General features: G+C 43.5%; 104 protein-coding genes, 1 tRNA gene, 2 pseudogenes and 1 riboswitch (2 of these 108 cut by a window edge). Of the genes and pseudogenes, 40 read left to right on the plus strand and 67 right to left on the minus strand.

Annotated elements, in window-relative coordinates:
- Positions 1–44 carry the end of a LemA family protein gene (locus tag F975_RS01635; protein WP_004749735.1) on the plus strand. The gene continues 526 nt to the left of window position 1, outside the view, so the window shows 44 of its 570 coding nt (coding positions 527–570); its start codon lies beyond the left edge, outside the window; its stop codon occupies positions 42–44.
- Positions 45–73: 29 nt separating this feature from the next.
- Here the strand turns inward: F975_RS01635 and F975_RS15980 are convergent.
- Positions 74–520, minus strand: a pseudogene (locus tag F975_RS15980) (GGDEF domain-containing protein); the annotation flags it as partial.
- A 212-nt stretch (positions 521–732) separates the two neighbouring features.
- Positions 733–933 carry a PAS domain-containing protein gene (locus tag F975_RS15985; RefSeq protein WP_004749737.1) on the minus strand — a complete coding sequence of 67 codons (201 nt, stop codon included), beginning with the start codon at positions 931–933 and terminating at the stop codon, positions 733–735.
- 355 nt (positions 934–1,288) lie between these two features.
- Between F975_RS15985 and tgt the strand changes: the two genes are divergently transcribed.
- The 4 genes from tgt (at position 1,289) to secF (ending at position 5,761) form a co-directional block, all read left to right on the plus strand.
- On the plus strand, positions 1,289–2,419 hold the full coding sequence (gene tgt, locus F975_RS01645) for a tRNA guanosine(34) transglycosylase Tgt (protein ID WP_004749738.1): 1,131 nt from the start codon (positions 1,289–1,291) through the stop codon (positions 2,417–2,419).
- An 82-nt stretch (positions 2,420–2,501) separates the two neighbouring features.
- Entirely contained in the window at positions 2,502–2,831 is a 330-nt protein-coding gene (yajC, locus tag F975_RS01650) for a preprotein translocase subunit YajC (RefSeq protein WP_004749739.1), read from the plus strand.
- 54 nt (positions 2,832–2,885) lie between these two features.
- Positions 2,886–4,787, plus strand: a complete 1,902-nt coding sequence (secD, locus tag F975_RS01655) for a protein translocase subunit SecD (RefSeq protein ID WP_004749740.1) — start codon at positions 2,886–2,888, stop codon at positions 4,785–4,787.
- 8 nt (positions 4,788–4,795) lie between these two features.
- Entirely contained in the window at positions 4,796–5,761 is a 966-nt protein-coding gene (secF, locus tag F975_RS01660) for a protein translocase subunit SecF (RefSeq protein WP_131381281.1), read from the plus strand.
- 55 nt (positions 5,762–5,816) lie between these two features.
- Here the strand turns inward: secF and F975_RS01665 are convergent, their stop codons facing one another.
- The 13 genes from F975_RS01665 to F975_RS01725 all read right to left on the minus strand — a co-directional run bounded on the left by F975_RS01665 (position 5,817) and on the right by F975_RS01725 (position 18,065).
- Positions 5,817–6,452 (minus strand): 4'-phosphopantetheinyl transferase family protein, encoded by a 636-nt coding sequence (locus tag F975_RS01665; protein ID WP_034425565.1) that lies wholly within the window; start codon positions 6,450–6,452, stop codon positions 5,817–5,819.
- A 226-nt stretch (positions 6,453–6,678) separates the two neighbouring features.
- Entirely contained in the window at positions 6,679–8,088 is a 1,410-nt protein-coding gene (gene der, locus F975_RS01670) for a ribosome biogenesis GTPase Der (protein WP_004749743.1), read from the minus strand.
- A gap of 3 nt (positions 8,089–8,091) precedes the next feature.
- Positions 8,092–9,243, minus strand: a complete 1,152-nt coding sequence (bamB, locus tag F975_RS01675) for an outer membrane protein assembly factor BamB (protein WP_004749744.1) — start codon at positions 9,241–9,243, stop codon at positions 8,092–8,094.
- The gene (locus F975_RS01680; protein ID WP_004749745.1) at positions 9,244–9,945 is read right to left on the minus strand and encodes a YfgM family protein; all 702 of its coding nucleotides are present in this window, start codon (positions 9,943–9,945) and stop codon (positions 9,244–9,246) included.
- 30 nt (positions 9,946–9,975) lie between these two features.
- On the minus strand, positions 9,976–11,268 hold the full coding sequence (hisS, locus tag F975_RS01685; RefSeq protein WP_004749747.1) for a histidine--tRNA ligase: 1,293 nt from the start codon (positions 11,266–11,268) through the stop codon (positions 9,976–9,978).
- Positions 11,265–12,380, minus strand: a complete 1,116-nt coding sequence (gene ispG, locus F975_RS01690) for a flavodoxin-dependent (E)-4-hydroxy-3-methylbut-2-enyl-diphosphate synthase (protein ID WP_004749748.1) — start codon at positions 12,378–12,380, stop codon at positions 11,265–11,267. The genes hisS and ispG overlap by 4 nt, the downstream gene beginning before the upstream one ends.
- Positions 12,381–12,401: 21 nt before the next feature.
- Positions 12,402–13,190 carry a helix-turn-helix domain-containing protein gene (locus F975_RS01695; RefSeq protein ID WP_004749749.1) on the minus strand — a complete coding sequence of 263 codons (789 nt, stop codon included), beginning with the start codon at positions 13,188–13,190 and terminating at the stop codon, positions 12,402–12,404.
- Positions 13,181–14,041 (minus strand): type IV pilus biogenesis/stability protein PilW, encoded by an 861-nt coding sequence (pilW, locus tag F975_RS01700; protein WP_004749751.1) that lies wholly within the window; start codon positions 14,039–14,041, stop codon positions 13,181–13,183. The genes F975_RS01695 and pilW overlap by 10 nt, the downstream gene beginning before the upstream one ends.
- A gap of 22 nt (positions 14,042–14,063) precedes the next feature.
- A complete protein-coding gene (rlmN, locus tag F975_RS01705; protein ID WP_004749752.1) occupies positions 14,064–15,299 on the minus strand; it encodes a dual-specificity RNA methyltransferase RlmN in 1,236 nt (411 codons plus the stop codon).
- A 119-nt stretch (positions 15,300–15,418) separates the two neighbouring features.
- Positions 15,419–15,850 (minus strand): nucleoside-diphosphate kinase, encoded by a 432-nt coding sequence (gene ndk, locus F975_RS01710; protein WP_004749754.1) that lies wholly within the window; start codon positions 15,848–15,850, stop codon positions 15,419–15,421.
- Between the two features lie 108 nt (positions 15,851–15,958).
- Positions 15,959–16,159: a Fe-S cluster assembly protein IscX gene (iscX, locus tag F975_RS01715; RefSeq protein ID WP_004749756.1), complete on the minus strand. Its 201-nt coding sequence runs from the start codon at positions 16,157–16,159 to the stop codon at positions 15,959–15,961.
- A gap of 55 nt (positions 16,160–16,214) precedes the next feature.
- Positions 16,215–16,769, minus strand: a complete 555-nt coding sequence (locus F975_RS01720; RefSeq protein ID WP_004749757.1) for a phosphatase PAP2 family protein — start codon at positions 16,767–16,769, stop codon at positions 16,215–16,217.
- A gap of 39 nt (positions 16,770–16,808) precedes the next feature.
- Positions 16,809–18,065 (minus strand): glycosyltransferase family 4 protein, encoded by a 1,257-nt coding sequence (locus F975_RS01725; RefSeq protein WP_004749758.1) that lies wholly within the window; start codon positions 18,063–18,065, stop codon positions 16,809–16,811.
- Between the two features lie 441 nt (positions 18,066–18,506).
- Between F975_RS01725 and F975_RS01730 the strand changes: the two genes are divergently transcribed.
- Positions 18,507–19,400 (plus strand): amino acid ABC transporter substrate-binding protein, encoded by an 894-nt coding sequence (locus tag F975_RS01730; RefSeq protein WP_004749759.1) that lies wholly within the window; start codon positions 18,507–18,509, stop codon positions 19,398–19,400.
- A gap of 117 nt (positions 19,401–19,517) precedes the next feature.
- Here F975_RS01730 and ilvC read toward each other — a convergent pair whose 3' ends face one another.
- From ilvC to F975_RS01745, 3 genes are read right to left on the minus strand one after another with little or no spacing between them, the layout of a single operon-like run.
- Positions 19,518–20,534 carry a ketol-acid reductoisomerase gene (gene ilvC / locus F975_RS01735; protein ID WP_004749761.1) on the minus strand — a complete coding sequence of 339 codons (1,017 nt, stop codon included), beginning with the start codon at positions 20,532–20,534 and terminating at the stop codon, positions 19,518–19,520.
- 24 nt (positions 20,535–20,558) lie between these two features.
- Positions 20,559–21,050, minus strand: a complete 492-nt coding sequence (gene ilvN / locus F975_RS01740; protein WP_004749762.1) for an acetolactate synthase small subunit — start codon at positions 21,048–21,050, stop codon at positions 20,559–20,561.
- A complete protein-coding gene (locus tag F975_RS01745; RefSeq protein WP_004749763.1) occupies positions 21,047–22,774 on the minus strand; it encodes an acetolactate synthase 3 large subunit in 1,728 nt (575 codons plus the stop codon). Before F975_RS01745 ends, ilvN begins: the two co-directional genes overlap by 4 nt.
- A gap of 483 nt (positions 22,775–23,257) precedes the next feature.
- Between F975_RS01745 and F975_RS01750 the strand changes: the two genes are divergently transcribed.
- The 7 genes from F975_RS01750 to F975_RS01780 all read left to right on the plus strand — a co-directional run bounded on the left by F975_RS01750 (position 23,258) and on the right by F975_RS01780 (position 32,787).
- Positions 23,258–23,635 (plus strand): DUF4124 domain-containing protein, encoded by a 378-nt coding sequence (locus tag F975_RS01750; protein ID WP_004749765.1) that lies wholly within the window; start codon positions 23,258–23,260, stop codon positions 23,633–23,635.
- Positions 23,636–23,761: 126 nt separating this feature from the next.
- Positions 23,762–26,386 carry a leucine--tRNA ligase gene (gene leuS, locus F975_RS01755; protein ID WP_004749766.1) on the plus strand — a complete coding sequence of 875 codons (2,625 nt, stop codon included), beginning with the start codon at positions 23,762–23,764 and terminating at the stop codon, positions 26,384–26,386.
- A gap of 17 nt (positions 26,387–26,403) precedes the next feature.
- A complete protein-coding gene (locus tag F975_RS01760; protein ID WP_004749768.1) occupies positions 26,404–26,985 on the plus strand; it encodes an LPS-assembly lipoprotein LptE in 582 nt (193 codons plus the stop codon).
- 12 nt (positions 26,986–26,997) lie between these two features.
- Positions 26,998–27,987 (plus strand): DNA polymerase III subunit delta, encoded by a 990-nt coding sequence (gene holA, locus F975_RS01765; RefSeq protein ID WP_004749769.1) that lies wholly within the window; start codon positions 26,998–27,000, stop codon positions 27,985–27,987.
- Between the two features lie 91 nt (positions 27,988–28,078).
- Positions 28,079–29,374, plus strand: coding sequence for an efflux RND transporter periplasmic adaptor subunit (locus F975_RS01770; RefSeq protein WP_004749770.1), 1,296 nt, complete (start codon positions 28,079–28,081; stop codon positions 29,372–29,374).
- Positions 29,374–31,350, plus strand: coding sequence for a MacB family efflux pump subunit (locus tag F975_RS01775; protein ID WP_004749771.1), 1,977 nt, complete (start codon positions 29,374–29,376; stop codon positions 31,348–31,350). Before F975_RS01770 ends, F975_RS01775 begins: the two co-directional genes overlap by 1 nt.
- Before the next feature lie 9 nt (positions 31,351–31,359).
- Positions 31,360–32,787 (plus strand): efflux transporter outer membrane subunit, encoded by a 1,428-nt coding sequence (locus F975_RS01780; protein WP_004749772.1) that lies wholly within the window; start codon positions 31,360–31,362, stop codon positions 32,785–32,787.
- Between the two features lie 24 nt (positions 32,788–32,811).
- Here F975_RS01780 and F975_RS01785 read toward each other — a convergent pair whose 3' ends face one another.
- The 4 genes from F975_RS01785 to orn all read right to left on the minus strand — a co-directional run bounded on the left by F975_RS01785 (position 32,812) and on the right by orn (position 37,267).
- Entirely contained in the window at positions 32,812–33,612 is an 801-nt protein-coding gene (locus F975_RS01785) for an enoyl-ACP reductase FabI (protein ID WP_004749773.1), read from the minus strand.
- A 144-nt stretch (positions 33,613–33,756) separates the two neighbouring features.
- Positions 33,757–34,485 (minus strand): Bax inhibitor-1/YccA family protein, encoded by a 729-nt coding sequence (locus F975_RS01790; protein ID WP_004749774.1) that lies wholly within the window; start codon positions 34,483–34,485, stop codon positions 33,757–33,759.
- A gap of 315 nt (positions 34,486–34,800) precedes the next feature.
- Entirely contained in the window at positions 34,801–36,216 is a 1,416-nt protein-coding gene (locus tag F975_RS01795) for an NAD(P)/FAD-dependent oxidoreductase (protein ID WP_004749775.1), read from the minus strand.
- Positions 36,217–36,712: 496 nt separating this feature from the next.
- Positions 36,713–37,267 carry an oligoribonuclease gene (gene orn / locus F975_RS01800; RefSeq protein ID WP_004749776.1) on the minus strand — a complete coding sequence of 185 codons (555 nt, stop codon included), beginning with the start codon at positions 37,265–37,267 and terminating at the stop codon, positions 36,713–36,715.
- A 120-nt stretch (positions 37,268–37,387) separates the two neighbouring features.
- Between orn and rsgA the strand changes: the two genes are divergently transcribed.
- The 7 genes from rsgA (at position 37,388) to F975_RS01835 (ending at position 43,182) form a co-directional block, all read left to right on the plus strand.
- Entirely contained in the window at positions 37,388–38,446 is a 1,059-nt protein-coding gene (rsgA, locus tag F975_RS01805; RefSeq protein WP_004749777.1) for a ribosome small subunit-dependent GTPase A, read from the plus strand.
- Between the two features lie 92 nt (positions 38,447–38,538).
- The gene (locus tag F975_RS01810; RefSeq protein WP_004749778.1) at positions 38,539–38,949 is read left to right on the plus strand and encodes a rhodanese-like domain-containing protein; all 411 of its coding nucleotides are present in this window, start codon (positions 38,539–38,541) and stop codon (positions 38,947–38,949) included.
- 12 nt (positions 38,950–38,961) lie between these two features.
- A complete protein-coding gene (grxC, locus tag F975_RS01815; RefSeq protein ID WP_034425571.1) occupies positions 38,962–39,219 on the plus strand; it encodes a glutaredoxin 3 in 258 nt (85 codons plus the stop codon).
- A gap of 29 nt (positions 39,220–39,248) precedes the next feature.
- Positions 39,249–39,701 carry a protein-export chaperone SecB gene (gene secB / locus F975_RS01820; RefSeq protein WP_004749780.1) on the plus strand — a complete coding sequence of 151 codons (453 nt, stop codon included), beginning with the start codon at positions 39,249–39,251 and terminating at the stop codon, positions 39,699–39,701.
- 225 nt (positions 39,702–39,926) lie between these two features.
- Positions 39,927–41,297 carry a sensor domain-containing diguanylate cyclase gene (locus F975_RS01825; protein ID WP_004749781.1) on the plus strand — a complete coding sequence of 457 codons (1,371 nt, stop codon included), beginning with the start codon at positions 39,927–39,929 and terminating at the stop codon, positions 41,295–41,297.
- Positions 41,298–41,374: 77 nt separating this feature from the next.
- Entirely contained in the window at positions 41,375–42,676 is a 1,302-nt protein-coding gene (locus tag F975_RS01830; RefSeq protein WP_004749782.1) for an ABC1 kinase family protein, read from the plus strand.
- 173 nt (positions 42,677–42,849) lie between these two features.
- Complete coding sequence (locus F975_RS01835; RefSeq protein ID WP_004749783.1) at positions 42,850–43,182, plus strand: HopJ type III effector protein; 333 nt, start codon at positions 42,850–42,852, stop codon at positions 43,180–43,182.
- A gap of 334 nt (positions 43,183–43,516) precedes the next feature.
- Here F975_RS01835 and F975_RS01840 read toward each other — a convergent pair whose 3' ends face one another.
- The 5 genes from F975_RS01840 to F975_RS01860 all read right to left on the minus strand — a co-directional run bounded on the left by F975_RS01840 (position 43,517) and on the right by F975_RS01860 (position 46,754).
- Positions 43,517–43,837 (minus strand): DUF190 domain-containing protein, encoded by a 321-nt coding sequence (locus tag F975_RS01840; protein WP_004749784.1) that lies wholly within the window; start codon positions 43,835–43,837, stop codon positions 43,517–43,519.
- A 13-nt stretch (positions 43,838–43,850) separates the two neighbouring features.
- Positions 43,851–44,234, minus strand: a complete 384-nt coding sequence (gene crcB / locus F975_RS01845) for a fluoride efflux transporter CrcB (protein WP_004749785.1) — start codon at positions 44,232–44,234, stop codon at positions 43,851–43,853.
- A 115-nt stretch (positions 44,235–44,349) separates the two neighbouring features.
- Positions 44,350–44,416, minus strand: a riboswitch (Fluoride riboswitch).
- A 50-nt stretch (positions 44,417–44,466) separates the two neighbouring features.
- Entirely contained in the window at positions 44,467–44,874 is a 408-nt protein-coding gene (locus F975_RS01850; RefSeq protein WP_004749786.1) for a GFA family protein, read from the minus strand.
- 58 nt (positions 44,875–44,932) lie between these two features.
- The gene (locus F975_RS01855) at positions 44,933–46,126 is read right to left on the minus strand and encodes a TIGR03862 family flavoprotein (protein WP_004749788.1); all 1,194 of its coding nucleotides are present in this window, start codon (positions 46,124–46,126) and stop codon (positions 44,933–44,935) included.
- Positions 46,116–46,754 (minus strand): class I SAM-dependent methyltransferase, encoded by a 639-nt coding sequence (locus tag F975_RS01860; RefSeq protein WP_171063128.1) that lies wholly within the window; start codon positions 46,752–46,754, stop codon positions 46,116–46,118. The genes F975_RS01855 and F975_RS01860 overlap by 11 nt, the downstream gene beginning before the upstream one ends.
- An 82-nt stretch (positions 46,755–46,836) precedes the next feature.
- On the opposite strand from F975_RS01860, the gene F975_RS01865 reads away from it, so the two are divergent.
- Positions 46,837–47,022: a DNA gyrase inhibitor YacG gene (locus F975_RS01865; protein WP_004749790.1), complete on the plus strand. Its 186-nt coding sequence runs from the start codon at positions 46,837–46,839 to the stop codon at positions 47,020–47,022.
- 107 nt (positions 47,023–47,129) lie between these two features.
- On the opposite strand, the gene F975_RS01870 is transcribed toward F975_RS01865, so the two are convergent.
- The 5 genes from F975_RS01870 to F975_RS01890 form a co-directional block, all read right to left on the minus strand.
- A complete protein-coding gene (locus F975_RS01870) occupies positions 47,130–47,774 on the minus strand; it encodes an MBL fold metallo-hydrolase (protein WP_004749792.1) in 645 nt (214 codons plus the stop codon).
- 8 nt (positions 47,775–47,782) lie between these two features.
- Positions 47,783–48,799, minus strand: coding sequence for a ferrochelatase (gene hemH / locus F975_RS01875; protein ID WP_034425575.1), 1,017 nt, complete (start codon positions 48,797–48,799; stop codon positions 47,783–47,785).
- Positions 48,800–48,831: 32 nt separating this feature from the next.
- Positions 48,832–49,839 (minus strand): DUF4062 domain-containing protein, encoded by a 1,008-nt coding sequence (locus F975_RS01880; protein ID WP_004749794.1) that lies wholly within the window; start codon positions 49,837–49,839, stop codon positions 48,832–48,834.
- An 81-nt stretch (positions 49,840–49,920) separates the two neighbouring features.
- Positions 49,921–50,787, minus strand: coding sequence for a glutamate racemase (gene murI / locus F975_RS01885; RefSeq protein ID WP_004749795.1), 867 nt, complete (start codon positions 50,785–50,787; stop codon positions 49,921–49,923).
- 44 nt (positions 50,788–50,831) lie between these two features.
- Positions 50,832–51,443, minus strand: coding sequence for a DUF1285 domain-containing protein (locus F975_RS01890; RefSeq protein ID WP_004749796.1), 612 nt, complete (start codon positions 51,441–51,443; stop codon positions 50,832–50,834).
- 165 nt (positions 51,444–51,608) lie between these two features.
- Here F975_RS01890 and F975_RS01895 point away from each other — a divergent pair, with 165 nt between their 5' ends.
- Positions 51,609–53,321, plus strand: a complete 1,713-nt coding sequence (locus tag F975_RS01895) for an electron transfer flavoprotein-ubiquinone oxidoreductase (protein ID WP_004749798.1) — start codon at positions 51,609–51,611, stop codon at positions 53,319–53,321.
- A 215-nt stretch (positions 53,322–53,536) separates the two neighbouring features.
- Here the strand turns inward: F975_RS01895 and F975_RS01900 are convergent, their stop codons facing one another.
- The 4 genes from F975_RS01900 to tusA all read right to left on the minus strand — a co-directional run bounded on the left by F975_RS01900 (position 53,537) and on the right by tusA (position 55,993).
- Positions 53,537–54,274, minus strand: a complete 738-nt coding sequence (locus F975_RS01900; protein ID WP_004749799.1) for an HvfC family RiPP maturation protein — start codon at positions 54,272–54,274, stop codon at positions 53,537–53,539.
- Entirely contained in the window at positions 54,264–55,085 is an 822-nt protein-coding gene (locus F975_RS01905; protein WP_004749800.1) for an HvfB family MNIO-type RiPP peptide maturase, read from the minus strand. Before F975_RS01905 ends, F975_RS01900 begins: the two co-directional genes overlap by 11 nt.
- A 56-nt stretch (positions 55,086–55,141) precedes the next feature.
- A complete protein-coding gene (locus F975_RS01910; RefSeq protein ID WP_004749801.1) occupies positions 55,142–55,381 on the minus strand; it encodes a hypothetical protein in 240 nt (79 codons plus the stop codon).
- A gap of 354 nt (positions 55,382–55,735) precedes the next feature.
- The gene (gene tusA, locus F975_RS01920) at positions 55,736–55,993 is read right to left on the minus strand and encodes a sulfurtransferase TusA (RefSeq protein ID WP_004749802.1); all 258 of its coding nucleotides are present in this window, start codon (positions 55,991–55,993) and stop codon (positions 55,736–55,738) included.
- 174 nt (positions 55,994–56,167) lie between these two features.
- On the opposite strand from tusA, the gene F975_RS01925 reads away from it, so the two are divergent.
- Positions 56,168–57,007, plus strand: a complete 840-nt coding sequence (locus tag F975_RS01925; protein ID WP_004749804.1) for a CBS domain-containing protein — start codon at positions 56,168–56,170, stop codon at positions 57,005–57,007.
- Positions 57,004–58,563 (plus strand): apolipoprotein N-acyltransferase, encoded by a 1,560-nt coding sequence (gene lnt / locus F975_RS01930; RefSeq protein WP_004749805.1) that lies wholly within the window; start codon positions 57,004–57,006, stop codon positions 58,561–58,563. Before F975_RS01925 ends, lnt begins: the two co-directional genes overlap by 4 nt.
- Before the next feature lie 47 nt (positions 58,564–58,610).
- Here lnt and F975_RS01935 read toward each other — a convergent pair whose 3' ends face one another.
- Positions 58,611–58,946 carry a hypothetical protein gene (locus F975_RS01935; RefSeq protein WP_004749807.1) on the minus strand — a complete coding sequence of 112 codons (336 nt, stop codon included), beginning with the start codon at positions 58,944–58,946 and terminating at the stop codon, positions 58,611–58,613.
- 256 nt (positions 58,947–59,202) lie between these two features.
- Between F975_RS01935 and F975_RS01940 the strand changes: the two genes are divergently transcribed.
- The 6 genes from F975_RS01940 (at position 59,203) to F975_RS01965 (ending at position 66,316) form a co-directional block, all read left to right on the plus strand.
- Entirely contained in the window at positions 59,203–61,404 is a 2,202-nt protein-coding gene (locus F975_RS01940) for a primosomal protein N' (RefSeq protein ID WP_004749808.1), read from the plus strand.
- A gap of 135 nt (positions 61,405–61,539) precedes the next feature.
- Positions 61,540–63,381, plus strand: coding sequence for a monovalent cation:proton antiporter-2 (CPA2) family protein (locus F975_RS01945; RefSeq protein ID WP_004749809.1), 1,842 nt, complete (start codon positions 61,540–61,542; stop codon positions 63,379–63,381).
- A 50-nt stretch (positions 63,382–63,431) separates the two neighbouring features.
- Positions 63,432–64,307, plus strand: a complete 876-nt coding sequence (gene hslO / locus F975_RS01950) for an Hsp33 family molecular chaperone HslO (RefSeq protein ID WP_004749810.1) — start codon at positions 63,432–63,434, stop codon at positions 64,305–64,307.
- A 341-nt stretch (positions 64,308–64,648) separates the two neighbouring features.
- Complete coding sequence (locus F975_RS01955; protein WP_004749811.1) at positions 64,649–65,578, plus strand: DnaJ C-terminal domain-containing protein; 930 nt, start codon at positions 64,649–64,651, stop codon at positions 65,576–65,578.
- 11 nt (positions 65,579–65,589) lie between these two features.
- Positions 65,590–65,922 (plus strand): chaperone modulator CbpM, encoded by a 333-nt coding sequence (locus F975_RS01960; RefSeq protein ID WP_004749813.1) that lies wholly within the window; start codon positions 65,590–65,592, stop codon positions 65,920–65,922.
- A 172-nt stretch (positions 65,923–66,094) separates the two neighbouring features.
- The gene (locus F975_RS01965; protein ID WP_004749814.1) at positions 66,095–66,316 is read left to right on the plus strand and encodes an HP1242/YdcH family protein; all 222 of its coding nucleotides are present in this window, start codon (positions 66,095–66,097) and stop codon (positions 66,314–66,316) included.
- Between the two features lie 94 nt (positions 66,317–66,410).
- On the opposite strand, the gene F975_RS01970 is transcribed toward F975_RS01965, so the two are convergent.
- The 7 genes from F975_RS01970 to F975_RS02005 form a co-directional block, all read right to left on the minus strand.
- Complete coding sequence (locus tag F975_RS01970) at positions 66,411–67,256, minus strand: Cof-type HAD-IIB family hydrolase (protein ID WP_004749816.1); 846 nt, start codon at positions 67,254–67,256, stop codon at positions 66,411–66,413.
- Positions 67,257–67,551: 295 nt separating this feature from the next.
- Positions 67,552–68,775 (minus strand): magnesium transporter CorA family protein, encoded by a 1,224-nt coding sequence (locus tag F975_RS01980; protein WP_004749817.1) that lies wholly within the window; start codon positions 68,773–68,775, stop codon positions 67,552–67,554.
- A gap of 90 nt (positions 68,776–68,865) precedes the next feature.
- The gene (pnp, locus tag F975_RS01985) at positions 68,866–70,953 is read right to left on the minus strand and encodes a polyribonucleotide nucleotidyltransferase (RefSeq protein WP_171063130.1); all 2,088 of its coding nucleotides are present in this window, start codon (positions 70,951–70,953) and stop codon (positions 68,866–68,868) included.
- A gap of 247 nt (positions 70,954–71,200) precedes the next feature.
- Positions 71,201–71,470 (minus strand): 30S ribosomal protein S15, encoded by a 270-nt coding sequence (gene rpsO / locus F975_RS01990; protein ID WP_004749819.1) that lies wholly within the window; start codon positions 71,468–71,470, stop codon positions 71,201–71,203.
- 891 nt (positions 71,471–72,361) lie between these two features.
- A complete protein-coding gene (gene recD, locus F975_RS01995) occupies positions 72,362–74,104 on the minus strand; it encodes an exodeoxyribonuclease V subunit alpha (protein ID WP_034425586.1) in 1,743 nt (580 codons plus the stop codon).
- A 101-nt stretch (positions 74,105–74,205) separates the two neighbouring features.
- On the minus strand, positions 74,206–77,940 hold the full coding sequence (locus tag F975_RS02000; RefSeq protein WP_004749821.1) for a UvrD-helicase domain-containing protein: 3,735 nt from the start codon (positions 77,938–77,940) through the stop codon (positions 74,206–74,208).
- Entirely contained in the window at positions 77,940–81,602 is a 3,663-nt protein-coding gene (locus F975_RS02005) for an exodeoxyribonuclease V subunit gamma (protein WP_004749822.1), read from the minus strand. The genes F975_RS02000 and F975_RS02005 overlap by 1 nt, the downstream gene beginning before the upstream one ends.
- Before the next feature lie 167 nt (positions 81,603–81,769).
- Here F975_RS02005 and F975_RS02010 point away from each other — a divergent pair, with 167 nt between their 5' ends.
- Complete coding sequence (locus tag F975_RS02010) at positions 81,770–82,279, plus strand: hypothetical protein (protein ID WP_004749823.1); 510 nt, start codon at positions 81,770–81,772, stop codon at positions 82,277–82,279.
- 11 nt (positions 82,280–82,290) lie between these two features.
- Here F975_RS02010 and pap read toward each other — a convergent pair whose 3' ends face one another.
- The 9 genes and pseudogenes from pap to F975_RS02050 all read right to left on the minus strand — a co-directional run bounded on the left by pap (position 82,291) and on the right by F975_RS02050 (position 90,524).
- Positions 82,291–83,709 carry a polyphosphate:AMP phosphotransferase gene (gene pap, locus F975_RS02015; RefSeq protein WP_004749824.1) on the minus strand — a complete coding sequence of 473 codons (1,419 nt, stop codon included), beginning with the start codon at positions 83,707–83,709 and terminating at the stop codon, positions 82,291–82,293.
- Positions 83,710–83,879: 170 nt separating this feature from the next.
- Entirely contained in the window at positions 83,880–84,668 is a 789-nt protein-coding gene (locus F975_RS02020; protein ID WP_004749825.1) for an ABC transporter ATP-binding protein, read from the minus strand.
- 10 nt (positions 84,669–84,678) lie between these two features.
- A complete protein-coding gene (ssuC, locus tag F975_RS02025) occupies positions 84,679–85,458 on the minus strand; it encodes an aliphatic sulfonate ABC transporter permease SsuC (RefSeq protein WP_004749826.1) in 780 nt (259 codons plus the stop codon).
- Complete coding sequence (gene ssuD / locus F975_RS02030; protein WP_004749827.1) at positions 85,455–86,630, minus strand: FMNH2-dependent alkanesulfonate monooxygenase; 1,176 nt, start codon at positions 86,628–86,630, stop codon at positions 85,455–85,457. Before ssuD ends, ssuC begins: the two co-directional genes overlap by 4 nt.
- Positions 86,631–86,676: 46 nt before the next feature.
- A complete protein-coding gene (locus F975_RS02035) occupies positions 86,677–87,669 on the minus strand; it encodes an aliphatic sulfonate ABC transporter substrate-binding protein (RefSeq protein ID WP_004749829.1) in 993 nt (330 codons plus the stop codon).
- Between the two features lie 11 nt (positions 87,670–87,680).
- Positions 87,681–88,676: a sulfonate ABC transporter substrate-binding protein gene (locus F975_RS02040; RefSeq protein WP_004749830.1), complete on the minus strand. Its 996-nt coding sequence runs from the start codon at positions 88,674–88,676 to the stop codon at positions 87,681–87,683.
- A gap of 471 nt (positions 88,677–89,147) precedes the next feature.
- Positions 89,148–89,282, minus strand: a complete 135-nt coding sequence (locus F975_RS16075; RefSeq protein WP_265596614.1) for a hypothetical protein — start codon at positions 89,280–89,282, stop codon at positions 89,148–89,150.
- Between the two features lie 394 nt (positions 89,283–89,676).
- Positions 89,677–90,278, minus strand: a pseudogene (locus tag F975_RS02045) (ABC transporter permease).
- Between the two features lie 15 nt (positions 90,279–90,293).
- Positions 90,294–90,524 carry a hypothetical protein gene (locus F975_RS02050; protein ID WP_004749833.1) on the minus strand — a complete coding sequence of 77 codons (231 nt, stop codon included), beginning with the start codon at positions 90,522–90,524 and terminating at the stop codon, positions 90,294–90,296.
- 225 nt (positions 90,525–90,749) lie between these two features.
- Here F975_RS02050 and F975_RS02055 point away from each other — a divergent pair, with 225 nt between their 5' ends.
- Entirely contained in the window at positions 90,750–91,214 is a 465-nt protein-coding gene (locus F975_RS02055; protein WP_004749834.1) for a hypothetical protein, read from the plus strand.
- Between the two features lie 308 nt (positions 91,215–91,522).
- On the opposite strand, the gene dsdA is transcribed toward F975_RS02055, so the two are convergent.
- The 5 genes from dsdA to tpiA all read right to left on the minus strand — a co-directional run bounded on the left by dsdA (position 91,523) and on the right by tpiA (position 95,939).
- A complete protein-coding gene (dsdA, locus tag F975_RS02060) occupies positions 91,523–92,860 on the minus strand; it encodes a D-serine ammonia-lyase (protein ID WP_004749835.1) in 1,338 nt (445 codons plus the stop codon).
- 18 nt (positions 92,861–92,878) lie between these two features.
- On the minus strand, positions 92,879–94,129 hold the full coding sequence (locus tag F975_RS02065; protein ID WP_004749836.1) for an NAD(P)/FAD-dependent oxidoreductase: 1,251 nt from the start codon (positions 94,127–94,129) through the stop codon (positions 92,879–92,881).
- 531 nt (positions 94,130–94,660) lie between these two features.
- A tRNA-Leu gene (locus F975_RS02070) sits at positions 94,661–94,745 on the minus strand.
- A gap of 52 nt (positions 94,746–94,797) precedes the next feature.
- Positions 94,798–95,130, minus strand: a complete 333-nt coding sequence (gene secG, locus F975_RS02075) for a preprotein translocase subunit SecG (RefSeq protein ID WP_004749838.1) — start codon at positions 95,128–95,130, stop codon at positions 94,798–94,800.
- A gap of 11 nt (positions 95,131–95,141) precedes the next feature.
- Entirely contained in the window at positions 95,142–95,939 is a 798-nt protein-coding gene (gene tpiA / locus F975_RS02080; protein ID WP_004749840.1) for a triose-phosphate isomerase, read from the minus strand.
- Between the two features lie 292 nt (positions 95,940–96,231).
- Between tpiA and pilB the strand changes: the two genes are divergently transcribed.
- Genes pilB through coaE form a run of 4 tightly spaced genes read left to right on the plus strand, consistent with a single transcriptional unit; the run spans position 96,232 to position 100,666 of the window.
- Complete coding sequence (gene pilB / locus F975_RS02085) at positions 96,232–97,938, plus strand: type IV-A pilus assembly ATPase PilB (protein WP_004749841.1); 1,707 nt, start codon at positions 96,232–96,234, stop codon at positions 97,936–97,938.
- Between the two features lie 31 nt (positions 97,939–97,969).
- Entirely contained in the window at positions 97,970–99,196 is a 1,227-nt protein-coding gene (locus F975_RS02090) for a type II secretion system F family protein (protein ID WP_004749842.1), read from the plus strand.
- A complete protein-coding gene (locus F975_RS02095; protein WP_004749843.1) occupies positions 99,196–100,056 on the plus strand; it encodes a prepilin peptidase in 861 nt (286 codons plus the stop codon). Before F975_RS02090 ends, F975_RS02095 begins: the two co-directional genes overlap by 1 nt.
- A 1-nt stretch (position 100,057) precedes the next feature.
- Positions 100,058–100,666, plus strand: a complete 609-nt coding sequence (gene coaE, locus F975_RS02100; RefSeq protein WP_004749844.1) for a dephospho-CoA kinase — start codon at positions 100,058–100,060, stop codon at positions 100,664–100,666.
- Here coaE and F975_RS02105 read toward each other — a convergent pair.
- From F975_RS02105 to ppnP, 3 genes are all read right to left on the minus strand, one after another.
- Entirely contained in the window at positions 100,658–101,581 is a 924-nt protein-coding gene (locus F975_RS02105; RefSeq protein ID WP_004749845.1) for a DMT family transporter, read from the minus strand. The two genes, coaE and F975_RS02105, sit on opposite strands and share 9 nt — an antisense overlap.
- A gap of 18 nt (positions 101,582–101,599) precedes the next feature.
- On the minus strand, positions 101,600–102,349 hold the full coding sequence (gene rlmB, locus F975_RS02110; RefSeq protein WP_004749846.1) for a 23S rRNA (guanosine(2251)-2'-O)-methyltransferase RlmB: 750 nt from the start codon (positions 102,347–102,349) through the stop codon (positions 101,600–101,602).
- Positions 102,350–102,455: 106 nt separating this feature from the next.
- Entirely contained in the window at positions 102,456–102,779 is a 324-nt protein-coding gene (gene ppnP / locus F975_RS02115) for a pyrimidine/purine nucleoside phosphorylase (protein WP_004749847.1), read from the minus strand.
- 590 nt (positions 102,780–103,369) lie between these two features.
- On the opposite strand from ppnP, the gene recN reads away from it, so the two are divergent.
- The 3 genes from recN (at position 103,370) to ruvX (ending at position 106,125) form a co-directional block, all read left to right on the plus strand.
- Entirely contained in the window at positions 103,370–105,046 is a 1,677-nt protein-coding gene (gene recN, locus F975_RS02120; protein ID WP_004749848.1) for a DNA repair protein RecN, read from the plus strand.
- Between the two features lie 94 nt (positions 105,047–105,140).
- Positions 105,141–105,695, plus strand: a complete 555-nt coding sequence (locus F975_RS02125; protein WP_004749849.1) for a YqgE/AlgH family protein — start codon at positions 105,141–105,143, stop codon at positions 105,693–105,695.
- Entirely contained in the window at positions 105,688–106,125 is a 438-nt protein-coding gene (gene ruvX / locus F975_RS02130; RefSeq protein ID WP_004749850.1) for a Holliday junction resolvase RuvX, read from the plus strand. Before F975_RS02125 ends, ruvX begins: the two co-directional genes overlap by 8 nt.
- A 103-nt stretch (positions 106,126–106,228) precedes the next feature.
- On the opposite strand, the gene F975_RS02135 is transcribed toward ruvX, so the two are convergent.
- Genes F975_RS02135 through F975_RS02145 form a run of 3 tightly spaced genes read right to left on the minus strand, consistent with a single transcriptional unit; the run spans position 106,229 to position 109,551 of the window.
- Complete coding sequence (locus F975_RS02135; protein ID WP_004749851.1) at positions 106,229–107,245, minus strand: HlyD family secretion protein; 1,017 nt, start codon at positions 107,243–107,245, stop codon at positions 106,229–106,231.
- Between the two features lie 30 nt (positions 107,246–107,275).
- A complete protein-coding gene (locus tag F975_RS02140) occupies positions 107,276–107,482 on the minus strand; it encodes a DUF1656 domain-containing protein (protein ID WP_004749852.1) in 207 nt (68 codons plus the stop codon).
- Positions 107,483–107,484: 2 nt separating this feature from the next.
- Complete coding sequence (locus F975_RS02145; RefSeq protein WP_004749854.1) at positions 107,485–109,551, minus strand: FUSC family protein; 2,067 nt, start codon at positions 109,549–109,551, stop codon at positions 107,485–107,487.
- A 428-nt stretch (positions 109,552–109,979) separates the two neighbouring features.
- Here F975_RS02145 and F975_RS02150 point away from each other — a divergent pair, with 428 nt between their 5' ends.
- Entirely contained in the window at positions 109,980–110,768 is a 789-nt protein-coding gene (locus F975_RS02150) for an IclR family transcriptional regulator (protein WP_004749855.1), read from the plus strand.
- Between the two features lie 66 nt (positions 110,769–110,834).
- Here F975_RS02150 and F975_RS02155 read toward each other — a convergent pair whose 3' ends face one another.
- The 3 genes from F975_RS02155 to uvrC form a co-directional block, all read right to left on the minus strand.
- The gene (locus F975_RS02155; RefSeq protein ID WP_034425590.1) at positions 110,835–113,024 is read right to left on the minus strand and encodes a solute carrier family 23 protein; all 2,190 of its coding nucleotides are present in this window, start codon (positions 113,022–113,024) and stop codon (positions 110,835–110,837) included.
- A 357-nt stretch (positions 113,025–113,381) separates the two neighbouring features.
- Positions 113,382–113,969 carry a CDP-diacylglycerol--glycerol-3-phosphate 3-phosphatidyltransferase gene (pgsA, locus tag F975_RS02160; RefSeq protein WP_004749857.1) on the minus strand — a complete coding sequence of 196 codons (588 nt, stop codon included), beginning with the start codon at positions 113,967–113,969 and terminating at the stop codon, positions 113,382–113,384.
- 181 nt (positions 113,970–114,150) lie between these two features.
- Positions 114,151–115,343: the 3' portion of an excinuclease ABC subunit UvrC gene (gene uvrC / locus F975_RS02165; RefSeq protein ID WP_004749858.1), read on the minus strand. It continues 607 nt past the right edge of the window; 1,193 of the gene's 1,800 nt are visible here — the last part of the coding sequence; its start codon lies beyond the right edge, outside the window; its stop codon occupies positions 114,151–114,153.

The following is a 115,343-nucleotide window of genomic DNA, read 5'->3' on the forward strand; positions in this document are numbered from 1 at the left end:
ATCCAATTATGAATCAGTCATACAGCTACCGCCCCAACTTTTAACATCAGTACGATGATGGGCTATCTGGTGATCAGGGCAAATGATATCGAACCTGATTTCGACCTTGATCTTTGGCCAGATACAACAATTCATCGGCTGAACGGATAAAGCTTTCAACTGTGAGGTATTGCTGAGTTTGTCCGTGAGTATTGCCCCCAATACTCACCGTAATTTTAGGAGCTTTGGCTGCACTGATCAGCGGCATTTCAATACAATTGACTGCTTTTCTAAAATGTTCAGCTAGACGAATGGCTTCTTCCTGTGAGGTTTCTGACAAAATCACCACAAATTTCTCACCACCAAAGTGTGCCACAAAATCATAGACTCGACTAAACATTTGTTTTAATAACTGCGCCACTGCAATCAGGCAATAATCACCCTGCAAGTGTCCATATTCATCATTGTACTTTTTAAAATGATCGATATCGATAAACAAAATCGAAAGGGGGCGCTCATTACGCTGTGCCCGTTTAAATTCTTGCTCAAGGCGTTCTTTTAAGGCTTGCCGATTAGAGACTTGCGTTAAAGGATCTTGTAATAAAAGCTCCTGATTGCGCTTATTGAGTTGTTCGAACTCTAGTTCAAGTCGTTACGTTCTGAAACATCAAACATAAACCCGATCAAGGCTGTAGTTTTGTTATTTTCACGAAGTACATGCACGACATCACGAATCCAGACATAATCTCCCTTTTAGTTGAACACTCGATAATCAGCTTCATGATCTGTTCCTTTATTAGACAAGGCCATACACACATTGAGTGTAGACTCCCGATCTTCAGGATGCATAAGGTCAATCCAGTCCTGTACTGTTTTAAAGCTATCGGGTGTCCAACCTAAAATGTCTTCAATTTGTGGGCCAATATAGCTAAATTCCTGGGTTTCCCAATCCACTTTCCAAGGAATCGCTTTGGTTGTCTCAACCAGTGCTTTATAAAATTGCCATTTTTTTGTTCATTCATATAATCTTCATCCTTTAATTTTTATATAAGAACAATCTATAATTTTTATAAGTCTATGCTTGTTGATTAAAATTTAATAAAAAACGCAACAAATCATTACAGCCATAGAGTACAAATCATTTAGATTTTCAATCCTCATCCATGATGATTTTTCTTCATATTTTATGAATGAATTTAACAGTTCCATACATCACAAAACTGGCGTTTATATACAGAATCAGGGAGAATAGTCCTCTTTTAGCTTGAACAATCAGCGAACTGTTTTTTCGCCTTGATTTGGATGTTATATGAAGTTTGAGAAGTTAACTCAATCGGGTCGCGCCCGTCGTGGTCGTTTAACCTTGGAACACGGTGTGGTTGAAACGCCTGTGTTTATGCCTGTGGGCACTTACGGCACAGTCAAAGGCATGTTGCCGCGTGACATTGAAGAAATTCAAGCCCAAATTATTTTAGGCAACACCTTCCATTTGTATTTACGCCCAGGCCTAGAAGTGATTAAAGCCCACGGCGGCTTACATGACTTTATTAAATGGAATAAACCGATTCTGACTGACTCGGGCGGTTTTCAGGTGTTTAGTCTAGGCGCAATGCGCAAAATTAAAGAAGAAGGTGTCACCTTCCGTTCACCAATTGATGGTTCAAAAGTGTTTTTATCACCTGAAATTTCGATGGAAATTCAGCACACATTGAACTCTGATATTGTCATGATTTTTGATGAATGTACCCCTTACCCTGCCACGCATGACGAAGCGCAAAAATCGCTTCAGTTGTCACTGCGCTGGGCAAAGCGTTGCAAAACCCATCATCATGATAAACTGAACAACAAAAATGCCTTGTTCGGTATTATTCAGGGCGGCATGTACGAAGACCTGCGCGATGAATCTTTAAATGGTCTTTTAGAGATTGATTTCGATGGTTATGCCATCGGTGGTCTATCTGTCGGTGAACCAAAAGAAGAAATGATTAAAGTACTGGATTATCTACCAAACAAAATGCCAGCAGATAAACCACGTTACTTAATGGGTGTCGGTAAACCTGAAGATATCGTTGAAGCGGTGCGCCGTGGTGTCGACATGTTCGACTGCGTCATGCCAACCCGCAATGCACGCAATGGACATTATTTTGTCACTGATGGTTTGGTCCGTATTCGTAACAGTAAATACCGTCATGACCAAAGCCCGCTTGACCCACACTGTGACTGTTATACTTGTCAAAACTTTACCCGTGCTTATTTGTTCCATTTAGAAAAATGTGGAGAAATGCTTGCGTCAATGTTGGGCACGATTCATAACCTTCGTTATTACCAACGCTTGACTCAAGCCATGCGAGATGCACTCGATGCAGGTACTTTTGATGCCTTTGTCGAAGACTTCTACCAGCGTCGTAGTTTAGAAGTTCCAGCTTGCCCAGCCGACTAATTCGCAATATTTGCGCTAGAGAGCAAGACAAGGTAAATTGCTCAAATAAGTCAGTAAATTTTATTTTTATTAGGAAACACAAATGAGTCTGTTTATTTCTACAGCATATGCCGCAGGCGGCGCTGCACAACAACCAAGCATGATTGCCAATGTCGGGATGATCATCGTATTTGTTGCAATTTTCTACTTCTTGATCTGGCGTCCACAATCAAAACGTGCCAAAGAACACCGTACTCTGGTTGAAAGTCTAGGTGTGGGCAGCGAAGTGGTTTTTGCAGGTGGTTTGATGGGACGTATCCTCAAACTTGAAGGTGATTATGCTGTGGTTGAGCTAAGCCGTGGCAATGAAATCAAGATTCAACGTGCAAGTGTCGTTTCAGTATTACCAGAAGGCACTCTGAATAGTCTTTAATTTTCTCCTTAAGTCGTGCAATCGCACGGCTTTCTCATTTTAAGAAGATAGCAAATGCGTTACCCTGCATGGAAATATTTGCTGATTATCGTGGTTTTGATTATCAGTACATTATACGCACTGCCAAGCTTATACCCAGATGAACCAGCGGTTCAGATTTCAGGGGCGAAGGCTGGTACCAACATTGACCAGTCGGTCTTGCAAAAAGCAGAGCAAATTTTAAAAAGCCAAAATATTGCCAGTCATGACAACAGCTTTACCAACAATGCTGCCTTACTGCGTGTTTCAAACTCAGATGCCCAGTTAAAAGCCAAAGATGTGTTGCGTCAGGCGCTTGGCGACCAATACGTTGTTGCGTTAAACCTTGCACCAACCACACCAGCATGGTTACAAAAAATTGGCGCCAAGCCAATGAAACTGGGTCTGGACTTACGTGGTGGGGTTCACTTCCTGCTTGAAGTGGACATGGACAAAGCGTTATCTCAACGTATGGAAACTTCGGCAACTGATTTACGCCGTCAACTTCATGATAACAAACTGAAATTTAATAACCTTGCTGTCAATGGCAACGTGATTAACATCCAGTTTGCCAACAATGATGACCGTGATGCAGCGACCAGTTTCTTGCGCCGCAATAACCCAGACTATACCTTGCAAGCATTGGCAACAGATACAGGTTCAACGCTGAACTTGACCTATAGCGATGCGAAAAAACAAGAAATCCAGTCTTATGCAATCAACCAGAACTTAACCACATTACGTAATCGTATTAATGAGTTAGGTGTAGCAGAAGCAGTAGTTCAAAGCCAAGGCAACAACCGTATTGTGGTGGAACTGCCTGGTGTTCAGGATACTGCTGAAGCAAAACGTGTTTTAGGCCGTACTGCTAACTTGGAATTCCGTCTGGTATCTGACCAGAATGACCAATATATTGACCCATATACAAGTAAATATAATGGTCAGCCATTACCTCCAGGTACAGAACTGTTTGCTTACCAGTCTTTAGACAGTGGTCGTCAGTTATTGCTTAACCGTAACCGTATCCTCACTGGTGAACGTGTTCAAAATGCGACTTCTGGTTTGAGCCAAGACACAGGCGGTGCAGAGGTGAACATTACCCTCGACAGCGCAGGTGGTAAACTGATGTCGGATGCAACCCGCAGTGCTGTGGGTAAACGTATGGCAGTATTGTTTATTGAAAATAAACAAAAAATTGCTTACGTAAAAGATCCGAAAACAGGTGCACAAACTGAAGTTCGTACACCATATACCGAGTCTGTGGTAATTAACGCAGCAACAGTACAACAAGTTTTGGGTTCACAATTCCGTATTACGGGTTTAAGTTCACCACAGGAAGCTTCTGAGCTTGCCTTGATGCTACGTGCAGGTGCTCTTGCAGCGCCAATGTACTTTGTCGAAGAGCGTGTGGTCGGCCCAAGCCTTGGTCAAGAAAATATCGACAAAGGGATTCTATCGACTGAAGTCGGTTTTATTCTGGTTGCGATCTGGATGGTGGTGTTCTTCCGTGTCTTCGGTGTGATTGCCAACTTTGCACTGGTGATTAACATTGCCATGATTCTGACGGTCATGTCTTGGATTGGCGCATCGCTGTCGCTTCCAGGTATTGCAGGTATTATCATCACCATTGGTATGGCGGTGGATGCCAACGTCTTGATCTGTGAGCGGATCCGAGAAGAAATCAAATGGGGGGCCTCGCCCAAACAAGCCATTGTGGCAGGTTATGAGCGTGCCTATAACACCATTTTCGACTCGAACTTGACCACATTTATTGTTGCGTTCATTTTGTTCGCCATCGGTTCTGGCCCAATCAAAAGTTTTGCGGTAACGCATATGATCGGTATTGTCTGCTCAATGTTTACCTCAATTACCGTGACCCGTGCCATTGTGCAATTAATTTATGGCAAAAGCCGTGACTTGAAAAAGTTGAGCATTTAAGGAGATCTATGATGACCAATGTGACTCAACCTAAATCAAAACAATACGGTCGCCCTGACAATGAACGCATTATTGGCTTCATGAAGATCAGCAAACCTGCTGCCTTCGCGTCAATTTTAATTACCATTGCCAGTATCTTCTTTATTGCCTTTCGTGGTCTAAACTTAGGTTTGGACTTTACCGGCGGTATTGCTGCAGAAGTCACCTATCAACAAGCGGTTGATCAGGATCAGGTAATTAAATCGCTTGAATCGGCAGGTTTTCAACATGCAGTGGTACAAACCCTTGGCAGTAATAAGGATCTGTTGATTCGTATGCCTGTGCAAAAAGTCAAAGTAGATGATTTAAGCAATACTTTGGCCAAAGCAGTCCAAGTGCCAAATAACACTGCAACCCTGCACAAAGTCGACTCTGTCGGCGGTCAGGTAGGTAATGAGCTGTATGTTCGCTCTGCGGGTGCGGTAGCACTTGCACTGGTACTGATGCTGATTTATGTGACCATTCGCTTTGAGTTCAAACTGGCTGTGGGTGCAATTCTTTCCCTATTTCACGATATCTTGGTGATTTTAGGGGTGTTTGCGCTGATGCAGTGGCCGTTTGACCTAACGACTTTGGCGGCAGTACTGGCGGTAATTGGCTTCTCACTCAACGATAACATCGTGGTGTCTGACCGTATCCGTGAAAACTTCCGTAAGATTCGTGGCGCATCACCGCGTGAAGTGGTCGATATTGCATTGACTGAAACTTTGCGCCGTACTGTACACACCTCTGTAACCTTGTTACTGGTCGTTGTTGCCATGCTAGTTATGGGCGGTGAAGGTCTGCGCTGGTTCTCTGTGGCGATGTTTATCGGGGTATTTGCAGGAACATATTCTTCGATTTATATCGCGACTGCCTATGCCGTGTGGCGTGGTTTGAATCGTCAGGACTTTATTGTACAAGTAAAACCTGAATTTGAAGATGAACATAAATAATTGCTCATTTTCGATTTCGACTTAAATAAAAACAGCATCTTCGGATGCTGTTTTTTTATGGTTGAATATAGCCAATCTCAGGGCTTAGACCCTCACGATCCCGCCATGCCACAGTACACAGCGCATCATTCCAAATCATGTGCTGATAAGAAAATTGCCCCAATTCAGGATGCTGACAATACCCCTGTTGCTGTCCTGCCACAGCTTGGGTATTTAAGGTATTTAAACTCAAACGGATACCCAGACCACAGGCTTTTAAAATTGCTTCCTTGGCTGTCCAGACCTGAAACCAGTATTCAGGGTTTTGCCCTGTAGCTTGCCAGTGCTGATATTCTTCGGGGTGAAAAGCATGTTCAGCCAGTGCCTGAAAACGCACCTTGCGCTGTAATGATTCAATATCAATACCGACATCTTGCACCTGCTGACTCACTGCCAACGCATAATGCTCACGGCCATGACTATGGTTAAATGCCAGTTCAGGATAATTTCCCAAATAGGGTTTGCCATGCTCAGTTTTATCAAACTGCAAATCCTGTTCAGTAACGTTGAGCTGCCGTGCCAAGATCTCTGCTCGATAGGCATAAATTAGTTGTTGCTGATACTGCTTAAATGCCGCCCGATGCTCAAAAGCATCAGGTTGTTGCAGAGCAAGTCGGGACAGCAACTGCAAATAAACCTTTATCTTAGACATGGTGATGAACTTATAAGCATATCGACTTAACCCAAGCATACCATGATGATTAGCTTAAAATTTGATGTAATTAAAACCTGAATTTTTGGAACCAGACTGTTATTTGTCTGAAATAAGTATGATATTTCGATGATAACCTGATATTTTTATGCCTTAAGCAATCACTCAGTTTATTCCGAGCTTTCTGACAAAAAAGCTATCCGAAGATAGCTCTTTATATGATGGCTTAACGCTTAAATTTCTTTTCCGCTTTCTTGAATTTCTGAACGTAACGACGACGACGCGCTGCAACACGTTCATCCACCTGCGACTTACGACCTTCAAACGGGTTTTCTGAAGTTTTAAAGTCGATACGAACAGGCGTACCTTCAAGTTTGTACACTTTACGGAACACATTTTCCAAGTAACGACGATAGTCAGCAGGCGTCTTATCAACCTTGTTACCGTGAATCACGATGGTTGGTGGGTTTTGCCCGCCCATATGCGCATAACGCATTTTAATACGACGACCACTGATCATTGGCGGTTGATGCGCTTCAGTTGCATCATTCAAAATCTGGGTCAATTTCGCAGGGGAAACTTTAAGATTCGCCGACTCATACGCACGGTGAATCGATGGGTATAACTCACCAACACCAGTACCATGCAAAGCTGAAATCAGGTGAATACGTGCCCAAGGAATGAAGTCAAAACGACGATCTACATCCAACTTACATTGTTTACGATCATACTCGGTCATGTTATCCCATTTGTTAATGGCGATTACCATGGCACGACCTGCTTCAAGCGCATAACCGATCAAGTGCAAATCTTGTTCAACCACGCCTTCGCGTGCATCCAGAACAACCACAACAACATGTGCGTCTTTCATGGCTTGTAAAGTTTTAACGACCGAGAATTTCTCAATCATTTCATCTACTTTACCTTTACGACGTACACCCGCAGTATCGATCAATGTGTATTGACGACCATCTCGTTCAAATGGAATATATACAGAATCTCGGGTTGTTCCTGGTTGGTCAAATGCGACCACTCGGTCTTCACCCAACAAGCGGTTGACCAGTGTCGATTTGCCCACATTGGGACGACCAATAATCGCTAGGCGCAAACCTGTTGCTTTGTCGTGTTCTTCAGGATTTTCATCTTCAGGCACATCAACCAGCACATCTTCGAGCATCTGAGAGACGCCGCGACCATGACTCGCTGCAACATGTAGTGGTTCACCAAAGCCAAGTTTGAAAAATTCAGTTACGGCAGCTTCAGCATGTACGCCATCGACCTTGTTGGCAACCAAGAAAACTTTCTTGCCTAAAGTACGCAATTCACGTGCAATTTGTTCATCAGACGCCAATAATCCCGCACGCGCATCCACCACGAAGATAATAATATCTGCTTCGTGAATGGCTGTTTTGGACTGTTCTGCCATATAGGCATCAATGCCCTGTTCACTTTCACCAATACCCCCTGTATCGACTACAATGAACGACTTGTTTTGATAAGCTGCATCACCATATTTGCGGTCACGAGTCAGACCAGCAAAGTCAGCAACCAGTGCGTCACGACTTTTGGTTATCTGGTTAAATAACGTTGATTTTCCGACATTCGGACGCCCAATCAGCGCAATAACGGGTTTCATAAATTAACGATTCTGCCAAACGCTTAACGCGCCCTTTTGAGTTGAAACATAAAGTTGGTTGTCAATCACACGTAAAAATGTGACCTGTCCCTTGGTATTGGAACGACCAATCAAATTACCTGTATTTGGGTCTAATAGGCTAAGAGCACCTTCATAATCACCAACCACAAGGTCAGAACCCAACATCACTGGGTTACTAAGATTACGGTGTAAAAGCTGTGTATTTTCCCAAAGTTTTTGACCACTTATTAAATCATAAGCAATCACTTTGCCATCGGTCGTGCTGACAAAGACTTTATTTTGTGTCACTTCGGGACGCTGGTTACTGCTGGCATCTTGATTCCACAGCACTTGTTGCTGTGCAAGATCAGTCACGGTAACCTGCCCTTGGTAACTGGTCGTAACCATATACTGGCCCATCATCACTGGGTCGCCATTAATGTCATTTAAACGCTGTACGTCTGAGCGACCTTCCGCAACTGCAACACGACGTTGCAAGCGTGGTACACCACTAATGACATCAATGATATAAACATATGCATTTGAAGTTGCAATCAGTACATTGTTTGGATCGAGCATGACAGGTGCTGCGCGGCCACGCAAGCTAAATGAGACATTCGGTAAACGGTAGGTCCAAAGCTGCTGACCTGTGCTGACATCATGTGCGTAGACATTACCATCATTACTGACTGTAATCACACGTCCTGCCTGAATATGTGATGGCGCAATAATCGCACCTGAAAGCTGAGCGGCCCATTTTATTTGTCCCGAAGTTTCATCGAGTGCAAACAACTCGCCTTTTTCATTGCCTGCAACCACAATGCCTTCACCAACTTCCACACCCGCACTTAAGCCATGTTTTTTGGTGAGCTTGGTTGACCAAAGGCGCTGTTTGCCTTTGTAGGCTTCGACATAACCTTTTGGATCTACCAAAAAGATTACGCCATTGTCTGCACCCATTTGTAAACGCAATGGATCATTTTTATTGGTTTGGGTGACATGCTCAGAAAATACAGGAACTAAAGTTTTCGCTTGCACTATTTTTGGAAGTTTATTGGGTTTAATTTCTTCCACTTTAGTTTTATTGCTAGAGCAGCCCACCAAAGCAACAGCTGCAAGTGTTAGCGCAAACGGTACGGTAAATTTTTTATTCATTTAAGACTCATCCACTTGTGTTTTCAAAATTGGGCGTTCGATATCAGGATCATTCACTAAAACGCCAACACTTTCGAGTTTAATTTGTAAAATTTGTCGTTCTTGTTTACGCGCAACAATGGCATCCCATGCACTTTGATACGCTTTGCGTGCTTGAGCAACATCATTTTTTGCAACGTAAATATCACCACGTGCTTCATCTGCTGATGCTTTAAACGCTGGAACTTTGATGAGATCCAAGGTTTTTAAAGCATCATCATATTTTTTCTGCGCTGCTTGTGTATAGGCCAAATGTAGGTTAACCAACTGAAGTAAGCCTTCGTCGTCAACCTTCGCATTTTGTACTTTTTTCAGTTCACGTTCTGCCGCAGTATAGTTGCCTTGGTCAAATGCCACTTTAGACATGACCAATTCAGCTTGAATCGCCTGCACAGAGTCCAGATTCTTTTTCAGAACTGTGTCAGCAGATGGCGCAAGTTTGTTATATGCACTTGGATCACCTGTTAAACTCTGTGCTTCATCCATGAGTTGCTGAACACGTGCGGTTTCATTTTGCGCACTATGGAGCTGTTTTTTCTGCCAGTAATTCCAGCCAAAAAATGCAATCAATGCAACCAGAATACCACTGACTGCGGCAGAACCATATTTCTTGCTCAGTGATTTTAGATTATCGAGTTGCTCTTCTTGTGTTAGTGCACTCATGTGACTGTCCTTCTGACTTTCCTATGCAGCTTATTCAGCAAATTTTTCAATTAAAAATGGCACGATGTCCGCAATTTTTAGCTCGACTTGTTCTGCCGTTGCCAATGTTTTGAGGCTGACTTGCTGATTTTCCCACTCACGCTCACCCAAAATCATGGCAAAAACTGCCCCAGATTGATCTGCCTTTTTCATTTGGCTTTTCATACTGCCTTGAGAGCCTGTTTTCACACGAATTGAGCTGTTTAAAGCTTCAAGCTGATTGCGTAATTGTTCTGCCAACACCAGTGCTTTACCTTGACAAGCAGGATCGGCAAGTAAGAACACTTCACAATCACGAGTGATTTGTGTTTGTTCAACCTGTTCAAGCAACAGCAACAAACGCTCCATACCCATGGCAAAACCAACCGCAGGCACAGACTGGTCTGCTTTCCCTTTAAGTTGTCCCACTAGACCATCATAACGTCCACCTGCACAGACTGTGCCTTGTGAACCTAAATGTGTGGTTGTCCATTCAAATACGGTTTTGTTGTAATAATCTAAACCACGAACCAGTTTCTGGTTAATCACAAACTTCACACCTGCATCAGTTAAATACTGCTGCAATTGTGCAAAGTGCTGCATAGTGTCTTCTTTTAGGAAGTCATGCAGTTTCGGTGCATTTTCCAGAATTTGCTGAGTGCGCTCGTTTTTCGAATCCAAAATACGTAGTGGGTTGGTGCTTAAACGGCGCTGAGAATCTTCATCAAGCTCGTCTTTATGCGCAGTCAAAAACTCAACCAATGCATTACGGTATTCGTTACGCTCATCCATTTCGCCCAAAGTATTCAGCTCAAGCTGAACTTTGTCGGAAACGCCCATACGCTGCCACAAACGTGCAGTCATTAAAATCAGTTCAGCATCAATATCTGGCGTTGCTACCCCAAAGGTTTCCACACCAAACTGATGAAACTGACGGTAACGACCTTTTTGTGGTTTTTCATAACGGAACATTGGTCCGATATACCACACGCGCGGCGTCGCTCCACGCAACAAATTATGTTCAAGCATGGCGCGTACACAACCTGCCGTTCCTTCAGGGCGTAAAGTCAGCGACTCTGGCGGATTGCCTTTGTCGAAAAAGGTATACATTTCTTTTTCAACGATATCGGTTGCATCACCAATAGCGCGTTTAAACAAACCCGTATGTTCAACCATCGGCAAACGGATTTGTTGATAGCCATAGGCATCCATTAATGATGCAAGATGCTGCTCCAGACGTCTCCACGCAGGCGTTTGCGAAGGAAGAACGTCATTAAAACCTTTAATTGCGACAATTGAACTCATGATGAACTACGAATAATCTCTTTAGCTTTAGCTTCTTCAAGCTCTTGAACACGTTGACGAACCATTGTTTCAATTTCGTCAACTAACTGATCGGTATAAATAAGATGACTTTTCTCACCATTTCGATAGACCAATGATCGAGGGCTTGCCCCAACCACACCAATATCGGCTTCCTTGGCTTCACCAGGTCCATTGACCTTACAACCAATTACCGAAACATCCATTGGTGTGCGAATACCTTCTAGGCGTTGCTCCAGTGCCTGCATCACTTTAATGACATTAAATTCCTGACGCGAACAGCTTGGACACGCAATAAAATTGATCCCGTTTGAACGAAGTCCAAGTGATTTTAAAATATCAAAACCAATTTTGACTTCATCTTCAGGCTCAGCCGCCAAGGAAATACGCATGGTATCACCAATGCCTTCCAGCAGCAGACCACCCAAAGCAATTGCAGACTTGACTGTACCCGTACGGTAAATCCCCGCTTCGGTCACACCCAAATGTAACGGATTATCAATTTGTTGAGATAATAAACGATAAGCATCCAAAGTTAAAAACACATTTGATGCTTTTACACTGACTTTAAACTCTTGAAAGTCCAAACGATCTAAAATATCAATGTGGCGCAGTGCCGACTCAAGCAATGCCTGCCCTGTCGGTTCGCCATATTTTTTCTGCAAATCTTTCTCTAAAGAACCTGCATTGACCCCAATCCGAATCGAAATACCATGATGCTTCGCCGCAGCCACAACTTCACGTACTTTTTGATCTGAACCAATATTGCCCGGGTTAATGCGTAGGCAGTCTGCACCATAGTCAGCAACAGCCAGTGCAATTTTATGGTCAAAATGAATATCGGCAACCAAAGGCACTTGTACCCGTTTACGGATAGCACCAAAGGCTTCAGCAGCCTCCATTGAAGGTACTGAAACACGCATGATGTCTGCACCTGCCTGTACACAGCGCTCAATTTGCGCCACAGTTGCATCGACATCGCAGGTTTCGGTATTGGTCATACTTTGCACCGTAATTGGTGCATCACCACCCACATACACAGAACCAACACGGATTTTACGTGTTGGACGGCGTTTAATTGGATTTTCGATCATGACTTGGTCAACTCTGTTGCATTAACGTGATAAACGGAAGTCTGCCTGACCATTTACCGTATAAGGTGCCAAAGGAATAGATTCATTATTTAGGGTTAAAGTCACAGCACTGGCATTGTCAAGACGTACCTGAAATGGTGAAACGCCTTTTAGGCTTAAATCTGCAGCCTGACGACCTGTTGCCAATACTTTACCTGTTGAGTCCACAATATTGACTGAAGTCGGCTGTGAGAATTTCAAATTGAGCTGATCGCCCGTTGTTGCTGTATTTTGATCTACAGAAGAAATTACCTGTGTATTCGATTGTGGGTTTGCCGCAGCTGCTGGCTGTTTTTTGGCTGCCCATTTTTGCAAGCCTAACACCACGAGCCATAATACAAAAATCACCACAATGGCAATCACAATGCGTTTTAGCCATTTTTTATTGCGATCACTGTTTGAACCAGGCAGTTTGCCCATGATTTTAATCGGTGAATCTTTTAAGGCGTGATTTGGCAATAAACCTGTGTCATTGGCATAGATTTCATCAAAACGCTGAATAATTGCCGAAGCATCGACATTTAAGTATTTGGCATATATACGATAATAACCTTTAATAAACGTTGCTTCAGGCAATGATTTATAATCATCACTTTCTAGCGCTTCTAAAGTTTTTATCGGCATATTCAAAGCTTTTGAAACATCAGCCAATTCACGTTTTTGAGCAAGGCGGATATGACGTAAGTATTCACCTGGACGCTGAACGTTGCCTAAAGTATTAGGGGTTGCTGATGTACCCGTCGATTGCTGTGAATTTGGATTTACTTCCATACCGCCTCAGTACTGTACTGTAATTGCAAATAACGTTGATATTCTTGGCTATCGGGGAACAAAGCCCGCAATTGGTTAACCAAAACCTGCTTGCTCATATTATCACCATTGGCGCGAGCAAGGCGAATACCAACCCATAGACCGTGTGCGCTTTGGTTTTTATCACCAACCAATCGCACATAATCACCATACGCTTCTGTTGCCAGTGCAAACTGTTGACGCAGGTAAAAAATTTCTGCCAACTCTAACATCGAAACTGTAGAATTTCGATTTACTTGCAGGGCTTGTCTGAATGTTTTTTCAGCATTTGGTGCATCACCCAGCTTTAAATAGGTTAGGCCCAGATTTTCCAGTGCCATTCCACGCTGCTCATACCCTAAAGTTGAGCCTGCAAGCTTGAGTTGTTCAAGCGCGTCATTATAGCGCCCTAACTGAAACAGATAACGCCCATAATTGTTACGTGTTTGTGCATCTTGAGGGTCAATCGAAATCGCACGTTTAAAATATTCTTCAGCTTTCACTACATTCTCAGGGCTACCCTCTTGCTGCAACAAGACTGCCATAAGCATATTAGCACGCACGTTGCGAGTGGTCTCTTGAAACACATCATCGAGCGCACGTTTCGCTGCATCTAAATCGCCTGTGCGTAAATATTCAGCTGCAATCTCTACACGAATTTCAGCCGCTTTTTTCTTGTCACGCTTAAACTTGCTGGTTGGCGTACTAATATCTGCATAACTCGGTGAACTATCTTTTTTCACCAACCCAAGTGTGCTTTGACAGCCTTGTAAACTGAACAACAAAGCACCTACACCCAGTAATATCACACTATGTTTTACAGTTTTTTTCACGCCAAACCACCTCAGTGAATTATTATCCTTTTGAGCGTATGATCTCATTTTTTTCTGCAATTTTCTTTTGCCATTGTGCCGCGCGACGGGTGCGGTCAGCAACTTGTCCGACCAACTGACCACATGCAGCATCAATATCGTCACCACGTGTCTGACGAATAGTACAGACAAAGCCCGCATCTGACAAAGTTTTTTGGAAGGCAATAATACGGTTACGACTTGAGCGACCGTACGGTGCGTGTGGGAACGGGTTAAAAGGAATCAGGTTAATCTTACTTGGTAGATTTTTTAATAATTTAAGTAATTGCTGTGCATGCTCAGGCTGATCATTCACCCCATCAAGCATGACATATTCAATGGTCACATGCTTACGTGCACTTTCATTACCGTCTTTGGCAATATAACGCTGACATGCAGTAATCAATTGTTCTAATGGGTATTTTTTATTGATTGGCACCAACTCGTTACGCAATTCATCGTTTGGTGCATGTAAAGAAATTGCCAGAGCCACATCAATATCTTGTGCAAGCTGATCAATTTTCGGTACAACACCTGAAGTTGACAGTGTAACGCGGCGCTTGGACATACCATATGCAAAGTCATCCAGCATAATACGCATTGAACTTAAAACAGCGTCATAGTTGAGTAAAGGCTCACCCATACCCATCATCACGACATTGGTCACTGAGCGTTCACGCTCTGCGACAGGCACGTCTTCCATATAAGAGAAGTTTGCCATCCAAAGCTGACCAATAATTTCAGCTGGAGTTAGATCGCGCTGGAAGCCCTGTTTACCTGTCGAACAAAATGAACAGTCCAATGCACAACCTACTTGCGAAGAAATACACAAGGTCTTGCGTAAACCTGTTTTATCTTCCGCAGGAATCAGAACGGTCTCAACCAAAGAGCCCTCGCCTTCACCCACGCGAAACACCCACTTACGTGTGCCATCTTTAGAATAATTACGATGAACCACTTCAGGCGCTTTAATTTCACAAATCTGTACCAGTTTGTCGCGAAGCTTGCCTGAGATATTAGTCATTTCGGCAAAATCAGTGACAAAGTACTGGTGAATCCATTTCATGACCTGACCTGCGCGAAACTTCTTTTCGCCCAAATCTTCAAAGAATTTTTCGAGTTCTGCCCGTGACATGCCAAGTAAATTAACTTTTTGCACTGGATTCGCAGGCTGATGCAATGTGGCGGTGTTTTGCTGTCCATCTGAAACCAAAGATGAACCAACTGCTTCAAGAGCCATGTGTATTACCTAAACAATGTCAAAGAAAAAACAAGAGTGGCTTTATAAAGCCAAGAGATTTTCAAGAATAAAAAAACCAGATAAGCAGTATAACACTTATCTGGTTTGAAGTATCTCGATTAACGAGTGCGTGGGCAAACTTCAGTTTGAGCGAAGAAATAAGAAACTTCGCGAGTAGCAGAAGCTACTGAGTCAGAACCGTGAGCAGCGTTTTCATCGATGCTTACAGCGAAGTCTGCACGGATTGTACCAGGTGCAGCTTCTTTAGGGTTTGTAGCGCCCAAGATTTCACGGTGAGCAAGAACTGCGTTTTCGCCTTCAAGAACTGAAACAACAACTGGACCAGAAGTCATGAACGCAACGAGGTCAGCAAAGAAACCGCGTTCTTTGTGTTCTGCGTAAAAACCTTCAGCTTCAGCTTGAGAAAGGTGTTTCATTTTTGTTGCAACGATTTTTAAGCCAGCTTTTTCAAAACGAGCGAAAATGTCACCAATATGGTTTTTAGCAACAGCGTCTGGTTTTACGATAGATAAAGTACGTTCAATTGCCATGTCTGGCTCCTTAATTCAAAAAATCAAGATAAATTTTTGCCGCATTATACCGAGGTTAGTCAGAATAATCAGCTAAGAAAATGTAAAAGTTTGGATTTTTAGCCGTTTTTAATTGCTTTCATCAATCCATGCCATCTGAATGGCTTCAAGTAAACCTTCTGTCGACTTATTTGGGTCATCGCTAAAATCGGGCAAAGCACACACCCATGTATGCAAATCGGTAAAACGAACCCACTGTGGGTCAACATCAGGATGTGCTTCCAATAATTCAATTGCGATATCGATTGTATCAGTCCAGCGTAAGCCCATCATCTATCCTAGTATCTCTATATCATGCGGCTACTTTAAAATTTCACTGTCTGTTTTACAACACCAGATTCAGCATTGGTGCACAGGAAATCACGGCCCATCCCACCAAACCACCCAAAACTGCACCAATAATCACATCGGTCGGATAGTGCAAACCCAAAACCATTCGCGAGAGCGCAACCAATATGGTAAATGGCAGCATACACAGCAATAAAACAGGCTGGATATAACCAAGTACCGTGGTTGCCATGACTGCATGCAAGGTGTGTCCAGAGGGAAAACTAAAATGATCCAGTGGGCGCTCTCCCAAAACAATGACCTGATGAACCTGATAAGGTCGTGGTCGAATCGTTTTGTGCTTAAGTAATTTATAGAGCAATGTCCCTGTTGAACCTGCCAGCAGCAAATAACTGATTTGTACAATATACGCCAAGCCATGACTGACCCAGACAATGCTGAGCATCACGTACCAAAACCACCCATCACCCAAACGGCTAATGACTTTAAAAAATTGACTGATTCCCTGTGAATGGGAAAAATGATTCAGATACAAACAGCCTTTAAGATCAAGTGCCAAGATGTATAGTTTAGCGCGTTGAAAACTAGTCATCGTATTCTCCTCATCTAACAAAGATGAATCGGCTTAATTCTAGGTCATCATCAAACCATACAAAGCCTGCTCAAACTGCTGTACAGGACGTTGCCATCCTGTATCTTTGACTTGCATGCGCGCCTGCTGTCCCATGAGATGCAACTGCGACAAAGCAGGTAAATTCTGCATGCGCTGTACCAAACCTTGCCCATCGTTTAAATCAATCAACCAGCCTGACTGTTCATTTTGGACATATGCATGTGCACATGCATAATCATAAGCCAAAACAGGTAGACCACTAGCCATTGCTTCCAAAACTACGTTACCAAAAGTTTCTACCCGACTGGCAAATACAAACACATCACTACTCGCATATGCTTCAGCTAAGCGTTGCCCTGTCAGGTTCCCCATAAAAACAACCTGTTGTTCTGAATCTAACCGTTGCAGGCGTTCTTTGTCTGGCCCATCACCCACAATCACCAACCGAACAGCCTGTTGTTGACGACGAGCTTGTAAATACCCATCGATCAAGACATGAATTTCTTTTTCAGGAGAAAGTCGTCCAACATACAACAACACCTTAGTTTGACGATCGACACCCCAATGTTGGCGCATATCTTCACAGCGATGCTCTGGAGAAAATAAACGATGATCCACCCCACGGCTAATCACTTGGATCGGGCAAGTGATGCCATGTGCTTGCAAAGCACGTGCAGTATCCTGACTAGGTACACAGGTCAAATTGGTATTGTTATGAAACCAGCGTAAATAATGCTGAATGGGTTTAACCAGAAATGCCAAATCAAAAAATCGGCTAAATTCTTGAAATGGAGAATGAAAACCACTGGAAATCGCAATTTTTTTCATTTTTGCAACTTGCAATGCCAAAAACCCCAAAGGCCCCTCAGTAACGATATGCACCACATCTGGTTGAAACTGTTCAATTGCTTTGGTCACCTTCATCCACTGCGGGCGACCAAATTGTAAACTTGGGTACTTCGGAATTTTATGTGCCGCAACCAGACATTCTTGCTGTGCCACAAATGTGGTGCAACTACGACTCTGCTCTGGACGAATGAGCATAATTTTATGCCCTTGTTGCTGTAACCCCTGACACAGATGCAATAATGAAAGTGCCACACCATTAATTTCAGGGGGCCAGGTTTCCGTGACGATTGCAATTTTGAGCTTAGGACGAATAAGTTGTTCTACTGCACGTTCCTGTGCTTCATGTACGGGCTGCTGATAACCGCGTTTAAATCGAAATTTAAATGGCATATCTAACTGGCGTTTCAATGCCGCAGTCGATGGCATAAGCATGGTTCCACCATATCATTTTGTTGTTTTATGAAAACCAATCTAATCTTATTTTCTTGCAGTTTAATGATGAGTCGATGACGTTTTTTTGACAGTCACAATACTGAAGTTATGAAGCTAATTGTTGATTAAATTTTCAATAAATTGCCCGATTAGTAAGCATAACTAAACAGTAAATGCACCGATATATTGCAATCTTTTTTTAAACAAAAATAACCGTTTATTTATTCACCATAAATTCACATTTTGTTTATTTTCAATCACATAAAGACAATTAAAAATAACATTAAAAATCAATAATATATAATATTACACTAATATTAAATTCAAAAAAATCATAGCATTACAGATCAAAAATATGGCATTTGTTTTGCTTATAAATTACACTGGCTCACGCCTATTTTAAAAACAATACACAACACCATATCAGGGAAAATCATGAAATTATTTTCAAGAACATTCATTGCATCATCTTTGTTTGCTTGCCTTTCTCTAGGAACAAGTCAAACCCATGCAGTGGATACACTTGCGAAGATCAAAAACTCAGGAAAATTAGTCATTGGTTTCAATGATGCCGCTATGCCAATCTCCTATACCTACAATGGTGGCGCAACAGGCTATGTGATCGATATTTGCCGTACCGTTGCCAATGACATTAAAAAAGAACTCAACGCTCCCCATTTAAAAGTTGAGTTTGTTGCGCTTAATCCAAGTCAACGTATACCTAGCATTCAATCAGGTCATGTTGATATGGAATGCGGTGCGACGACAAACTCCTACAAACGCCAACACGAGGTGGCTTTCTCAACCAACTTCTATTACACCGAAGTTCGTATGGCCGTCAGAAAAAGTTCGCATATTCAAAACCTTGCTGACCTTGACCACAAAGCCGTTGTAACAACTGCTGGCACAACATCAGATACATATATCAAGCGTAATGAACGCGGTAAAAATATTAATGTTATCAATGTTTATGGTCGTGACTTTGATGACTCATTTGCAATTCTTGCCAGTGGCAAGGCTGAAGCGTTTGTCATGGATGATAATATTCTTGCAGGGCTTATTGCCAAAAGCTCAAACCCACATGCCTATGAAATTGTAGGCCCTGTTTTATCTTCTGAACCTTATGCCATCATGTTGCCAAAAGGAGATCCCAAGTTTAAAGATATTGTTGATACAAGCGTAAATGGTCTATGGAAATCTGGTCAAATGGGTAAGCTTTACCATAAGTGGTTCCAGTCGCCAATTATGCCTCACAATATTAACTTGAATATGGTGCCAAACCGTTCATTCCTAAATTTACAACGTCGCCCAACCGATGCGGGGATTTAAACCACGCCAAGATATTGCACGATTATTTTTAAGTTGAGCAATATACTAAAAAACCAACCACACAATAAAAAACCCTGACTTCAAGTCAGGGTTTTTTATGTTTGATCGAGCTAAAACTTAGTTTTTCTCTTTATCAACGATTTTGTTTGCTTGAATCCAAGGCATCATCGCGCGTAATTTACCACCAGTCACTTCGATACCGTGTTCAGCATTTTGACGACGACGAGCAGTCATTGATGGGTAGTTCAATGCACCTTCTTGGATGAACATTTTTGCATATTCACCAGACTGGATGCGTTTCAATGCATTACGCATTGCTTCACGAGACTGTTCGTTAATTACTTCAGTACCAGTCACATATTCGCCATATTCAGCGTTGTTAGACACTGAGTAGTTCATGTCCGCGATACCGCCTTCGAACATCAAGTCAACGATCAATTTAAGTTCGTGCAAGCATTCAAAGTAAGCCATTTCTGGTGCATAGCCAGCTTCAACCAAAGTTTCGAAGCCCATTTTCACCAATTCAACCGCACCACCACAAAGAACTGCTTGCTCACCGAACAAGTCAGTTTCAGTTTCTTCACGGAATGAAGTTTCGATAATACCTGTACGACCACCACCTACACCTGAAGCGTAAGAAAGCGCAACGTTACGTGCATTACCAGAAGCATCTTGGTGAATAGCAATTAGATCTGGAACACCTGAACCACGTTGGTATTCAGAACGTACTGTGTGACCAGGTGCTTTTGGTGCAACCATGATGACATCCAAGTCTTTACGTGGAACAACTTGGTTATAAAGGATAGAGAAGCCGTGAGCAAACGCAAGCGTTGCGCCTTCTTTGATATTTGGCTCAATCACGTCACGATAAAGTTGTGATTGGAACTCATCTGGAGTCAAGATCATTACCAAGTCAGCTTGAGCAACAGCTGCAGGAACTTCAGCAACTTTAAGACCTGCATTTTCTGCTTTTTTCCAAGAAGCAGAGTTTGCACGTAGACCTACAGTTACATCTACACCTGAATCTTTAAGGTTTAATGCGTGTGCATGACCTTGTGAACCGTAACCAATAATTGCTACTTTTTTGCCTTGGATGATAGATAAGTCACAATCTTTATCGTAAAAAATTTGCATTTGTGTTCTCCAGTAAAATCTTTTTTAAACCGTTAATACTTTTTCGCCGCGCGCAATACCTGACACGCCTGAACGTACCACTTCCAAAATGGTATTTTCAGCTAAAGCATCAATAAAACCGTCAAGTTTATCAGTTGTTCCTACAATCTGAACGGTGTAAGTCGTTGGCGTTACATCCACAATTGAGGCACGGAAAATATCTGATGTACGCTTGATTTCATCACGCGCTGCGCCCAACGCTTTAACTTTAATCAGCATCAATTCGCGTTCAATATGCGAACCTTCGCTCAAATCCACCACTTTAACAACTTCAATCAGTTTATTCAGTTGTTTGGTAATTTGCTCAATTTTATGGTCATCGCCATACGTGGTTAAAGTCAAACGCGATAATGTTGGATCTTCAGTTGGCGCAACATTCAAAGTTTCAATATTATAGCCACGTTGACTAAACAAACCGACTAGACGAGAAAGCGCACCTGATTCATTTTCAATGAGTACAGAAATAATGTGTCTCATTTTGTACGCTCCCCTTTATGTAACCACATGTCCTTCATAGACTGACCCGCGATCAGCATTGGGTAAACATGCTCAGAGCGGTCAACCATCACATTAATAAACACACATTTATCATTAATCGCCATCGCTTCTTCAAGTTTAGCTTCTAGCTCATCAGCATGATTAATTTGAATACCTACATGTCCGTAAGCTTCCATTAACTTGGAAAAATCTGGCAATGATTCAACATACGAACTTGAGTGACGACCCTCATAGTTCATGTCTTGCCATTGTTTTACCATACCAAGCGCACGGTTATTCAAGCATAGAATCTTAACGTTTAAACCATATTGCTTACAGGTTGAAAGCTCTTGGATACACATCTGAATTGAAGCTTCGCCTGTAATACACACCACTTGCTGTTCAGGTTTTGCAAGCTTCGCAGCCATGGCATATGGTAGACCCACACCCATCGTTCCTAAACCGCCAGAGTTGATCCATTGACGTGGCTGATCATACTTATAATAAAGCGCAGCAAACATCTGGTGCTGACCAACGTCAGAGGTAATAATCGCCTCACCGTTAGTGATTTTATATAAAGTTTCAACCACTTGTTGCGGCTTCATACCACCGTCAACCGCAGGAGCATATTTCAGACCATGAACTTGACGCCATTCATTGATCTGGTTCCACCACTGAGCTAAAGACTCTGAGTTTGGCTTAGAAATGTTGAGCTGTTTCAACTGACTCAACATTTCCTGCAATACAGGTTCAACTGCACCCACAATTGGAATATGCGCTGAAATGGTTTTCGAAATCGTTGCAGGATCAATATCAATATGCACAACTTTGGCATTTGGACAGAATTTTGCAGGGTTATTGGTAACACGGTCATCAAAACGTGCGCCTACTGCAAAAATCACATCGGCATTGTGCATTGCCATATTGGCTTCATAACAGCCATGCATACCCAACATCCCGATAAACTGAGGATCAGTTCCAGGGAAACCACCCAAGCCCATGAGGGTATTGGTGACTGGGTAATTCAGCAAATGTGCAAGTTCAGTCAATAACTCGGCTGCATTACCTTGTACAACCCCACCACCACTATAAATGACTGGGCGTTTTGCCAAGAGCAACTCTTCAACTGCTTTACGAATTTGCCCAGTATGTCCACGGTAAGGTGGCTGATAAGAGCGCATCTTCACCTTTTCAGGGTATTCGTAAGCAAATTTTTCTGCTGGATTGGTTGCATCTTTTGGAATATCAACCACAACAGGTCCTGGACGGCCACTTGCAGCAATATAAAATGCTTTTTTGATAATGCCAGGAATTTCACTTGCATGACGGACTTGGAAGCTATGCTTCACGATTGGACGTGACACACCCACCATATCTGTTTCCTGGAAAGCATCTTCACCGATAAGATGAGAAGCAACTTGTCCAGACAGAATCACCATAGGAATCGAGTCCATATAGGCTGTCGCGATTGGTGTAACAGTATTGGTTGCACCAGGACCTGAAGTAACAAGTACGACCCCAGTTTTGCCTGTGACGCGCGAATATGCATCTGCCATATGCCCAGCAGCCTGTTCATGGCGTACTAGGTAATGCTGAATTTTATCTTGTTTAAATAGCGCATCATAAATGTGCAAAACTGCGCCACCAGGATATCCAAAAACGTGTTCAACACCTTCGTCCGCAAGTGCACGAACGAGCATTTCACCACCAGATAGAAGTTCCAACGTGATTCACCCTAAATATCTTTTTTCCATGTAATGGGAGACATTACATAGTGTTTAATTCATACAAACTGTACTCTTATAGCACAAATTTCACGCCTAGGCGCTGCAATAGGATAAAAATCAGATGCAACAGCGATATAAGCTGTAAATACTGCATCTTTAAGGTAAAAACATGCTGGGATAAACATATCTTTAATTCAACATATAGCTCGGCTAGAGGATATATGCCTATTGCACAATTCGTTTACTTATCCGAAGGGTGATCAGATAAATAATTGTAGCATTTTTCTTGTTTCATTCCCGATTGTCAAGACTTCTATGTGTTTTTTCACAAATTGCTTAGTGCCACAGACATACTCACCGTTTATCTGAAGATAAAAAATCTGAAGTTAATCCTGATTTGACCATAGAAATTCATATTTTCAGTCAAAAAACACGCTAAAATTTAGGGCGTGTGACTATTTAAAATCAACAAGGGTTTCTATGAAAACGCTAAAACAAATAACAATCTCAAGTATGATTGGATTGGGCTTAATGGGGTTAAGCCAGATCAGTTTGGCTCAGCAAGATTACTATAAATGGATTGATGCTCACGGTTCGACTCATTACACCACCACACCACCGCCAAAAGCCAAAGGTGTAAAAACTCGCGGTAAAATTCAAACGCATGGTTGGGCAACTACCCCAACACCATCCACAACAAATACGAATAACGATAATACGGATGCGTCTCAGAAAAATACGTCACAACCTGTGATAAATCATGTGTCATCGACTCAAAATCAACCCGCAAATCAACAATCCCCTCTCAATAATCAAGAAAATTTACCCGTAAGCGCTCCTAAACATAGTAATTCATAAATTTGACTGCTATTTTCTCGTATTTATGGATAGACAGACAAGATTTTCTTGCGCAAAATTCACTTTTAGGTGCATTTTGCGCTATGCTTTGCGACAAACTATTTCCACATTGTTCTTATTACGTTTATGACTACACCTCATATTGACCCTGAATATCAAGCCAGTGCGATTGAACCTCAAGTCCAACAAGATTGGGAAAATCGTAAAGTCTTTAAAGTTGCTGACACAGTAGAAGGCAAGCATCGCTATATTCTGTCTATGTTCCCTTACCCAAGCGGTAAGCTACATATGGGTCATGTGCGTAACTATACAATTGGGGATGTGATTAGTCGTTTCCACCGCTTAAAAGGAGAACAAGTTCTACAACCTATGGGTTGGGATGCTTTTGGTCTACCTGCGGAAAATGCAGCAATTGCCCACAAAGTTGCCCCTGCGAAATGGACCTTTGAAAACATTGATTACATGCGTAATCAGCTAAAAAGCTTAGGGCTTGCGATTGACTGGGATCGTGAAATCGCGACCTGTACCCCTGAATACTATCGTTGGGAACAATGGTTATTTGTTCAGCTTTATAAGAAAGGTCTGATTTACCGTAAATCTTCAACTGTAAACTGGGATCCAGTCGATCAAACTGTACTTGCTAACGAACAAGTGGTTGATGGTCGCGGCTGGCGTTCGGGCGCATTGGTTGAAAAACGTGATATTCCAATGTATTACTTCCGCATTACTGACTATGCGCAAGAATTACTGGATGATTTAGAACAATTAAAAGCAGGTTGGCCTCAACAGGTTCTCACCATGCAGCGTAACTGGATTGGTCGCTCGGAAGGTATGGAAATCATCTTCCCTTCTGCCGATAAAAGCATTTATGCTGACAGCTTGATGGTGTATACCACTCGCCCAGATACCTTAATGGGTGTGACTTATGTTGCAGTTGCAGCAGACCATCCTTTAGCGAAAAAAGCGGCAGAACTTCACCCTGAACTGAACGAATTTATTGAAGAATGTCGTCATGGTTCAGTTGCTGAAGCAGATTTAGCAACTGCTGAGAAAAAAGGTCGTGCGACTGGCTTGTTTGTAAAGCATCCATTAACGGGTGAAAATGTTGAAGTCTGGATCGCTAACTATGTGTTAATGACCTATGGTTCTGGCGCAGTCATGGCTGTTCCTGCACATGATGAACGTGATTTTGAATTTGCCAATAAATTTAACTTGCCAATAAAACAAGTGATTGATGCTCAAGGCAAAGATGATGCCGAGTTCAATGCAACCCAATGGCAAGAATGGTACGGTTCTAAAGAAGGCAAGCTCGTTAATTCAGGTGAATTTGACGGTTTAAATTTCCAAGGTGCATTTGATGCTTTCCTTGCTAAGTTAGAACCACGAACATTGGCCAACAAAAAAGTTCAGTTCCGTTTGCGTGACTGGGGTGTTTCTCGTCAGCGTTACTGGGGTTGCCCAATCCCGATGATCAACTGTGACGACTGTGGTCAAGTTCCTGTTCCAGAAGAACAACTGCCAGTAATTTTGCCAACCGATGTCGTTCCTGATGGTTCGGGTAACCCATTGGCAAAAATGCCAGAGTTCTATGAAACCACTTGCCCATGTTGTGGCAAAGCGGCAAAACGTGAAACTGATACCCTAGATACCTTCGTTGAATCGTCTTGGTATTATGCACGTTATGCTTCTCCTGATTACACCGATGGCATGATCAAGCCTGAAGCAGCGCAAACCTGGTTGCCTGTAAACCAGTATATTGGTGGTGTAGAACATGCGATCTTGCACTTACTTTATGCACGTTTCTTCCACAAATTGATGCGTGATGAAGGTGTGGTACAAGGCAATGAACCATTTGCCAACTTGCTCACTCAAGGTATGGTATTGGCTGACACTTTCTACCGTGAAGATGCATCTGGCAAGAAAACATGGTTTAACCCTGCTGATGTTGAACTTGAGCGTGACGACAAAGGCCGTATCCTGTCTGCTACATACACAGCAGATGGTCAGCCTGTGATCATTGGCGGTCAGGAAAAAATGTCAAAGTCGAAAAATAACGGCGTTGACCCTCAAGCCATTATTGACCAATACGGTGCAGATACAGCACGTGTGTTTATGATGTTTGCTGCTCCACCAGATCAATCTCTTGAATGGTCAGATGCAGGTGTTGAAGGTGCAAACCGTTTCTTGAAACGTGTATGGCGTTTAAGCAGTAACTTCTTTGAACAAGGCTATGCAACTATTGAGCTAGATAAAGCCAATTTATCTAAAGAAGCACAAGACTTGCGTCGTAAAGTACATGAAACGATTGTCAAAGTGAGTGATGATATTGAACGTCGTTACGCATTTAATACGGCGATTGCAGCACAAATGGAATTGCTGAATGCGATTACCAAGTTTGAAGTAAAATCTGACAATGATGCGGCGGTTGCACGTGAAGTAGTGATTACTCTACTGACTTTACTTGCTCCATTTGCACCGCATTTAAGCCAAACCGTTTTGGCTCAGTTTGGCATCGACTTAACCACAACTGCGTTTCCAAGTGTAGATGAGTCAGCATTGACCCGTAATACACAAACGATTGTGGTACAAGTGAATGGTAAACTTCGTGGTAAATTAGAAGTGAGCGTCGATATTTCTAAAGAAGATTTATTGGCACAAGCCAAAGCTTTACCTGAAGTACAGCAATTCTTGACAGGTGAGACCAAAAAAGAAATTGTTGTGCCAAACAAATTGGTGAACTTAGTCGTTTAATTATTTGAGGAATACGCATGCACTTAGTCCCACGTTTAGCATCTGTCGTTTTAACTCTTGGCCTAAGTGCAAGCTTAGTCGGCTGTGGCTTTCATTTAAGAGGCCTCAGCCCGACCTCAATTCCTGTCGATTACACACACATGAAGCTGAACTTGCCAAGTGAAGCCATGCATGTAACCGACAGCAATAACAATATAATTCCTCAAAAGAACACATTAGAAATCAAGCTTAAAAGCTATTTATCAGGATATGGCATTCAATTTGATGATGCCAAAGAAGCTTATACACTACACGTTTTGGATTATCATTATCGCCGTCAAAAACTCAGCGGTCGTGTAGCTGAGGTTATTTTATATTTAAATGTAACCTTCCAGATTGAAGATGCGCAAGGTCGCCCTGTTACAACACCACGAAGCATTAATGGTGTAAAAAGCTATCAATACAATGTTGCCAGTGTAAACGTGGATGATAATGAACAAGATGCCGTGATTAGCCTCTTGATTGATGATGTTGCTCAGCAAATGGCTCGTCAGATTGCAACCAATCGCATTCCACACCTTCAACCTGCACCTGCTTCTACGCCCACTGTAACACCTTAATTCAGTGTTGTTATGAAACTCGATTATCTCCAAGCCCTCAAACGCGTGACTGAAGCACAAGGGGCTTGGGTCATGCATGGTCAAGAACCTCTGCTTGAACAAAACTTGCTAGATGCGCTGCGCCGCCATTGGCAAAGTCAGGAAATTGAACGACAACGCTATGAAATTCAAAGTGTTCAGGACTGGAAAAATGTCTTTAATGCCTTAAATAGCCTGTCACTCTTTTCTCAACAACTGGCGATTGAAGCACATGGCAATATTAAACCTGATGCAGCGAGCTTAAAGTTACTCAAAGAGTATTTGCAATATAATGAGCAAAACCTGCTTGTCGTGGTCATGCCCAAGCAAGATACCCTAAGTTTAAAATCTAGCTTCTTTCAAACCATCGAAGCCAATGGTGTACTGGTTTCCTTACAGGCTAACTATCCACAAGACCGTCAACGGATTTTAACGACTGAAGCCGAAAAACTGGGAATCACCCTGACTCAAGATGCTTGGCAATGGTTGCTTGAGCATCATGAACATAACCTGCTTGCTGCCAAAAACAGTTTGATTCGAGTCAATGATACCTTCCCTGACTTGCAACATATTGGTATTGATCAGCTCTATGCCTGTTTACAAGATCAATCACGTTATAGCACGTATGATCTCAATGACAGTATGCTACAAGGTGATTTGGCCCAATCTGTAAAAATTTATCAGTATTTACTGGCAACGGGCGAAGCCATGAGTCTGATTTTATGGTCAATCAGTAAAGAAATGCGTTTACTCATGCAACTGTACGAGCAGCCACAAAATGCCCTGCAACTCGGTATTTGGAAAACGCGCGTATCTTACTATCAGCAGGCTTTACGGCGTTTATCTCCCCAGCGTTTTTTAGGCTGGTCAGACTTACTGTTACGAATTGATGCGGCAATTAAAGGTATCTCTGAAGAAAATGCTGAGCATTTATGCTTGCAAGCGGTTGCTGAACTGTGCGGCAAGCAACTGTTTGACGGTTAACAAAATCACTGTAATAAAGCGCTAAAAACCGCATTTTTTTATCCCATTCACTCTTATACTAAAAATATTTTTTAATTTTTTTCAAACGTCCATGCAAATAAAAAAATCTGTCAAAGTGACGACCTTGGCAATCCTCTTGATTGCATGTGCCACAGCCAGTTGGTGGTATTTCAAACCCAAACAGACTCAGCCACAGTATATTACTGCAACAGCAACCCATACCGATCTTGAAGATGCGGTACTGGCAACCGGCACACTCGAAGCCAAGCAAATGGTCAGTGTGGGCGCGCAGGCCTCCGGACAGGTCAAAAAAATGTATGTTCAGCTAGGTGACCATGTCAAACAGGGACAATTGATTGCCCAAATTGACTCGATTCGGCAACAAAACGACTTAAAAACAGCCGAAGCCAATATCAAAAACCTGCAGGCACAACTTGCTATCAAGGAAGCCAATCTGGCCAAGGTGGATGCCGAATATCAGCGCCAGCAGGCCATGTATGCTCAGGATGCCAGTTCCAAGGCAGACTTGGAAACAGCTTTAGCCAATTACCGTACCGCCAAGGCCGACATTGCTGCCACTCAAGCACAAATCGAACAATCCAGACTCAGTCTGGCCACTGCCCGTGAGAACCTGAATTACACTCGGATTGTCGCACCCTTAGATGGCACGGTAGTTGCCATCGTGGCGGATGAAGGTCAAACCGTCAATGCCAATCAAAGCACACCAACCATTGTTAAACTAGCACAACTGGACATCATGACCGTGCGCGCACAGGTTTCTGAAGCCGATGTCATGAAAGTTAAGGAAGGTCAGACCGTCTACTTCACCACTTTAGGCAATAGCGAGCAGAAACATTACGCCAAATTACGCCAGATTGAACCTGCGCCTGATTCCATCAACACCGAAGACAACTCGAAATCAACCACCACAACCAGCAGCAGCGCAATCTACTACAATGCCCTGTTTGATGTGCCTAATCCGGACAACAAGTTACGTATCGATATGACAGCCCAAGTGTCTATCGTACTTGCCAATGCTAAAAATGTTCTGACCATTCCTGCTGCTGCATTACAAAGCAAAAATCGTCCACAAACGCAGAAAAATAGCCAGACTAGTAATGCAAAAACATCAGCTACATCACTACAGTTAACGACGGCAGAAAAACAGCTGCTACAGAGCGGTCAAGCCAGTCTGGCAACGGTTCGAGTCGTTCAAACTGATGGCTCGATCCGCACTCAGCTAGTCCTTGTCGGGTTGAACAATCGGGTCAATGCTCAGGTTTTACGTGGTCTCAAGGAAGGTGATCAGGTGGTACTGGGAGATACTTCGGACACCTCCAACAATGCTGCTAAAAGCAGTACCCGCACAGTTGCGAGACTCATGTAATGCAAGCCATTCAGCCAGAACCATTACTTGAAGTCCAAAATCTGACCCGTGAATTTCCTGCTGGGGAAGGCACGGTGCAGATTCTCAAAGGTATTGATTTAAAAATATATCCAGGTGAACTGGTGGCCATTGTCGGGCAATCCGGTTCGGGTAAATCCACCTTAATGAATATTTTGGGCTGTCTCGACAAACCTTCATCGGGGAGCTACAAGGTTCAAGGTCGTGAAACCAATACGCTCACGCCCGATGAACTCGCTGCACTGCGGCGTGAATATTTTGGTTTTATTTTTCAGCGTTATCATTTACTCGGAGATTTATCCGCAGCGGGAAATGTCGAAGTTCCTGCCATTTACGCCGGTGTAGATGCTGCTGAACGACGTAGACGCTCCAGCAAGTTACTGACTAATTTAGGTTTAGGTGAACGGTTACATCACCATCCGAGCCAGCTCTCAGGCGGTCAGCAACAACGGGTTTCCATTGCCCGGGCATTAATGAACGGTGGCGATGTCATTCTGGCAGATGAACCAACTGGTGCACTCGATAAAAACAGCGGCATTGAAGTAATGCGGATTTTACGCGAACTAAATGCTCAAGGTCACACCATGATTCTGGTCACCCACGACCATACCGTAGCTCAAAATGCCACACGGATTATTGAAATCAGTGACGGGAAAATCATTTCAGACCAGCCCAATATTCCCGAAAGTGAGCCAGAACAAATCCAGACGTTAAATCGTAACAAACAAAAGAAAATTTCTGCATGGCGCTCTGTACTTGACCGTTTAAATGAAGCCTTCCGTATGGCTGTCTTTGCCATGAGTGCCCACCGGACACGAACTTTTCTGACGATGCTGGGCATTATTATCGGGATTGCCTCAGTCGTTTCGGTTGTTGCCTTGGGCAATGGTTCACAGAAAAAGATTCTGGACAACATTAGCAGTCTGGGCACGAACACCATTACGGTGTTTCAGGGTCGTGGCTTTGGTGACAATTCTAAAACCGCACAGAATAAAACGCTCGTTCCTGCCGATGCTGATGCGCTGGCAGACCAGCCTTATGTGCAGGCTGTCAGCCCCAGCGTCTCGACCAATATGACCATTCGTTATAAAGAAATGGATGCTTCAGCAACCATTAATGGTGTCAGCGAGCAGTTTTTTAATGTCAGAGGTCTGACCTTTGAATCTGGACAGCCTTTTGACAAGCAAGGCATCACAGAACGGACTCAGGATGTAGTCATTGACACCAATACTCGCGATACTTTTTTCAGTGACGGTCAAAACCCTTTGGGTCAGGTGATTCTGCTCGGCAATGTCCCGAGTCGGATTATTGGTGTGGTTTCGACACAGAAAACCGTGATGGGAAATTCCGACAGTCTGAATGTGTATCTGCCTTATTCGACAGTTCTTAGCCGAATGATGGGACAGGCCAATGTGCGTAGCATTATTGTCCGCATTAAAGATGAATACCCGAGTGCCGCAGCAGAAAATGCCATTTTAAGTTTACTGATACAACGCCATGGTGCACAGGATATTTTCACCCAGAATGTTGACAGTATTCGTGAAACGATTGAAAGTACTACTCAGACCATGACCCTGCTGGTGTCTACCATTGCCGTGATTTCACTGGTCGTTGGCGGTATTGGTGTAATGAACATCATGCTGGTTTCCGTCAGCGAACGGACACAGGAAATTGGGGTGCGCATGGCGGTTGGCGCACGCCAAAGCGACATTTTGCAACAGTTCCTGATTGAAGCTATTTTGGTTTGTATCCTCGGTGGGGTTTTGGGAGTCTTGCTATCCCTTGCCATTGGGCAAATTTTTGGTCATTTTTCTGGCAACACCTTCCAAATGTCGTACTCCCTCACTTCGATTATTGCAGCTTTTGTCTGCTCCACACTGATTGGCGTGTTATTCGGTTTCTTGCCTGCGCGGAATGCTGCGCAACTTGATCCGGTGACAGCACTGTCACGAGAATAGGGCTTATTTATGCATCAAAATATGATTCGAATGACTGCACTACTTCTGATGACGGGGACATTTTCCGGCTGTGCAGCTGTGATTCAAACACCCTATCAGCAACCTAAAGTGCAGATTCCGAAAAAGTTTCAATATGAAAAAAGCCAAAATCAGCAGCTCAATGCAAACCAGTATGCTGATCAATGGTGGACGTTATTTGCTGATGCGCAACTCAACCGACTGGTTGAACAGGTCATTCAGCGCAATAGCAATCTGGCTGTTGCTGGCATAACACTGCAACAAGCACGTTTACAGGCGGGCTTGGCTCGCAATCAGGAATTGCCTCGGGTTAATGCGAATATTGCCGCCGGACATAATATTGACCTGAATTCTGGTCAGCAGAACTCGCAAGGAATCACATTAACAACTGGGGTCAGCTATGAGCTGGATTTATTCGGCAAACTTGCCCGCCAGACGGAAGCTGCGCGATGGGAAGCTGCTGCAACAATTGAGGATCTTCAAGCAACAGCACAAACTTTAATTGCGACCACTGCAACCTTATACTGGCAATTAGGTTATTTAAATGAGCTTTATAGCAGCGCACAGCAAAGTTTAAACAGTACACAAAAATTGTTTGCACTGGTTCAAGTACAGTACCGTGCAGGTGCGGTATCTGGCTTGGAACTCACACAGGCAGAACAATCGGTACAAAGTCAAAAAGCCAATTTAAGCCAGATTCAACAGCAGCGTGTTGAAACCCGGACTGCATTGGCCGTGTTGCTGCATCAGCCCGTGCAGCAGTTGAGCCTTGTTGAACCACAACATTTACCCATTGCGAGCTTACCGCCTATTTCTGTAGGCTTACCTGCTGAACTGCTGTCACGCCGCCCAGACTTACGTGCTGCAGAACTACGATTACGCAAGGTTTTGGCCAACAAAGATGCAATGAAAGCTAGCTATTACCCTTCCATCAGCTTAACGGGGTCACTGGGATCAAGCAGTACGTCTTTAACCGAATTACTGAAAAATCCTGTACTGACCTTGGGTTCAAATCTCAGTTTGCCTTTCCTGCAATTCAACGACATGAAACGAAATATTAAAATCAGTGATTTGGATTATGAAAAAAGTATTTTGAATTATCGTCAGACCTTATATAAAGCATTTGGCGACGTTGAAAATGCGCTGTCTGCACGAACCGAACTCGACCAACAAATCCGCTTTCAGGAAAAATCGCTCGGTTTGGCTGAAAAAAGTGAATACCTCAATGAAGTGCGTTATCGTCATGGCGCCATTGCACTGAAAAATGTGCTCGATGCGCAAGAAATTACCCGGAATGCACGCATTGCCTTGTTACAAACCCGAAAAAATCAATACAATGCCTATGTCACACTGATGCAGGCTCTCGGTGGCTCGCCTCTGCAAAATATCGCTGCAACAGAGATTAAAAAAGCACCCTAAGGTGCTTTTTTCAGGACAAGAGGCTTAGTCGTTACCCATCATCTCAGGGCTCATACCTACGGTATTGAAACCTGCATCCACATACATGATTTCGCCAGTGATACCTGAAGCCCAAGGTGAGCATAGGAACAATGCTGCATTACCGACTTCATCAATGGTTACATTACGTTTAAGCGGAGAAATTTTTTCGTTCGCATCTAACATTTTACGGAAAGATTTGATCCCAGAAGCCGCCAAAGTACGGATTGGACCTGCTGAAATTGCGTTTACACGAATGCCATCTGGACCAAGGCTTGATGCCAAATAACGTACGCCCGCTTCCAAAGATGCTTTTGCCATGCCCATAACGTTGTAGTTTGGCATTACGCGTTCAGAACCTTGATAAGTCAATGTCAACAAACAGCCTTGACGTGCTTGTAACAGTGGCTTAGCTGCACGTGCCATCGCAATAAAGCTATATGCACTAATGTCATGCGCAACACGGAAACCTTCACGGTCAGTGACGTCAGTAAAGTCACCATCTAAAGTATGCGCTGGCGCAAAACCAATTGAGTGAACCACACCGTCTAAACCATCCCAGTGCTTTGCAAGATCAGCAAATGCTTGATCAATCTCTGCATCTACAGCAACGTCACAAGGAAACACCAATTTTGAATCAAATTGCTCAGCAAATTCATCCACACGTTTTTTTAGTTTTTCATTTGGGTAGGTAAATGCCAATTCAGCACCTTCACGGTGCAAGGCTTGAGCAATACCAAATGCGATGGATAGTTTGCTTGCAACACCAGCAATTAAAAAGCGTTTTCCTGCTAATAGTCCTGCCATGAATTTTCTCTCATCAAGATGATTTATACATGCATAATGCCAATTCTTCAGACTTTTAGAAATTGCATAATGCGCCTATTTTTACGATTCCCCATAAAAAACGCACCTGATTTTAAGTGCGTTTTTACTTAAAAATACACAGGATTAATTACGTGACAAACCAATCAGACGTAAAAATGAAATATACATCCAGACCAAAGTTGCCAATAACGCAATTGCACAGGTCCATTCAAATGCTTGTGGTGCACGCTGAGCTGCGGCGTTCTCAATCAAATCGAAGTCTAAAATCAGATTTAAAGATGCAATAATCGCAACAAATGCAGCAAAACCAAGACCTAATGCATTACTTTCAAATACATAAGGAATACTTGAGCTAAAAATCATGCTCATCATCATTTGCACAACGAACACAATACAGATTGCCAAAGTTGCTGAAAGCACAATCGCCTTAAATTTTTCAGTCGCGCGAATGATCCGCATTTTATACAGACCAAACAACACGAATGTGGTGACGAAAGTTGCCAATAATGCCTGTAATGGTGCGCCTGGATATTTGGCTTGGAACACAAAGGAGATGCCTCCTAGAAATGCACCTTCAAACAAAGCATAAGGAATTGCGAGTGTACGGGCTGTTTCTGGTTTAAAAGTGGTAATCAGTGCCAAAATGAAACCACCAATTGCGCCAACCATTGCACCCACACTGGCTAAACCAAAATTCATGCTCATCGCGCAGTAGAAAAAGAACACGAGGCCTAAACCTGCGGCAATACTGGTAAGCATGACTGACTTGTTAACAGCACCCTGAATGGTCATCGGGTTCCGATAATCGCTGTAGGTTTCTACGTGCGTTAAAATAGGATTATTACTTTGCATCATTGAACTCATTGTTATATTTAAATGGATACACTTCAATTTTAATCGTTAACACTAATTGAATATAGATTTTACGATGTATTTTTGTAACGATACTTGTATATTTTATTTTTTAAAATCAATGAATAACCATAAATCAAACATCTCTTTCATGCTTATTTAAAACAAAATTCTGCATCTGCATATAACGCAAAAAACCGCCCATTGCGGCGGCTTCGCTTCATTTATTCAGATGCATTCACAGTGACATAAGCAGCAGGCTGCTTTAAAGCAAGCTTTAAAATTGAAATACATCCGCAGGTTTTTATGCTCCGATTAGAAGGAAATCAGTTTCGCCGGGTTAAAAAAGGCATTAATTTCATAAGCACCTTTTGCCAGAGGAATGGCTAAAGGCGCCAGTTCGCGACCAAACAACATGTCTTTATGTGGAATTTTGGTCAGCATTTCATAATCGTGCGATATACCAATAAAATCATCTGCGATGGCTTTTCCAATCCGTACAGTTTGCGCAACACCATGCCCGCTCCAGCCATGTACAGCATAAATCGGGTAAGTTTCACCAAACTTGCGGCAATCTGTTGCACCATTGTAGGTTAAATCAGTTTCACCACTCCAGACAAAATCCAGCTCAACAGATTTAAGTTGTGGAAAAACGTGCTGAATCCGTCTTTTCAAATATTGATAAGCACGATGCGGATTCCAACATCTTCCTGTGCCCTCTCCACCAAACAACAGGCGGTTTTTAGACACTCCACGGTAAAAATCGAGTGCAAATTGCGTATCATAAACGGCATAGCCCGATGGGATAATTTCTTTTAAATCAATTTCCAAAGGTGCTGTGGTACAGACATAAGTAAACAATGGAATGGTGGTATGATTATGCGACTCAAGTAATTTAAACGAGGCATGATGTACAGCTAAAACCACACTTTTACGCGCCTTAATCACGCCATGCGTTGTATGCACATAAACACCATCAGCCTGCGTTTTTAATTCTATAACTTCTGTCTGCTCAAAAACCTGACCACCATTTTTAGAGAAGCCATAAATTAAACCACGAGTCAGTGCCAACGGGTGAATTTGTCCACCTAGGCTATCAATTAGCCCACCATAGTATGCTTCACTGTTCACATAGTTATGTACTTCATGTTTCCCTATAATTTTTGTGTGATCTTCACCAAGAAACTTACGTGCATCTGCACCTTGCGTCAGCGCAATTAAGTGCCCTTCATGTACTGCAGTTGTGATATGCCCCTGCTTGCGGTCAAGTGCTAAATCATATTTATCAGCAATCTCATCAATCAGCTGCATGGCTTCATCTGCGGTAAAACGCCAGAGTTTTTTGGCATCTTCCACGCTCATGTGCTCCAGCATTTCGGAAGCTTCCCAGCGCGCCAAACCAGGTGTCAGTTGCCCGCCATTTCGCCCTGAAGCTGCACTGCCAATACGGTTTTTTTCCACCAAGATGGTATCGATACCGAGTTCAGACAAATGCAATGCTGTAGATGAGCCAAGTAGGCCTCCACCAATCACGACAACATCACATTCCTGATCCGACGTTAAGGTATCAAATGAATGCCATTCTGCCAGTGAACTTTCATAATAATTGGCAGGTTGATCAATATCAGCACACTCAGGATTTAACCAACTCCATTCCTTATCGAGTTGGTGGTGAATACTTCGCTTATATTCAACATCCTCTAAAATGAGAGGTTTATCTATCTTTTGCATGTCGGACTCCAAATCTAGAATTTGCTTTTTGATTGAGAGTTTTCTTCAAGAGGGTTCAATAGTTAGAAAACCAAAGAAACTATAAAGTGAACAGCCTTTTTATAAAGTTCAGAAATAAAAAATGAGTGTACTGAACCAATAAATCGCTAATTGTTGACTAGGACTTAAACTTGCCTGACTGTCTCCATACATCTCAATGAAATAGCATTGAATGCTATTTATTGCGGGCTTAAGTATCCTTTAAATTTGAGTGTTTATTGCAAATGGAGCAATTTATATGCCAGTACAGTCATCCATTAACATTTGCTGTGATTTCATTTCGCTTGACTGACACTCAAAAATCATCCGATAACTTTATATTGGCGTATTTACATAGAATTTTCCATATATGACAATATTTTTATAAATACAGACAACTGCTCAGCCGACTCAATCTCCACAAAAAAGCCTGTCATCGAAAAGACAGGCCTAGGCAAACGTCAGTCAATTATCTAAATTACTTGTTCATAATAAAGAAATATTCACGATAATATTTCAATTCACGAATTGAATCGCGAATATCATCTAAAGCCAGATGTGACGCTTCTTTTTTCAGGCCAGACATAATTTCAGGGCGCCAGCGTTTCGCCAACTCTTTAACAGAAGAAACATCCAGATTACGATAATGGAAAAATTGCTCCAGTTCAGGCATTAAACGGTGTAAGAAACGGCGGTCTTGGCAAATCGAGTTACCACACATTGGCGATGATTTGGCATTGACCCATTTTTTCAAAAATTCGAGGGTTTGTACTTCAGCATCACGCGCCGTGAGCTGACTACGACGTACACGGTTAATAAGACCCGACTGCCCATGCTGACGAGTATTCCATTCATCCATTGCATTAATGACTGGATCAGATTGATGTACCGCGAGCACAGGTCCTTCCGCCAGCACGTTTAAATGATCATCTGTAATAATTGTTGCAATTTCAATGATTTGATCATTATCTGTATCGAGACCTGTCATTTCAAGGTCAATCCAAATTAAACGTGTATCAGGGGTGCTGCTCATCGAGTCAATTCTTATCTGTTTAAAAATTCTCATCTTAGCAAATTTCTTGCAACTTCGCTGTAATTCATCAGGGCTTCATGCTATTTTTGCCATTCTCTTGTGTTGGTCTTTAGGATATGCATGGCTCTCATCCGTAAACGTCGCTTAACTGAGCAACAACAGCGACGGATTCAAAAACAGCATCAATCACGCCAAGAAGATATTGATACATCAAATGATCTCGAAGGCCTAGTGGTGCAACATTATGGACGTCAGTTAGAAGTCAAAGCATTATCAATTCCTGAACCACACCCTGAAAAACCGCCTGTTGCTGAAGGTGAACCTGAACCTTTCTGGAAACCCATTGAACTGGGTAGTGTCTGGCGTTGTCATACACGTACCAACCTCGAATTGCTGGTTACAGGCGATCGGGTCAAATGGCAGGCCGACCCCAATACGGGCTTAGGCATTATTACCGCAATTCACCCACGTCAGTCTTTACTGACCCGCCCTGACCGTTATCATAAAGTTAAACCGGTTGCTGCCAATGTCAGTTTGATTGTGGTTGTATTTGCTGCCTTGCCTGATCCTGCGCCAATGCTCATAGACCGTTATCTGGTGGCCTGTAAAAATGCAGAAATTCCAGCATTACTGGTCCTCAACAAAACCGACTTATTAAAAGAAAATGACCCGATTTTAACACTGGTCGCAGAGTATGAAGCGTTAGGCTATGAAGTCATGCAAACTTGCCTAACAGGTGATATTTCAGTGCTCGCACAGCGTTTAGACAATGAAACCGTTGCATTTGTTGGGCAATCTGGGGTTGGAAAAAGCTCCCTGATTAACATCATTGCGCCTGAAGCGGCACAAAAAACCAATATCATTTCGGAAAATTCAGCGCTCGGTCAACACACGACAACATCAACCCGTCTGATCAGTTTTGGTGAAACAGGTGCATTGATTGACTCTCCTGGAATTCGTGAATTTGGCTTATGGCATTTAACTTTAGATGCGGTTGAGCAGGGTTTTCCTGAAATTGCCAATCTGCTCGGATCTTGTCAGTTCCGTAACTGTACGCATAAGCATGAGAAAAACTGTGCACTGCGACAGGCAGCCAATGCAGGTGAAATTTTGCCGCGACGTCTGGAAAGTTTTTTACGTTTATGTGACGAGATTCAAGAAGCGCAACAAAAAAATTAAGTTTGTTGAGATTTACCCTTGAAGCGAGGTTTTTGATCACTATTAATATAAGCTATACTCTAGCTCAATTTCTGATGGTTATAAGGTGAATTGTGGAACGTTGGTTTGAATTCATGGGGAATCACCCCTTTCTATTTGGTATTCTTGCCGTTCTTATCGTATTGTTTTTCGTATTTGAAGGACGACGCAGCGGTCGAAAAATCTCACCACAATCCCTTGGTATTTTAGTCAAAGTTAAAAATGCCATTCTCATTGATTTACGTGATGCTAAAGATTTCCGTGAGGGGCATATCAGCGGTAGCCGTAACATTCCGTACAGCCAATTGTCTAGCCATATTGAAGAATTGAAAGGCTCAGATCGTCCATTGGTCTTTATTTGCAATTTAGGTCAGGTTGCGGGAAGTGCGTTACAACAAGTTGGGCACGCTGACAGCTATCGTTTAGATGGCGGTGTTTCCAACTGGAAAGCACAAGGTTTACCACTTGTAAAAGCAAAAAAATAATTTGAGGAGAATATGATGCCTGAAGTAGTAATCTATTCAACAACCGTTTGCCCATACTGTATTCGTGCAAAACAGTTACTCGAACGCAAAGGCGTGGCATATAAAGAAATCAATCTTTCCAACGAAGCACCTGAAGTACGTGTGGAATTGATGCAGCGTACCAACCACCGCACTGTGCCACAAATTTTTATTAATGATCAATTTATTGGTGGGTTTGACCAACTTTACGCTTTAGAGCGTGAAGGTAAACTTGACCAGTTACTGGCATAATTTCTATCACACGAAGGATTTAACTTAAAATGAGTGAAGAACAACAAGCTCAATTGGCTTTAGAGCGTATTTATACTAAAGATGTTTCTTTTGAAGTTCCTGGCGCACAAGTTTTTACCCAAGAATGGCAGCCAGAATTAAATATCAATCTTTCATCTGCTGCAGAAAAAATTGACCCAACTCACTATGAAGTTTCATTAAAAGTGGTTGTAGAAGCGCAGAATGCAGGTGAAACCGCATTTTTAGTGGATGTGACTCAATCAGGCATTTTCCTGATTAGCGATATTGAAGATGAACGTCTTCCTTACATTTTAGGTGCATACTGCCCAAATATTTTGTTCCCGTTCTTGCGCGAAGCAGTGAATGACCTTGTGACTAAAGGTAGCTTCCCTCAATTGTTGTTGACCCCTATCAACTTCGATGCTGAGTTTGAAGCGAACATGCAGCGTGCGCAACTGGCTGCTGCTGAAGGTCAAGCATAAGTTTTGCTGTAAAATATAAATAAAAGCCACACTCTGTGTGCTTTTATTTATATACAAGTTAGCTATATAATTATTACGATTGTGACTATAGTCACACTCTATTGCTTTTATACGAACAAATATTATTCATTATTACAAATATATCCATTACAATCACTGTATAGAAATAGATCCATGGATGCGTGGCTATAAATACATTTTTCGTCTAGGTCAAAATAAATTAGAATGTCTCGTACCTCCATACGTACTCTTGATTCAACAGCGCTTTTATCCTTAGTAAGCCAACTGACCGATGCGATTCAGCAAAGTATTACGCCCAGTGTGCTCTTAGAATATTGCTGTGCACAACTACAGACCAGTGAGGCATGGCTATTTGAACAATATCACCTTTGGGATGAATGCCATTTTTTTAACACGCCTGACAGCTCATTTTCAGAAACTCAGAGTCAGCAGCACATTTCCCAACACGAGTTTAAGCCATGCCATCCTCATATTGCGATGGCACCAACAAGTAACTCTGCATCAAATTACTGTTCAAAGCTAACCTTTAAACTCGCCACGCGTGAAAATCTGGCCAGTATTTATTTATATTTACAATTTACAATACCGCAACCGCAGACGCTGTTCACCAGTATGGAGTTTATGCTGTTTCTCAACATTGTCCGTATGTACTTTTCAGAACGAGCAAGTTTTAAAAATAATTTTTTTCATTCTTTAAATATTAGCGAGTTTTATCAAGATATTGTTGATAATGCGCCTGTCATGATTTATGCGCTTGATGAACAGCAGCGGATTGTGATGTGGAATAAACAATGTGAACAGGTCTTCGGCTGGTCAAAACAAGAATTACAACAATTTGAGCAACCACTGAAACTGTTCTATCCAGATAAAAAATACCGAGATCGGATCTTAAAACAAACCGCACAAAATACAGGCTCAAAAAAACTCAAAGAATGGAACCCTCTACACCGTGATGGCAATATGCTTACTACGCTTTGGGCGCAGTTATTGCTGCCTGACCAGACTACTTTAAATTTCGGCATTGATATTACTGAGCAGCGTAAAACTGAAAAAATCCTAAAAACCCGTGCCAGTACAGACGGATTGACCCAGTGCTTTAACCGTGATGAAATTTTGCATCAGCTTGAACAACTGCTCGAAGAGAGTCAAAATCAGCAGCAGCTTTTGCCTTTTTGTGTATTTATGCTGGATCTCGATCATTTCAAAAGTATTAATGATACTTGGGGGCATTTGGCAGGCGATGAATCCCTGATTCACTTTAGTCAACTCCTGCGCTCTTCTCGCAAACAAAATATGACTGTTGGGCGTTTTGGTGGCGAAGAGTTTTTACTGATCATGAAAGTTTCGTCATTGGATGAAGCTATGGAATTTGACTGCACACTAAGAACAACCCTGCAAAACCATCCATTGATGTATCATGACCAAACCATCAAACTCAATTACAGTGCAGGTGTAGTACTGATTGAGCAAGGATGCTGTAATTTAACCAATCTACTGACCAGTGTTGATCAAGCTTTATACCATGCCAAAAAAACAGGTCGTGGACGTACCATTCAAGCTGAACAACATTTTTAAGTTAACAATTTTCTATCACACTGGGCAGAAAAGCGCTCTATGATCTAATTTTGTACAACAATAAGGTTTTTTTAAATATGGCAAATTCAGCAAACTCCCCGACTCGGCGTTTTTTAAAACTTGCAGGGATGACAGCGAGCATTGCCACCAAAACAGTTTCAAATAGCCTGCGCAGCCTAAACGCAGATGAAAACCAAAAAAATGCGGCCAAGTCTAAACTTTTTCAGGAAATTGGAATCCAAATTGCCGATACTCTGGGGCAAATGAAAGGCGCGGTCATGAAAGTGGGGCAAATTGCCTCGCAATACAAAGATATTTTCCCACCTGAAGTTGCCCAAGCCATTAGTAAATTGCAACGCCAAGCCCCTGCCATGCCTTTTGCTGAAATTCGGGCGCAGGTCGAGTCTGAGCTAGGACAACCACTTGAAAAGCTATTTACTCACTTCAATGAAACACCTTTTGCCGCAGCATCAATTGGACAAGTGCATCGAGCAACCCTAAACAACGGGCAAGATGTGGTGGTCAAAGTCCAATATCCTGGCGTTGATCATGCCTGCGAGAGTGATCTGAAACAGATTCGGCTGGCGCTACGCATGATGGGAATGCTAAAAATTGATAAAGATTTGCAAGATCAGTTATTTACTGAAATTCAAGAAAGCCTTACCAATGAACTCAACTATGAACTTGAAGCACAAAACCTTGAGATTGCACGAGCATTCCATCAAAAATTAGACTCAAAAGTGATTATTCCACAAGTATTTAAGGAATACTCGACTCGGCATATTTTAACCCTCAGCTTTGAAGCGGGTGACAGTATTGAGCATGCCAGTACATGGTCACAAGAGTTGCGCAATGAGTTAGGCAAACGCCTGTTTACTGCGATGGGACAGGAAATTTTTTATTTAAAACGTTTTCACTGCGACCCACACCCCGGTAATCTGGCATTTCGTCCCGATGGCAGTGTGGTGGTTTATGACTATGGTGGTGTCAAACAGCTCAGCACTGAGCAGGTCCAGTATTTTAAAAAACTGATCTATGCTGCCAGACAGAGCAATATTCTAGAACTGGAAAATGCACTCACCGAATTACAAGTCCTGACCGAAAAGCAGCGCTTTCCAAACGAATTGTATCATGATTGGTTAGAAATTCTATTACGCCCGTTAATCCAGCATTATGACTTTGCAGAAAACAGCGCACATCATGATGGGATGTTACTCATGAAGGCTTCTTTAAAATATTGGGATATTTTTAAGCCTTCGCCAAACACCTTAATGTTAAACCGAACCTTTACAGGGCATTACTGGAATCTGGTGCATTTAAAGGTAAAAGACGATCTCAATAGCCTGTTTAATGAGCTAATTCCTGACAACATGTCATAAATCTCTTCTACAATAAATCCATCGATTTAAAATTGATTCATCGGATTTTAAACGAGTCGATTGAAATTCAATTTATTGCGAAGCCTAAAATCCATCCTCCTTTTAGGCTTCTTTTTTTATGTGCCAGAACAATGCTATGCTTCGCTGTATTTTGAAAAATCATCGAGGTTACTATGGCTCAAGCCCTATTAGAGCAATTAAAAAACGGTCAAGCTAAATTTGCAGATGTAATTAGCTACATCGAACAGCATTACACCCATACCCCAACTGCTTTTCAAAATGGCGCTCAGCATAATGCCAGCACTGAAAATCAAGGCAGTGCCAAAGTCTTTTCGTTTGCACAGTTAAATGGCTTAAACCCAGCAGATACGCTTGCATTGTTTGCGGAACATTATGCTGCTGTGTTAGCAACGCCTGAAAGCACTGACCATCAAAACATCCGTCAGTTTATGCAGCATGGCTGGCAAGGGATTAAATTTGAAGGTCAAGCTTTAGCAGCAAAATAATTCTGTATTGCTTTTCATCAAAAGATGGCGCTCAGCTGACTGCTGATCAGTTAAGGAGATGATCAATAATCTCCTTAATTTTCTTTGAATAACTATAAAAAATAAATACTTAGATATATGTTGTTTTCTAATGTCTACGAATAAGAAACGAAGCCTCGCAAGGAAAGCTGATCGAGGCGTAGTACGCCTTCCCCCAAAAACAGTTTTTTTCTAAAGTATTGTCATTTCAAACTGTTGTGAAAATATCGCCACAAAACATATCATCACATTAATTTAAAAATAAAATGCCAGTCAATTTCTTGACTGACCAGCATTCAACTTTTAAGCGAGTCTTTTATGTTAATTGTCCAAGCGAACCAAATTCGACAGGAATTTTGACATAAAACAAGGACAGCTCTTGTTGCTGCAAATAATCAAGTAACTCATCTGCCTGTTGAGCGGTCACAATCAATTCCACTTGAATGGGTTGATCTGCCAGCTCAAAAAAACGACTTGAATGGCTTGCACCTTGTCGCCCAACGCTTTCGAGTGCAGTCAAAACTGTTGCACCCTGAATTTTAAATTGCTGTGCAACAGTCAGTAACCATTTATACATGGCTTTGCCACGATATTGCACTTGCTGTTCGGTATAAAAACGCAATAAATAGCCTTGCATATCTGCCTCCAATTCAAGCCTGTGCGGTCAAATAATGATGTGCTGCCATTCCCAGAAAAGTACACAGTAATGAACCGATCAAATGCACCGAGATTGCCAGACATGCCAGACTGAGTTTGCCATTTTGTAACAAATTCATAATTTCAGCAGAAAATGTTGAAAATGTCGTCAGTGCACCGCAGAACCCTGTAATGACAAATAATTTATAGTTTGGACTCAGACTACTTTGTGCAAAAAAGGCAATCGAAAAGCCAATAATAAAACCGCCAATCAGATTGACTGCTACTGTTCCAAGTGGAATTTCTGGGTAGATTGCATTGAGTTTTAAGCCTAAAAACCAGCGTGTCCACGCACCGAGGACAGAACCTAAGGCAATTGAAATAAGTGAATAATACATAATGATCTGTCTCCTTTAGCACAGATCTAAAAGAGCATAAGCAAAGAATGGGTAACGCATAGAAGTACTCCTGACAGAGTACGTATACAAACCTACGTACCCTGTCTAGATGAAGGATGACGTAGGCATCATTAGCCGATATGGCGGTTTGTTACGGGAGGAATGCCATCTCCAGATGAACTTATCTTAGACGATTTTTCATCGGCATGAAAAATCGTTTTTCCCGATCTTTTTATGGGCGTTCTGCATACTGTGGCAATACATCACAAATCTCATCCCACTCCGCTTTTGATGCTGCAAAAATATGCATGGTTGGTTTTTGTTGTAAAGGCGTATCCAGTGTTCCAATACGCAGGCGATAAGAATCTGGAGTTTCTGCTTTCACGCTGATAATCGGTGAACCACATTCACTACAGAAACAACGTTGTGTCGTTGCAGTTGACTGATATTTTTTAAGTAAGTGTTCACCCTGCACAATTTTAAAGTCTGCAACACGAATTGGGGCATTGACTGCATAAGCACTACCATTGGCTTTACGGCAACGTTGGCAATGACATTCGACCATATCACCAATTGCACCATGTACTTCGTATTGAATGCCTTGGCATAAGCAACTGCCACGATAGATCGTTTCAGACATTTATTCTTCCCTCATGTTGTATTTATCGTGGCGTCAGCATAACAAAAAAATGTAGGCTTTAGCTTAAAAACTGTACCACGCCTTGTGCCGCAGCACGCCCTGTTGCAAAACAGGCTGTCAGCAAATAACCACCTGTTGGCGCATCCCAATCCAGCATTTCACCACAGCAAAAAATGCCTGCATGCTGCTTGAGTTGTAAGGCGTCACTGAGAACATTTTGCTTGACTCCGCCTGCACAGCTAATCGCTTCATCAATCGGGCGAAAACCTGTCAGGGCGATTGGCAGTTGCTTGATGTGAGCTGCGAGTGCTTCAGGTTGTTGCCACAAGGCTTTCGGCACAAGCTCGCGAACCAAATTGGCTTTTGCTGCATCTAGCCCTGCTTTACGCCAGATATTTGCGATGGATTGTTTCTTATGCGGCTGTAGCTTTTGAACCAATTCAGCCTGTGTCAATTCAGGCAACAAATCTAAGTAAAGCTGCATAGAAGACTGCTGGCGTAAGGCGCGGTTAAACTTATAAATCAGCCCACTTTCCAGACCGTATTGGGTAATCACAATGTCGCCTAGACTGGCCTGCTCGGCATGATCTACCCAAGCTTTAACCCGCTTTAAAGGCTGACCAAACACAGGTTGCATATAGTCTGACCAAGCACGTTCCACACCTGCATTACTGGCTTGGAAAGTTTGAATTTCTTCAGGTTTTAGCCATGTTTGCCATGCACCATCACTGCCTAAACGCGACCAGGACACCGCACCACAGGCTAAAATAATCGCCGAGAATTTCTGCTCAATCACAGGGGCATTAGGTGTTTGAGTGTTCTGAAAACACAGCACTTGCTCAGGCTGAATGCCAACACAACGATGTCGATAATGAAACACCACACCAGCATCGGCTAAACGTCTGAGCCACGCACGAAGCAATGGTGCAGCTTTCATTTCAACAGGAAAAATCCGCCCCGATGTACCGACATAAGATTCGATACCTAAGCCACTCATCCATTGACGAATCCAGGTCGCATCCCATTGTTCCAGCCATGGTTTGAGCCAATCCGCATGATCATAACGCTGAATAAATTCAGGTAAGGCTTCGGCATGGGAAATATTCAACCCTGTTTTGCCAGCCATCAGAAATTTGCGTGCCGCAGAAGGCATCTGCTCGAAAACTTCAACCGCATAACCTGACTGGCTCAACACTTCGGCTGCCATCAGCCCTGCAGGCCCTGCCCCGACAATGGCAACCTTAGCCTGCATGGCTTTGTCCCAACAGCGGCATAAAATCATCAAAACGGGTGGTGTAATCAGCAGGTTTACGAATAATCAATTGCTGACATAATTCACCACGCTCCAAATATTTGACTTCAAAATGTGTGCGTGCCGAGTCAGAAGCAATCACCTGTTTCTCATACGGTAATTTCCAGATCTCTTTTAACTGCTGCTCTGCTTCCTCAATATATTCAGGAATATTGCTGGCCAGAGTGATTTGCCCCTCGAACTGTAAACGAGACAGAATGAACTCGAAAAATGGCATGTTCAACCAGCGCTGTGCGGGGTTATGCGGTTCAGGATTTGGATACAAAATAAAGAACTGCTCCACCTGCGCAGGATACAGCGCGTGGGTAATCCACGGTAATGCATCGGCATGGATTGGAAATAAATTGTTTAAATTAGATAATTGATGCTGTTTTTGCATCGCTTCAAACTTTTCGCGAGTTCGTTCAATCGCATACAGCTTAGATTGAGGTTGCTGCTGGCCAAACAAAACCGCATGTTTTCCTTTACCTGCACCGATTTCTACACAAACAGGCTGATTTTCAACGGCTTGAAACTCACGTGGCGCTTGCATACGCTGGGCTTGAAATTGACGAAGATGCATAATCAGATCAAACTATTCACAAAATGGCACAAGTCTAACAAGTGCTTGCTCAAATGCCTACCCGAAAACGCTTTTGTAGGAGCTTCTCATGCCTCGTACCTTTCCTTGCCCACGCTGCGGCGAACCCAGTCAATGGGAAGACAATCCCTATCGTCCATTCTGCTCAGAGCGCTGCAAACTGATTGATTTAGGGGCATGGGCAAATGAAGATTATCGTCTGCCCACTCAAGATTCACCGCAATCTGATATTTCGCAACAGGACGATGAGTTTTAACCGATCATAGATTTCCTTCATCATGGTTCACATCCTCTTTATTTTTTCTCAGAGGAAGAAATGAAATTGACTGATGAAAGATGCTCTATAAAAGCAAAAAGCAGGTCTTAACCTGCTTTACTGGCAACAAACGGATTGAATTGCTTTTCGTAGCCAATAGTACTGATTGGTCCATGTCCTGAAATAAACTGGGTGTCATCGGGCAGGCTAAAGCATTCACGTTGAATAGAATCCAGTAATTGCTGATGGTTGCCACGTGGAAAGTCAGTACGACCAATCGAACCTTTAAATAGGACATCGCCTGTCCAAAGTAGACCATATTCGGCACTGTAGAACATCACATGTCCTGGTGTATGCCCAGGCGCATAACGCACTTCAAACTCATGCTCACCCAAACTTAAGGTTTCGCCTCCTTCCAGCCACTGAGTCACATGAACAGGCTCTGGAATTGGGAAACCATAGCGTGCTGAAACATCCTGCAAGGAATCCAGCCAGAACTGGTCTTCTTGCTGTGGGCCAATCACAGGAACTTGCCACACGCGCGCCAGCTCACCCACTGCACCAACATGATCTAAATGTCCATGTGTGACCCAAAGGGCTTGTACGGTTAAACCGAGTGCTTCGACTTCTTGTTGCAATTTTTGCGCATCACCACCCGCATCAATCAACACAGCTTGTTTACTATCATCATCCCAAACAATTGAACAATTTTGCGCAAATGCGGTGACAGGAACAATTTTAACTTGAAGCATGGCTATTCTCAGTAACTGGCAAAGGTCTGTTGTAACGCGGTAAGATGCGCCGACAGCAATTGTTCAAACAACTGCAAATGCAGAGGCTGAGTATTTAAAGCAGGAATATAGGCATAAGACTGTCCGCCCTGAGCTTTGAACAGCTCGGCGTTTTGAATGGCGAGTTCTTCTAAAGTTTCCAAACAATCTGCTGAAAAAGCAGGACTGAGCACTTGTACAGATTTGATCCCTTGCTGTGCCCATTCAGTCAGTAAGGCATCAGTATAAGGTTTAACCCACTCTTGCTTACCAAAGCGAGACTGGAAACTGATGGCCCATTGTTCATCACTTAAACCCAAAGCGTGTGCCACTTTGTCTGCGGTGATGCGACAGCGATCGGCATACGGATCACCCTTGTCTGCATACGGCTGTGGAATACCATGAAATGACATCAACAGTTTTTCAGCGCGACCATGTTCAGCCCAATAATTGCGTACACTTTCTGCCAATGCCTGAATGTATAGCGGGTGCTGATAATAATCGCGAATAATCGTCAAGCCAGGTAAATTGCGTTGCTGCATCACCCATGCTGCTAACTGATCGTACTGCGGTGCGGTCGACGTTGCTGAATACTGCGGAAATAATGGCAAGACCAGCAAATGTTCTTGTAGTGGAAGTTGCTGTAACAGTGCTTTTAGTCCTGGGTTGCCATAGCTCATGGCAGGCACAATATTCAGTTCAAAGTCTGGGTAAGCCGCTTCAAGTCGTGGCTTTAACCATGCCACTTGCTGAAACATGATTTCCCGCATCGGCGAGTCTTCACCCCAAACCGAAGCATAAGCGTGCGCCACCCGTTTTGGGCGAAATGGCAAGATAAAAGCCCGCAAAATAATTTGCCAAAGCAGTTTAGGGATTTCAATGACTCGAGAATCTGACAAAAACTCTTTTAGAAATTCACGTACTGCGGGTACGGTTGCCGCATCTGGCGTGCCTAAGTTGGCTAAAATGACAGTAATCTTGGGTTTATTCACACTGAACCTATCCATTCATGCGCTGATTGTACACTGCTTGCAACATATCATAAGGATGCTTTGTTTGCTGTCATTTTATCAAGCAAATTCAAACCCTTTTCGGTAAATTTCCACAGGGTGCGCTGACGGTCATCACGCCCGACGGGGACAATCCAGTCGCTTTGCCGTAACTGCTGCTTAATGTTTTGCAATACTCGAAAATTAATCTGGGAACGTGCTACCGCGTGCGCACGCAACATTTGTAGCTGTGCATCCTTTAAACCAGTCTCGTTCAAATAATCATTGATGCGAATGGAAAAATATTCTTCTGGCGTTGGATTTTTGAAGACGCTGTATAAAATCTGTAGAATTTCTAGCCACGTCATTTGGCGGCTTAATTTCAGCTCTTTAAAATTACCATCCTGATAAGCATGTAACTGATATTCACACTCAAAAGTGTCTTGACTGGTAATTTTAGGATAACTTAACAATGGATCTGTTTTTTTTTGTGCCAACTGGGTTTCAAGCCCTTTTATTTTTTCTTTGAGTGCAACGATTTCATTATTTAAAGCTTGTGTATTTTGTGGACGAACCCACCCCCAAGCAGGGTAACGAATCAACATATTTGACATGTTCATTCTGACTGTTAATTCAAGCTCCCGCGTATTGCGAAAATAAAAAATGTGCTCCACTTCCTGCAACAAAATCTTGCGAAAGGCATGAAATTTTTCCTGCACGATATCTGGTTCTTTCGGCAAAAGATCGCGGCGTGACTCAGGGTCTGAATGTACAAAAACAATAATCGGTTTATCTTTACTGACCGCATAAATATATTCGAGCTGCATATAGCTCACGCCTGACATAGACTGCTCACCATAATGGCTGCCCAGCAACATAATCACGTAGTCACAGTCATCGATTTGACGGCGTGCCAAAGCTGTGCTTAGAGGGGTTCTTTGTTCGAGTCCCCAAGCAAAAAAGCCCATTCCAACCAAGGTCTGACACAGTACACTTCGCTCGGGTAACATTTCCTGCCCCGAAGTTGAAATAAACACTTGGTATCGTTTATCGACCATAATTATGCTCTTGAGTGTACTGTAAGAAATAAAACAGACTTAATTTTTAATTCATATAAAAAAACAGCGATTCAGTATAAATCACAGTGCAGGATTTGCAATCTCCCAATGTAAATGTAACGGCATCAGGTGCTCAATCACTGTCACTAACTGAGGGGTTTTACCACCACTGGCATAGCAGAAAATCTGCGTCCCAGACATCGGTTGATTATTGAGTAAGGCATGTTTGCTTAAAATACGTGATGTTTGTCGGGCTACGGCGACACCCGAATCAATCAGCTTAAGCTGGTTGCCAAATACCTGCCGAATCGCTTCGCTCAAAAATGGATAATGTGTACAGCCCAACACCAAGCAGTCGGCACCCTGCTCAACCGCAGGGGTCAAGCATTGTTTTAATACATCTAAGCAATGTGGACTCATTTGCTGTCCTGCTTCAATTAAAGGAACCAATTCCAAACAGGTGACAGGCAGAACTTTAACCCCTGCTGGCTCTGCAAAATGCTGCATGACATCTTTAATCAGTTGTCCGCGAAAAGTGGCGGGCGTTGCCAGTACGGCAACCACTTTGGTTTTGGTTTGCAGGACTGCAGGCTTAAGTGCAGGCACTAAACCAATAATCGGAAAATTTTCACCATAGTGTTCACGCAAATAGTCCAGACTAAATGCTGAGGCTGTGTTACACGCCACCACTACAGCTTTACATCCCTGACGATATAGCCATTCGATTGCATTTGCAGTCAACTCACGAATTTCCTGCCCTGAGCGTGGCCCATACGGTACGTGTGCGGTGTCCGCAAAATACATAATGCGTTCGTTGGGTAAATGTTTGGCAATTTCCTGCACAACAGATAACCCGCCAATTCCTGAATCAAAAATCCCGATAGGCGCATGGGCATCGGCTTTGGGCATGGCTTGGGAAACAAGCGGTCGAGGCTGTATTGCGGTCATGGTCAGACTTCAAGGCAATCAAAGATATCTATAAAGCTTAAACCTCAGCTACGTAATTGCAAGAGTAAATCACCACTTTGTAAAGACAAAATACTGTCCCCTTGCTCAGTTTCACTCAATATTCCATAGTCTATTAAATGATAAAAACAACTGCGTTGAATCAACGCATTTAAGCCAAAGCGCACATGCACATAAGCACGCCACTCACCCTGATACTGCTGCATAAAAATCGAATGTTCAGCATCCACCATCACAATATCCTGATTGGTGGTGGTCAATTGCAAATAACTTTTTCCATCAATATTGACCTGATCGACCTGACTCACATGTAACGGCGCATCCTCAACGGCAATCTCAATCTGCTCGGCAGGCGTCTTTAAATAAAATCTATCGTTTTCTTTCCAAAGCACACTGGAAAACAGGTCAATCAGGCTTTGGCGCGTGATGCATTGACCTTCGTGCCACCATTCTCCGTTGGATTTTATGATTAAATCCATTTTACCACAATGCTTTGGGTGCCACTGGTCAAGAGGGGGAATTGACCTTTTGTGACCTTGCTGTCCATCTTTTAAGTATTGAGTAATCTGTTTAAAATTTTTATCATCGTGACTTGATGTTTTTTTGCTCATATCGGGGGAAATCTTTTGATTTGCCATCGCTTTTATGCCCTATTTGACAGAAAATACAGCCCTCTCAGTCAGTGGACTGAATGCGGTTTAAATCTATACTAACCGAAATACTGATCTACACCCAAAGAACGCTCATGGCAGCACCAGCTTACAGATTTGGTTGCCACCTTTTTGCAATATGAGGAGTCCTACATGGAGCACATCGAACGCGAATCGATGGAATTTGACGTCGTGATCGTCGGCGCGGGACCTTCTGGTCTTTCTGCCGCAATCAAAATTCGTCAACTCGCAATTGAAAACAATTTACCCGATCTTTCCGTTTGTGTTGTTGAAAAAGGCTCCGAAGTTGGCGCGCATATTCTCTCTGGAGCGGTGCTTGAGCCACGTGCACTGAATGAACTTTTTCCAAACTGGAAAGAAGAAGGTGCTCCGCTGAATGTCCCTGTAACTCAGGACAAAACCTATTTCTTGCTATCAGACAGCACACATAAAGAAGCCCCGCACTGGATGGTACCCAAAACCATGCATAACAATGGCAACTATGTGGTGTCTTTGGGCAATGTAGTACGCTGGTTAGGGCAAAAAGCCGAAGAACTGGAAGTTTCGGTATTTCCAGGCTTTGCTGCATCTGAGATTTTGTTCCATGAAGATGGTTCAGTTAAAGGTATCCAAACAGGTGACATGGGCATTGGCAAAGACGGTCAACCAACCCATAACTTTGCACCAGGCTATGAGCTACATGCCAAATACACGCTGTTTGCCGAAGGCTGCCGTGGTCACTTGGGTAAACGCCTGATTGCCAAATACAATCTGGATAAAGATGCAGATCCACAGCATTACGGTATCGGCATTAAAGAACTCTGGGAAATTGATCCTGAAAAGCATCAAGCAGGTCTGGTGATGCACGGCACAGGCTGGCCTTTTGCTGAAACGGGCACGGCTGGTGGCTGGTGGTTATATCACGGTGAAAACAACCAAGTATCTTTGGGCGTAATTGCCGACTTGTCCTATGAAAACCCGCATGTGTATCCATTTATGGAAATGCAGCGCTGGAAAACCCATCCGCTGATCAAGCAAGTTCTGGAAGGTGGCAAGCGTATTTCATACGGTGCACGTGCTGTAGTTAAAGGTGGTTTTAACTCACTACCAAAACTGACTTTCCCAGGCGGCTGCCTGATCGGTGATGATGCAGGTTTCCTGAACTTTGCCAAAATCAAAGGCTCACATACTGCCATGAAATCGGGCATGCTCTGTGGTGAAGCGATCTTTGAAGCCATCGCTGCGGGCGTAGCTCAAGGTGGTGAAGTCGGTTTTGCTCGTGTCACTGAAGGTGATGATGTCTTCATCAAAGAAGTGATTACGTACACTCAAAAATATGAAAATAGCTGGCTCAAAGAAGAGTTATATAACTCACGCAACTTTGGCCCTGCGATGCATAAATTTGGGACTTGGATTGGCGGTGGATTCAATTTTATTGACCAGAATGTGTTCCGCATTCCATTTACTCTGCACGACCTGTTACCTGACTTCCAAGCGTTAAAAACGGTGGATGCTGTTAACTTTAAACCTGACTATCCAAAACCGGATGGCAAACTGACTTTTGACCGTTTATCCTCAGTGTTTATTTCCAATACTGTGCATGAAGAAAATCAGCCATCACATTTGAAACTGGCAGACGCTTCAATTCCTGTGAACGTGAATCTGCCAAAATGGGATGAGCCTGCACAGCGTTACTGCCCTGCTGGGGTATATGAGATTGTGGAAGAGAATGACGGTTCAAAACGCTTCCAGATTAACTCAGCCAACTGTGTACACTGTAAGACCTGTGATATTAAAGATCCGTCACAGAACATTACTTGGGTTGCACCTGAGGGTGGTGGTGGACCGAATTATCCAAATATGTAATTTGAAAAGCATCGCTTTCGCACGTGTGATACCACAAAAGCCCTGCTTTGTATTTCGTTCCTCATGTACATAAAAGAGCGAAGCTAGCTAAAAAATCCCCGATTCATCGGGGATTTTTTTATCAGTGCAGATGTCAAACATCGTAGTTTAGACCTAGAAAAGCAATGCTTGGTAAAATAAGCAATTGAGGTTGTTATGGGGGATCAATACAGCGTTTAAAACAAGCTCGTTCTTAGAAGATTTTGTTGCTGCAAATAAATAGCCAATTCATCGAGTTGCTGACCATACTGCTCCGCATTCCATTCAGGGAAATACTGTTCAAGCACCTGTGTTAGCTGTTCAGTCGATTGGGGACCTTGGCTGAGTTGTTCGATTAAAATTGCCATGACAGGATGCAGTACATCAACCTGAATCTGATCTTGCACATCACGCCACGCCATAATCGCGCTCGGCTGCGGTTGGCATTCATCGATAGATATGCCCAACTGCCACTGATACACAGGATACTGATAGACCAACACCCAAACTGGTGTTGTGAGTTGCCACTGTTCTGAGTTTTCTAATACACTGTCTGATAATTCGATCGTATCCAGATACAATTCCAGCCATTCATATTGCAACAGTTCAACCAGCCACGGATATTGCTCAAGGACAGCATGTCGTTCCTGACTGAGATAGTCACGAAATTGCAGGGAAATTTCATTATAGAATGGTGACTGACATTGTTCTTTGGCAAAGAAATCATGAATCAACTGCCGCCACAGTGACTCAGGAAGCAAGCTTTTGGCAATCGGATAAACATTGTCAATAAAACTGGTGATATTGTTCAGTAACAGTTCCCGATATAGCTGTAGACGCTCGGGTTGTAGCTGTGGCAACTGCGCAGGATCTGCCTGTCGGATAGCTTGGCAAAACTGATGCTGAACTTGCTGAAAATCGGCTTCAGTACGCATCTTTATGCCCCTGCTGAATCTGTCGGATCTGTTGCAGTTCTTGCTGTAACGCTAACCATGTAGGCAGATTAAAATCACGCTCTAATAGTGTCGGACGGACACCGATCTGTTGATAAGTGTATGCCAGTAATTGCCAGACAGGATCGGCAATTGCTGCACCATGTGTGTCAATCAGTAAATCGGGACTAACCTGCTGATGTCCTGCAACATGCAAGTAACGCACCCGTTCAGGCGGCATGGCACGAATAAATGCTTGCGCATCACTACAATGATTAACACTGTTGACATAGACATTGTTGACGTCGAGCAGAAGCTCGCAATCCGCCGCTTCAAGTACAGCCCGCACAAATTCAGCTTCAGTCATTTCTGCTGCAGGCATGGCATAGGTTGAGACATTTTCAATCACTAGGCGCTGCCCTAAAATGTCCTGTACCTTTAAAATCCGTTCGGCAACATAGCGAACGGCAGCTTCGGTCATCGGAATAGGCAGTAAATCATACAAATAGCCACCATCATGGCTATAACTTAAATGTTCTGAGTACAATAGTGCGTCATGCTGTTTCAGGAACTGTTTGATCTGTCCGACAAATTCCAGATTCAGCGGATGCGGCCCGCCAATCGACAACGATAAGCCATGACAAATCAGGGGCACGCGTTCAACACATGCCGCGAACTGCTTGGCATGCCGCCCACCAAAACCCATCCAGTTTTCAGGCGCAACTTCAATAAAGTCAGGTAACTGCTCAGCCAGCAAAAATGCATCAATCAGCTCACGCCGTAACCCCAAGCCAACACCTGTCAAGTTGTGCATGACCTTCCTCAATAGATCAGCATGTTGACAGTCACTGGACTGTCAACATCAGCTGTTTAGTGATTGCTACCACATGAAGCATCACCTGCTTTGTGACCACCACATGAAGCATCAGCAGCTTTTTTATGCTGAACTGTTTTATGTTGCGTTGATTTTTTCATCATTGCACTTTTGGCTTCACTGGTTTGTACACTGCTGGCAGATGCAGGCTGATTGTCAGCAGCATGAGCGGCTGTACCGGCTACAGACAGTGCCAATAATGCTGCAACAGAAGTCATGCTATGTAATTTGTTCATCGTGCTTTCCTAACTAAATCGGGATATAAAAATGACCATGTACCAAGGTACACAAAGAGATGGGGGAAGTACCGATTTGTGACCATCAGGGCACTTTTTTCACCCCAATCTCATTTGAAGCTAAGTTTAATCTTTCAAACTTAATGCTAAATACGCTTTCATTATTTTTTTGTAGCTTATTGCATTTTTCCTGATCAGATTGAGCATTTTGAACCATGCAAGACTTAAAACCTGTACTTGTATATTTTTCGGTTCCGATCTCATCCTGCATAGTTTGTAGAGCGATCAATCAAACCAGTATAGCGTTACGTATCAATCTGAGGACAGGTTGAAACAAACCGTACTTTGTCAGGTTTAACCCTTTTTCACCAAGTAATGGTATTCCTTCTTCTGTTGCTCATCGAGCTGCTCTTCCTGCAACAACAGTTCATGTCCCAAATGCATACAAAACTTTGGAATGTCCCATGAGGTTGATGGATCAGTCGCAAATACCTCTACCACTTCACCTGATTTGGCTTTACGAATCGCTTGATGCAGCATCATGACAGGTTCAGGGCAACGCAGCCCACGGGTATTGAGTTGAATGGCAGGAGTAACAGGAGCTTCAGACATGGTAAACCCAAGATAAAAAATCGACTTTATTTTAGCATAAAGTACAACAGGACTTGTTTTTTCTCAATTCGTTGTATTGTCGTTGCAAGATTCAGTTTATTAGATGCATCTCGGTTTTTTCTTCGGTATGATTGAGGCCCATTCAGTAAAAAAACACCCATTTTAGGAACAATCATGCACGAGGAATCAAGCCCATCGTGGGGGATGCGAGGCTTAAGAAAATGGTTAGGCACAGCGCCTGAAACCCGAGATGAATTATTAAAACTTGTCCAAGATTCTCGCCGTTTTTTAGAACCCGATACAGTGGCAATGCTTGAAGGTGTGCTGGACTTACCTGCCACCAAAATTCGCGAAGTCATGACACCCCGTACCGCCATGATCAGCTTACAAGAAGATGACGAACTGCTCGATATTTTGCATGTCCTGATTGATTCAGCACATTCACGCTTTCCGGTGTTTTCAACCGACCAACCTGAAAATGTGGTGGGAATTTTACTGGCAAAAGATTTATTGCCATTTTTGATTGACCCGAAAGCCAAACTCGATATTCGTGCGATTATGCGCCAGCCTGTGTTCGTGCCTGAAAGTGCCCGTTCTGACCAAGTGTTGCGTATGTTGAAAAACACCCAGACTCATATTGCGATTGTGATTGATGAATACGGTGCAACCTCTGGTCTGGTCACGCTAGAAGATATCTTAGAAGAAATTGTCGGGGAAATTGAGGATGAACATGACACGGCAGATGAAGAAGCCAGTTATATTGTCCCTGACCCGAAACATAACACTTCCAACGCATGGCTGGTGCAAGCACTCACTCCAATTGAATATTTTAATAGTGTACTAGATGCCGATTTCTCAGATGATGAAGTCGAAACGGTTGGCGGCTTACTGTTACAAGAACTCGGTTTAGTCAATGATTTGCAAGGGCAAGTGATTGAGCTAAACCAATGGCAATTTACCATTTTAGAAGCTGATGCACGTACGATTCATTTAATTCAGGCTGTGCGTCAATGAGTCAAATCTTCATCGCAAAATCTTCTAAAAATAACAGCACGGCAAAACTTCCACTTTGGCTCGCTAGTCTGATTGCATTACTGGCAGGTTCCGCCTTTATTTTCGCTTTGGCGCCCTATTATATTTGGATTGTGGCACTGATTAGCCCTGCCGTCTTATATGCCTGCTTGCAACAACGTTCCGCCCCTCAAGCATTACTGGTTGGCTGGTGTTATGGTTTCGGCTTGTGGTTTGTGGGTGCATTTTGGTTATACACCTCGATTCATGAATACGGCGATACCAGTGCATTTTTCAGTGTATTACTGATTGCAATTATGGCCAGTATTATGGCGCTGTTTAGTGCGTTACAAGCCTGGGTCTACCGACGATTTTTCCCTGAAACACCACTGACTTTTGCACCCCTTTGGGTGTTTTTTGAATGGGCAAAAACCTGGGTATTTACAGGCTTTCCGTGGCTATTTGTCGGTTATGCCTTTACCGAACGCTTTTTAGACCAATATGCACCACTCTTTGGAGTCTTTGGCATTTCGTTTATTGCCGTGACGATTGCCTGTGGCTTAGTAGAAATGATTCGGCGGAAATGGTTCTGGGCTGTACCAATCGTGGTCTTACTGGCAGGTGCATGGGCAGCTTCGTTTGCTGTATTTGTCTATCCGAAAGCTGGGAAACCTTTAAAGGTATCGTTAATTCAGGGCAATATTCCACAAGATCTGAAATGGCTGACCAGCTATCAGAACCGTACACTGGAAATTTACCACGACTTAAGCGCTCCAGAATGGGGACAGGATTTAGTGGTTTGGCCAGAGTCTTCGATTCCGATGCCACAAAATAGCATTGAGCCATTTTTACAAGACATTAACCATCAAGCGCTTGCCAAACATTCTGCATGGGTGACAGGCATCCCTTACTTTGATGAAGCTGGCTCGATCAAGGCACAAAAACCATTGTTCTATAATGCCCTGATGGCTTCTGGCGAGCAGACTTCTGGGTTATACCAGAAACAGCGTCTTGTACCCTTTGGCGAATATGTGCCACTGGCAGGCTTACTCAAGTGGGTTTTACCTTCCCTGCAAAATGATGCCAGTGCAGGTGGATTTACTGCAGGTCAGTCAGGGCAAAAACCGCTGTCTGTGAAGGGACACAATTTAGGTGCGGTGATTTGTTATGAAGTCGCTTATCCGAACCTAACCCGCCTGAATGCCGAACACAGTGACTTTATGGTGACTGTGTCCAATGATGCCTGGTTTACAGGCACCGCAGGCCCTTGGCAGCATTTACAAATGGTTCAGATGCGTGCCAAAGAAAATGGACGCTGGTTTATTCGTGCCACCAATACAGGGGTGACTGCGTTTATTGATGCGCAAGGGCATATTGTCAAACAGGCGCCTCAAGATAAAACCTTTGTATTGCGCGGTGAATTACCTGCATATACAGGTCAAACCTTGTATAACCGTTTGGGCAATGCACCTGTATTGATTTTCTCTGCCTTATTGCTGTTACTAAGTTTGCGCTATCGTCCACGTCAGATTGACGTGTCGTTTAAGTCTCGTCGTTAATTCAAGCAACGTGTTGGTTGCATCAGGTAGCCAACACGCTTCATCATTTAATACTGAAAACTCATCACCAAATATGTGACTACCCCTGCCAAAAACAGCATGGGTACATGTTGATAGATGTGTATGATCCGTTGTTCAAATGGATGTTTTATATCACTCACTGACAGCGTTAAAATATGCAACGCGCCAATAAAGCTCAAACTGGCACAGGATGCAAATAAACTAAGCGCAAAGAATCCCAAAACGATCTGACTTTCAGCATGACTGACATGCCATAAAACATCGGCCACATGCTTTGCGGGCAATAAACTGGCAATTAAACACACCGCTTTGAGCATTTTCCAGTGCAACTCATGCACATCAGCTAAGAATAAGGTTTTCATGCTTTATCTCTTCCGATAAAAACATTGTCTTTTTGCATTATGCGAAGTTTTAAAACCAAGAAACAGTCTGATTTCCGTCCATCTTTAGAGTTTCTTGTAACTATTGGCTTTGATAATTATTCTTGTTCTAAATTAAGATGTTAAATTATTCTTTATTGCTACTTTTCAGGTAAATTTCGCATTTTTTCAGTGTCAGACTTGTCAACGTCCAAACAAATCTTGCATAGTGCTGTCAAATTCAAAATAAGTGATGTTTATGCCTTTACCATTTCGGATTCGAGTTGCTATTCCTGTTCATTTATATGACTGTTTCGATTACACTTTGAGTGCAGAGCAGTATCAACAGGCAGAGATGGGCGCACGTGTGGCAGTTCCGTTTGGGGCACGGCATTGTATTGGCATCATTGTAGAAAAACTAGCAGCCGATGAACCACTAGATCCACGTTTTGAATTAAAAGCCATTCATGCCTTACTAGATCAGCACAGTTTGCTGGATGCCAACCATCTGAAATTATTGCATTGGGCAGCACTGTATTACCATTTCCCACTCGGAGAAGTGTTGCCTGTCGCATTTCCAACCCTGCTGCGTCAGGGCAAACCTTATGATATTTTGGCAAAAATATGGATACTCACTGACCCGCATGCGGAAGTGACATTTAAAAATGCACATCGCCAGCAAGAAGCCTACAAAATTTTAAAACTCAAACCGCACGGCGCACCGCAGCATATTTTAAATGCCAGCGGGATTGAAAATAAAACCCTTGAAGCCCTCGCCCAGAAAGGGATTGCTCGTGCAGAATATCAACACCACGAGATTAAAAACGAACCTGTACAACTGGCGCAGCTCCCACTCAAAGCCAATGCTGATCAAAGCAAAGCCATCCAAACTATATTAAAGGCACAAGATCATTTTCAGGCATTTTTACTGGATGGGATTACTGGCAGCGGTAAAACTGAAGTGTATTTGCAAGTCATGCACGAGGTGCTGAAAAAAGGCAAACAAGTTCTGGTACTGGTGCCTGAAATTGGGCTAACCCCGCAAACCATTCACCGTTTTCAGTCACGGTTTCACGGTCATACCGTGATGTTGCATTCTGGCTTAACCGATGCGCAGCGTTTACAGGCATGGCAACAGGCTCAAACGGGGCACGCTTCGATTATTTTGGGTACACGCTCTGCGATTTTTACCCCACTGCCCAATCTTGGCTTGATCATTTTAGATGAAGAACATGATCTGTCTTTTAAGCAACAGGAAGGTTTTCGCTATCACACCCGCGAAGTCGCCTTGTATCGGGCACATCTACAACACTGCCCGATTATTTTAGGCTCAGCTACTCCAAGTATGGAAAGCTATGCATTGGTCGAACAAGGCAAACTGACGCATTTGCAACTCAACCAGCGTGCAGGTCATGCAGTCTTACCGCAAATGCACATTATTGACCTGAAAATTGCCCAGAAACAACACGGGCTGAGCCAGCAGTTAATTCAGCAGATTCGACAGCGGCTTGAGAAAAAACAGCAGGTTTTGATCTTTCTCAATCGTCGGGGTTACGCACCTGTCCTGATTTGTGAGCAATGTGCATGGCAAGCCAACTGCCCGCATTGCGATGCGCATTTTACCCTGCATACCAAACCCTATCAGCATTTGCACTGTCACCACTGCGGACTGGTGCAGCGTTTGCCTGAGCACTGTCCTGCCTGTAACCATGACAGTTTAAAGCCGATTGGCATAGGCACAGTCAAAATTGAAGAAGCCTTACAGGAACTGTTTCCCGAATACCCTGTACTTCGAGTTGACCGTGACAGTACCAGTCGGGTCGGAAGCTGGCAAAAACTCTATGACCAGATTCAGCAAAACCAGCCCCTAATTTTATTGGGTACACAAATGCTAGCCAAAGGGCATCATTTTCCCTATGTCAGTCTGGTGGCGCTGTTAGATATTGATGCAGGCCTGCTCAGTGTCGACTTTCGTGCCACGGAACGCACCGCACAACTGATTATTCAGGTGGCTGGACGTGCAGGACGCGGTGAACATAAAGGCGATGTACTGATTCAGACCTTACGCCCCGAGCATCCCCTGTTTCATATGTTGCTGGAAAAGGATTATCGTTACTTTGCCCAACATACGCTCAAGGAACGTAAACTGGCACAGTTTCCACCCTATCGTTACAGCATGCTGGTGCGTAGCCAAGCCCGCAATGCCAACGACAATCAGGCATTTTTACAGCAGATTGCCAACCAGCTGCGTAGTGTTTCAGGCAATGAAATCGAGATTTGGGGACCGATTCCTGCTCCGATGGAACGCAAGGCCGGACGCAATCAGGCACATCTCCTGCTGCTGGCAACAGATCGTGCTCGCCTGCACATGTATGTGCGAAGTTGGTGGGCTGAAGTCATACAGCAACAACCCAAAAATATCCGTGTTTCCATTGATGTCGATCCGCAGGAATTGAACTAACACAACTACGACCATTTACGGGCATTGTCTGCAATATTGCTGTTTATAATATATGGATCAAAGAGATAAAGTTGGCTACTTGACTCGATGTTTGGGTTTGGTCGATGTTCTGCTGCTCAATATTAAGGCTGATTCATGTCACTACTCCTGCAAATCACGATTTTTTTGGGTGCTGCCCTGTTACTGGTTCCCTTGGGGAAGCGTTTTGGTCTGGCCACGGTTTTAGGCTATTTATTCACGGGCATTATTTTAGGGCCGAGTGTCTTCAATATCGCCAGTGATGCCGATGCGATTATGAACATGGCAGAGTTTGGTGTGATTTTGCTGATGTTCCTGATCGGACTTGAGTTACGTCCACAGCGCTTATGGCAGTTACGCGAATCCATTTTTGCGATGGGTAGCCTGCAAGTGCTCGGAACAGGCATCGTGATCATGCCGATTCTGTATTTCGGGCTGCATTTATCACTTGCCAGTAGTTTTGTGATTGGCTTTGCTCTTGCGCTGTCCTCTACTGCCTTTGTGCTGCAACTGCTCAACGAAAAACAACAGCTGAATACCACGTATGGGCAAAAAGCCTTTTCAGTGTTGCTGTTTCAGGATATCGCCGCCATTCCACTGCTTGCCACTATTCCGATTTTGGCAGGCAACCAGTCTGCACATCATGGTATTGCCTATTTTGCAGCGATTCTTGCCACCTTTAGCGGCTTGTTTTTATTTAGCCGTTTTGTCATGCGTCCGTTTTTTCGCTTTGTTGCCAAAAGTGGTGCCAGTGAACTGATTACCGCAGTGGCGCTGTTTATTGTGCTAGCGGTCGTCCTGTTGATGCAAACTCTTGGGATCAGTGTCACCCTCGGGGCATTTTTAACTGGCGTACTGTTGGCAGATTCCGAATTTCGGCATGAACTCGAAGCCAGTATCGCACCGTTTAAAGGCTTGCTGCTAGGTCTGTTTTTTATGACTGTGGGCATGACCACACAGCTTTCCTTGCTGCAAAGCATGCCTGAAATCATTGTCGGTGGTGCGGTTGCCCTGTTACTGATTAAAGCCAGTGTCATGACCTTGATCGGGCGTTATTATTGTAACAGCTGGAAAAACAGCCTGTTGCTCGGAACCTGTCTGGCACAAGGTGGTGAATTTGCCTTTGTGGTACTCACCACTGCCCAAGATGCGGGCGTACTGAAAAGCCATTTGCTCGAACCTGTCAGCCTGATTGTCACGCTGTCCATGACTTTAACCCCACTGCTGTACTGGGTGGTGAGTCGCTGGATTGCACCGCGTTTCGACCGTAAGGAACAGCCTGCTTATGATGAGATTCCGAATCAGCATAATCCGATGATCATTGCAGGGTTTGGTCGCTTCGGGCAAATTATTGCGAGGGTTGCCCGCCTGCAACATATTCCCTTTACTGCGATTGACCATAGCCTGCAACAAATCGACTTTGTACGCAAATACGGCGGCACACTCTACTATGGTGATGTGACTCAGCCTGAAATTTTGCGTTCGGCTGGTATTGAACATGTCAAAATTTTTATTCTGGCGATTGATGATGTCGAAGACTCACTCAATGTAGCTCGGCACATTACCCTGAACTATCCGCACATTACCCTACTGGCTCGGGCACGCGACCGCCATCATGTGCATTTGCTACGAGATTTGGGCGTGCATTATATCTGGCGGGAAACCTATTTATCCTCACTGGGTATGGCATATCGTGCCTTACGTGAACTCGGGATTGATGATGCTACGGCGTATCAGAAAATCGAGCTGTTCCGTGATTACGATGAAAAGCTGTTATTGGAACAGCAAAATATTTACAATGATGAACAGAAAATCTTTGAAACACACCGTAATGCGCTGGCTGAACTGGAGCATCTGTTTGAAAGTGATGCATTTGCTGAAAATAAAAGCGATGATGTCAATTTACGTCGCGGTTTAGATCAACAACGCATCAATGTGGCACGGGATGAGTCTGAGTAACTTGTGTTTTATAATATCATCTCCATTAATACAGGGTCTTGGAGAAATATATGTCTAATTTACGTCAACGCTTTTATATTGAAAACTGCCCTGTTCGTGGCGAAGTGGTTCATCTGGAAGAAGCGCTGCAAACCATTTTGCAGCAGCGTCAGTATCCACAAGCTGTACAGATTTTACTGGGTGAAATGCTCAGTGCCACAGCGCTACTTGCCAGCACCTTAAAGATTAAGGGGCGTATCAGCCTGCAAATTCAGGCACAAGGCACGTTTAAATGGGCGATGGCAGAATGTAACCATGTGGGTGAAGTACGTGCTTTAGCCGACTTTGAAGCAGACCCACGCTTTGAACAGGCTACGGACAGTAGCACAGTGTTAGCTGCATTAAGCCAACCTGTATTATTTATCAATATCGAACCTGAGTTTGGCGAGCGTTATCAAGGGATTGTACCTTTAGATCAACCAAATCTGGCAAGCTGCCTGATGCAGTACTATGATTTGTCAGCACAAATTCCAACGCATATTGTCTTGGCAAGCAATGAAAAACGCACAGGTGGTTTACTGATTCAGCTTCTGCCGCGTAACAGCGAAGAAGAACAGCGTTTTGTCGATGAAGACTTGTGGCCTCGTCTGATTATGCTGACCGAAACCCTGAAAGCTGAAGAATTAACAGGCCTAAGCGCCAATGAAATTCTGTACCGTTTATATAACGAAGAAGATGTACGTTTACCTGAACTGGAACAGCTTCAATTTGGTTGCACCTGTTCTAAAGAAAAATGTGCCAATGCCCTGATTCAAATTGGCGTTTCTGCAGTCAAAGAAACACTGGAATTTCAAAATCCGATCGAGATGGACTGCCAGTTCTGCAACACCAAATATCAGTTTACCGCTGAAGAAGCACTTGGCTTGTTTGGCGAGCATCTCAGTTAAATGAATCAATTTAAGATGAATTGAAGAACCACTTCAATTCATCTAACTTATAGACAGCAGCTCCCATACGGGATATAAAAAATTAATTTCATAAACTAGCCTGTACCCATCAAACTTTCTGCTGACGATAACCTTCCTTTACCCACATTAAGCTCAATAGAGCGAATCACTGCGTTGAATCTCACAGCAAAACTGAGAAACCGTATTTTGTGAAAATACTTCTATGCGATGAATTTTAAAATTTCACGATCTTTATATTCAATTGAATGCACAACGCCTGTTGAAATCTATGAAAATCGTTTCATAATGAGGAAAAGATAACCATAAACAGCGATAAAGCTATGTCAAAAAATTACTACGAAGAACTAGGAGTCAACCGCAAGGCGAGCGCAGACGAAATCAAAAAAGCCTATCGCAAACTGGCGCGTAAATACCATCCTGACATTAGCAAAGAAAGTGATGCTGAAGCCAAAATGCAAGCCATTAATGTCGCCTATGACACGCTCAGCAACCCTGAAAAAAAAGCAGGATATGATCAAATGTTAGATCACCCACAGGGCTTTGCTGGTTTTGGTGGGCAAGCAGGTCAAGGCGGTTTTGATCAGGCCGAATTTTATCGTCAAGGCAATGCCTCAGATTTTCATGGTTTTGAAGATTTATTTGGGCGGTTTGGGTCAGGTTTTGGTGGGGCACAGCGTAAGCAGTCATCTTATCGAGGGGAAGATCAACACGCCAGTATTGAAGTGCCGATAGACGTTGCTTATCAGGGTACAACCCAACAAATTACGCTACAAATCCCCACCATCAATGCCTATGGTGAACCCGAAGTCCAGCGTAAAACCTTACAAGTCAAAATTCCTAAAGGCATGAAAGAAGGTCAACAAATTCGCCTTTCTGGTCAAGGTCAGGTCGGAATACGTGGTGGAGCCAACGGTGACCTGTATATTGAAATTCGTTACCAAGATACCGACAGCGTTCGGGTTGAAGGCAGTGATGTCTATGTGACTGTGCCAATTAGCCCTTGGGAAGCAGCTCTCGGACATGGCATCACCGTAAATACGCCTGCAGGTGCATTACAGGTCAACATTCCTAAAAATGCAAAACAGGGCCAACAATTACGTTTAAAAGATAAAGGGATTCCCAATAAAACCGCAGGACATTTATATCTAATTCTCAATATCGTCTTTCCAAGTGCTCACAATGAGCAACAACAACATGCGTATCAACAATTGGCGGCAAGTTTTCCAGACTTTAACCCGCGTCAAGGCTAAGGAGTTGAGCTATGACTACTATTTATTATCGTGAAATTCTCTGTGATGACTGCACCGATTCGGAAATCATTGATGACCAACTCAGTTTCACTTTGACCCAATTTGCTGAGACATGTGGGCAATCACCAGAATGGATTCTGCAACTACTCGAATACGACATCTTACCCACCCGTTCAGACACGGCAGAGCATGTTTTTTTAGGTGAAGACCTCAGTCGGGCACGCCGAGCCTATCGTTTACAACGAGACTTTGAAGCCTCGTTTTCAGCCGTTGCGATGATGCTTGATTTGATTGATGAGGTGCAAAAACTGCGTAAGCAAGTCAGACATGCGAACTTCGAATAAGTGGAGAATTTTTACAAAATACAGGAATATTTTTTATACAAAGTACTGTAAAAAAACCAAATAATCACATAAGCTCTATAAGGAATTAAAAAACTCACAAGCATTATAAATTGCGTTGCATTTGTTGATGCGGTGTAAATATAACAATCTAATACTCACACGAGGAGCAACTATGTTTCCAGAATATCGCGCACTCATTAGCAAGTTAAAGCAGGAAGATGCTCATTTTTCCAAACTATTTGACGAACACAATGCAATTGATCATGAAATCATTCGTTTAGAGCAAGATCCCGTGACTTCTGGACTAGAAGAAATTGAAACGCTCAAACTGAAAAAACTTAAATTAAAAGAAGAACTGTACGATATGTTGAAACGTGCAGAGAGTGATATTTAAACGAGTTAACATTCGCTAACATCCAAAAAGACGGGTAATAACTCGTCTTTTTTATTGTAAATTCAATAAGCTGAATCCTCAGCATCCAGCCAGTTTAAGCACTCTTTTTATGCAGACTATGAAATGGGAGTTGCCCCAGCAGCACCTGATCAATCACGTCGAGTACCACTTCTTGCTGGTTGTTTTTTTCGGTGACAAAGTTGGCTGCATGTTTCAGCTCATCAACAGCATTAGCAACCGCAAAGCCATAACCTGACTGTTTGACCATTTCAAGGTCATTGTAGTTATCACCAATCGCGAGCACCTGATCTGCCGAGACACTCCAGCGCTGTTGCAGTAATTGTAAACCGTGTGCCTTGTGGCGATTTGGCACAATCAGGTCAATAAAGCCAAAACCGCTCGACACCATTTTCACCGAACCATTCGCAATAAATTCAAACTGCTGCAAATCATCGCACAGCGTTGAAAAATCATATTGTCGAGTATCTAAAGTGACTTTACAGATCTGATCTTGAGCCTGTGCCAAATCAGGAATTTGCTGTAGAGACTTGAAGTATTTGTTGAGTTTTTCCAGATTTTGCTCAGGGACTGCACGATCAATATACGCACCACGTTTCCCACAGAGAATCAGTGCACTTGCATAACGCTCTGCAATTGCTACACGCATATGATCTACCAAGTTTGCAGAGAAATGTGCAAATGAAACTTCTTGTTCCGCATCCACCACATAAGCACCATTTTCGGAGATAAAAGCAAGCTGGTGAGCAATCTCAGGAAAGTAATTTTTTAAGGTTGAAAGTTGATTGCCACTGGCAACTACAAAATGAATACCGCGTTGTTGAAGTTGTTGATACTGTTTTAAAAAGCGTGCTTTATTATATTTTTTATCTTCGTTAAGAAAAGTTCCATCCATATCTACTGCAATAATTTTAACTGTCATTTACACCTCAGGTTTTGTTTTTGTTCATCCCATTATGCACACAAAGGATTGCGGTTTTGTGAAAAAAATTAGACTAAAGGCGAATATTTTTGAAGTTCATATTACAAAAGCATCAGTAAATCACTTTCAGTCTTGGAGAATGATGCAAGAACAAACGGTACAACATCCATTTGCCCTTAAATATATAACTACTCTTAATCAAGCATCCAGCTTGCAACAACAAGAGTCCGCCATTTCAATATCTAAGCAATAGAATTCAGGCTAAGCGGCTTGATAGCCTCATAGCCCGTCTGCTTTATTTAAATTTAGTGATCTTTTCGACTTCTTTTAGGGTCTGCTTAATTGGCTCATAATCTAAAAACCAAAATAAGTTTACGCCACGATGATGGTGCTGCTGTGCCAGCATATCAATCACACTCTTTTCACCACGCCCCACCAAATGACGACGATAAAAATATATCACCAGCAGCACCGTACACATGAGCATCACGATCAGCATGACCCAAAAACCTACAGGGGATTTCAAGCCTGGAATAAATTCAAAATTCATTCCATAAACCCCTGTCAACAAAGTTAAAGGCGCAAATACTGCGGTAATGATGGCTAAAATTCGCATATTTTCATTGGTCTGATTGCTGATCGCCGAAAAATGCAGATCGATTGCTGCCTGAATCGAACTACGCAAGCGTGCGGTATGTTTCTGAATCCGCTCAATATGGCTCACCAGATCGTTAATGCGCACCAACATAATATCGAGTGCTTCACGGTGTTGCTCACCCACCAAATGATGGTAGTTTTCTACAATTTCATCCCGCAGTTCCTGCAAGGTTTCAATCTGTTCTTCGCATAGATTTTCGACTTGCTGGAATGCCATGTTTTCCTGCAGTAACTGATGCCATTGCTTGAAATTCCCATGCCCTTGCAACAGCTCACGCTGCCAATATTCTACGCGGCGCGTCAATGGTGACCGTAACTCCAGATAATCATCAATCATGCTATTTAAAATACGCAATGACAGATTCAGAGGAGTATTGGGAAGTTTACGTAGACGATTTTGTTCTTCAGGCGAACGATGCATAAAACCATGCAAACGCTCAATATAATTCTCAATGGCTTTGTTGCCCTTTTCGCGTACGGTCACCAATGCCCGTGAACTCATACAAAACCCAACAGGGGTTGTCACCAAACCAAAATCACTACTATGAGTTTCGGAGTTTTTATCAGTGAGGTTAATACGGTCATTCAGGGTAATCAGTTTACGAAAGATCAGGAAATCATAATCTTCCATCGCATCAAAAGCACAGGGATGCTCAATATTTAAAATATCCTGTACATGAAATTCATTTAAGGACAAATTTGCCAAAGCATGTAGTTTTTCCTGCCATTCATCACTTTTACCGACCACATCCTGCCTTAAGCAATCGACCCAGACAAAATCCAGCACATAAAATTCAGACTGCTCTTGGCTAATAAAGGCGTAATTTTCGTCGGGATGATGGTAAAAGTAATAAATCTGCATATATTCACATTTAAAAATACATTAAGGTTTTTATCATGCCATAAAAAAAGCCCGCTTCAAGCGGGTTTTCTTTATCAGACAACAGTCAGATTATGCTTGAGCAACATCTTTCATGGTCAATTTAATACGACCACGGTTGTCTACATCAGCAACCTGAACGTTAATCTCTTGACCTTCTTTCAATACGTCAGTCACGTTAGCAATACGCTCATTTGAAATTTGAGAGATATGCAACAAACCATCTGTACCAGGCATGATGTTTACAAACGCACCAAATTCTACAATGCGAATGACTTTACCTTGATAGATTTTACCTGGTTCAACTTCAGCAGTCAGTGCTTGAATCTTGGCAATTGCAGCGCGTGCAGCCGCTTTAGATTCACCAAATACACGTACTGTACCGTTGTCTTCAATGTCAATCGCCGCTTTAGTTTCTTCAGTAATTTGACGGATTGTTGCACCGCCTTTACCAATCACGTCACGGATTTTGTCTGGATTAATTGTAATCACTTCAAAAGTTGGTGCGTGCATTGAAATTTCAGGGCGAGCACGAGAAATCACTTTGTTCATTTCATTCAGGATGTGCATACGACCAGCAAATGCTTGGTTTAACGCAACTTCCATGATTTCTTCAGTGATACCTTCGATTTTGATGTCCATTTGAAGTGCAGTAATACCGTTGGCAGAACCTGCTACTTTAAAGTCCATGTCGCCAAGGTGGTCTTCGTCACCCAAGATGTCAGAAAGAACTGCGAAACGCTCGCCTTCTTTAACTAGACCCATTGCGATACCCGCAACTGGTGCTTTAAGTGGAACGCCTGCATCCATCAATGATAATGAAGCACCACATACAGAAGCCATTGAAGATGAACCGTTAGATTCCGTAATGTCAGATACGATACGGATTACATACGGGAAGCGGTCTGCTGCAGGAAGAACAGCTTGTACACCACGACGAGCCAAACGGCCATGACCAATTTCACGGCGTTTAGGTCCAGTTTCACGACCAGTTTCACCCACAGAGTATGCTGGGAAGTTGTAGTGCAACATGAAGCTGTCAGTTTTAGTACCTGCAAGGGTATCAACCATCAACGCATCACGTGTGTTACCCAAAGTTGTTGTTACCAACGCCTGAGTTTCACCACGAGTGAACAATGCAGAACCGTGAGCACGATCTAACACACCAACCTGTACGTCAAGCGCACGAACTGTTTTAGTGTCACGACCATCAATACGTGGTTTACCAGACAAGATGTTGTCACGTACGGTACGGTATTTAAGATCTTCAAATAATTCGTTTACGTCGTCAGCGATACCATCGACATCTTCTTCTGGAACGAATTGAGCAATAGCTTCTGCCTGAAGTGCATCAAGTGCCGCATAACGGTCTTGTTTCACTGCAATGGTATAAGCTTCTGAAATTTTTGCTTCAAATGCTTCTTTGAGTTTCGCACGCAATTCTTCGTTTTGTGCTGGAGCAACCCAAGTTGATTCTGCTGCGCCAACAGCTGCTGCAAATTCTTTAATCGCTTGAATCGCGATTTGTTGTTCGTCATGACCAAACAATACTGCACCAAGCATTTGGTCTTCTGAAAGTTCTTTCGCTTCAGATTCAACCATCAATACTGCTGATTCTGTACCTGCAACCACAAGGTCAAGATCACTTTCTTTTAGTTGTTCATAGTTCGGGTTAAGAACATATTCACCGTTGATTAAACCAACACGTGCACCACCGATTGGGCCACGGAATGGTGTACCTGCAATCGCAAGTGCAGCAGAAGTACCTAGCATCGCAGCAATGTCAGCATCCATTGTTTTGTCAGAAGACACAACTGTTGCTGTCACTTGAATTTCGTTGTAATAACCTTCTGGGAACAACGGACGAATTGGACGGTCAATCAAACGTGAAATCAAAGTTTCTGCTTCAGAAGCACGGCCTTCACGCTTGCCATAACCACCTGGGATACGACCCGCAGCATATTGTTTTTCTTGGTAGTTAACTGTTAACGGGAAGAAATCCTGACCTGCTTTTGCAGTTGGCTGAGCCACAACTGCAACAAGAACAGTTACCCCCCCCATAGTAATCAATACAGAGTTGGCTTGGCGTGCAACACGACCAGTTTCCAAAACCACTTGGTATTGACCATACTGAAATTCTTTACGAACAATATTAAACATCGACATATATTGTATTTTCCTAGTTCTTTTTGAACAATTATTCTAGTGGAGACCCCTAAGGTTTGGCATTCACAACACAAATCGGAAATAAATGACAAAGCTTAGAAGCCGACCTCACTAGATGTTAGACACGAAGAAGGAGCGAATATTCGCCCCTTCTAAAATAGCTTAGCAAGCTAAGCTTTGCTTCATTTTCAGCGACGAAGTCAGAAACATTCGAAATACCGAAAAATAAGCCTAAATCGAATTAACGACGTAAACCTAAAGCGCCGATCAAAGCAGTGTAACGACCATGATCTTTACCGTTTAAGTAGTCAAGTAATTTACGGCGTTGGTTAACCATACGGATCAAACCACGACGGCTATGATGGTCGTGTTTGTGTTCTTTAAAGTGACCTTGCAAATCATTGATTTGTGCAGTTAACAAAGCAACTTGTACTTCTGGTGAACCAGTGTCATTTTCTGCACGAGCAAATTTAGCAACAATTTCTGCGCGGTCTTGGTTAGTTAAAGCCATTCGATTACTCCGAGATGCTTAAAAAAATAAATAAAAATGATATATATCAACAAACTAATATAATTAATTTACTGATTGCCGTGCATCACTACAGCAAGCCATCTATTTTAAGTCAAAAGCTAAGCGATTGCAAAAAAAGCGTGAGATTCCATCAATTTTTTATAAAAAAATAAAAAAATGCAAAAGCCCAAACGGTATTGGTTTGGGCTTTTGTACGCTGTAGTTTCTTGTTTTGCTTTGTTGTTATTATGAGCGGTTGAGTCGCGCTTCTTAGTTAGTTATTGATTTAACGTCCTAACTTGGGCTTATCATGCTTCCATGAGCATCATGTTCGCATAAAAATAGTGGGTCACCTATGGGCGTTGTCTCAAGCTAATGTAAGCAAAAACTTACAAAACAAACACGATTAAAATACTCAAGAAACATAATTTCATCAAGTTTAGTAAAAAATATTCAATAAATTCAAATAAATAAAAATACACAAAAGATTATACCTATAGTTTTATATATTTAAAAGAGTTGACCATTTGATACAAATATTTACATGGTAAATTTATCTACTTTGCATAAAAACACAACTGGCAGGTTGTATCTTGATGAATCAAGATGATGATTAACAAGTCTAAATCTTCAGGATATAAAAAAACCCTGTAGTCTCTCCCAAAACTACAAGGTTTAGTGGCTGTAAGTTTCCTGCGTATGACTCACGTCCCGTAAGTTTGCTGTCTATTGACTATTATTATTCTTATGCAATTATAATTTAGCTCATCCATGCTAAATCAATTTGGCAAAACCATAGTATGAACATCTAACTGACTAAACTATTCGGCAATTTCCTTATTTAATGTAAGCCATTTCTTACATTAGCCTCTATTGTAAAATAAAACTTTACTATTCAATTGATTGTTCAATTTTTCTAATCAAACCACTGTATCTAACCGTCTGACAGGTTAACGCCTGAGCAAAAGCTGCCCGATCGACCAATAATGATACAGCTTTTTTTGCCCGCGTAATTGCCGTATAGATCAGCTCCTGACTTAACAGCTTTTCTGCTTGAGCATCAAGTACAACCGCCGTATGCGCAAACTCTGAACCTTGCGACTTATGAATGGTAAGTGCAAATGCTGTAGCAATATTTTTAGGTAAGCGCTGAGCAACCACCCATTTTTGTAAGCTCGGAAAAAATACCGAAAACTGCTGATGATCTTCTTTCTGAAAAAAGCAGATCCCAATATCACCATTGGCAAGTCCAAGCTGGTCGTCATTTTCCGTCATCATAACAGGGCGACCAATATACCAATCCCCAACCGCCTGTGTATAAGGGAGTAATATTTTGAGTAATTGCTGCTGCATAAACTGGTTGATACGTTCCAAACCGAACTCACCATGATGAATCGCAGTCAAAATACGATAATGGTCAAAACAGGCAATGACTTGCTCGACCTCAGCCTGTGATTGTTCACCTTGCAAATAAGCCAGTAGGCTTTGAGTATAGTCTTCAAAGCCTGACCATAATTGCTCCAATGCCTGTTCTATAGCAGTTTCAGCATTTAAATACTGCAACTGAACCAAATCTTTTTGAATCCTGTTTAGATCTACAATTTGCAGTTGACCCGCCGCAACAATATCCTGTTCAAATGCGCTCAATACTTGCTCAGTATTCATTTGTCGAACTGTTGCCTGCTGAATAAAACGTGCCATTTTGCCAATTAAAGCGTCATCACTAAAACGCCGACTATTGAGCAAATTTACGCGATACGGCTGTAAGCGTTTAGGTTGTTGTAAATCTGCCAGCACCGAACCCACATCCACCGATGCCAGCTGCTGCGCATCGCCCAACAAAATCAGTCGGGCATGATCAGGAATTGCCTCAAATAATAAGGTTGCCAGATTTAAATCCAGCATCGAAGCTTCATCGACAATAATCAGATCATAAGGTAAGGGTTGCTGGGCGGTAAACTTTGCCTGCCCTTGCCTACCGATTCCCAGCAAGCGATGCAATGTCACAGGCTTCAATAACAACAGTCCAGACTGAATCAAACCTTGTTGTTGCAAATCAGGATCATTAAAAGAAAGCTGCAAAGCTTCCTGCATACGTTGCGCTGCCTTACCTGTAGGTGCAGCCATTGCAATCCTTAAATGAGGCAAGCAATGATTTAACACTGCCACGATCCGTGCCAGTGTGTAGGTTTTCCCAGTCCCAGGCCCGCCTGTGATCATATTTAAAGCGGACTGTCCAACCATCTGCAAAGCTTGCTGCTGATATGGATCAGGCAATAATGATAAATAAGTCGAGGTATCGACCTGCGTAGGCTGCTGAGCGACCAGACGTTGTACTTGCTGAGCCAGACGTTGTTCGAGTGCAAAATAGCGATACAAAAATAAAGCCTGCCCATCGTAGATAAAAGGGGCGACCTGAGCTGCATGCATACTCACCAGTGATCCAAGTTGCTGCGCTTGCTGCTCGGTACAGCGAACACAACTGTCACCACGAGCTTTTGCCATAAACAATTGTGAAATGTAGAGTATAACATCAGCATTTTCGCTTGACTTTACAAGGCTTTTTGTCAGATACTTCGCCCACTTTTCAGCCCAGACAAAATTTTCCCGCTGCTCTGGCATGATTTCCTGCATTATCATCTAGTTATCCTCATACTTATTCACATAGATATCAACAGAGTTATACCCAAAGTTGTCCACAATTTAAGCTTTTGTTTTTTATAAACTTAGCTAAGTTATGCACTTTTTTGTACCCTGTTCTGGACATGCGTATAACCCAAAATGGCATCTAGCCTTAAAATAAACTCAGGTTCTGGTCGCCAGTAATAACTGCCAAATCCAGCCTGTGCCGACATGCCACGCAAATACAAATAACTCGCTCCACCCAGATGCTGCTCAATCGCATAATTTTCCAAGCGAGTTTTCAAATAACGGTGTAAAGCCACCAGATAAATACTGGCCTGTAGCCAATAGCTGCTTTGTGACATATTTTGCTGAATGCCAAGCACACTATAATCTTGCAGGCTATCGCCCAAATAATTGCTTTTATAGTCGGCAATATAAAAGCGCCCCTGATGCTCATACACCAAATCAATCGCACCATTTAAATAACGTGCAGACTCGGCAGGATTAAACTCAGGCATGTATAACCCATATTCTTTAAAGAGTGCATGTAGACGTTGCACTGCAAAGACTTGATCAGACAACGCCATAAAAAATGGAAACTCCGCCAAGTGCTGTGCAGGCTCAAGCTGCTGCAAACAAAAATCACCATGAATGGGCGTTGCTAAAATCTGAGTTAACCATTGTTGAATTTCGGTAACCGCGCAGTCTTCAAGTGTCGTCTCAACATGCAAATCACTGCGCTGTTGATAGCGCTCCAATAACTGTTGCCATAAGTAAATATCATCATTTTTAAAACGACGGCGAATTTCATAATGCCAGCTATCATTTTGCTGAAAATCCAGATGTTCAAAAATTCCATGCAAGAAATTCCCTGCATGTGTACCTTGTGGAAACTGGCGCTGAATCCACGGCAATTTGTCTCTCTCTTGTGAAAGCTGAGTCATTGGCATAAGTGGCTGCCATTCATCCTCTGCAGCTTGTTGTTCACCGCTATATTCTACCAGTAAGTCTTTGGCTTGCTGTCTGGACAGATGCTGCGCCAACCCTGTAAAACTGGTTCGTACGCGCGGATAAAAGCGCTTTTGCGGCAATGGCAATGCCTGTAGTTCCATAACCGTTTCAGGTACAGCAGAAAAAATTGGTTTCGGACATTCGGTTAAAAAAACCGCTTCACCACTGGCAGGATGCTGAAACTCTTGCACCTGATTTTTCCAAAATGCCAAGCCTGTAGTGGATGTGCCTTTATGATCTTGTAACACGGCATAGACTCGATAACTGGCACGGGTCAGCGCCACATACCAAAGGCGATGCTGCTCGGCTTCAAGACGCAGTTGATGCTGATCCAAATCGGCCTGCGGGATATTGTCCCGATCATGAATCGCAATCACACGCTGTGCTTCAAGCTGCTGAGTTTGTGGGTTGAGCTGTTCTACCGTCGAAAAATTCAGTTGTTTGTTGGGTTCACTGTGTTTGCCATCGGCATTTAGTAAAAATACGATTTTAAACTCCAGCCCTTTAGACTGGTGAATGGTCATGAGTTGCACACCCGCAGCAGTAGAGAGCTTGCGTTCCAGTTCCCATTCCCGATCACTGGGTTTTTGCACCTGCATCATATACCAGTGATACAGGTTTTGTGCCCCCTGATACTGGCCACTGTGTTGACTGAGCAATTCAGTCAGATGGCGTAAATTGACCACTACCCGTTCATTGTCACGGCTCTGGCTCGCTACCACAGTTTGCCACACCGCAAAACGCTGCAATAAATACTGCCACGCGGTCAAGAAGTTACGTGCAAACCACAGCTCACGCACATGATCAAACTCTAAAATATACTGGCTCAGACCATCGGCTTGGGCTTGCAAATCGACCAATTGTTTCAGCGTTAAACCAAACAAACGGCTTAGCAATGCACGCTTGAGTTTGGCTTCATCATATGGCGCTAAAATTGCCGTCAGGACTGCTGCAACATCTTTGGCAATCTGGCTATCAAAGACACTTCGTTTGGCAGGACGATTGACCCGAATATTCAACCGTTCCAGTACATGTTGCACCTGATCCAAACCATCATGATTTTTGGACAGCACCGCAATATCATCGGCAATCAGCGCCCGTGAGCCTGAGCTCTCGGCAAAATACAATTGGCCTTGTGCCGACTGGTTCAGCAACTGTCGAATTTGCCATGCCACCTGTTCATGGGGAGGCTGTTTTTCAGGAATGTTCAACCAACGTAACGGCTGCGGGTTTTCCTGTGCCTGATCAATCAAGGCAGGATGAGGACGACGCCCTGCCTGCACGGGGTAATAGATGACCTGCTCACCAAAATCGGGCTGCCGCTGGAATAAAGCATCGACTACCTCAACCAAAGGTTGAATCGAGCGTTGATTATGAATCAGTTGATAGAACTTGCCTGCCTTTTGCTGTACATCCTGATGCGCTTTAATAAAGGTCAGCATGTCACCGCCACGAAAGCCGTAAATGGCCTGTTTACGGTCACCAACCATAATCATGCAGCTTTGACTATAACGCTTAGGATGCCGCCAGATACTCGCTAGCATATCGTCCTGATCCTGGTTGGTGTCCTGAAACTCATCGACTAAAATAAGCGGATAGCGGTTTTGCACAAAAGCCGCAAATTTTTGCCCGTGCTCACCTTGTAGGGCTTCTGCCAGTGTTCGGATTTGCTGGGAAAAAGTGGTTTCACCATGTTGCTGCAACAGCTGCGGCAAACGCTTTTTCACTTCCTGACAGAGATAGAATTGCAAAGAAGTATTAAATTGATTTAAATCCTTTTGAATCTTAAGTTTCGTTTCTAAAATATTTTTTAACGACACAATCATAGGATGCTGATAAAAAGAATCCTGAATATGTTGATCGCATTTATTAAAAATACTGGTTCGAGGTTTCCCTTTTGAATCTAAAAATAAAACCTCGATGTCTTTCAATACGCGTTGATTAAAATATACGTGAGCACCTTGTTCTCGAATCTGTTGAATAATTCGAGGCAAACCTGTAGTAAAAATGCCATGGAAACGATCGCTTCCAAAAGCTTTCTTATTGATAAATTTATAATATGCGCCATCGAGTAAATAGTAATCTTGCAATTCTTCCCAATGTTGCGATGGCGTAGATACAAATTGATTTAAAGCGGATTCAAATTCAACAACACTGAAAGTAGGCACATCAACGCTTTTAAACTGGGCATTACTAAAATTCAGGCTTTTTTCAACCACATCGACATAACTGTCAACCCGCCCAAGCTCACCGCTGATATATAACCAGTCAATCAATTGCTGAGGCTGTGCCTGAATCCATTCGCGTAAAATGTCATGCACCAATTGCCGCGTGTATTGCTTGGCTTGATCGGTAATTTCGGCATGTTCAATTTTGCCACTTTCAAATGCAAACTCACGTAATAGCTTTTGGCTAAAACTGTCGAGCGTTCCGACAAATAACTCATCCAGCTGATCGATGATCAGTTTGAGGCGTTCACAAGCATAGCCGACCTGATGGGCAAACTGGCCGAGAATCTTGGCTTGTAAAGGATCGCTACACTGCTGTGCAAATGCCAGATTTTCTTCAGGCGTCGCACTACGCCGAGCATCAAAAAAACGCTGGCTTTCTTGTAAGCGTTTACGAATCCGAGTTTTTAACTCTGCCGCCGCCGCACGGGTAAAAGTGGTGGCAATCACCTGACGCGGCAGGTATTGTTCCAGTAAAATCCGCACCATCAGGCTTGATAAAGTAAAGGTCTTACCCGAACCTGCGGAGGCTTCAATCCAGTGTAAACCGCTAAAATCAATGTCATGAATCGGGGTGGTTGAAATACAGGTTTTATTCTTATTCATTAGGCATGTTCTACTGCACGTTGGTACTGATAAATAGGCGCATACAGACGATAGGCAAAACGCTGACAGGCATCTTGTAGCAACAGGTCAGCATCTTGTTCCTGCAAAATAAACTGCCAGTCGTCGTGATACTGAGTGGAACGATCTTCATGAATTGAAAAGAGACTGTTAAAGTTTCCGCCACCTTGCCACTGTTTTAACAGATTTTTTTCAGGTTCAACGATGTGCATATTGCCCTGTTCATCGGCTTGCCATTCTAAAGTTTTACCCGTTTCGAGCGGTTTCAATAACAATGCCGCAGGCAACACCAAGGGTGAAGTTTGCCCATAATCCCATGCCTTCAGCCATTCATCCAAATAAGCTTTTGCCTGTACTGAACTCAGCCCTTCACAAATCAGGGTACTGTTGCTAAATACCACTATACGTTTTAGCTGCTTACCTTGTTCTCCGAGGTTTAAATACGTCAGCCACAACAAATATTCCAGCCATGTTTTGGCACGGCGTTCAGCGCGGGCACTGGATGGGTTCAGGCTCGCCCAATCCTGCTGTGGCTGTTTAGGAATCACAATCCGCATATGTAACTTGTCGCGCAGATGTAAAGTCTGCCCCGTGGTTTCAGTCGGTGCAGCAGCATATTGTTGTAACTGGGTCAAAAGTTGTTGATGTTCCAACTGACCGAGCTGCCATGCGCTGTGCTGAGTTTTACCGACAGGCAAACGGTCTTGCAACAGCTCGGTACTTGCGGCATCCTGCTGCTGTAAAAACTCGCGCAAGCTATAACGCCCCAAACCATCGAGTAACAATGGCTCAACTTCATCGGGTAAATCCTGCATACACAGATTTTCAACTCCAAGTGTTTTTAAATACAGCTGGGCTGGAAAGACCATGTCATTCAGCCACTGTTGGCTGCTGAGCATAATCACATCGGTTTCAGGCACCGTATAAGTTTGATTACTCCACGGCTGACGTTGCCCTGTCGCTTGCTGAATTTGCTGAGCTACAGTAAACCACTGGTCTTGATAGCGCAGATATTCTGCTGTAAAACCTTTCAAGTCAAAAGGCTGTAACGGGTGTACCCGATATAAACTCAGCATCTGCTGCGGAATCTCCAGACCTGCATACTCTACAGTTGCATCAATCTCGGCATCGGGCTGCTCGGATGCCACAATGTAGCCAATATGATCCAGTAGCTCTTGCAAAACACTGGATGGCTGGCGCACTTCACCATCGCTAATATCAAAACCATTATAAAATAGCCAGAGTTGCTCTTTGGCCAGTAGCAGCGCATCTAAAAATGCGCCCTGATCATCTTCCAGACGCGAACGATCCCCTAACTGTGGTCGTAAACTTTGCATCAAATCAAATGGGGTATGCGTTTGTCGGTTTGGGAATTTCCCACTGTCCAGATTCAGCATGACCACCAAACGATACGGTAACGGACGAATCTGCCCAATTTGACTAAAAGTAATCTGTCCGCTCGGTTCAGCCTGATCGAACTGGCTGTCGAGCTGCTGCTGAATTTCTTGCAAAACCACGCCCAGTGGCAGGCTAAAATCCTGTAATGCTACCTGTGGTGAATTTTGCTGTTTTTGATAATGTACCGACAAAGTCAGCATTCGAATGTGTTTACGCACCATGTCATAAGCAGCACCAAGTGCGGTCACACCTGCCTGCTGAAACTCATGGATATCTTGCTGGATCTGATACAGCCAGTGTTCAACGGTATGATTTTGCCCCAGTTCATGCAAAATCAGCCAATCACGACGCTGTGCCAAATCTTCATAAATGTCTATCAGGGTCGCGATTAACTCAAAATCACTCGACAACACTTGCGCATAGCTCAGTGTTCCTTCAAACAGCACATGCTCAGGAATCGCCACTCCAAGTGCCAAACGGTCTAAGGCAAATTTAAAACTAAAACGATAATCCCGATCTTCTGGACCAAGCTGGCGCGCCAGATGGGCTTCGTCCAACCCGCGCTTAAAACCAGCCTGAATCAACAACTGCAACGCCCGCTGGGTTTGTGAGGTATCTAAAGCATAGCGTTGCTGCGTCGCAGGCAAACTCAACCAGTCGGCAAACTGTTCAAACTGGAAACGTCCATGCGGCAATTGAATCCGATAACACACTGCCTGCCATGCCTGACGCATATCCAGCTGCGCTACACCGCCAATTTTGACGGGTAAATAGGGTGCTTGCTGTGCATTTTCTACCCGTGGTGGCGGTGCAAAGACACTGCGAATATGAGGCTCAAGTGCCTTGATGTCTGGTGTTAACACCAAAATATCATCCAGACGGTGCGGTTGTTCAGCCGTGCCCTGTGCCAGCCAGTGCAACAGCTGATCTTTCAAGACTTCAAGCTGACGCAATGCAGAGTGACAAACATGAACCTGAATCGACTGATCATCGGGAGAAAGCTCAAATTGATGCTTTTCAGGTTCCATCAGGTACAGCACATCTGACTGGATTTTACCGAGCAAACTCTCGGCATAATCTTCATCGAATAAATCGAGCCATTGCCCTTCTTCGCCTGATGACAAATGTGACAACAACGAGAAATGGTCACGTGCCTGCTTGCCAAAACGGGTCAATAATGGATGACGCGACTCACGCGCTTCGGCATTAAAATTGAGGGTAAATTCATCAAAGAAACGTTGCAGATCGGCATCGGAGGCTTGCGGATGTTTTTGCAAAAAACGCTGCTTGACCCCAAGGTCATAGCGTTTCTTCCAGTTCGGATCGACACTGTCTGCCCAGTATTCCTGCGAAGGGTTATAGTGCAAAATCACCACGTCCAGATACTGCCCCAAGCGCCGTAAAAATTGTAACTGGGTCGGAGGCAAATCCAGCACCGTAAAAATCAGCAATTGCTGCGGCAGGCGTTTCAGCGCGGCTTTACGCTGCTCTGGGTCATCGAGAATTTCCCAAAAATCGCGGTCGATCTGCTGCATTTGCACAAAGTCAGCATGAAAGACTTCCTGCCACAACCAGCGCTGCCATGCTTCAAGCTGCTGTACCTGTTCCAGTTGATACAGCGCAATGCCGTGTTCGTCCGCCTGAAATAACTGCTCAATATCCAGTTCGCGGTTATTGCCCCAAGCCTTAAGCCAGTTTTGCGGGCAACCACATGGCTCATGCCAGTGGTGCTGACATTGCCCACGGTAAACCATGTAATGACTAAACACTCGCGACACCTGCTCGGATACCCAGTACAGCATGTTTTGTTTTTTGAGTTGCTGTTGCAAACCTTGTGTTAAATGCGCTGCACTGTCGTAAATCCGCTGCACAATACTATACAGCGGATGCTCGGCAGCAAGGCTGAGTTGCTCGGGTTCAATATGGGGTTTTAACGCTTCATAAATACGCCACTGCATCACCAAACGTGGAATATTGGCTTGGCGTACTTGTTCTTTATTTTCTAGAACTTGTTGATAAGCGTACCATTGAAAGGTCTGAATCCGTTGGTGATACAATTGGTTGGCGCTAATGCCCTGATACTGAGAAATCTGCTGCTGTAACCATTGCTCCACAGCAGCACTCGGCACCACAAAATGCTGCTGTTGTAACACCTGTAAAGGATGGCTTTCTGCCTGACTAATTTGGGCTAACAGCGTTTGCAATAACAGTTCTAATCGCTGACTTTGACAAACATGAATACCCATAAATCACTTTTCTCGCTGTATTTTTGCAGAATGGATGCAATTTGCACAAATTGACACACAGATTGTACTATTTCTTTAACATGACTTATGTCATTTTAAAAAACAATACGTTGTGATCACAATGACGGTATTTCAAGTAAAATAGCACCTCAACAGGTAAAGACTTTATGAAAATTGATCATATTCCCGACTCGATTGACCCCGATTTGAATCTGGAACAGGTACGCCAAAACTGCTTGGCTTTAGCGAAAAAACGCGCCTATCTGTCTGCGGGAGCTGCGGTCATTCCTGTGCCTTTTTTAGATGTGGTGGTCGATGTCGGTATTTTGTCGAAACTGATTCCTGAAATTAATGAGAAATTTGGACTCGACCCTGAACACATCAGCGTGTATGACCCGAAAACCCGTGAAATTCACTGGCAGGAACTGCGCAAACGTGGCGTGCAATTTTCAGGCTTAATGGTGGCACGCACAGGTGTCAAAAAATCATTGAACGGTTTTATTGGCAAAATGGTGACCAAACAGGTCTCCAAATTTATCCCTTTAGGCGGGCAAATTGTTGCTGCCAGTCTGGGTTATCTGGTCTTTAAAAAAATTGCTTCTGCACATGTTGAAGACTGCTACCAACTGGCAAAAGGCATTCAGCTTAAACAAAAAGCCCAACCCGTTGTGAGCTAGCATCAGGCGGATTACTCCGCCTTCAACTGATTTAAAATAGCTTGCATAATGTCCAGTCGCGCCTGACGCTTACTGTCGGTAGAAATCACATGCCACGGTGCATAAGCAGTATTGGTCAGATAAAACATATCGGCGGCAGACTCCAGATAGTCATCCCATTTTGCCCGATTACGCCAGTCATCACTGGTAATTTTAAAGCGTTTGTGTGGTGTTTGTTCACGAATTTTGAAGCGCTGTTCCTGCTCATCCTTACTAATGGCTAACCAAAATTTAATCACAATGGTCTGAGTATCGACCAGATCTTTTTCAAAGCGGTTAATTTCATCATAAGCACGTTGCCACTCAAAATCTGCTGTCAGATTTTCAATGCGCTCGACCAGCACTCGACCATACCAAGAACGGTCAAAAATGCTGATTGGGCTAGCATTTTCAAATTTTGTCCAGAAACGCCACAAATATGGATGATGCCGTTCATAATGCTCAGGTGCAGCGATACAGTGAATGTCGTATTCACGCGGATCGAGATTTTTTACGATTCGGCGTATTGCGCCCCCCTTACCCGCAGCGTCCATTCCTTCAAACACAATGACCACTTTGCGCTGATTGTAACGCAAGCGATCTGCAACCTTACGCGAGAGTTTTTTAAGCTGTGCCTTATAGTCTTTTTTGCTGATTTCAGGATGTGTAATTGCAAATAAATTTTGTGGAATTGGGGCTTGTGGCCATTGATTTGCGACTAGACCCGTATGCCTGGGCAAGTCTTTCAATGCTAGCAATAAATGCTGGGAAAATTCACGGTTGCGCTGACGCTTGTCTTCGCAGTCCAGTACAATCCAGTCCTCGCTATAGCGCTCACGTAAACGCTGGATGTTGTCATACTGTTTTTTATTGCGCCAGTCCAGACCATGCAATTTATGCCATTTCTCCTCGGAAGGATTCATATTGTCCAGACGTTTTTGCAAAGATTTCCACGACAAGTCGAACCAGAATTTGATGACATCGACCTGATTGTTTTTTAGATCTTGCTCAAACTTGCGCATTTGCTGGATGTAAGCATCGAACATGGTGTCATCCAAAGGCTTGGACACATGCATGGCGGTATTGAGTAAGTCATTGTACCAGTTACTAAACAGTACCACGATCTGACCCTCGGCAGGAATGACTTGGGCATATGGCTGCCAAAAGGGTTGTTTACTGCTGAAAAAATGCGGCGGCTCGGCATAGACATGTAAATAACGTGGATCGACCCATTCGCGCAGTTGCTTGACTGCCTCACCTTTACCTGCCAGTTCAATACCACTCATAATCACCAGAACGCTTTTACCGTGATCACTCCCTCGGCTATTTCGCAGTCGGTATTGGGCTTCAATGAGGTCAAAGGAAAGTTGATGGTCATGTTTTATTTTTTCTGGTTTTACACTTTGATCCATACTGAGTGACCTATGCTTATTCAATTCTTATATCTGGCATGATACTACACTCAGCTCAGGCATATACCATCCGCTCCCACCAAAAAACAAAAGGCAGGAATCCCTGCCTTGTTTCTGTATTGTTTTCAACATTTTAATTATCTCGACAAGCAAGATTCGTGGTGTCAGGTTTAGGTGGCTAAAACTGCTTGTAGCACCTGTTGTTCAAGTTCAGCAAAGCCAATACCTTTTTGACGCGGGCGTGGCAGATTGACTTTAAACTGCTGCGCAATATGCCCTTTATCCAGCAAAATAATACGGTCTGCCAGTTGCACTGCCTCACTGACATCGTGCGTCACCAATATGGCGGTAAAGCCCTGCTCACGCCATAACTTTTCAATCAGATTTTGCATGTCCAAACGGGTCAAGGCATCCAGTGCGCCAAGCGGTTCATCCAATAATAGAATCCGTGGGCGATGCGCCAAGGCACGTGCCAATGCTGAACGCTGGCGTTGTCCACCCGAAAGCTGACTTGGCCACAATTTGGCTTTTTCTTTTAAACCGACTTTTTCCAGTAAGGCTATCGCCTGTTCAGACTGTTGCTTGGGCAAACCGAGTTTGACATTGTCCTCAATGCTCTTCCATGGTAGCAAACGCGGGTCTTGGAACATCACCCGAATATCATCTGGCTGAATCGAGGCACTGTGTGCAGGCGCAGTAAAATCGATTTGCCCCTGACTGGCTTGCTCCAGACCTGCAACCAGACGTAACAAGGTACTTTTACCACAACCACTGCGCCCGACAATCGCTAGAAACTCGCCTGCCTGAATATTCAGATCAAGGTTTTCCAGTACCGTGACACTGCCATAATATTTGTTGAGTTGCTGAATATGAATTTCAGCGCCTGTGGTCGGGGCAACTTTATACTTGGGCGAGATGACTAGCTCATCCGCGTAATCCGCAATACTTAAATCAGTCATGATGCTCTCCTCAATCGTGTTGATAACCCGCATGCCAGCGCAGTAAATAGCGTTCCAGATATTGGGCAAGAACATCTGCCAGTTTGCCCAGTAAGGCGTAGAGTAAAATACCGACCAAGACCACATCGGTTTGCAAGAATTCACGCGCATTCATGGTCATATAACCAATGCCTGCCTGAGCAGAAATAGTTTCCGCGACGATTAACAATACCCAAACCAAACCGAGTGCAAAGCGTAAACCGACCAAAATCGAAGGCATCGCTCCAGGTAAAATGATGTCTTTATATAACTGCCAACGGGTCAAGCCATAGCTTTTACCCATTTCAATCAACTGCGGGTCAACCGAGCGAATACCGTGATAGGTGTTGATATACATTGGGAAAAACACCCCGATGGCAACCAAGAACAGTTTTGCCGATTCATCAATCCCAAACCACAAAATCACCAATGGAATGAGCGCCAGCGCAGGGATATTACGAATCATCTGCAAGGTGGTATCCAGTAAATTCGAGGCAATTCTGGAGGAACCATTGAGTAAACCGAGCAGCAAGCCCAAACCACCGCCAACCAATAAGCCGAGCAAGGCACGTCCCGCACTAATTTTGACGTGATGCCACAGTTCACCACTGATCAACAGCGACCAAAAAGCACTAAGCACCGCAGTCGGCGCAGGTAAAATCCGGCTTTCCAGCCAACCTGTCACCGATGCCACTTGCCAGAAAATCACCAATACCACGGGCACCAGCCAAGGCAACGTGCGTTGCCCTAGCCGTTTTACCACTTGGGTCATACAGCCTCCTCTGCCCGCTGACGTTTTTTGTCTTCATCAGGCACATAGTTGTTGGCAATAATCTCGCCAAATGGTCCAGTCAGATTCGGCTGTGACAGTTTTTTACGGGTTTCCAGTGGCAATAACGGGAACACCAATTCAGCAAAACGGATCGATTCCTCAAGATGCGGATAGCCTGAGAAAATAAAGGTGCCAATGCCCAAATCGGCATATTCCTGAATACGTGCCGCAACAGTTTCAGGATCACCCACTAACGCCGTGCCTGCACCACCACGCACCAAACCAATACCTGCCCATAAGTTTGGTGACACTTCCAGTTGATCACGGCGACCGCCATGCAAGGCTGCCATGCGGTGCTGACCGACTGAATCCATTTGTGCAAATTTCTTCTGTGCTGCGGCAATGGTGTTGTCATCAACGTATTGAATCAGGTCGTTGGCGGCTGCCCATGCTTCTTCATTGGTTTCACGCACAATCACATGCAATCGGATACCATAGTTCAAAGTACGCCCTTTAGCTTCAGCTTTGGCACGCACTGCTTCGATTTTTTCTTTTACCGCAGCAGGTGGCTCGCCCCAAGTCAGGTAGGTATCGACCTGTTCTGTTGCCAAATCAATTGCAACATCTGAAGAACCGCCAAACCAGAGTGGTGGATGAGGGTGCTGCACAGGCGGATAAAGCAGTTTGGCATCATCGACATTTAAGTGTTTGCCGTGGAAGCTAAATGATTCGCCTGTGTGTGAACGGGTTAAAATTTCACGCCAGATTTTCACGTATTCATTGGCAGTTTCATAGCGGGTGGTATGGTCTTCATACAAGCCATCGCCTTTGAGTTCCTGTTCATCACCACCAGTCACCAAGTTCAGTAACACACGACCATTCGACAAACGGTCAAAAGTTGCTGCCATACGTGCAGTCAACGCTGGCGTAGTCACCCCTGGGCGTAACGCCACAAGAAATTTCAGGTTTTTAGTGGCATCAATCAAGCTTGCTGCGGTGATCCACGGATCTTCACACGAACGTCCTGTCGGAATGAGTACACCTTCATAGCCCAAATTATCCACGGCAACCGCAAGCTGCTTCATGTAAGCGTGGTCAACCTGACGTGCGCCTTTGCTGGTACCTAAATAGCGGCTGTCACCATGAGTGGGAATAAACCAGAAAATTTTCATTGTGTTGTTCCTTTAAATGTCTAAGTCTTTAAAACTCAGAGCGCACTTAGTGCTGCGCCCAGATAATTTGGTTGATCTCGATGGAATTTGGGATCAACTTCTCTTGATAAAAACGATTTGCAATCTCTTGCTGTGCCTTGACCACCTCAGGAGTAATCGCCTGTGTTAGTGACGGCTTATAGCGTTTGTCGAGTACACGCTGGGCGATGTCAGCATTTAAACCTGTCGCCTGTTGATACAACTGCAACGACTCTTTTGGATGATCGACAATCCACTGTGCAGCATGGTTCAGTGCGGTTAAGAACTGGGTGGTTTCTTGTGAATGCGCTTTGACAAAGTCAGGGTTACCAATCACAAAGTTATAAGTGGTTTCAAAGGCTGTGCCGTCAATAATTGGGCGGGCATGTCCTTCCACTTCAGCAGCGCTACGGAACGGTTCCCAGATTGCCCATGCATCCACTGATTTTTTATCCAGTGCCGCACGGGCATCGGCAGGTGCTAACCAGATCGGCTGAATGTCATTCCAGGTCAGATTGGCTTTTTTCAGCACGCGCCCAAGCAAGTCATGTGCACTTGAGCCTTTTTGTACCGCGATGCGTTTGCCTTTGAGGTCGGCAATGGTCTTGATTGGACTATCGTTCGGGACAAGAACCGCTTGCCATTTCGGATGCACATTTTCATAACCGACATACACAATGCTTTTATTGGCAGCTTGGGCAAAAATCGGGGGAGTATTTCCAACCGAACCCAGATCGACTGCACCGACTGCCAAAGCTTCTAGCATTTGCGGCCCTGCGGGGAACTCTTTCCATTCGACCTTAGTTTTCGGAAATTCTTTTTCCAGTAAATGCTGCTGTTTTAAAACAATTGAATTTAAAGACGATTTTTGAAATCCAATACTCAATGTTTTTAGCTCAGCCACATGGCTTGCGGTTGGTACAGATGCCTGTGTAGGGGCAGTTTCAGACTTCTGGCACGCTGCAAGCAGTACCGTGACACTGGTCAAGACTACAAGGCTGGTGCTTCGTAAATAGCTCATGTCTGTCCCCGTTATTTATTGGGTGCGCTTAAAATCGCATCTTGAATATGAATTTGATTTGGAATCAGTTTTTGTTGATAAAAGGCATCAGCAACTTGCTGCTGTTCTGCAATCACTTGGCTAGAAATAGGCGTCACGCCAAAACCCATGCGCGAAATTGAAGTTTTCAGCACGCTATAATCTAGCCCAGTTGGTTTTTCTAATAATTTTGCAGCGTCATCCTGATGGGTTTTGACCCATTCAGTGGTCTGATTCAACTCTTTCACCACGGTGTTAAACACTTGAGGGTTGTTTTGCGCAAACTTGCGATCGGCCAAATAGAACTGGTGATTGCTGACCAAGTTCTGCCCTGTCGACAACACACGTGCGCCCAGTTGCTGCTGCGCTGCGGCAAAGAACGGATCCCAAATCACCCAAGCATCGACTGCACCTTTTTCAAACGCAGCACGGGCATCGGCAGGTGGCAGATACACTACTTGGATATCTTTTAAAGTAAGATGGTTCGCTTCCAAAACTTTCAGCAACAAATAATGCACATTCGAACCTTTGTTCAAGGCAATACGTTTGCCTTTTAGCTCCTGAATCGAATGAATATTGGAGGTTTTCGGCACAATCAGTGCTTCTGCCTGAGGTGCAGCAGGCTGGTTTGCCACATAAACCAGATTGGCATTCGCCGCTTGAGCAAAAATTGGCGGTGCTTCACCTGCCTCACCAATCACCACACTGCCAACATTCAGACCTTCAAGCAGTTGGGGACCCGCAGGAAACTCCACCCATTTCACCTGAACCCCTTGCGCCTGCAAGGTTTTTTCTAGGTCACCACGTGCTTTGACAATCGGCAAAAGACCATACTTTTGAAAGCCAATACTTAAAGTTTTCAATTCGGTTTTCGGCTGCGATGCTGCCTGTGCCTTGCCTTGTTGCTGTTCAGCAGGTTTGCTGCACGCACTCAGTGCCAAACTCAAACCTGCACAACCAATCACTGACCACTGTTGAATACAATTCATCTTTCTACATCCTAAAATTCTGTGAGTTCATTCAAAAATATGTTTTAAAATTCAGTTACATTCGAGCAGACTGACAACACATGTTTGGCATAACCGTGAAGGATTGAAGATAAGTAGATAACACCGCGAAGGTGCGAAGTGGTATACAGCGATTCATGGCTTTCTGCGCTCTTTCGACAAAAATGATCTGGAAGCCCATACCTTAAAGCTTTGTCTTTTTTAGCAAAATAAAGAAAAAATTGAATAATTATGAAATTTTCTGCATAAGAGATTTTCTGCAAAGTTTTACAGATTTACTGCTAAAACCACTTTCGGCTTAATTCAAAAAGTAGAAAAAAAATTTATTGTTATACATATATTTAGATATCTTTAAAACCGATAAAGCCTTTCTGAGTGTATGACTAGAATGCATCAAAGCCACTATCCTTTTGGCTTTTTTACATATCCATAGCAGAATTGCAGATATAGCCTTTAGCGGCTTTGCCAGAAACCCATTTGTAAATCAGCAGTTTCCTGCTCCTGTTCCGCAACAGGGCCAATCAGCCCAATGTCCTTTTGCCCATGCACAAACACATCAGCCGAAGATACGTTCGTGGTCGGGCGCAACCATTACCGAACCAAAGGAATGATGCTCCAACGAAATAGCGCGTTTACCGACTTCATTAGATAAACGCAAAAACGTAAAATTTGTTCAGGATTGAGGCTGACATTGGCTTTCCTTAAGCTGAGCACATGATGGTTCAGCGTGCTTCAATCATCTTAAAATTTTGTATGTGCGTAGGTTTTGGATATAAATATACAAACTCACGGTATGAAAAATTTGAATGTTATTCTGAATAAATTTACATGACAGGCGGCATGGATGCCGCCACGTTGTACTGCGTTATAGGGACATAACGTCAGTACAACAAAGGATTTTTGTTACTTTTCATCCTTGAAAAGTAAAAGAACGCGTATCAATATCAAATTCCTATCCCCTTAATTCAATCCTAAACTCAAACTAAGACAAAAACGTCTTACCCAACGATGCAGGCAAATTCATCTTTAACAACTTCTTATCCCGAGAAATCAGCACCAACACCAAAATAGTTGCTACATACGGCAATGCCGCCAAAAACTCGGTCGGCACATTGATACCTAATGCTTGAGCATGCAGTTGTAAAATAGTCACGCCATCAAACAGATACGCCCCCAGCAACAAACGTGCAGGTTTCCACGCAGCAAATACCACCAGAGTAATCGCAATCCAGCCACGACCTGCCACCATGTTTTCAATCCACACAGGGTATACACGGTCGATAAAAATGCACCGCCAATCCCTGCCATTGCACCAACAAACAACACCGCGCCATAGCGAATCGCCAACACGTGATAACCTATGGCATGTGCACTTTCAGGCGACTCGCCGACCCAAATCGTGCTAAACACACTCAGATCGAACTGCTCTGACAAGGCAAATGTGGCAATTGCACCAACCAGCATCATGCCCTACGCTAAGGTTAATTCCCCCTTTAGCTCGGCTACCAGTTCGCCTAAACCTGCAAAAATAAGGGGGGGCGCAGCAGCAACGGTGGTGGCTAAAATTGCAGTGACTTCTAACATATCCGTATTCTCCTTTTAGTCTTGCGTTGCCAACGCAGCTGCTTTGGTTTTGTTTTTCAAAAAATGGGACTTGTTTTCAATAAAAGCATTAGCTGCCAGTAAAAACATCAGCAATAAGCCTTGGAACACCCCTGCAATCGCCACGGGAAGCTGTAACTGCATTTGTGCTATTTCCCCGCCCAAGCAGACTGAGCCAGTCATCATGACCATTGTCGCAAATATTTTTAACTTCGATGAACTTGGCATTCTTGTATTCTCCCGATTGTTATTTATTGCAAGCTGAACCATTCATGGCATTTGTCTCAGTATTCAAGCAATATCCATTCCATGTTGACTGAGCATCAACATAAATCTGCTTTTTTACTGCCAGATCGCTGCAAAATTAGCGCTTTTCCAGAAAAAATTGTTAGAATAAAGAAAGGATTTCCTTGGATTAGAAAGCCATATTTTTGTTATTTTTTGGGGTTTTAAATGAGTCATGTCCATACACTTAATCCAGTCATCATACAGCAAGCCAAGCAACAGGCACTCAAGCTGTATGAACAGCAGCTTGCCAGCACACCTGAGCAATTTGCACCCGTCAGTGATTATCAGCAGCACTGCATCTTTGCACTGAACATGAAAGATGCCATGGAGCTTTATAATGAAAATAAAGTTTCTCAATTGGGGCTACCACCACTCACTTATGCCGAAACATTATTTGATGTCTTTGTTCGTGACAGTCTAGACGCTATGTTGCTCAATGATGCCAGCGCATTGGCACAGCATTTTATGGGAACCCTTTCTGATACGGTATTTTTCCAGCTTAAGTCTGATACTTTAAACAATATCGATCAGGTGATTGCTGAAGTGAAAACTTTCTCATACTGGTCACCTGTCTGGGTGCTATTAGCAGAACAATGGCATGACACGTTTAATCACAAACTTTCTGTCTAACCACAAAAAAGCTCTTATCACGTATAGATAAGAGCTTTCGGTTTGAACAATGTAAGTAGCTTTAAAGTGTAGGCTTAGAATCATTGTTCTTTCTGCATATGCAACAGAGCATTTCTAAAAAATAATAAAAAAGTTCCCAAAATTTAGAGTTGATTAGACACTCGCCATAAACCCTTTTGCTTTTTCTTGAAATTTTGATCAGAGAAAAAATAGCATGTGATCCATGATAAAAGCATTCTATTGCTTAAATCCAAATTTAGAATGATCACCCCATTATCAAACACTTCTGCATGCGACTACACATAGCATTAAATAGCCGCCAGACCTTGTGCCAAATATTTTTGCATCTCAGTTTCAGGCACCATGCCACCACCCGTTGCCCAGACCAGATGGGTTACCTGCCGTAATTGCGGTTCTGAGAAATGTTGCATTTTCAGATAATCTTTCGCCTGTGAGACCAATACTGCACCGTACATACCTGCTAGAGCAGAAGGTTCAAGCTGAATATTTTCAGCATCACTGAGCCAACGCAGCATGTCATATAAACGCTGATCATTCAGGGTGTAATAACCATCAATCAAACGCTGCATGGCGCGCCCCACAAACCCCGAAGCACGACCAACCGCCAGACCATCTGCGGCAGTTAAATTATCAATGCCCAAATCCTGTACCGAAATCGCATCGTGTAATCCTGTATGCACGCCAAGCAACATGCACGGCGAATGCGTCGGTTCAGCAAAAAAACAGTGCACATGATCGCCAAATGCCAGTTTCAAACCAAATGCCACACCGCCAGGCCCACCACCCACGCCACAAGGCAAATATACAAATAGTGGATGTTCGGCATCCACCACCAGATTTTTTTGCTGGAACTGCTGTTTTAAACGTTCGCCTGCCACCGCATAACCCAAGAATAGCGTGCGCGAGTTTTCATCATCAATAAAAAAGCACTGCGGATCTTGCGCAGCTAAAGCACGTCCCTGTTCAACTGCGACACCATAATCCTGCTCATATTCAACTACAGTTACGCCGTTGGCGCGTAGCTTGTCCTTTTTCCATTGACGGGCATCTGCCGACATGTGCACCGTGACCCGAAAGCCCATTTTTGCACTCATGATGCCAATCGACATTCCCAAGTTACCTGTTGAACCCACCGCAATCGCATACTGACTAAAGAACTGTTTAAACTCAGGCGAATACAACTTGCGATAATCATCTTCAAGATTCAGTAAACCTGCTTCAAGCGCCAGTTTTTCGGCATGCGCCAACACTTCATAAATCCCGCCACGCGCCTTGATCGAACCTGAAATCGGCAAATGGCTGTCCAGTTTTAACCAGAGCTGCCCAAAAATTTCTTGCTGATATTGTTGTTGCAAGCAATGTTGCATTGCAGGAATCGCGACACAGTCCGACTCGATTTTACCTTCAGTCGCTTCAAGTTCTGGAAAAGCCAACATTAAATATGGTGCAAAACGCTGCAAGCGCGCATGTGCCTGTGCGACATCTTCTGCGGTCAAACCGACATCCGCCAGCGCCACATCCAACGTGGTACTGGCTGGGTTAAACCATACTGTTTCCTGTAAATCCTGTAGCTGTTGCAGCAACGGAAATTCAGCAATAAGTTGATCGATTTGAATAGGTTGCATAACAGATTTCGCTCTTGATTAAACTGAAATTCGGTTCGGTGAAAAAATATTTGGATCAGAAATTAACTGGACTTTCCCTGTCATTATTTCTGCCAATAAACGCCCGCTGGCTGCGCCCAAAGTAAAACCCTGATGCCCATGCCCAAAGTTAAACCACAGCCCTTTATGGCGCGGCGCAGCACCAATATACGGCTTCATATCGACGCTGCAAGGACGGCGACCCAGCCATGCAGGTGTTGGCAAAGCTTCCCCCAAGTCCAGCCAGTCACGGGCACGTTGCTGGGTCTTTTCAAGTTGCACAGGCGTTGCAGGCGCAGAAAAACGCGCAAACTCAGCACCTGTAGTCAGACGAGTGCCTTTTTTCATCGGTGCAAGTACATAACCATATTCAGCATCGAGCATCGGGCGGCTCAACTGACTGCCGTGGGTATAATGTTGATGATAACCACGTTTTACAAATAACGGATTGTGATAGCCCAGTTCAGTTATAAATTTCGATGACCATGGGCCAAGCGCCAGCACCACATTCGGTGCAGTTAAAGCCTGCCCATCAGTCTGGACTTGCCATCCATGATCTTGCTGTTGTAATTGCTGAATCTGAGCCTGTACGATCACACCACCAAGCTGCTCAAATAATCGAGCATAGCGCTGTACCAGTTCACTAGGTTCAATCACACTCCACGGCTGCGTCCAGTGAATCCCGCCAATTAAAGGATGATCGGCTTTCAGATTCGGTTCAAGCTGGTTGATTTGACTAGCATTTAAAATCTGACTCGGCACGCCATAACGCTGCTGACGACGCTCGGCATCCTGAATGCCCTCTTGTAATGCCGCTTCACTACGGTAAAGCTGAATCCAGCCATTTTTTAAAATCAGATCTTCAGCCTGTGCCTGAGCAATCAACTGCTGATGCTCCGACAGTGCCACCCGAATCAGCACCGCATAATCCTGCGAGATGGCCTGATGGATTTGCGGACTAGAATTACGCCAGTATTGCAACAGCGGTGCAGCATATTCTGGCAAGGCATTTATATGATAATTCACCGCACTATCCTGTTTTAGCGCGACTTTAAATAAACTTACCCATTCACGCGGAAAAGCATACGGCTCAACCGCTTCTGTTTGAATAATCCCAGCATTGCCATAGGAAGTCTCTGTACCCGGCGCGGACTGGTCAATCACCGTGACAGCATAACCTTGCTGTTGCAAATGGAGAGCAGTGCAGATTCCGACCATGCCTGCACCTAGTACCAAAACTTCTTTCGACATTTTTTATCCTTTTATTTTGGCAATCACAATAATTTCAATTTTGCATCAATCACCCAATCTGCTATCACTGCGATTCTGGCAAGATCCAACTGGGCAAAAAACTGCTCTGGACTTGGTCAAATGTTGCAAAATTGGGTTTATCGATCAAATACACGGTGACACTGATCCAATCATTTAAACTGATAGGCTCTTGTGACAGCTTGCCATAAACCCTTGCCAAGTCGGTAAGTTAAATTCTAGGTCAATTATGATTTTGATCAAGGCATTCATATTCATTGAATGGTAAATGCTTGGCACATCACTGACGATCCAGTTTTTGATTCATTGCAAAATTTAGCAAAAATTAATGCCGAGCTTATAGACGAAAAAACTGTTCGGCACTTCAAAAGAAATTAAATAAAATTAATAATTTCAATAACTTAATAAAAAAACATTATGAGTCTTTATTTTTCTATAGACAACAAAAAAGGCTGAGTCTTATTCAGACTGAGCCTTTTTGTTTGGTAACAACATTTTATTTATCTAAAATGTTGGTGCGGAAGGGGGGACTTGAACCCCCACGCCCGAAAGCACTACCACCTCAAGGTAGCGTGTCTACCAATTCCACCACCACCGCATGTGCGTGCATTCTATTCGCTTCATTCAAAAAAGAAAAGTATTTCTTGGCATTAATTTGCAGTTTTCTGCGTATTTGATGAAGTTTCAGTCGAATTTTTTACAGGTGTTGTTACAGGTGCTGCGGCTGTTCCCAGACTATATGCTTCTGCTGTTTGCTTCTTGGCAAGTACAGCTAAAGTAATACTGGTCACAAAAAATAGCGCCGTTAAAATTGCCGTTAAACGGGTCAGAAAGTTACCTGAACCTGAAGCACCAAACACAGTAGCCGCACCGCCACCACCAAAAGAGGCTCCTGCTTCTGCGCCTTTACCTTGCTGTACCAAGATCAGGACAATCATCATGACAGCCAGTAAAATATGCACAACCAGTATAAATGTATGCATGTTGAATCTCCTTAGGATTGGTTTGCCGCAAATGCTTGAGCAATTTGATAAAAAGACTCTGCATTTAATGAAGCGCCACCCACCAAAGCACCATTAATATCAGGGCATGCTGCAAGCTCTTGAGCATTTTCAGGTTTCACGCTACCACCATACAAAATGGCGACCTGCTGACCTGCTGGACTTAACTGCGCCAGACCTGCACGGATTTTTTCATGCATGGCTTGCGCATCTTGTGCGGAAGCGGTTTTACCTGTCCCAATTGCCCAAATCGGCTCATAAGCAATAATCATCTGGTTTTGCCAATGCTGCTCAGAAATCACAGTGGCAACATCACAGATTTGTTGTAATACCACTTGCTCAGCTACCCCTTGCTCACGCTGTTCAAGGGTTTCACCCACACAGTAAATCACGGTGAGACCTTCTGCCAATGCCTGTGTGATTTTTACTTTCAGCACATCGGGTGTGTCACCTAATAACTCGCGGCGTTCTGAATGTCCGATTAGGACATAACCGATTTGACTATCGGCAAGTAAAGTCGCGCTGATTTCACCTGTAAACGCACCTGTTCCAGCAAAACGTGAAACATCTTGGGCAACAGTATGCACAGTCCGTGGCGCGTTGTCTAATTGCACCTGTACTCGATTTAAGGCAATTGCAGTGGGTGCAACAGCTAAATGGCATTGTTGTTCTAAAATTGGAGATTGCTGTAAATGTTGCTTAAATTGTTCAATCCATTGTTGGGAACTCGCCCAAGCAGGGTTCATTTTCCAGTTACCAATCACCCAAGGCACAATTGTCGAACCCGACATACAAGAAAACCCTTTCACCAAAATGGGCTTATTTTACACAGTTTTTCTCAAATTGACGCTTTTTTTGCTTTTTTATACAATTTAATCTCACAAAGCCATTTTTTCTGTCAAAATAAACAACGCTATATGCTCAGTAAGTTCTATATTTTTTATAATTAGGTTAAATACTCGTAATTCAGTGTTGTAACATACTGTTAGCTTGCATTCTTGCATGGCGCTTTGTGACAACAACCGTATAATTTTTTCAATATCGAGTATTCGCAAGCGATCAATTCATAAGGCAAATACATTTATGGCAGACATCTCTATTACGCCACGTTTATCAGGCTTTGCCCGTCGTTTAGTTGAAGATGGTCATATTTCTGAAGATAAAATGCTACAGGCTGTTGAAGGGGCAAAAACAGCTCGGCAAAACCTTGTACCTTATTTGATTGATCACGTGTATCTTTCCTCGTTAACCATTGCAGAAGCGATTGCAATGGAATTTAATGAACCATTGTTTGATCTCTCTAGTTATGATCCGATACAGCTACCTCGTGATTTGGTTGAAGATAAACATATATTAAAGCACCGAATTGTACCGCTCATGCGACGCGGCAATAACATTTATGTGGCGATTAGCAACCCGACTGATTTAGAAGCGATTGATGCTGTCCGCTTTAACAGCAAGCTCAACCCTGAGATGGTGATTGTTGAACATGATAAATTAGAAAAATTCATTGAACAGCATTTTGCTCAGGAAGATCAATTTAATTTCGGTGACGAAGAGCTGGATATTTCATTGGATGAGTCTTCATCCACAGAATCTTCTGAGGATGAATCTAAAGAAGAGGAAGCTCCAATTGTTAAATACATTAACAAACTCCTTGTCGACGCGATTCGTATGGGTGCATCAGATTTGCACTTTGAACCTTACGAAAAATCTTATCGAGTCCGTTACCGTGTCGATGGTGTATTACGTCAAATTGCCAATCCACCACTACAATTGGCAAACCGTCTTGCCTCTCGCTTAAAAGTCATGTCACAAATGGACATTTCAGAAAAACGTATTCCTCAAGATGGTCGTATTAAACTCAAACTATCAAAAACCAAAGCCATTGATTTTCGTGTCAACTCTTTGCCGACCTTATTTGGTGAAAAAATTGTATTGCGTATTCTTGATCCATCAAGTGCAATGCTAGGGATTGATGCCCTCGGTTATGAAGAAGAGCAAAAAGACCTGTTTTTAGAAGCACTGCACCGACCTCAGGGTATGGTGCTGATTACAGGCCCGACAGGGTCTGGTAAAACCGTATCACTTTATACGGGTCTAAATATTCTCAACACTGAATATTCCAATATTTCTACTGCCGAAGACCCTGTCGAAATTAACCTTGAAGGGATTAATCAGGTCAACGTCAACCAAAAAGTTGGCTTAAGCTTTGCGGCGGCTTTACGTTCCTTCTTGCGCCAAGACCCTGATATTATTATGGTCGGGGAGATCCGTGACCTTGAAACTGCTGAAATTGCAATTAAAGCAGCACAAACAGGTCATATGGTGCTTTCAACCTTACACACCAATAGTGCGCCAGAAACCTTGACTCGGTTACGTAACATGGGTGTGCCATCATTTAATATTGCAACCTCTGTAAATTTAGTGATTGCACAGCGTTTGGCGCGCCGTTTATGCTCGAAATGTAAAATTCCATCAGACATTCCACGAAACAGCCTGCTCGAAATGGGCTTTAGCCATGAAGATTTAGAGAATCCTGACTTTCAGGTTTATCAACCTGTAGGTTGTCCTGAATGTCGTGAAGGTTATAAAGGTCGTGTCGGAATTTATGAAGTGATGAAAATTACACCTGAAATTTCCAAATTGATTATGGAAGATGGCAATGCTTTACAAATTGCGGAAACTTCAAAAAAAATAGGATTCGCAGACCTTCGACGCTCAGGTTTAAAGAAAGTCATGCAAGGGGTGACTTCTTTACAAGAAGTCAATCGTGTTACGAGTGATTAATGCATAGATAGATTAAAAAAAGGATAATACTATGGCGGTAAAAAAAGCTCAGGCGATGCCGATATTTGCCTATGTGGGGGTAGATCGCAAAGGTATTAAAATTAAAGGGGAGCTTTCGGCGCGTAATATGGCTTTAGCCAAAATTATGCTACGAAAACAAGGTATTGATGTTCAATCCATTCGTGAGAAACGCAAAAATATTCTTGAAAATATTTTTAAAAAAAGAGTTTCTACAATCGACATCACCATTTTTACCCGCCAGCTCGCAACTATGATGAAAGCAGGTGTTCCGTTGGTTCAAAGCTTTGAGATTGTCGCTGAAGGACTGGACAACCCTGCCATGCGTGACGTAGTTTTAGGGATTAAAGGTGAAGTAGAAGGCGGTAACACATTTACAGGTGCGCTGCGAAAATACCCACAGTATTTCGATCGTTTATTCTGCTCTCTCGTTGAATCAGGTGAACAATCTGGTGCGCTCGAAATTATGCTGGAACGTGTCGCAACCTATAAAGAAAAAAGTGAAGTTTTAAAGCAAAAAATTAAAAAAGCCATGAAGTATCCAATGACCGTGATCGTGGTAGCAATCATCGTCACCATTATTTTGATGGTCAAAGTCGTTCCCGTTTTCCAAGACCTATTTAGCTCATTTGGTGCGCAGTTACCGGCCTTTACCCAAATGGTCGTAAACATGTCAAAATGGATGCAGAAATACTGGTTTATCTTGATTGTTGGAATTGGCTTAGCTGTGTATGGCTTTCAGGAAACCAAAAAACGCAGTCAAAAATTTAGAGATGGTCTCGACAAACTCGCTTTAAAACTCCCTATTTTTGGAGATTTAGTTTATAAAGCGATTATTGCTCGTTATAGTCGCACGCTTGCAACCACTTTTGCGGCAGGTGTTCCTTTAATTGATGCTTTAGAATCTACGGCTGGTGCAACAAACAACATTGTGTATGAAACAGCAGTCATGAAAATTCGGGGAGATGTCGCAACAGGACAGCAACTACAATTTGCGATGCGTGCTGCCAACATCTTCCCTTCAATGGCCATTCAGATGGTGGCAATTGGTGAAGAATCAGGTTCTCTTGATGCTATGCTCGACAAGGTTGCCAGTTACTATGAAAATGAAGTCGACAATGCTGTGGATGGTTTAACCGCAATGATGGAACCCTTAATTATGGCAGTTCTAGGGGTTCTTGTGGGTGGTCTGGTGATTGCCATGTACCTTCCAATCTTCCAGATGGGTTCTGTGGTCTAATGCTAGAACTCATCAATTATTTTGCACAGAACTCTATAGCACTCTATCTTGCTATCGGTTTAATCAGTTTATGTGTGGGCAGTTTTTTAAATGTTGTCATTTTTCGTACACCCAAAATGATGGAACAGGAGTGGAAGCAGGAGTGTCAACTACTGCTCCACCCTGAACAGCCCATCATTGAACATGCAAAACTGACTTTAAGCAGCCCACCTTCAACTTGCCCGAATTGTTATACAGCCATTCACTGGTATCAGAATATTCCTGTCGTGAGTTGGTTAGCATTGCGTGGGCGCTGTGGCAATTGCCAACATCCCATCAGCAAACGTTATCCATTCGTTGAACTGCTCACCTGCCTTTGTTCTTTGGTTATCATTGCTGTGTTCGGTGCAACATGGCAAATGCTGTGTGGTGTGGTACTGACTTGGGTACTGATTGCCCTCACCTTTATTGACTTTGATACTCAACTGCTACCTGACCGCTTTACCTTGACCTTAGCAGGCGCAGGGTTAGCCATTAACAGCTTTTCAGTTTATACAACACCCACATTATCCATTTGGGGAGCTGTGATTGGTTTCTTATGTCTATGGATTGTCTATATCCTGTTTAAGTTGATTACAGGCAAAGAAGGTATGGGCTACGGAGACTTTAAGCTTCTTGCTGCGCTTGGTGCATGGATGGGCCCCATGATGCTACCGCTGATTATTTTATTGTCGTCTATGGTGGGTGCTGTCATTGGGATCATTTTGCTGAAGATACGTAAAGAAAATCAACCTTTCGCCTTTGGCCCCTATATCGCGATTGCTGGCTGGATTGCTTTTTTATGGGGTAATGACATTATGAAAATCTACTTGGGTCAATAAGATGTATGTGATTGGTCTCACAGGCGGTATTGGTAGTGGCAAAACAGTTGCCAGCGACTGGTTTACTAAACAAGGGATTCAAGTGGTGGATGCCGATGTAGTTGCACGTGAGGTGGTACAGGTTGGACAGCCTGCGCTGCTACACATCCAGCAGCAATTCGGTGACTGGGTCATTCTGGAGAACGGTGAACTGAATCGCCGTGCTTTACGCGAATATATCTTTCAGCATCCTGAAGCCAAAAAGACGCTAGAAAATATTACACATCCCATGATTCGGCAAAGCATCATTCAGCAACTACAAACTGCTGCAAGTCCTTATGTGATTTTAGTATCGCCCCTATTATTCGAAACAGGGCAAACCCATCTGACACAGCGTAATCTACTGATTGACACACCCGAACATTTACAATTACACCGAGCCACTCAGCGCGATCAAATTTCGCATCAGCATATTCAAACCATTATGTCACATCAAATGCCGCGTGAAGAAAAACAACAACGTGCCGATGATATTGTGGTCAATGATGGAGAGCTTGTACATTTATACGCACAGCTCGAACCCTTGCATCAGCAATATTTAAACTATGCAAAAAAAACAGCCTCAATGTGAGGCTGTTTTTTTCTGTGCATTCAATTGCTGTTGCAATGGGTCTTTACGGTTAAACCAGCGCCAAGGCTGTAACGCACCCACACCCATACCAACCAACCCAAAAATCATTGCAGTATTTAAGGGTTCACCCAAAAGTGGCACGGCGACAAGCGCTGCCATAAACGGGGCAAGCGTCACGATACTCCCTGTTTTAAATGCGCCTAAACGCTCAATGGCCGCAACATAGCTCAAGGTTGCAACGATCACAACCAAAATGCCATGAAAGAAGCCTTGAATAGCTAAATGCATCAGGCTGGCTTCCTGAAAATGTTTTGGCAAAAACAGGATATAAATTGGTAAATAAATCAGTGCCGACCAAATTGCCACACCACTCATGGATTGCCAAGCGGATAATTTCCAGTGTTTCAGCAATACGGTAAAAATACCCCACCAAATGGCAGACAGGAAAAATAAGCCATCACCAATATTCAGGGCAACATGCGTCTGCTCATACATCATGACACTCATGACTGAAATTGCACCCAGCATAATGATCAGACTGATCCAGGTATGTTTATCAAAAGGTTGCTTAAATAATAGATAAGCAGCAACTGCGGTACATAATGGAATACAGCCATTGAGGAAAATCGCAGCATGAGCTGCAGGCACATAATGAAACGCCGAATACGACGTCAAACAGTATGCAACCCCACCGAGTAACCCTAAGATAAAGGGCTCTTTTTTCCACAAAAATGCGGTTTCACGGCGCCAGATTAAAATCGGCATTAAAACCGTAAAACCGATGGTAAACCTTAGTGCACAAATATCCCATGCACTGATATGCCAGCCTGCATTGAGTCGGGAAAAGATAGTGAAACCACCCCAAATCAACATGGTAATGGCAACAAATAAATACCCTTGGGTACGTGAAGTCATTATCGGCTCAAAGTTGACTTAAACGAGATTACGCTGACGGCAAGCTTCATAGAGTGCCATACCAGCCGCCACACTGACATTTAAACTTTGTAGATTACCTGCCATTGGAATATAAACCGTTTGATCACACTGGCTTTGGGTAATCGGGCGTAAACCCGTATCTTCTGCCCCCATGACAATCGTTACTGCGCCAGTAAAATCAAATTTTTGAATTGGCAGTGCTTTTTCATCCAGCATGGTGCCAACCACACGCATATGATGCTGGTCTTTGATATGTGCCAAGGTACGTGCCAGATTAGTCACTTGAATAAACGCCACTTTTTCTGCCCCACCTGCAGCAACCTTACGTGCCGTTGGCGTTAAACTTGCAGAACGGTCACGCGGGACAATCACCGCCTGCACGCCCATTGCGGCAGCGGTACGAATACATGCGCCCAAATTATGTGGGTCAGTCACTTGATCGAGTGCTAAAAGCAAGGCATCTGGGTTTTGCTCAAGCAAATCATCAAGGTCTTTTTCATTTAAGGTTGGATGTGGACGTACAGCGGCGACCACGCCTTGGTGAAACGGTAAACCTGCCAGCTTTTCCAAACTGTCACGACTGGCTTTTTGCACACTGATACCAAACGGCTCAGCCAACTGCAAAATACGCTGCAAGCGCTGATCATCACGCCCTTTGAGGGTAAATAAAGTCAGTACCCGTTCTGGCTCAAGTTCCAACAGTGATTCCACTGAATGTACGCCATAATAGTATTCTGGTTTTGCCATGAACGGGTGACCTCAAAAACGATACAAATAAAAAAATAAAATCCTGCAAAGCCAACTTTACAGGATTGATGATGAGCATAGTTTAACGGATTTTACCGTGATTTGCTTAACCTTCTAGGTGGCAAACATAGTCCAGTACATCGTCAGTTTCAATTTTGAATTTGCTGTTGCCTGGCACATAAAATGATTGCCCTGCGCGGAACAGCTCGCTAGTTTCACTGTCTGCAATTTTTACGCGACATTCACCTGAAATAATTTCCATACGTTCAGGAACATGCGTTTCAAATGTAAGTGGCTGTTCTGTTGGTAGAATGACACCAAGTGTTTTTTTAGTGCCATCTTCAAATTGAACCGTATGGCTGATACATAAACCACCAAAATAAACATTTGATTTTTTTACGACCGAAACATGATCATACTGAGCAGACATGCATATTCTCCAAATAATGTGCATTTATTGTAAATAAAGTGGATCTAGTTTAAATAGGGCTGCAGTTTGAATCAATCACCATCTGATTTTAATGTCAATTAACATAGATTTATGTGAAAATTTTTACTCAACATATTGAAAACAAATAAATCATGATGACTAAGTTTTACTGTTTTGACTCCTATCTCAGGGTTATTCCCTGCTGTTCGATCTGAGAAGCACAACTTCACAAGGCTTTCAAAATGAACAGCATTGCTGCACAAAGGCAACCCTCTTGCACACTCTGTCAGAAGCTATCACCTTTTTAATACATTGATAAACAATACCTTAACAATATAGTCCTGATCTCAAACAGAGCATAGGGGTTTCGGCACATCCTATTCTTTCTATACACTTCATCTTGAACTCAGGTTAAATCAGCAAATCCTGTACCAAACTGGCTGTTTTACTGTACGAATTGCAGATTGATATAAAAATCTTGTTTACAGTGCCAAGATGTTTTGTATGATCGTTGTCAAAGATGAAGCCGTTATGACTTAAAACCTCATTTATTTCAAACATCATTTCTCGCAGTCTGGATGCGTCCATATATGTTGACTCACTTAACTCTGATTAACTTTGCTTTGGCTGGTCATTTAGCCTTGGATATTGAAGCAGGCTTTCATGTCCTCACGGGAGAAACGGGTGCGGGTAAATCCCTGCTACTCGATGCACTTTCTGTCTGTCTTGGGGAACGTACAGACAGCCATATGGTACGTTATGGCACAGATAAAGCCGATGTCACTGCCATTTTTAGCTATGCGGAACATTCTGCCGAAGCACAGTGGCTGGCGACACATGAACTGGCTGATGAATCTGGCGAGATTCATCTACGTCGGGTGATCTTTGCCACAGGACGCAGTAAGGCATGGATTAATGGTCGTCCAAGTAGCCTTGCAGAACTTAAAGATCTCGGGCGTTTGCTGGTTCAGCTCTACAGTCAGCATAGTCAGCAACAACTGCTCGAACCGCCTTATCCAAAACAGTGGCTCGACCGTTATAGCAACTTTGCTGAACCTGCCCAAACAGTACGCGACGCCTACAGCGTATGGCAAAAAGCCATTCGTCAGCATGAGCATGCCTTACATGCGCAAGCCACTCGCCTGCAACGCATTGCCACCCTTGAGCTGCAACTTGAAGAACTCGAAGATACCTTGCAGTACAACTATGCTGAAATTGAGCAGGAATTTGATCGACTCAGCCATCATGAACACATCATGCAGGACTGTGCTTATGGTTTAAATGTACTTGATGAAGCTGAGCAAAACCTGACTCAGGAACTGGCAAGTGTAGTACGCCGCTTTGAAAGTCACGTCGGACGCAGTGAGCAACTCTCCAATATTTATACGGCGCTCGTCAACGCACAAAGTGAACTCGAAGATGCCACGGCAAACCTGCGCCAGTTTATTGACCGTCAAAGTTTTGACCCTGAACGCATGGAACAGCTCAATCAGCAGCTTGAGATCTTTCACCGTTTGGCGCGTAAATACCGCACCCAGCCCGATGAGTTACATACTGCATATGCCACATGGCAGCAGGAACTGGAGCAACTACAACAACTGGATGACCCTGAAACCCTTGCCGAACAGGTGAAGCAAACCGAACAGGAATTTATGGCTTTTGCCGAACAACTCGATCAGCAACGTCGTGAGGCCGCAGTACCACTTGCCAAGTTGCTCACTGAGCAAGTCAAACCATTGGCATTACCCGAAGCCTATTTTGAATTTAAGTTTGAACCGCTGGAACAACCCAATGCTGAGGGGCTAAGTTTCATTCAACTGCTATTTACCGCCAACAAAGGCATTCCAGCACAGCCACTGGCTCGTGTGGCCTCAGGTGGTGAATTGTCACGAATTGCCTTGGTCATGCAAGTCATGAACGCTGAAAAAACCGATGCTGAAGTTTTGGTTTTCGATGAGATTGATGTCGGGATCAGCGGTGGTACAGCCGAAATTGTTGGGCGTTTACTTTCAGATCTGGCACAACATGTGCAAATTCTGTGTATTACGCATCAAGCGCAGGTTGCTGCACAGTCCGATCATCATTTACTGGTTCAAAAACAGCAAAGCGACCCTGCCAGCAGCACCATTTTTGCCCTGAACGAAGAGCAGCGTATTCAGGAGCTGGCACGTATGACAGGTGGGGTTGAAATCAATGACACTACTTTGCAACATGCCAAGCAGTTACGCCAATTGAAATTTCAACACACCAAGATCGAAAAATCCTGAGTAAAAAACTATTGGCGAAAGCGATTTACTCTTGTATGTTGATAAAAGGTCTCAATATAACATTGAACAACTAGATTTTAGGAGAACGGCTTAGGTGAGCAAACAATATTTGACGCATCGTTGTCTCATTGCTCCCCCTGATATGGCAGATGATTTTTTTGCCAACACCGTGATTTATTTGGCACGTCACGATGCCGATGGTGCACAGGGAATTATTATTAATCGCCCTGCAGGGATTCAGGTTAAAGAGTTACTCAATGACTTGGAAATTGACGCAGACAATGTACAACCGCACGAAGTGCTACAAGGCGGACCACTACGCCCTGAGGCAGGCTTTGTTTTACATACAGGACAGCCCGTCTGGCATTCGTCAATTGCGGTTGGTGAAAATCTGTGTATTACCACCAGCAAAGATATTTTAGATGCGATTGCTCACAATGAAGGCGTTGGACGTTATCAGATTGCATTGGGCTATGCCAGTTGGACTAAAAACCAGCTTGAAGAAGAAATCGCCCGCGGTGACTGGCTGATGTGCGATGCAGATATGGATCTGATTTTTAACTTGCCGTATCCTGAGCGTTGGGATGCCGCCTATAAAAAAATCGGCATTGATCGTAACTGGCTTGCCTCCGAGATTGGTCATGCCTGAAACAATGCAAACCCTTATGGCATTTGACTTCGGCACACAAAAAATGGGCATTGCCGTGGGTCAGTCGGCCATTCAGAACGTGAATCCCCTCCCTCTTTTTCCCATGAAAGACGGTATTCCCAACTGGGATGAGTTGCTAAAACTGGTCAAGCAATGGCAGCCAGATGTATTTCTGGTGGGACTTCCTTTAAATATGGATGATTCAGAGTCTGATTTGTCCATGCGCGCACGCAAATTTGCCCGCCGCTTGCGCCATCAAACCAACATTACGACATGGATGCTGGATGAACGTTTGACCACACGTGAAGCCCGTGAAGAACTCAGTGCCTTTCAGCGTCAGGGGCGTGCCAAACGCGTGGCTGCTGATAGCCTTGCAGCAGGGTTATTACTGGAAAGCTGGTATCGTGAACCCGAAGGGATCACCCCCTAAAACTCAAAGTTCAAGACATAAAAAAACCTGCAATTTAATGCAGGTTTTTTTATTGGGAAAATAAGACAAAGTCAAAGTTTAGGTGATGTGCCCAAAGACTAGCTTATTTTTTGGCAGGCTTATTCTCTAAAATGTGAATCGTTGCAGTACGCCCCGCTACAAATGCCAATGTATTTTTTGGCTCTTCATCTAAAATGAATTTTACAGGTACACGCTGTGCCAAACGCACCCAAGTAAAGGTTGGGTTTACATTTGCCAGCAAATTCGAACTGGTTGAACGCTCACGATCATCAATCCCTGAAGCGACCCCTTGCACATGTGCTTTAATTTTTTGTGAATCACCCATCAACTGAATTGTGGCATGATCGCCCAAATGAATACGATTGAGTTTAGTTTCTTCAAAATAACCCACCACATACAATTGTTTACGGTCAATCAATGCAGCAACATTGTCACCCACTTTGATATAACTGCCTGCACGTAAACTAAAATTCGACAAGGTTCCATCTGCTGGCGCAACCACTTGAGAGCGGTGCAAATTCAAGGCTGCCAGATTTAATGTACTTTGAGCAACATCAACCGCTGCTTTTTGCTGCTGAATATTGGCTTTAGCTTCTTCAATCGCCGCTTTGAGCTGACCTTCTTCGGCATGCGACTGATCACGGGTCGCGAACATTTGATCCTGTTCCTGTTTGGACACCGCACCATCCATTAAACTGGAATAACGCACCGCATTTTTTTCTGCCAGATGGGTATTGGCTTGTGATTTCACCAAATTTGCATTGGCTTGCAGCAAATTGGCCTGCATTTGTGCCAGACCTGCTTTAGCTTTAGCCAGATCGGCGCGTGCTTGCTCAACATCCAGTTGCTGACGCGCAACGTCAATTTTGAACAAGACCTGACCTTTCTTCACCGTCTGGTTATCTTGTACCAGTACATCCGTCACTAACCCAGAAACATCGGAAGACACCTGAATCACATCACCACGTACACGACCATCACGTGTCCATGGCTCAGCATTGTAGTAATCCCACAAATGCACCGCGGCATAAATTGCGATGAGCAATGTCACCAGTGTCACGATAGGTCGAACGACTTTACGTGCATCAAACGAATTCATAACTTTATCCTAAACGTTCATCACCTAAAATTAATACGAAAACTGAGCAAAAACCCAGTGTGTCAGCAATAGACAAACCATATACAAACTCAGGTTAAATATGCCTGGAAAGGCAACCCAGTCACGTTGAATCAGGCGATCTGTCCATTTACTCAGTAACATAAAAACAATATATGCTAGCAGTGCCTGAATCAGCAGACTCGGCACAAAAACACCATATAGATTAAATTCACCCATGCTTATGCCCCTGCCTGCGTGGTTGAAATATGAAAAATACTGCTGCGGATATTGTTAAGACTAATGCGTAACCGCTGTTCAATATCGGCTGGCGTTTCTTGCTGAAGTTGTTGTTCTAACTGTGTAATCTTCTGTATGACCTGCGCAAGAATATCTTCTGCCAAATGCAACTGCTTTTCCTGATTGCGAAAAGCATCGTCTAATATGCTTTGCAATTCACCAATCGCTGTTTTCAATTCTGTAGGCATTTCTGCCCGATTAGCCAGCTCATCCAAGCGGCTTAAATCTACAATTGCGCTGGTTTCAATCAGGGCCAAATTCATGGCTTGCTTTAAGTCAGGAGACTGCACCAGCTTGGTATTCAGTACGCCTATTCGATCTAGCATACTGCGTAAATGAATTCGGAATTCAACTCCATAAGGCAAGTACAATGCTTCGCGCATGGCTTTATAGTGGTGGGATAAAATTCGGCTGGCACTTTGTTCGGGAGAAATGGCTCGAATAAAATACACGGCCAGTACCGCAATAATAGGGCCTGCTACACTACCCAAGCAACCTTCAAAGGACTTTACGGGGTCAATACTATAACGGTTTTGCAAATTCAAACTCATGATGAACGTCACCATGGTCGGCAATGCCAAACCCGCCAACGGTGGATGTGGATAGAGCATCACAAAGAAAATCAGGACTGGTGCAAGAACTAAGCCTAACTCCCAGAATTCCTTGACCTCAGGCATAATGCCCAAGATATAAATCACTGTTAAAATTCCGGCATAAATACTGCCACGAATAAACAGTTTCAGAGCAGGAACAGGGTTATCCATTGCAGTTAAAATACACGCTGAAACTGCTGCCAGCTGTGCCATCATGTAACCTGCACTCCAGCCGCTATACACCCACAACGAAAACGACACAAGAATTGCCACCATCGCTGCAAGCGCCCCACGCAGTGCCATACCATGATCGCGATGCAAACTTGGATAACTGGTGGTCAATGTCGCGATTGATTCAGGAATGTGCTTGTCACCACGTTGAATCAATCGCCAAATGAGTTTCACTGTAAAAACATTTTGAATCAGATGGCGAATATCCATTTTCAGACCATCAAGTATGATCTGTTGTTCTGGGCGTGCCAGCTGATGCAGATGTTGAAAATCCTGTTCAAATTCAGCAGGTAATGCCGTTAAATCAGATTCTTGAACCTCTGTTTTACTTTGAATAAATACTCGAATATGTTGATGCAGGGTCAATACGCCTTGCTGATAATGCGCATCGATGGCATTGAGCTGGCGAATCCGTTCTGCTGTCGCTGTCAAATTGGAAACAATCATGGTGACCTGATGCAGTAACTCCTGAATCGGTTTGGTCATGCCTTGCAGTTCACCTTTTTCATAGGCCAAGTGTGCTGCCAAAGCATGTATATCGGCAATATCACTGGTGATTGCACCGAGCAGCTGGTTATAGTTATTGTCAGCAATATGCTCAGTTAAAATTTTCTGAAAAATCTGGCGAGTATCATTTAAGGTTTTATCGACACGCTGCTGAATGGCTGGCCCCAGATGCATAGGGAAAATCGTGGCAAAGACCACCGCAGTACAAACCACCGCCAGCGAAATTTCAAGTACGCGTCCCAGTGCCATATCAAAGACACTCACGGTTTCGATACTATTAATCGAGTTACATACAATCATGGCGGTGGTATAACCTGCCAGCATGAAAACATAACTACGTGGTGTGCGGTCTAGTAAAGAGATATATAAACAGAAGCCCACCCAAGCGGCCAAGACTGACATAAACAAAAATGGCGTATTGATCAAATGAGGTGTAATCAGCGTTGCGACCACCGCCCCTGCGGCGGTACCCAATAAACGGTAAATCGCTTTGGACGACACCATACCTGAATATGGATTGACAATAATCATCACGGTGCCGATGGCCCACATGGGATAGGTCAAATCTAAACAAAAGGCGAGATACAGTGCCAACATGCCCGCAATAAAGGTTTTTACCGCAAAGATAAAATCCATTTTTGAAGGACGAAACGCCAACAACTGTTTATAGAGCAACATGTATATCTCTCGAATACTCGGTTAGATTTTGATGATGTATCACTCTTTGCTCAAATTAAAGACAATAATGTTCTAACATTTGCTCAACAAACAGCAAATCTATGATTTGTCACAATGCCATAGCATACTTAACCCATAGGCTTGTCTACAGGCGCTGTATTTGGTCGGAGGTTTTCTTGCCTGTTTGAGGTGCAAGAAAGCAAAGAGTTGAATTCGTTTAATGCAAAGAAGATGCAATTTAACGTCTTCATTCGATATTTGGTTTGCCGATTTTTTCAAAAAAAAACATATTCGTCAACACTAATATCTTAATTTGATAATTTATGTTATTTTATACAAACATCTTATGTTTTTTTTATGCGAAAAGATGTACCGTTTTATAAAATATAACGACTTTGCCACCTTTATTTTTGGGAAATCTATTCTCTATGGCTGTTACGAGCTTTGGTAAAATTTTAACCGTTTTAGATTTATTCTCGATTTCTCGACACGTCATCAATGTCGATATTATTAGTCAGGAACTCGGTTTATCCCGACCGACAAGCTATCGGTACTTAAAAGAGCTGGTGTCAGCGGATTTATTGCAACGCATTAGCGGTACTTCAGGCGACTATACACTTGGACCGAAAATTGCGGTACTGGACTATATTTCGCGCACGACTGATCCATTGGTTCAAGTCAGTATTCCGTATATGAAAGATATTGTTGAGCATACCGAACTCAGTTGCCTACTCACTTTCCTAAACCATGATTACTGTATCGACATTCATGATGAGTCTTTTCAAGGCAACTTACTGGTGTCGTATGGTCGGGGTAGCCCGCGCCCTGTCTATATGGGAGCATCACCCAAAATTATTGTGGCACACATGAACAAGCAAGGCTTGCACAATTTCTACGAGCATTATTCCGCACAACTTGCCAAAGTCGGTTTTGCTCAGGATGAAAGCCAGTTCATTCAGCACATGCGTAAAATTAAAAAGCAGGGTTATTATTTTTCTCAAGGTGAAGTCAATCCGCTCTATTCAAGCTTGTCCGTACCGATTAAATATTCCAGCAAAATTGCACCTGTTGCCCTAACAGTTGTCGGTTCAAAAAACCGTTTTGAATACGTCAATCTGGAAAAAATCATTCAGACGTTGAAAGAACATGCTACAGAGATTGAGAAAAAATATTTAAGCCTTGCCGAACAGGTTGAACAGCAGTCACATCCCGACTAATTCACTTTTTAAAAATCACAAGGCGGATAAACATCCGCCTTGCTTGTATCAAACAAGATCTGGTGGTTACTCTAGAAAATTGACTTGCCCAGTTTTTACATCGTAAATCGCGCCAACAATTCCAACTTCACCCTTCTCGACCATCTCACGTAGCACATTGCTATGTTTGAGAATATACGCCATGTTGTTTTTGACATTCATCATGGTCACTTCATCAATAAAACTGCGCACGTTCGGATCATTCGCCATTCGGTTTTTGACCGTATCAATAGCCGACATAATCGGTTTCAGCACATATTGAATGTTGGGTGTATCTTGAGCCTGACTCACATCAAGTTGCTGCTGATACATCTGACATGCTGCCGTGACTGCACCGCAGTCTGTATGCCCAAGAACCACGATCAGGCGAGAACCTTTACTTTTACAAGCAAATTCCAGTGAACCGAGCACTTTCTCCCCTGCAATATTCCCAGCGATCCGTAAACTAAACAGATCACCCACACCAACATCAAACAACATTTCGGTTGGGGCACGCGAATCCATACAACCTAACACTGCAGCAATCGGATGCTGTCCATATTTGGCGGTAATCTGGATTTGTCGGGTAATATTATGTTGTAACCGCTGCTGCGAAACAAAGCGTTGATTGCCATCTTTGAGTTTTTGCAAAATCAGTTCAGGGGTCAATTGTTGCTGCAGCTCACGGGTACTGACATCGACATCAATCACATCATCTTCACGCAACTCGGGATAATGTGCCTGAAAGCCAATCAGCTTCAGGTCAATCTGCTGTTGTGTGGCTTTATCCTGCTGAAACTCATGAATCACCTGATACAAATCAGGATCAATATACACGGTATTACTGGCATCAATCACCACCGTTTCATGGCGCTTGATTTTGTTGAGTACAGACAATAACGTAGCGCGGTTTAAAAAGCTGACATTTTGCGCGAGTTCAATACGGGTTAAATTGCCATGCAAATGCTTTTCATGAATCACTTTGACACCACTATGCATATTGCTATGCAAAATAAATAGTGCGCTCAACACTAAACCAATCATGATCCCGATCAGCAAATCGGTCAGCATAATTGCAACAATGGTCACAATAAACGGTAGAAACTGCTTCCAGCCCTTCTGGTACAACTGGATAAACAGCTTCGGCTGTGCCAGTTTATAACCTGTAAGTAACAGAATTGCTGCCAATGCCGACAGTGGCACAACATTCAGCAAAGGCGTTAAAAACACAATCGCAATAATCAGCAAAATGCCGTGAAAAATGGTCGATACTTTGGATTTGGAACCACTGGTCGCATTGACGGAACTTCGTACAATCACCGATGTGACAGGCATCCCACCAACAAAACCCGATAGCGTATTACCAATCCCCTGCGCCAGCAATTCACGGTTTGGCGGCGAACTACGCTTTTGCGGATCCATCTTGTCGGCAGCTTCCAGATTCAGCAAAGTTTCCAACGATGCAACAACAGCAAGCGTGACTGCTCCCACATAAATTTGCGGGTTATTCCAGTAAGAAAAATCTGGGAAATAAAAAATTTTCTCTTCCGAAGAAAACAAACTCGGTAAATCAATCAAATGCTGATCACCTACCGCAAAACTTGAACCAGTCTGAATCAACAACCAGTTCAGAACGCCTGCAAATACCACCGCAACCAGTGCCGATGGCAACTGCAACTTCTTTAAAGGTGTTTGATCCCATAACAAAATCAATGCGACAGACAGTACACCAATCACGGCTGCCCCCACATCAATATGTTGCAAAACCTGAGGGAAATTTTGCAGACCCAACTGTTTGATCGTTGCCATATGCAAACCAAACAGGTTCGGTAACTGATTGATCATGAGAATTAAACCAATTGCCACCAACAAACCTAAGATCACATTGGTTGGGACAAAATTGGCAAAGCTGCCCAGCTTTAAACAGCCAAAGACCATTTGTAGCAGACCTGCCAAAATCACGCACAGCAAAAATGCCGAATAATGACCATCCAGCGCGATGAGCTGTGTCAAAATAATCGCAGTTAAACCCGCTGCAGGACCTGAAACACTAATCTGTGAACCACTCAATGCACCGACCACAATCCCGCCGATTACACCTGCAATCACACCTGACAATAACGGCGCTCCCGATGCATGGGCAATCCCCAAACACAACGGCAATGCCACCAGAAACACCACTAAACCTGACATCAAATCGCTCGGATAAAACTTCCGATCTAAAAACATTGTTTTCATAAATAACCGTCTAAAATGAAAGAATAAGACAGCTCGTTATTTGTTATTCCTTATCTTCCTTGTTTGACAACACATCATCCCTAATCCTTGAAGGAAAACTTCACGTGCCGCAAGCATCTTGACAGAGGTCTTTTTAAAAAAAGGTAGTTTTTATCAACACAGTTGTCAGCATCTGTAATGTTATACAGTTTTATTGCTAACAACTCTTGCATAAAGCCAAGTTTTTTAATAAGGATTATTTTTATAAAATTTTACTTTATAAATCATTTATCTATTTTTTCCATACACGCTATTTCAGCAAATACTCCCACCAAAAAACAGGCACAAAAAAGCCCTGAACATACAGGGCTTTGGCTCTCAAGGCTGTTTTAAATACGGCCACGCCGCCTTGAGGTAAATAAACATCGACCAAAGTGTCAAAATCACGGCGGTATACAACAGGATATAAGCAAAGGTATCGAGTGGCTGCCAGTTCAGCAAGAACACACTAATCGCGATCATTTGAAAAGCTGTTTTGTATTTACCAACGGTGGACACTGCAACACTGGTACGCGCACCAAGTTCAGCCATCCACTCACGCAGTGCAGAAACTGTAATTTCACGTGAAATAATCACAATCCCCGCAAATGCCATAATAATGGTCGGTTTCCACTGTACCAAGACTACCAACGCTGCTGCCACCATCAACTTATCCGCAACAGGGTCAAGGAAACGTCCAAATGCCGAGGTCTGATTTAAAGCACGCGCTAAATAACCATCAAACCAGTCAGTAACTGCTGCTAAGACAAAAATGGAAGTCAGCAGAATGTGGCGCGAGAAGCTCCCTGTATGTCCTTCGACACCAATTGCAGGAGGCCAGTAAGCCACAAGTAAAAATACGGGAATGAGCACAATTCGTGCAATGGTGAGAATATTTGGAATATTCAGGATTCGCCCTGTTGTCATAGCCACCGCCAATATAGCCCTTGCAAAGTCCGCATAGAGTGATTTTTAAACGTATTTTTGACTGATCAATACAGTCACACTTTATACGAAATGCACAGATGTGTCGACTATAAAGCCGATACAGCAAGGCAAAAGATTCATCGACCAAACCCTATCCTCAATAACAGCAAATTCATGCCCATCACTCATGCAGTACCTGATAAATCGTGCGTGCCATGATCTCTCCAAGTCCAGGAACCAGTGTCAGTTCTTTTTCCGAGGCTTTCAGCACCCCTTGTATCCCACCAAAATGCGTCAACAAATCACGGCGGCGCTTAGGTCCAAGCCCCGGAATCACTTCTAAGACAGAACCTGCCCGGCGTTTATCACGTTTGGCGCGGTGCTTGGTAATCGCAAAACGGTGTGCTTCGTCACGTACCTGCTGGATCAAATGCAATGCTTTATGATCTTCTGCCAGCTGGATTTTACGTCCATCGGTAAAGTGTAAAGTTTCCAGTCCCGGTTTACGTCCTTCGCCTTTGGACACACCAAGCATAAATGCTTCCAGTCCCAAGTCTTGCATGACCTGCATCGCCATGTGCAACTGACCTTTACCACCATCAATCAAGAGTAAGTCAGGCAAAGGCGCTTTTTTATAACGGCGGGTCAAAGCTTGGCGCATGGCAGCATAGTCATCTCCTGCCTGAATATCTTCAATTGCAAACTGGCGGTAGTCGCGTTTACGTGCTCCACCCTGATCGAACACCACACAGGAGGCAATGGTGGCTTCGCCCATGGTATGACTAATATCAAAACATTCAATACGGTCGATTGGGCGCTCTAAAATCTGCTCTAACTGATAAAAACGCTCGTGTAATTCCTGATGCTGATTCAGTTGTCCCTGAATCGCATGTTGCACATTCATTTGTGCCAGTTCCAACCACTCGGCACGAGTTTCCCGTACATTCGGCTTAATCTGAATTTTTTTCTGGAACTGCTGGCTAAGTGCCTGCTCCAGCTCACCACGATCAGGCAGATCCGTATTCACAATCAATTCCTGTGGAATTTCATCGGCAACCTGAAAGTAAAAATTGGCTATAAAATCACTGAGCATTTGCCCGAGGTCATCACTCAGCATATCGGGGAAATAGCTTTTCCCTCCGAGCATCCGTCCATTGCGTACATACATGATCTGTACGCAGATCACGCCTGCCTGCTGCGCAATCGCCAGAATATCGGCTTCGCCCTTGATTTTATACACGGCTTGCTGCACTGAAACTTCACGCAGCAATGCCAATCGGTCACGATAAAACACGGCTTTTTCAAATTCTAACTGTGCGGCCGCTGCTTCCATATTTTGAATCAGTTCTTGATTTAATTCTTTCGTGTCACCCT

The sequence above is a fragment of the Acinetobacter brisouisimilis genome, assembly GCF_000368265.1.
In the GTDB taxonomy this organism is placed as follows: domain Bacteria; phylum Pseudomonadota; class Gammaproteobacteria; order Pseudomonadales; family Moraxellaceae; genus Acinetobacter.

Excerpts from the sequence above, each read along its gene's own strand:
- tgt (WP_004749738.1), top strand. The coding sequence starts at position 1,289 with ATGAAGTTTGAGAAGTTAACTCAATCGGGTCGCGCCCGTCGTGGTCGT.
- yajC (WP_004749739.1), top strand. The coding sequence starts at position 2,502 with ATGAGTCTGTTTATTTCTACAGCATATGCCGCAGGCGGCGCTGCACAA.
- secD (WP_004749740.1), top strand. The coding sequence starts at position 2,886 with ATGCGTTACCCTGCATGGAAATATTTGCTGATTATCGTGGTTTTGATT.
- secF (WP_131381281.1), top strand. The coding sequence starts at position 4,796 with ATGATGACCAATGTGACTCAACCTAAATCAAAACAATACGGTCGCCCT.
- F975_RS01665 (WP_034425565.1), bottom strand. The coding sequence starts at position 6,452 with ATGTCTAAGATAAAGGTTTATTTGCAGTTGCTGTCCCGACTTGCTCTG.
- der (WP_004749743.1), bottom strand. The coding sequence starts at position 8,088 with ATGAAACCCGTTATTGCGCTGATTGGGCGTCCGAATGTCGGAAAATCA.
- bamB (WP_004749744.1), bottom strand. The coding sequence starts at position 9,243 with ATGAATAAAAAATTTACCGTACCGTTTGCGCTAACACTTGCAGCTGTT.
- F975_RS01680 (WP_004749745.1), bottom strand. The coding sequence starts at position 9,945 with ATGAGTGCACTAACACAAGAAGAGCAACTCGATAATCTAAAATCACTG.
- hisS (WP_004749747.1), bottom strand. The coding sequence starts at position 11,268 with ATGAGTTCAATTGTCGCAATTAAAGGTTTTAATGACGTTCTTCCTTCG.
- ispG (WP_004749748.1), bottom strand. The coding sequence starts at position 12,380 with ATGATCGAAAATCCAATTAAACGCCGTCCAACACGTAAAATCCGTGTT.
- F975_RS01695 (WP_004749749.1), bottom strand. The coding sequence starts at position 13,190 with ATGGAAGTAAATCCAAATTCACAGCAATCGACGGGTACATCAGCAACC.
- rlmN (WP_004749752.1), bottom strand. The coding sequence starts at position 15,299 with ATGGCTCTTGAAGCAGTTGGTTCATCTTTGGTTTCAGATGGACAGCAA.
- ndk (WP_004749754.1), bottom strand. The coding sequence starts at position 15,850 with ATGGCAATTGAACGTACTTTATCTATCGTAAAACCAGACGCTGTTGCT.
- iscX (WP_004749756.1), bottom strand. The coding sequence starts at position 16,159 with ATGGGCTTACGCTGGACTGATACAATCGATATCGCAATTGAATTATTG.
- F975_RS01720 (WP_004749757.1), bottom strand. The coding sequence starts at position 16,769 with ATGACTAGTTTTCAACGCGCTAAACTATACATCTTGGCACTTGATCTT.
- F975_RS01725 (WP_004749758.1), bottom strand. The coding sequence starts at position 18,065 with ATGCCATCGACTGCGGCATTGAAACGCCAGTTAGATATGCCATTTAAA.
- F975_RS01730 (WP_004749759.1), top strand. The coding sequence starts at position 18,507 with ATGAAATTATTTTCAAGAACATTCATTGCATCATCTTTGTTTGCTTGC.
- ilvC (WP_004749761.1), bottom strand. The coding sequence starts at position 20,534 with ATGCAAATTTTTTACGATAAAGATTGTGACTTATCTATCATCCAAGGC.
- ilvN (WP_004749762.1), bottom strand. The coding sequence starts at position 21,050 with ATGAGACACATTATTTCTGTACTCATTGAAAATGAATCAGGTGCGCTT.
- F975_RS01750 (WP_004749765.1), top strand. The coding sequence starts at position 23,258 with ATGAAAACGCTAAAACAAATAACAATCTCAAGTATGATTGGATTGGGC.
- leuS (WP_004749766.1), top strand. The coding sequence starts at position 23,762 with ATGACTACACCTCATATTGACCCTGAATATCAAGCCAGTGCGATTGAA.
- F975_RS01760 (WP_004749768.1), top strand. The coding sequence starts at position 26,404 with ATGCACTTAGTCCCACGTTTAGCATCTGTCGTTTTAACTCTTGGCCTA.
- holA (WP_004749769.1), top strand. The coding sequence starts at position 26,998 with ATGAAACTCGATTATCTCCAAGCCCTCAAACGCGTGACTGAAGCACAA.
- F975_RS01770 (WP_004749770.1), top strand. The coding sequence starts at position 28,079 with ATGCAAATAAAAAAATCTGTCAAAGTGACGACCTTGGCAATCCTCTTG.
- F975_RS01775 (WP_004749771.1), top strand. The coding sequence starts at position 29,374 with ATGCAAGCCATTCAGCCAGAACCATTACTTGAAGTCCAAAATCTGACC.
- F975_RS01780 (WP_004749772.1), top strand. The coding sequence starts at position 31,360 with ATGCATCAAAATATGATTCGAATGACTGCACTACTTCTGATGACGGGG.
- F975_RS01785 (WP_004749773.1), bottom strand. The coding sequence starts at position 33,612 with ATGGCAGGACTATTAGCAGGAAAACGCTTTTTAATTGCTGGTGTTGCA.
- F975_RS01790 (WP_004749774.1), bottom strand. The coding sequence starts at position 34,485 with ATGCAAAGTAATAATCCTATTTTAACGCACGTAGAAACCTACAGCGAT.
- F975_RS01795 (WP_004749775.1), bottom strand. The coding sequence starts at position 36,216 with ATGCAAAAGATAGATAAACCTCTCATTTTAGAGGATGTTGAATATAAG.
- orn (WP_004749776.1), bottom strand. The coding sequence starts at position 37,267 with ATGAGCAGCACCCCTGATACACGTTTAATTTGGATTGACCTTGAAATG.
- rsgA (WP_004749777.1), top strand. The coding sequence starts at position 37,388 with ATGGCTCTCATCCGTAAACGTCGCTTAACTGAGCAACAACAGCGACGG.
- grxC (WP_034425571.1), top strand. The coding sequence starts at position 38,962 with ATGATGCCTGAAGTAGTAATCTATTCAACAACCGTTTGCCCATACTGT.
- secB (WP_004749780.1), top strand. The coding sequence starts at position 39,249 with ATGAGTGAAGAACAACAAGCTCAATTGGCTTTAGAGCGTATTTATACT.
- F975_RS01825 (WP_004749781.1), top strand. The coding sequence starts at position 39,927 with ATGTCTCGTACCTCCATACGTACTCTTGATTCAACAGCGCTTTTATCC.
- F975_RS01830 (WP_004749782.1), top strand. The coding sequence starts at position 41,375 with ATGGCAAATTCAGCAAACTCCCCGACTCGGCGTTTTTTAAAACTTGCA.
- F975_RS01835 (WP_004749783.1), top strand. The coding sequence starts at position 42,850 with ATGGCTCAAGCCCTATTAGAGCAATTAAAAAACGGTCAAGCTAAATTT.
- F975_RS01840 (WP_004749784.1), bottom strand. The coding sequence starts at position 43,837 with ATGCAAGGCTATTTATTGCGTTTTTATACCGAACAGCAAGTGCAATAT.
- crcB (WP_004749785.1), bottom strand. The coding sequence starts at position 44,234 with ATGTATTATTCACTTATTTCAATTGCCTTAGGTTCTGTCCTCGGTGCG.
- F975_RS01850 (WP_004749786.1), bottom strand. The coding sequence starts at position 44,874 with ATGTCTGAAACGATCTATCGTGGCAGTTGCTTATGCCAAGGCATTCAA.
- F975_RS01855 (WP_004749788.1), bottom strand. The coding sequence starts at position 46,126 with ATGCAGGCTAAGGTTGCCATTGTCGGGGCAGGGCCTGCAGGGCTGATG.
- F975_RS01865 (WP_004749790.1), top strand. The coding sequence starts at position 46,837 with ATGCCTCGTACCTTTCCTTGCCCACGCTGCGGCGAACCCAGTCAATGG.
- F975_RS01870 (WP_004749792.1), bottom strand. The coding sequence starts at position 47,774 with ATGCTTCAAGTTAAAATTGTTCCTGTCACCGCATTTGCGCAAAATTGT.
- hemH (WP_034425575.1), bottom strand. The coding sequence starts at position 48,799 with ATGGATAGGTTCAGTGTGAATAAACCCAAGATTACTGTCATTTTAGCC.
- F975_RS01880 (WP_004749794.1), bottom strand. The coding sequence starts at position 49,839 with ATGGTCGATAAACGATACCAAGTGTTTATTTCAACTTCGGGGCAGGAA.
- murI (WP_004749795.1), bottom strand. The coding sequence starts at position 50,787 with ATGACCGCAATACAGCCTCGACCGCTTGTTTCCCAAGCCATGCCCAAA.
- F975_RS01890 (WP_004749796.1), bottom strand. The coding sequence starts at position 51,443 with ATGGCAAATCAAAAGATTTCCCCCGATATGAGCAAAAAAACATCAAGT.
- F975_RS01895 (WP_004749798.1), top strand. The coding sequence starts at position 51,609 with ATGGAGCACATCGAACGCGAATCGATGGAATTTGACGTCGTGATCGTC.
- F975_RS01900 (WP_004749799.1), bottom strand. The coding sequence starts at position 54,274 with ATGCGTACTGAAGCCGATTTTCAGCAAGTTCAGCATCAGTTTTGCCAA.
- F975_RS01905 (WP_004749800.1), bottom strand. The coding sequence starts at position 55,085 with ATGCACAACTTGACAGGTGTTGGCTTGGGGTTACGGCGTGAGCTGATT.
- F975_RS01910 (WP_004749801.1), bottom strand. The coding sequence starts at position 55,381 with ATGAACAAATTACATAGCATGACTTCTGTTGCAGCATTATTGGCACTG.
- tusA (WP_004749802.1), bottom strand. The coding sequence starts at position 55,993 with ATGTCTGAAGCTCCTGTTACTCCTGCCATTCAACTCAATACCCGTGGG.
- F975_RS01925 (WP_004749804.1), top strand. The coding sequence starts at position 56,168 with ATGCACGAGGAATCAAGCCCATCGTGGGGGATGCGAGGCTTAAGAAAA.
- lnt (WP_004749805.1), top strand. The coding sequence starts at position 57,004 with ATGAGTCAAATCTTCATCGCAAAATCTTCTAAAAATAACAGCACGGCA.
- F975_RS01935 (WP_004749807.1), bottom strand. The coding sequence starts at position 58,946 with ATGAAAACCTTATTCTTAGCTGATGTGCATGAGTTGCACTGGAAAATG.
- F975_RS01940 (WP_004749808.1), top strand. The coding sequence starts at position 59,203 with ATGCCTTTACCATTTCGGATTCGAGTTGCTATTCCTGTTCATTTATAT.
- F975_RS01945 (WP_004749809.1), top strand. The coding sequence starts at position 61,540 with ATGTCACTACTCCTGCAAATCACGATTTTTTTGGGTGCTGCCCTGTTA.
- hslO (WP_004749810.1), top strand. The coding sequence starts at position 63,432 with ATGTCTAATTTACGTCAACGCTTTTATATTGAAAACTGCCCTGTTCGT.
- F975_RS01955 (WP_004749811.1), top strand. The coding sequence starts at position 64,649 with ATGTCAAAAAATTACTACGAAGAACTAGGAGTCAACCGCAAGGCGAGC.
- F975_RS01960 (WP_004749813.1), top strand. The coding sequence starts at position 65,590 with ATGACTACTATTTATTATCGTGAAATTCTCTGTGATGACTGCACCGAT.
- F975_RS01965 (WP_004749814.1), top strand. The coding sequence starts at position 66,095 with ATGTTTCCAGAATATCGCGCACTCATTAGCAAGTTAAAGCAGGAAGAT.
- F975_RS01970 (WP_004749816.1), bottom strand. The coding sequence starts at position 67,256 with ATGACAGTTAAAATTATTGCAGTAGATATGGATGGAACTTTTCTTAAC.
- F975_RS01980 (WP_004749817.1), bottom strand. The coding sequence starts at position 68,775 with ATGCAGATTTATTACTTTTACCATCATCCCGACGAAAATTACGCCTTT.
- pnp (WP_171063130.1), bottom strand. The coding sequence starts at position 70,953 with ATGTTTAATATTGTTCGTAAAGAATTTCAGTATGGTCAATACCAAGTG.
- rpsO (WP_004749819.1), bottom strand. The coding sequence starts at position 71,470 with ATGGCTTTAACTAACCAAGACCGCGCAGAAATTGTTGCTAAATTTGCT.
- recD (WP_034425586.1), bottom strand. The coding sequence starts at position 74,104 with ATGCAGGAAATCATGCCAGAGCAGCGGGAAAATTTTGTCTGGGCTGAA.
- F975_RS02000 (WP_004749821.1), bottom strand. The coding sequence starts at position 77,940 with ATGAATAAGAATAAAACCTGTATTTCAACCACCCCGATTCATGACATT.
- F975_RS02005 (WP_004749822.1), bottom strand. The coding sequence starts at position 81,602 with ATGGGTATTCATGTTTGTCAAAGTCAGCGATTAGAACTGTTATTGCAA.
- F975_RS02010 (WP_004749823.1), top strand. The coding sequence starts at position 81,770 with ATGAAAATTGATCATATTCCCGACTCGATTGACCCCGATTTGAATCTG.
- pap (WP_004749824.1), bottom strand. The coding sequence starts at position 83,709 with ATGGATCAAAGTGTAAAACCAGAAAAAATAAAACATGACCATCAACTT.
- F975_RS02020 (WP_004749825.1), bottom strand. The coding sequence starts at position 84,668 with ATGACTGATTTAAGTATTGCGGATTACGCGGATGAGCTAGTCATCTCG.
- ssuC (WP_004749826.1), bottom strand. The coding sequence starts at position 85,458 with ATGACCCAAGTGGTAAAACGGCTAGGGCAACGCACGTTGCCTTGGCTG.
- ssuD (WP_004749827.1), bottom strand. The coding sequence starts at position 86,630 with ATGAAAATTTTCTGGTTTATTCCCACTCATGGTGACAGCCGCTATTTA.
- F975_RS02035 (WP_004749829.1), bottom strand. The coding sequence starts at position 87,669 with ATGAGCTATTTACGAAGCACCAGCCTTGTAGTCTTGACCAGTGTCACG.
- F975_RS02040 (WP_004749830.1), bottom strand. The coding sequence starts at position 88,676 with ATGAATTGTATTCAACAGTGGTCAGTGATTGGTTGTGCAGGTTTGAGT.
- F975_RS02050 (WP_004749833.1), bottom strand. The coding sequence starts at position 90,524 with ATGCCAAGTTCATCGAAGTTAAAAATATTTGCGACAATGGTCATGATG.
- F975_RS02055 (WP_004749834.1), top strand. The coding sequence starts at position 90,750 with ATGAGTCATGTCCATACACTTAATCCAGTCATCATACAGCAAGCCAAG.
- dsdA (WP_004749835.1), bottom strand. The coding sequence starts at position 92,860 with ATGCAACCTATTCAAATCGATCAACTTATTGCTGAATTTCCGTTGCTG.
- F975_RS02065 (WP_004749836.1), bottom strand. The coding sequence starts at position 94,129 with ATGTCGAAAGAAGTTTTGGTACTAGGTGCAGGCATGGTCGGAATCTGC.
- secG (WP_004749838.1), bottom strand. The coding sequence starts at position 95,130 with ATGCATACATTTATACTGGTTGTGCATATTTTACTGGCTGTCATGATG.
- tpiA (WP_004749840.1), bottom strand. The coding sequence starts at position 95,939 with ATGTCGGGTTCGACAATTGTGCCTTGGGTGATTGGTAACTGGAAAATG.
- pilB (WP_004749841.1), top strand. The coding sequence starts at position 96,232 with ATGGCAGACATCTCTATTACGCCACGTTTATCAGGCTTTGCCCGTCGT.
- F975_RS02090 (WP_004749842.1), top strand. The coding sequence starts at position 97,970 with ATGGCGGTAAAAAAAGCTCAGGCGATGCCGATATTTGCCTATGTGGGG.
- F975_RS02095 (WP_004749843.1), top strand. The coding sequence starts at position 99,196 with ATGCTAGAACTCATCAATTATTTTGCACAGAACTCTATAGCACTCTAT.
- coaE (WP_004749844.1), top strand. The coding sequence starts at position 100,058 with ATGTATGTGATTGGTCTCACAGGCGGTATTGGTAGTGGCAAAACAGTT.
- F975_RS02105 (WP_004749845.1), bottom strand. The coding sequence starts at position 101,581 with ATGACTTCACGTACCCAAGGGTATTTATTTGTTGCCATTACCATGTTG.
- rlmB (WP_004749846.1), bottom strand. The coding sequence starts at position 102,349 with ATGGCAAAACCAGAATACTATTATGGCGTACATTCAGTGGAATCACTG.
- ppnP (WP_004749847.1), bottom strand. The coding sequence starts at position 102,779 with ATGTCTGCTCAGTATGATCATGTTTCGGTCGTAAAAAAATCAAATGTT.
- recN (WP_004749848.1), top strand. The coding sequence starts at position 103,370 with ATGTTGACTCACTTAACTCTGATTAACTTTGCTTTGGCTGGTCATTTA.
- ruvX (WP_004749850.1), top strand. The coding sequence starts at position 105,688 with ATGCCTGAAACAATGCAAACCCTTATGGCATTTGACTTCGGCACACAA.
- F975_RS02135 (WP_004749851.1), bottom strand. The coding sequence starts at position 107,245 with ATGAATTCGTTTGATGCACGTAAAGTCGTTCGACCTATCGTGACACTG.
- F975_RS02140 (WP_004749852.1), bottom strand. The coding sequence starts at position 107,482 with ATGGGTGAATTTAATCTATATGGTGTTTTTGTGCCGAGTCTGCTGATT.
- F975_RS02145 (WP_004749854.1), bottom strand. The coding sequence starts at position 109,551 with ATGTTGCTCTATAAACAGTTGTTGGCGTTTCGTCCTTCAAAAATGGAT.
- F975_RS02150 (WP_004749855.1), top strand. The coding sequence starts at position 109,980 with ATGGCTGTTACGAGCTTTGGTAAAATTTTAACCGTTTTAGATTTATTC.
- F975_RS02155 (WP_034425590.1), bottom strand. The coding sequence starts at position 113,024 with ATGAAAACAATGTTTTTAGATCGGAAGTTTTATCCGAGCGATTTGATG.
- pgsA (WP_004749857.1), bottom strand. The coding sequence starts at position 113,969 with ATGACAACAGGGCGAATCCTGAATATTCCAAATATTCTCACCATTGCA.